The 115,343-nt window shown below is 67.4% G+C and carries 86 protein-coding genes and 3 pseudogenes (2 of these 89 running past the window's edge); 41 read left to right on the top strand and 48 right to left on the bottom strand.

Features of this window, described 5'->3' with window-relative positions; all coding sequences use genetic code 11:
* From ACWPV3_RS07605 to ACWPV3_RS07565, 9 genes are all read left to right on the top strand, one after another.
* Positions 1–429: the 3' portion of an SGNH/GDSL hydrolase family protein gene (locus ACWPV3_RS07605; RefSeq protein ID WP_453977474.1), read on the top strand. 327 nt of this gene lie to the left of the window's left edge; only the last 429 of its 756 coding nucleotides appear in the window; its start codon lies beyond the left edge, outside the window; its stop codon occupies positions 427–429.
* 107 nt (positions 430–536) lie between these two features.
* Entirely contained in the window at positions 537–1,859 is a 1,323-nt protein-coding gene (locus tag ACWPV3_RS07600) for a UDP-glucose dehydrogenase family protein (protein WP_453977473.1), read from the top strand.
* Positions 1,859–2,833, top strand: coding sequence for an NAD-dependent epimerase/dehydratase family protein (locus tag ACWPV3_RS07595; protein WP_453977472.1), 975 nt, complete (start codon positions 1,859–1,861; stop codon positions 2,831–2,833). The genes ACWPV3_RS07600 and ACWPV3_RS07595 overlap by 1 nt, the downstream gene beginning before the upstream one ends.
* 86 nt (positions 2,834–2,919) lie before the next feature.
* Positions 2,920–3,546 (top strand): DUF4129 domain-containing protein, encoded by a 627-nt coding sequence (locus ACWPV3_RS07590; protein WP_453977471.1) that lies wholly within the window; start codon positions 2,920–2,922, stop codon positions 3,544–3,546.
* Positions 3,543–4,769: a DUF4350 domain-containing protein gene (locus ACWPV3_RS07585; RefSeq protein WP_453977470.1), complete on the top strand. Its 1,227-nt coding sequence runs from the start codon at positions 3,543–3,545 to the stop codon at positions 4,767–4,769. The genes ACWPV3_RS07590 and ACWPV3_RS07585 overlap by 4 nt, the downstream gene beginning before the upstream one ends.
* Positions 4,756–5,712: an AAA family ATPase gene (locus tag ACWPV3_RS07580; protein ID WP_312736191.1), complete on the top strand. Its 957-nt coding sequence runs from the start codon at positions 4,756–4,758 to the stop codon at positions 5,710–5,712. Before ACWPV3_RS07585 ends, ACWPV3_RS07580 begins: the two co-directional genes overlap by 14 nt.
* Positions 5,709–7,025, top strand: coding sequence for a DUF58 domain-containing protein (locus ACWPV3_RS07575; RefSeq protein WP_453977469.1), 1,317 nt, complete (start codon positions 5,709–5,711; stop codon positions 7,023–7,025). The genes ACWPV3_RS07580 and ACWPV3_RS07575 overlap by 4 nt, the downstream gene beginning before the upstream one ends.
* Positions 7,022–8,032, top strand: coding sequence for a stage II sporulation protein M (locus tag ACWPV3_RS07570; RefSeq protein ID WP_313454361.1), 1,011 nt, complete (start codon positions 7,022–7,024; stop codon positions 8,030–8,032). The genes ACWPV3_RS07575 and ACWPV3_RS07570 overlap by 4 nt, the downstream gene beginning before the upstream one ends.
* On the top strand, positions 8,022–8,900 hold the full coding sequence (locus ACWPV3_RS07565; protein WP_453977468.1) for an RDD family protein: 879 nt from the start codon (positions 8,022–8,024) through the stop codon (positions 8,898–8,900). Before ACWPV3_RS07570 ends, ACWPV3_RS07565 begins: the two co-directional genes overlap by 11 nt.
* A 10-nt stretch (positions 8,901–8,910) precedes the next feature.
* Here the strand turns inward: ACWPV3_RS07565 and ACWPV3_RS07560 are convergent, their stop codons facing one another.
* The 5 genes from ACWPV3_RS07560 to ACWPV3_RS07540 form a co-directional block, all read right to left on the bottom strand.
* Positions 8,911–9,897, bottom strand: coding sequence for a YciC family protein (locus ACWPV3_RS07560; protein WP_453977467.1), 987 nt, complete (start codon positions 9,895–9,897; stop codon positions 8,911–8,913).
* A 146-nt stretch (positions 9,898–10,043) separates the two neighbouring features.
* Positions 10,044–11,291, bottom strand: a complete 1,248-nt coding sequence (locus tag ACWPV3_RS07555; RefSeq protein WP_313453781.1) for a dicarboxylate/amino acid:cation symporter — start codon at positions 11,289–11,291, stop codon at positions 10,044–10,046.
* A gap of 135 nt (positions 11,292–11,426) precedes the next feature.
* Positions 11,427–14,720, bottom strand: a complete 3,294-nt coding sequence (locus tag ACWPV3_RS07550) for a TonB-dependent receptor domain-containing protein (protein WP_453977466.1) — start codon at positions 14,718–14,720, stop codon at positions 11,427–11,429.
* Between the two features lie 141 nt (positions 14,721–14,861).
* On the bottom strand, positions 14,862–15,812 hold the full coding sequence (locus ACWPV3_RS07545; RefSeq protein ID WP_453977465.1) for a FecR family protein: 951 nt from the start codon (positions 15,810–15,812) through the stop codon (positions 14,862–14,864).
* Complete coding sequence (locus ACWPV3_RS07540) at positions 15,784–16,380, bottom strand: RNA polymerase sigma factor (RefSeq protein ID WP_453977464.1); 597 nt, start codon at positions 16,378–16,380, stop codon at positions 15,784–15,786. Before ACWPV3_RS07540 ends, ACWPV3_RS07545 begins: the two co-directional genes overlap by 29 nt.
* Before the next feature lie 200 nt (positions 16,381–16,580).
* On the opposite strand from ACWPV3_RS07540, the gene ACWPV3_RS07535 reads away from it, so the two are divergent.
* From ACWPV3_RS07535 to ACWPV3_RS07520, 4 genes are all read left to right on the top strand, one after another.
* A complete protein-coding gene (locus ACWPV3_RS07535; RefSeq protein WP_453977463.1) occupies positions 16,581–19,355 on the top strand; it encodes a M14 family metallopeptidase in 2,775 nt (924 codons plus the stop codon).
* Between the two features lie 222 nt (positions 19,356–19,577).
* Entirely contained in the window at positions 19,578–21,053 is a 1,476-nt protein-coding gene (locus ACWPV3_RS07530) for a TolC family protein (protein ID WP_453977462.1), read from the top strand.
* Positions 21,050–22,078, top strand: coding sequence for an HlyD family secretion protein (locus ACWPV3_RS07525; RefSeq protein ID WP_453977461.1), 1,029 nt, complete (start codon positions 21,050–21,052; stop codon positions 22,076–22,078). The genes ACWPV3_RS07530 and ACWPV3_RS07525 overlap by 4 nt, the downstream gene beginning before the upstream one ends.
* On the top strand, positions 22,075–24,375 hold the full coding sequence (locus ACWPV3_RS07520; RefSeq protein ID WP_453977460.1) for an ABC transporter permease: 2,301 nt from the start codon (positions 22,075–22,077) through the stop codon (positions 24,373–24,375). The genes ACWPV3_RS07525 and ACWPV3_RS07520 overlap by 4 nt, the downstream gene beginning before the upstream one ends.
* A gap of 12 nt (positions 24,376–24,387) precedes the next feature.
* On the opposite strand, the gene ACWPV3_RS07515 is transcribed toward ACWPV3_RS07520, so the two are convergent.
* From ACWPV3_RS07515 to ACWPV3_RS07495, 5 genes are all read right to left on the bottom strand, one after another.
* Positions 24,388–25,290, bottom strand: coding sequence for an SDR family NAD(P)-dependent oxidoreductase (locus ACWPV3_RS07515; protein WP_453977459.1), 903 nt, complete (start codon positions 25,288–25,290; stop codon positions 24,388–24,390).
* Positions 25,291–25,398: 108 nt separating this feature from the next.
* Positions 25,399–27,912, bottom strand: coding sequence for a glycoside hydrolase family 3 protein (locus tag ACWPV3_RS07510; RefSeq protein WP_313453404.1), 2,514 nt, complete (start codon positions 27,910–27,912; stop codon positions 25,399–25,401).
* Positions 27,913–27,980: 68 nt separating this feature from the next.
* Positions 27,981–30,287, bottom strand: a complete 2,307-nt coding sequence (locus ACWPV3_RS07505; RefSeq protein WP_453977458.1) for a TonB-dependent receptor — start codon at positions 30,285–30,287, stop codon at positions 27,981–27,983.
* 37 nt (positions 30,288–30,324) lie between these two features.
* Positions 30,325–30,648 (bottom strand): hypothetical protein, encoded by a 324-nt coding sequence (locus ACWPV3_RS07500; protein ID WP_453977457.1) that lies wholly within the window; start codon positions 30,646–30,648, stop codon positions 30,325–30,327.
* A gap of 161 nt (positions 30,649–30,809) precedes the next feature.
* Positions 30,810–31,844: a LacI family DNA-binding transcriptional regulator gene (locus tag ACWPV3_RS07495; protein ID WP_453977456.1), complete on the bottom strand. Its 1,035-nt coding sequence runs from the start codon at positions 31,842–31,844 to the stop codon at positions 30,810–30,812.
* Positions 31,845–31,991: 147 nt separating this feature from the next.
* On the opposite strand from ACWPV3_RS07495, the gene ACWPV3_RS07490 reads away from it, so the two are divergent.
* Together ACWPV3_RS07490 and ACWPV3_RS07485 are read left to right on the top strand one after the other, a co-directional pair.
* A complete protein-coding gene (locus tag ACWPV3_RS07490) occupies positions 31,992–33,212 on the top strand; it encodes an MFS transporter (protein WP_453977455.1) in 1,221 nt (406 codons plus the stop codon).
* Positions 33,213–33,270: 58 nt separating this feature from the next.
* Complete coding sequence (locus tag ACWPV3_RS07485) at positions 33,271–34,365, top strand: glycoside hydrolase family 5 protein (protein WP_453977454.1); 1,095 nt, start codon at positions 33,271–33,273, stop codon at positions 34,363–34,365.
* Between the two features lie 6 nt (positions 34,366–34,371).
* Here ACWPV3_RS07485 and ACWPV3_RS07480 read toward each other — a convergent pair whose 3' ends face one another.
* Together ACWPV3_RS07480 and ggt are read right to left on the bottom strand one after the other, a co-directional pair.
* Entirely contained in the window at positions 34,372–36,837 is a 2,466-nt protein-coding gene (locus ACWPV3_RS07480) for a zinc-dependent metalloprotease (RefSeq protein ID WP_453977453.1), read from the bottom strand.
* 22 nt (positions 36,838–36,859) lie between these two features.
* Positions 36,860–38,599, bottom strand: a complete 1,740-nt coding sequence (gene ggt, locus ACWPV3_RS07475) for a gamma-glutamyltransferase (protein ID WP_453977452.1) — start codon at positions 38,597–38,599, stop codon at positions 36,860–36,862.
* Between the two features lie 303 nt (positions 38,600–38,902).
* Between ggt and ACWPV3_RS07470 the strand changes: the two genes are divergently transcribed.
* Together ACWPV3_RS07470 and ACWPV3_RS07465 are read left to right on the top strand one after the other, a co-directional pair.
* Positions 38,903–41,932: a TonB-dependent receptor domain-containing protein gene (locus tag ACWPV3_RS07470; RefSeq protein WP_453977451.1), complete on the top strand. Its 3,030-nt coding sequence runs from the start codon at positions 38,903–38,905 to the stop codon at positions 41,930–41,932.
* 68 nt (positions 41,933–42,000) lie between these two features.
* A complete protein-coding gene (locus ACWPV3_RS07465; RefSeq protein WP_453977450.1) occupies positions 42,001–43,452 on the top strand; it encodes an amidohydrolase in 1,452 nt (483 codons plus the stop codon).
* Positions 43,453–43,503: 51 nt separating this feature from the next.
* Here the strand turns inward: ACWPV3_RS07465 and ACWPV3_RS07460 are convergent, their stop codons facing one another.
* From ACWPV3_RS07460 to ACWPV3_RS07450, 3 genes are all read right to left on the bottom strand, one after another.
* Positions 43,504–45,204 carry an alkaline phosphatase D family protein gene (locus ACWPV3_RS07460; RefSeq protein ID WP_453977449.1) on the bottom strand — a complete coding sequence of 567 codons (1,701 nt, stop codon included), beginning with the start codon at positions 45,202–45,204 and terminating at the stop codon, positions 43,504–43,506.
* 8 nt (positions 45,205–45,212) lie between these two features.
* Positions 45,213–47,792: a TonB-dependent receptor gene (locus ACWPV3_RS07455; protein WP_453977448.1), complete on the bottom strand. Its 2,580-nt coding sequence runs from the start codon at positions 47,790–47,792 to the stop codon at positions 45,213–45,215.
* 290 nt (positions 47,793–48,082) lie between these two features.
* Positions 48,083–50,320: a TonB-dependent receptor gene (locus ACWPV3_RS07450; protein ID WP_453977447.1), complete on the bottom strand. Its 2,238-nt coding sequence runs from the start codon at positions 50,318–50,320 to the stop codon at positions 48,083–48,085.
* Positions 50,321–50,648: 328 nt separating this feature from the next.
* On the opposite strand from ACWPV3_RS07450, the gene ACWPV3_RS07445 reads away from it, so the two are divergent.
* Positions 50,649–51,926 (top strand): metallophosphoesterase, encoded by a 1,278-nt coding sequence (locus ACWPV3_RS07445; protein WP_453977446.1) that lies wholly within the window; start codon positions 50,649–50,651, stop codon positions 51,924–51,926.
* Positions 51,927–52,042: 116 nt separating this feature from the next.
* On the opposite strand, the gene ACWPV3_RS07440 is transcribed toward ACWPV3_RS07445, so the two are convergent.
* From ACWPV3_RS07440 to cas9, 5 genes and pseudogenes are all read right to left on the bottom strand, one after another.
* Positions 52,043–52,927, bottom strand: a complete 885-nt coding sequence (locus ACWPV3_RS07440) for an ROK family protein (RefSeq protein ID WP_453977445.1) — start codon at positions 52,925–52,927, stop codon at positions 52,043–52,045.
* A gap of 399 nt (positions 52,928–53,326) precedes the next feature.
* Positions 53,327–53,584, bottom strand: coding sequence for a CRISPR-associated endonuclease Cas2 (cas2, locus tag ACWPV3_RS07435; protein ID WP_453977444.1), 258 nt, complete (start codon positions 53,582–53,584; stop codon positions 53,327–53,329).
* A 217-nt stretch (positions 53,585–53,801) separates the two neighbouring features.
* Positions 53,802–54,218: pseudogene (cas1, locus tag ACWPV3_RS07430) on the bottom strand (type II CRISPR-associated endonuclease Cas1); the annotation flags it as partial.
* A gap of 251 nt (positions 54,219–54,469) precedes the next feature.
* A complete protein-coding gene (locus ACWPV3_RS07425; RefSeq protein WP_453977443.1) occupies positions 54,470–54,619 on the bottom strand; it encodes a hypothetical protein in 150 nt (49 codons plus the stop codon).
* Between the two features lie 9 nt (positions 54,620–54,628).
* Positions 54,629–57,796: a type II CRISPR RNA-guided endonuclease Cas9 gene (gene cas9 / locus ACWPV3_RS07420; RefSeq protein WP_453977442.1), complete on the bottom strand. Its 3,168-nt coding sequence runs from the start codon at positions 57,794–57,796 to the stop codon at positions 54,629–54,631.
* 589 nt (positions 57,797–58,385) lie between these two features.
* Between cas9 and ACWPV3_RS07415 the strand changes: the two genes are divergently transcribed.
* Genes ACWPV3_RS07415 through ACWPV3_RS07405 form a run of 3 tightly spaced genes read left to right on the top strand, consistent with a single transcriptional unit; the run spans position 58,386 to position 64,019 of the window.
* Positions 58,386–59,171, top strand: a complete 786-nt coding sequence (locus tag ACWPV3_RS07415) for an ImuA family protein (RefSeq protein WP_453977441.1) — start codon at positions 58,386–58,388, stop codon at positions 59,169–59,171.
* Positions 59,062–60,621 (top strand): Y-family DNA polymerase, encoded by a 1,560-nt coding sequence (locus ACWPV3_RS07410; protein ID WP_453977440.1) that lies wholly within the window; start codon positions 59,062–59,064, stop codon positions 60,619–60,621. Before ACWPV3_RS07415 ends, ACWPV3_RS07410 begins: the two co-directional genes overlap by 110 nt.
* The gene (locus ACWPV3_RS07405; protein WP_453977439.1) at positions 60,618–64,019 is read left to right on the top strand and encodes an error-prone DNA polymerase; all 3,402 of its coding nucleotides are present in this window, start codon (positions 60,618–60,620) and stop codon (positions 64,017–64,019) included. Before ACWPV3_RS07410 ends, ACWPV3_RS07405 begins: the two co-directional genes overlap by 4 nt.
* 112 nt (positions 64,020–64,131) lie before the next feature.
* Here ACWPV3_RS07405 and ACWPV3_RS07400 read toward each other — a convergent pair whose 3' ends face one another.
* Positions 64,132–64,908, bottom strand: a complete 777-nt coding sequence (locus ACWPV3_RS07400) for an alpha/beta hydrolase (RefSeq protein ID WP_453977438.1) — start codon at positions 64,906–64,908, stop codon at positions 64,132–64,134.
* Positions 64,909–64,962: 54 nt separating this feature from the next.
* On the opposite strand from ACWPV3_RS07400, the gene ACWPV3_RS07395 reads away from it, so the two are divergent.
* Entirely contained in the window at positions 64,963–66,027 is a 1,065-nt protein-coding gene (locus ACWPV3_RS07395; protein WP_453977437.1) for a FecCD family ABC transporter permease, read from the top strand.
* Complete coding sequence (locus ACWPV3_RS07390; protein ID WP_453977436.1) at positions 66,024–66,794, top strand: ABC transporter ATP-binding protein; 771 nt, start codon at positions 66,024–66,026, stop codon at positions 66,792–66,794. The genes ACWPV3_RS07395 and ACWPV3_RS07390 overlap by 4 nt, the downstream gene beginning before the upstream one ends.
* On the opposite strand, the gene ACWPV3_RS07385 is transcribed toward ACWPV3_RS07390, so the two are convergent.
* From ACWPV3_RS07385 to ACWPV3_RS07360, 6 genes are all read right to left on the bottom strand, one after another.
* A complete protein-coding gene (locus ACWPV3_RS07385) occupies positions 66,791–67,642 on the bottom strand; it encodes a class I SAM-dependent methyltransferase (RefSeq protein ID WP_453977435.1) in 852 nt (283 codons plus the stop codon). The genes ACWPV3_RS07390 and ACWPV3_RS07385 overlap by 4 nt on opposite strands.
* Before the next feature lie 11 nt (positions 67,643–67,653).
* Positions 67,654–68,724 carry a YncE family protein gene (locus ACWPV3_RS07380; RefSeq protein WP_453977434.1) on the bottom strand — a complete coding sequence of 357 codons (1,071 nt, stop codon included), beginning with the start codon at positions 68,722–68,724 and terminating at the stop codon, positions 67,654–67,656.
* A 29-nt stretch (positions 68,725–68,753) separates the two neighbouring features.
* Positions 68,754–69,893: an ABC transporter substrate-binding protein gene (locus ACWPV3_RS07375; RefSeq protein ID WP_453977433.1), complete on the bottom strand. Its 1,140-nt coding sequence runs from the start codon at positions 69,891–69,893 to the stop codon at positions 68,754–68,756.
* Between the two features lie 14 nt (positions 69,894–69,907).
* The gene (locus tag ACWPV3_RS07370; protein ID WP_453977432.1) at positions 69,908–70,837 is read right to left on the bottom strand and encodes an alpha/beta hydrolase; all 930 of its coding nucleotides are present in this window, start codon (positions 70,835–70,837) and stop codon (positions 69,908–69,910) included.
* Positions 70,837–72,894, bottom strand: a complete 2,058-nt coding sequence (locus ACWPV3_RS07365) for a TonB-dependent receptor domain-containing protein (RefSeq protein ID WP_453977431.1) — start codon at positions 72,892–72,894, stop codon at positions 70,837–70,839. The genes ACWPV3_RS07370 and ACWPV3_RS07365 overlap by 1 nt, the downstream gene beginning before the upstream one ends.
* A 383-nt stretch (positions 72,895–73,277) precedes the next feature.
* The gene (locus tag ACWPV3_RS07360; protein ID WP_453977430.1) at positions 73,278–76,700 is read right to left on the bottom strand and encodes a polysaccharide deacetylase family protein; all 3,423 of its coding nucleotides are present in this window, start codon (positions 76,698–76,700) and stop codon (positions 73,278–73,280) included.
* 215 nt (positions 76,701–76,915) lie between these two features.
* On the opposite strand from ACWPV3_RS07360, the gene ACWPV3_RS07355 reads away from it, so the two are divergent.
* Complete coding sequence (locus tag ACWPV3_RS07355) at positions 76,916–77,425, top strand: class I SAM-dependent methyltransferase (RefSeq protein ID WP_453977429.1); 510 nt, start codon at positions 76,916–76,918, stop codon at positions 77,423–77,425.
* A 21-nt stretch (positions 77,426–77,446) separates the two neighbouring features.
* Positions 77,447–77,947 carry a DsrE family protein gene (locus tag ACWPV3_RS07350; RefSeq protein ID WP_453977428.1) on the top strand — a complete coding sequence of 167 codons (501 nt, stop codon included), beginning with the start codon at positions 77,447–77,449 and terminating at the stop codon, positions 77,945–77,947.
* Between the two features lie 190 nt (positions 77,948–78,137).
* On the opposite strand, the gene ACWPV3_RS07345 is transcribed toward ACWPV3_RS07350, so the two are convergent.
* The 4 genes from ACWPV3_RS07345 to ACWPV3_RS07330 are packed head-to-tail and all read right to left on the bottom strand — an operon-like array spanning position 78,138 to position 81,386.
* Positions 78,138–79,436 (bottom strand): TolC family protein, encoded by a 1,299-nt coding sequence (locus ACWPV3_RS07345; RefSeq protein WP_453977427.1) that lies wholly within the window; start codon positions 79,434–79,436, stop codon positions 78,138–78,140.
* Positions 79,421–79,624: a YgaP family membrane protein gene (locus ACWPV3_RS07340; protein WP_453977426.1), complete on the bottom strand. Its 204-nt coding sequence runs from the start codon at positions 79,622–79,624 to the stop codon at positions 79,421–79,423. Before ACWPV3_RS07340 ends, ACWPV3_RS07345 begins: the two co-directional genes overlap by 16 nt.
* 34 nt (positions 79,625–79,658) lie before the next feature.
* The gene (locus ACWPV3_RS07335; protein ID WP_453977425.1) at positions 79,659–80,093 is read right to left on the bottom strand and encodes a thioredoxin domain-containing protein; all 435 of its coding nucleotides are present in this window, start codon (positions 80,091–80,093) and stop codon (positions 79,659–79,661) included.
* A 3-nt stretch (positions 80,094–80,096) separates the two neighbouring features.
* Positions 80,097–81,386 carry an NAD(P)/FAD-dependent oxidoreductase gene (locus ACWPV3_RS07330; RefSeq protein ID WP_453977424.1) on the bottom strand — a complete coding sequence of 430 codons (1,290 nt, stop codon included), beginning with the start codon at positions 81,384–81,386 and terminating at the stop codon, positions 80,097–80,099.
* Between the two features lie 123 nt (positions 81,387–81,509).
* Between ACWPV3_RS07330 and ACWPV3_RS07325 the strand changes: the two genes are divergently transcribed.
* The 4 genes from ACWPV3_RS07325 to ACWPV3_RS07310 are packed head-to-tail and all read left to right on the top strand — an operon-like array spanning position 81,510 to position 86,173.
* The gene (locus ACWPV3_RS07325) at positions 81,510–81,866 is read left to right on the top strand and encodes a rhodanese-like domain-containing protein (protein ID WP_453977423.1); all 357 of its coding nucleotides are present in this window, start codon (positions 81,510–81,512) and stop codon (positions 81,864–81,866) included.
* Positions 81,867–81,883: 17 nt separating this feature from the next.
* On the top strand, positions 81,884–82,966 hold the full coding sequence (locus ACWPV3_RS07320; RefSeq protein ID WP_453977422.1) for an efflux RND transporter periplasmic adaptor subunit: 1,083 nt from the start codon (positions 81,884–81,886) through the stop codon (positions 82,964–82,966).
* 10 nt (positions 82,967–82,976) lie between these two features.
* A complete protein-coding gene (locus ACWPV3_RS07315) occupies positions 82,977–85,805 on the top strand; it encodes an efflux RND transporter permease subunit (protein ID WP_453977421.1) in 2,829 nt (942 codons plus the stop codon).
* Complete coding sequence (locus tag ACWPV3_RS07310; protein WP_453978509.1) at positions 85,772–86,173, top strand: efflux RND transporter permease subunit; 402 nt, start codon at positions 85,772–85,774, stop codon at positions 86,171–86,173. The genes ACWPV3_RS07315 and ACWPV3_RS07310 overlap by 34 nt, the downstream gene beginning before the upstream one ends.
* 35 nt (positions 86,174–86,208) lie before the next feature.
* On the opposite strand, the gene ACWPV3_RS07305 is transcribed toward ACWPV3_RS07310, so the two are convergent.
* From ACWPV3_RS07305 to ACWPV3_RS07290, 4 genes are all read right to left on the bottom strand, one after another.
* On the bottom strand, positions 86,209–86,622 hold the full coding sequence (locus ACWPV3_RS07305; protein ID WP_453977420.1) for a metalloregulator ArsR/SmtB family transcription factor: 414 nt from the start codon (positions 86,620–86,622) through the stop codon (positions 86,209–86,211).
* On the bottom strand, positions 86,619–87,257 hold the full coding sequence (locus tag ACWPV3_RS07300; RefSeq protein ID WP_453977419.1) for a peroxiredoxin: 639 nt from the start codon (positions 87,255–87,257) through the stop codon (positions 86,619–86,621). The genes ACWPV3_RS07305 and ACWPV3_RS07300 overlap by 4 nt, the downstream gene beginning before the upstream one ends.
* A 532-nt stretch (positions 87,258–87,789) precedes the next feature.
* Complete coding sequence (locus tag ACWPV3_RS07295; protein WP_453977418.1) at positions 87,790–88,041, bottom strand: hypothetical protein; 252 nt, start codon at positions 88,039–88,041, stop codon at positions 87,790–87,792.
* Between the two features lie 177 nt (positions 88,042–88,218).
* Complete coding sequence (locus ACWPV3_RS07290) at positions 88,219–89,691, bottom strand: CHAT domain-containing protein (RefSeq protein ID WP_453977417.1); 1,473 nt, start codon at positions 89,689–89,691, stop codon at positions 88,219–88,221.
* Positions 89,692–89,892: 201 nt separating this feature from the next.
* Here ACWPV3_RS07290 and ACWPV3_RS07285 point away from each other — a divergent pair, with 201 nt between their 5' ends.
* The gene (locus ACWPV3_RS07285) at positions 89,893–91,446 is read left to right on the top strand and encodes a hypothetical protein (RefSeq protein WP_453977416.1); all 1,554 of its coding nucleotides are present in this window, start codon (positions 89,893–89,895) and stop codon (positions 91,444–91,446) included.
* Here ACWPV3_RS07285 and ACWPV3_RS07280 read toward each other — a convergent pair.
* The 3 genes from ACWPV3_RS07280 to ACWPV3_RS07270 form a co-directional block, all read right to left on the bottom strand.
* Positions 91,440–91,796 (bottom strand): hypothetical protein, encoded by a 357-nt coding sequence (locus tag ACWPV3_RS07280; RefSeq protein WP_312736561.1) that lies wholly within the window; start codon positions 91,794–91,796, stop codon positions 91,440–91,442. The two genes, ACWPV3_RS07285 and ACWPV3_RS07280, sit on opposite strands and share 7 nt — an antisense overlap.
* A gap of 116 nt (positions 91,797–91,912) precedes the next feature.
* Entirely contained in the window at positions 91,913–93,601 is a 1,689-nt protein-coding gene (locus tag ACWPV3_RS07275; RefSeq protein WP_453977415.1) for a caspase family protein, read from the bottom strand.
* 46 nt (positions 93,602–93,647) lie between these two features.
* Positions 93,648–94,346, bottom strand: a complete 699-nt coding sequence (locus ACWPV3_RS07270) for a hypothetical protein (RefSeq protein ID WP_453978544.1) — start codon at positions 94,344–94,346, stop codon at positions 93,648–93,650.
* Between ACWPV3_RS07270 and ACWPV3_RS07265 the strand changes: the two are divergent.
* The 4 genes and pseudogenes from ACWPV3_RS07265 to ACWPV3_RS07250 form a co-directional block, all read left to right on the top strand.
* Positions 94,300–94,725 (top strand): annotated as a pseudogene (locus ACWPV3_RS07265) (hypothetical protein); the annotation flags it as partial. The gene ACWPV3_RS07270 and the pseudogene ACWPV3_RS07265 overlap by 47 nt on opposite strands.
* Positions 94,711–94,807 (top strand): annotated as a pseudogene (locus tag ACWPV3_RS07260) (DNA-binding response regulator); the annotation flags it as partial. The pseudogenes ACWPV3_RS07265 and ACWPV3_RS07260, both read left to right, overlap by 15 nt.
* Positions 94,808–94,827: 20 nt before the next feature.
* Positions 94,828–95,136, top strand: coding sequence for a winged helix-turn-helix domain-containing protein (locus tag ACWPV3_RS07255; protein WP_453978508.1), 309 nt, complete (start codon positions 94,828–94,830; stop codon positions 95,134–95,136).
* Positions 95,133–96,500 (top strand): ATP-binding protein, encoded by a 1,368-nt coding sequence (locus tag ACWPV3_RS07250; RefSeq protein WP_453977414.1) that lies wholly within the window; start codon positions 95,133–95,135, stop codon positions 96,498–96,500. The genes ACWPV3_RS07255 and ACWPV3_RS07250 overlap by 4 nt, the downstream gene beginning before the upstream one ends.
* A 157-nt stretch (positions 96,501–96,657) precedes the next feature.
* Here the strand turns inward: ACWPV3_RS07250 and ACWPV3_RS07245 are convergent, their stop codons facing one another.
* The 4 genes from ACWPV3_RS07245 to ACWPV3_RS07230 are packed head-to-tail and all read right to left on the bottom strand — an operon-like array spanning position 96,658 to position 100,125.
* Complete coding sequence (locus ACWPV3_RS07245) at positions 96,658–97,587, bottom strand: polysaccharide deacetylase family protein (protein WP_453977413.1); 930 nt, start codon at positions 97,585–97,587, stop codon at positions 96,658–96,660.
* Complete coding sequence (locus ACWPV3_RS07240) at positions 97,584–98,483, bottom strand: polysaccharide deacetylase family protein (RefSeq protein WP_453977412.1); 900 nt, start codon at positions 98,481–98,483, stop codon at positions 97,584–97,586. Before ACWPV3_RS07240 ends, ACWPV3_RS07245 begins: the two co-directional genes overlap by 4 nt.
* Positions 98,483–99,160: an isochorismatase family protein gene (locus ACWPV3_RS07235; protein WP_453977411.1), complete on the bottom strand. Its 678-nt coding sequence runs from the start codon at positions 99,158–99,160 to the stop codon at positions 98,483–98,485. The genes ACWPV3_RS07240 and ACWPV3_RS07235 overlap by 1 nt, the downstream gene beginning before the upstream one ends.
* A complete protein-coding gene (locus ACWPV3_RS07230; RefSeq protein ID WP_453977410.1) occupies positions 99,160–100,125 on the bottom strand; it encodes a hydroxymethylglutaryl-CoA lyase in 966 nt (321 codons plus the stop codon). Before ACWPV3_RS07230 ends, ACWPV3_RS07235 begins: the two co-directional genes overlap by 1 nt.
* A gap of 116 nt (positions 100,126–100,241) precedes the next feature.
* On the opposite strand from ACWPV3_RS07230, the gene ACWPV3_RS07225 reads away from it, so the two are divergent.
* From ACWPV3_RS07225 to ACWPV3_RS07205, 5 genes are all read left to right on the top strand, one after another.
* Positions 100,242–101,390: a CaiB/BaiF CoA transferase family protein gene (locus ACWPV3_RS07225; RefSeq protein ID WP_453977409.1), complete on the top strand. Its 1,149-nt coding sequence runs from the start codon at positions 100,242–100,244 to the stop codon at positions 101,388–101,390.
* A complete protein-coding gene (locus ACWPV3_RS07220; protein WP_453977408.1) occupies positions 101,387–102,787 on the top strand; it encodes a 3-isopropylmalate dehydratase large subunit in 1,401 nt (466 codons plus the stop codon). Before ACWPV3_RS07225 ends, ACWPV3_RS07220 begins: the two co-directional genes overlap by 4 nt.
* Complete coding sequence (leuD, locus tag ACWPV3_RS07215; protein WP_453977407.1) at positions 102,787–103,446, top strand: 3-isopropylmalate dehydratase small subunit; 660 nt, start codon at positions 102,787–102,789, stop codon at positions 103,444–103,446. Before ACWPV3_RS07220 ends, leuD begins: the two co-directional genes overlap by 1 nt.
* Positions 103,447–103,579: 133 nt before the next feature.
* A complete protein-coding gene (locus tag ACWPV3_RS07210; protein WP_453977406.1) occupies positions 103,580–105,937 on the top strand; it encodes a TonB-dependent receptor in 2,358 nt (785 codons plus the stop codon).
* 92 nt (positions 105,938–106,029) lie between these two features.
* A complete protein-coding gene (locus ACWPV3_RS07205; protein ID WP_453977405.1) occupies positions 106,030–106,950 on the top strand; it encodes a DUF1838 family protein in 921 nt (306 codons plus the stop codon).
* A gap of 64 nt (positions 106,951–107,014) precedes the next feature.
* Here ACWPV3_RS07205 and ACWPV3_RS07200 read toward each other — a convergent pair whose 3' ends face one another.
* A complete protein-coding gene (locus ACWPV3_RS07200; protein WP_453977404.1) occupies positions 107,015–107,455 on the bottom strand; it encodes a DUF3598 family protein in 441 nt (146 codons plus the stop codon).
* Positions 107,456–107,557: 102 nt separating this feature from the next.
* Here ACWPV3_RS07200 and ACWPV3_RS07195 point away from each other — a divergent pair, with 102 nt between their 5' ends.
* Entirely contained in the window at positions 107,558–108,352 is a 795-nt protein-coding gene (locus ACWPV3_RS07195) for an enoyl-CoA hydratase/isomerase family protein (RefSeq protein ID WP_453977403.1), read from the top strand.
* A 6-nt stretch (positions 108,353–108,358) separates the two neighbouring features.
* Here the strand turns inward: ACWPV3_RS07195 and ACWPV3_RS07190 are convergent, their stop codons facing one another.
* From ACWPV3_RS07190 to ACWPV3_RS07175, 4 genes are read right to left on the bottom strand one after another with little or no spacing between them, the layout of a single operon-like run.
* Positions 108,359–109,699 (bottom strand): amidase, encoded by a 1,341-nt coding sequence (locus ACWPV3_RS07190; RefSeq protein ID WP_453977402.1) that lies wholly within the window; start codon positions 109,697–109,699, stop codon positions 108,359–108,361.
* Between the two features lie 13 nt (positions 109,700–109,712).
* The gene (locus ACWPV3_RS07185; RefSeq protein WP_453977401.1) at positions 109,713–111,107 is read right to left on the bottom strand and encodes a phenylacetate--CoA ligase family protein; all 1,395 of its coding nucleotides are present in this window, start codon (positions 111,105–111,107) and stop codon (positions 109,713–109,715) included.
* Positions 111,104–112,486 carry an MmgE/PrpD family protein gene (locus ACWPV3_RS07180; RefSeq protein WP_453977400.1) on the bottom strand — a complete coding sequence of 461 codons (1,383 nt, stop codon included), beginning with the start codon at positions 112,484–112,486 and terminating at the stop codon, positions 111,104–111,106. Before ACWPV3_RS07180 ends, ACWPV3_RS07185 begins: the two co-directional genes overlap by 4 nt.
* Positions 112,483–113,817: an MmgE/PrpD family protein gene (locus tag ACWPV3_RS07175; protein ID WP_453977399.1), complete on the bottom strand. Its 1,335-nt coding sequence runs from the start codon at positions 113,815–113,817 to the stop codon at positions 112,483–112,485. Before ACWPV3_RS07175 ends, ACWPV3_RS07180 begins: the two co-directional genes overlap by 4 nt.
* Positions 113,818–113,881: 64 nt before the next feature.
* Between ACWPV3_RS07175 and ACWPV3_RS07170 the strand changes: the two genes are divergently transcribed.
* The gene (locus ACWPV3_RS07170) at positions 113,882–114,598 is read left to right on the top strand and encodes a GntR family transcriptional regulator (protein ID WP_292176425.1); all 717 of its coding nucleotides are present in this window, start codon (positions 113,882–113,884) and stop codon (positions 114,596–114,598) included.
* 11 nt (positions 114,599–114,609) lie between these two features.
* Here ACWPV3_RS07170 and ACWPV3_RS07165 read toward each other — a convergent pair whose 3' ends face one another.
* Positions 114,610–115,343, bottom strand: the 3' portion of a protein-coding gene (locus tag ACWPV3_RS07165) for a CaiB/BaiF CoA transferase family protein (RefSeq protein ID WP_453977398.1). The gene runs 376 nt beyond the window's last position; the window shows 734 of its 1,110 coding nt (coding positions 377–1,110); its start codon lies off the right edge, out of view; its stop codon occupies positions 114,610–114,612.

Below are 115,343 nucleotides of genomic sequence, written 5' to 3'. Positions count from 1 at the left end.
GAGACCGTCGCACGGCTGGAACAGGACGTCGCCCTGGCCCAGCCGGATCTCGTCATCTGGCAGCTAGGCACCAACGATGTGCTGCGAGACCGACCCAGCGCGGACATGTTGGCGGAGTTTCAGGCGGCGCGCGCTATATTGGATAGTGCGCAAACGGACGTCGTGTTGATCGATCCCCAACGCCTACCCGAGACCACGAGCCATGCCACCCTGAAGGATCGCAACCCTGCCCTCGGCGCAGTTGCGACGACGGTCGACCAATGGGCGTCCCAATCCGGCTATGCAGTGCTGCATCGCTTCGAGGCCATGCGCGGCTGGGGCGGCATAAATACGGGCGGGGTAGGTCCGGACGATCTGCACCTGAACGACTTCGGCTATGCCTGCTGGGCCGAAATCACCGCCGAAGGCCTGTCCGGAGCCCTGCGCTAGGCGTTAGGCGGAGAAACGTTCCCGCTCAATCGGACTTCCCGGTTTCGTTGCGCCTCGACGCATTCCTACGTATGGCCTTGGGCGCTTCTGAATAGGATATCTGCTTCATGCGCGTCGCAATGATCGGCACGGGATATGTCGGCCTCGTCTCCGGGGCATGCTTTGCCGACTTCGGCCATGTCGTGACCTGCATCGACAAGGATCCGTCCAAGATCGAGCGGCTGGTGCGGGGCGAGATCCCCATCTACGAGCCGGGACTGGACGATCTGGTCGAGACCAATGTGCGTGAAGGTCGCCTGTTCTTCACCCTGGACGGCGCGGAGGCGATTCGAACCGCCGACGCCGTTTTCATCGCCGTGGGAACGCCCTCTCGCCGTGGGGACGGCCATGCCGATCTTTCCTATGTTTATGCCGCCGCCGAGGAGATAGCCGGCCTGATCGACGGCTTCACCGTAGTCGTCACCAAATCCACTGTGCCGGTCGGCACCGGCGACGAGGTCGAGGCCATCATCCGCAAGACCAATCCGAACGCGGACTTCGCCGTCGTCTCCAATCCCGAGTTCCTGCGCGAGGGCGCGGCCATCGGCGACTTCAAACGGCCCGACCGCGTGGTCATCGGCGTCAACGACGTCAAAAGCGACGTCGGGATGCGCGCCTCGACGGTGATGAGCGAACTCTATCGCCCCCTGAACCTGAACGAGAGCCCCCTGCTCTTCGTCAACCGCCGCACATCCGAACTGATCAAATACGCCGCCAACGCCTTTCTGGCGATGAAGATCACCTTCATCAACGAGATGGCGGACCTGTGCGAGGCGGTCGGCGCCGACGTGCAGCAGGTCGCGCGCGGCATCGGCCTGGACAAGCGGATCGGCTCCAAATTCCTGCACGCAGGACCAGGCTATGGCGGCTCCTGCTTCCCGAAGGACACCATCGCCCTGGTGCGGACCGCCCAGCAGCACGGCGCGCCGACGCGGCTGATCGAAACCACGGTCCAGGTGAACGATGCGCGCAAGAAGGCCATGGCCGATCGGGTGGAGAAGACCTTGGGCGCCGACGTGGCCGGCAAGACCATCGGTCTTCTGGGCCTGACCTTCAAACCCAATACCGACGACATGCGCGATGCGCCGTCGCTGGACATCGCCCCGGCCCTGATTGCGGCGGGCGCCCGTGTCCAGGCCTTCGATCCTGAAGGCATGGACGAGGCGGCCAAGCTGCTGGACGGCGTGGAGATGAAGACCGACGCCTATGAAGCCGTGCTGGGCGCCGACGCCGTCGTCATCGTCACCGAATGGGATCGTTTCCGCGCCCTGGATCTGGACCGGGTCAAGCTGTTGATGAAGCAGCCGGTCATGATCGACCTGCGCAACATCTATCGTCCCGAGGACATGCGCGCCAAGGGCTTCCGCTACAGCGGCATCGGACGGGGCTGATGGGTTCGCCGATTCTCGTCACGGGCGCGGCCGGCTTCATCGGCATGCATACGGCCGAGCGGCTGCTGGATCGCGGCGAGACGGTGATCGGCGTCGACAATTTCAACGACTATTATGATCCACGCCTGAAGGCGGCGCGGGCGGCGCTCCTGGAAGAACGCCTCGGCTTCCGCATGGTGCGGGCCGATATCGCCGACAGTGCGGCGATGAAGGCCCTGGTCGTCGACAATGGCGTGGAGCGGATCGTGCACCTGGCGGCGCAGGCGGGCGTCCGATACTCGATCCAGAACCCCTTCGCCTATGAGCGTTCCAATCTGGCGGGCCATCTGTCCCTTCTGGAAGCGGCGCGGCACGGCGGTGTCCGCCATCTGGTCTATGCCTCGTCCAGTTCTGTCTATGGCGACCGGCCGATCAGCGGCGACGGTTTCAAGGAAAGCGATCCGGCGGTTGCGCCCGTCTCGCTCTATGCGGCCACGAAGCGGTCGTGCGAGTTGATGAGCCAGAGCTATGCGGCCCTCTACGGCTTTCCGCAGTCGGGGCTGCGGTTCTTCACCGTTTATGGCCCCTGGGGCCGACCGGACATGGCCTACTACAGCTTCAGCCGGAAGATCGCGGCGGGCGAACCGATCGAAGTCTATGGCGAAGGCCGAATGTCACGCGACTTCACCTATATCGACGACATCGTCGATGGAATCGTCGGGGTGCTGGACCATCCGCCAGTGCATGGCGCGCACGAAATCTACAACATCGGCGACAATCAGCCCGTCGGCCTGATGGAGATGATCTCCACCCTGGAGGCTGCGCTGGGGGTGAAGGCCGAAAAGATCATGCGGCCGATGCAACCCGGCGACGTCACCTCCACCTACGCCGACATCGACAAACTGCACGCCCTGACCGGCTATCGCCCCCGGTTTCCGCTGAAGGCCGGGCTGGAGCGGTTCGTCGAATGGTGGCGCGCCTTCGAGACCGGCTGAGGCCGAAGACGCGTTCAACCGTTGCGGTTGACTGGGGCTCCCCGCACGGTAAGGCTTGAGGTCTAGGCTAGGGACGGCTTTTCACGATGCAGACCAGGGCTTCGGCCACCGACGAAGCCCTGGTTCAGGCCCACGACCGCCTGCTCAAGGACCCCGGTTTTCAATTCGACCGTGTGGGATTCACGCCGCCCAAGGCGCCGGGCTGGCTGCATTGGATCGGCGATGCGATCCAGTTCATAGCCCCGCTTCTGAAATGGGTGTTCTGGGGCGGACTGGTTCTGGTGGTCGGTCTGATCCTGTTCGCCATCGGGCGGGAAATCCTGCGTCTTCGCCGCCCGCGGCCAAAGGCTGTCAAACCCAAGGCTTCGGGTGAAACCGAATGGCGGCCAGAGGCCCAGGCGGCCCGCGATCTGTTGACCGAAGCCGACGCCCTGGCCGCACAGGGTCTTTATGCCGAAGCTTCCCACCTGCTCCTGCTGCGCAGCGTGCAGGATATCGAAAAGCGCCAGCCGCGCGCCCTGCGCGCCTCGCTGACCACACGCGAAATCGCGGGTCTGAAGGCCGTGCCGGAATCGGCGCGTCCCGCCTTCGCCCAGATCGGCCGCGTGGTGGAACGCAGCCTGTTCGGCGGCGCGCCCGTCCAGGCCGACGATTTCGCGTCCTGCCGACAGGCCTATGAGGCCTTCGCCCTTCCCGAAGGCTGGCGCGCATGAGCCGATCGACCAAGGCGGCGAGCGGCGCCTTTTCGCCAGCCGTCATCCTTATCGCCCTCCTGGTCGGAGTCGTATCTCTGGCCGGGATCGGCGTGCTGTCGGCCTATGCCCCCGAACTGAAGTCCGGCAACGACGGGGGAACGCACGCCTTGTCCCGGTCCTCGGTCGGGTTTGGCGGTCTTCCGGTTTTTCTGCGCAGCCTCGGCGTTCCCATCGTGCTCAGCCGGGGGGTGCTGACCGAATCTTCGGACGAAAGCCTGTTGATTCTGACGCCCCAGGTGAACACCAAGCCCGAGCAGATCGAGGACATCGAACATTACGGCGCCACCCTGGTCGTCCTGCCGAAATGGAATGCGGCGCCCGATTCCGATCATCCAGGCTGGGTGCGCACGGTCGGCCTGATTCCGTCGGAAGCGGCGCTGTCTCCGCTTTCGGACGCCCTGCGCAAGACCAGCAAACTGACCGCGCGTCCCGGCAAGGCGCGCGTCGATCTGCGTCGCCCCAACGGCGAGGTCTTCGGCGCGCCGGTCGAGACCGCACAACTTCGCACCCTGGAAGGGCCGAACTGGATTCCCGTCGTCCTCGACGATCAGGGACGCTCGGTCCTTGCGATGGACAAGGACAGCCGCATCTATGTGCTGGCCGACCCCGATCTGATCAGTAACGGCGGGCTGAAGACCCTGGCCGGCGCCCGCACGGCCCGCGACCTGATCGAGATCGTCCGACCAGACGGCGCGCCCGTCATGTTCGATCTGACGCTGAACGGGTTCCAGCGGTCGCGCAATCTGCTGCGTCTGATGCTTGAGCCGCCGCTGCTTGGCCTGACGCTGGTGCTCGTGGCGCTGGCGGGCCTGGCCGGATTTCAGGCTGCGGTGCGATTCGGCGCGCCGAAGGATCGCAGCCGCATCATCGCTCTGGGCAAGCGCGGTCTGGCCGACAACACCGCCGGCCTGGTCCGTCTGGCCCGACGTGAGCCGCACATGGCCCTTCCCTACGCCCAGATCATGCGCGCGACCGTTGCGCGCGCGATCGGCGCGCCGCGCGGACTGGAGGACGACGCCCTGAACGCCTTTCTGGACCGCGTCGGCCGTACTGTCGGTGCGCACGACGCCTATTCCGCCCTGGCCGAACAGGCCAGGACGGCCAAAACGCCCGGTGATCTGATCAAGGTCGCCGCCGCCCTCTATCGCTGGAATCAGGAGATGACCCGTGGACGTCAATGAGGTGAAGGCGTTGGCCGCGCGAATCCGCGCCGAGATCGCCAAGGCGGTCGTCGGTCAGGACGACGCTGTCGACCTGCTGCTGACCGCCCTGTTCGCCGGCGGCCACGTATTGCTGGAGGGGCCGCCAGGCACAGCCAAGACCCTGCTGGCCCAAAGCTTCGCCCAGGCGGTCGGCCTGGACTACGGGCGGATTCAGTTCACGCCCGACCTGATGCCCGGCGACATCATCGGCTCCAACCTGTTCAACTTCCAGACGTCCAGCTTCACCCTGACGCGCGGGCCGATCTTCTGCGAACTGCTGCTGGCGGACGAAATCAACCGAACCCCGCCCAAGACGCAGGCCGCCCTCCTGGAAGCGATGCAGGAACGCCAGATCACCATCGACGGCGACCCTCACGCTCTCAGCCCCCGCTTCACCGTCGTCGCCACCCAGAACCCGATCGAGCAGCAGGGCACCTATCCCCTGCCCGAGGCGCAGTTGGACCGCTTTCTTTTCAAACATGTGATCGACTACCCGTCCATCGATCAGGAACGCGCCATCATCGCCGCTCACGGCTCGCGCGTGGGCCAGATGCATCCCGACGCCCTGGGCGTGGCGACGGCGGCCGACGCCGCGACCATCAGCGCCGCCGTGGATTCGGTAACGGGCGTCCGTCTGACGGACGAGGTGATCGGCTACATCGTCGGCCTGGTTCGGGCCACACGGGATTCGGCCGATGTCGAGACCGGCGCCTCGCCGCGCGCCGGCGCCATGCTGGCGGTGGCCGCGCGGGCCCGCGCGGCCCTGGACGGGCGGGACTACGTCATTCCCGATGACGTGAAGACCCTGGCCGTACCGGCCCTGCGGCACCGTCTGGTTCTGTCGCCCGCCGCCGAGATCGAGGGCCGCCGGGTCGAACAGGTGCTGGCCGGCCTGGTGGATCAGGTGGCGGCGCCCCGGTGATCTATCCCACCCGACGCGCGGTGACGGTCATGGCGGCGGGCCTTCCCGTCGCCCTGCTGGTCGGCGTCATGACGCCGGCGGGTTGGCTGGCCGGGCCGATCTGGATTGCGGGGGTTCTGGCGCTTGCGGCGCTGGACGCGCTCGCGGCCGGATCGCGCACGCGACTGGGCGTCGAGACGCCGGAATCCATCCGTCCCGCCGTCGGACGGCTCGGCCTCGTCGGACTGAAGCTGCGTTTCGCCTCTGGCGGCCGAGCGCCGCAGGCGGTTGAGGGTTCCTTGTCCGGCGAGGCCCGCCTGGGGCTGGACGACGCCCCGCGTCAGGCCGGCGTTGCGGCGTCGGAGGCGCGGCTGACCTTCCCCTTTACGCCGACCCGGCGGGGCGCTGCGACGGTCGATGATCTGTGGGTGCGCTGGCGGGGTCCCCTGGGGCTGGTCTGGAAACAGAAAGTCTTCAACCTGGGTTTGGGAACGCCCGTTCTCACCGACCTCCAGGGCGTGCGGGACGAGGCCGTGCGCCTGTTCGCGCGCGACGCCCTGTTCGGCGCCAAGACTCAGCTGGAAATCGGCGAGGGATCGGAATTCCAGGCCCTGCGCGACTACCAGCCCGGCATGGACAGGCGCGCCATCGACTGGAAACAGTCCGCCCGCCACGCCGCCTTGCTGGCCAAGGAGTTCCGCACCGAACGCAATCACAATGTCATCCTGGCGCTGGACTGCGGCCGCGCGGCCTGCGAGCCGGTGGGCGGCATGCCCCGGATCGACCGCTTCATCCATGCGGGCCTGCTTTTGGCCTACGCCTGTTTGCGGTCGGGCGACCGGACCGGCTTCTTCGCCTTCGATTCCCAGCCGCGTCTGTCGACCGGCGCGGTCAGCGGCATCAACGCCTTCCGCACGTTGCAGACGGTCGCCGGCCGCATCGACTATTCGTCGCACGAGACAAACTACACCCTGGCCATGGCGACCCTGTCGGGCCAACTCCAGCGTCGATCGCTGATCGTGGTCTTCACCGATTTCACCGATTCGACGGTGGCCGAGCTGATGATCGAATCGCTGGGTCGCCTGTTGCGCCGACACCTGGTTCTGTTCGTCGTTCTGCGCGACGAGGAACTGGAAGGTCTGGCCGCCACCGAGCCAGAAACGCCCGAAGACGTGTCGCGCGCCGTCGTCGCCGGCGCCCTGCTGCGTGAGCGCGAGGCCGTCGTCGCCCGCCTGCGCCGCATGGGCGCGCACATCGTCGATGCGCCCGCCGCGCAGATCGGCCCGGCCGTCGTCAACGCCTATCTGGATCTGAAGCGGAGGGATCTGCTGTGAGCCGTCTGGAGACCGGCCTGCTCAAGAGCCAGCGCTTCCGCCGCGCGCGCGAGGACGACTGGCGCCGCCTGGAACGCCTGATGGACAAGGCCGAGAAGGGCTCTCTGTCCAAGCTGACGGATGAAGAAATCCTGGCGGTTCCGACACTTTACCGTTCAACCCTGTCGGCGCTTTCGGTCGCACGCGAGACCTCGCTGGATCAGGGCTTGATCGATTACCTGGAGACGCTTTCGGCCAGGGCCTATTTCTTCGTCTACGGCTCTCGCTCGACGCTGCAGGACAGGTTGGCTGCCTTCTTCCGCACCGACTGGCCCGCCGCCGTGCGGGGCCTGTGGCGCGAAACCCTGGTCTCGGGAGCCCTTATGCTGTTGGGCGCGCTGGTGGCCGCCTGGCTGGTCTCGGCCGAGCCGGAGTGGTTCTACGCCTTCGTGCCGGGCGAACTCAGCGGCGGGCGCGATCCCGCCGCCTCCACAGAAACCCTGCGCGCGACGCTGGACGGCGCCCACGACGCCAACGGCCTGTCGGTCTTCGCCGCCTTCCTGTTCACCCACAACGCCCAGATCGCGCTGCTGGCCTTCGCCCTGGGGTTCGCCCTGTGCCTGCCGACGGCGCTGCTGGTGCTCTACAACGGCGCGACGCTCGGCGCCTTCTTCACCCTGTTCGCCAGTCGGGGCCTGGGGGTCGAACTGGGCGGCTGGCTGCTGATCCACGGCGTGACCGAACTGTTCGCCGTCGTCCTGGCCGGCGCGGCGGGTTTCCGCATCGGCTGGGCCGTCGCCTTTCCAGGCCAGAGACGCCGGCTGGACGCGGTCATGGACGCAGGCCGCACCGCCGGCGTGGCCATGGGCGGCGTCGTGGTCATGTTGCTGTTCGCGGGCCTGCTGGAAGGTTTCGGCCGCCAACTGATCACCGACACGGCCCTGCGTTATGTCGTAGCGGCCGCCACCGCCGTGCTTTGGGGCGCCTATTTCTATGCGCCGCGCCGGGAGACCGTCCGTGTCCGCTGACCGCGTCGCGCCTCGCACCGAACGCGCCTTCGTCACGCCCGAAGGCGTCGATCTGCGTCTGAACATCGGCGATGCGGGCCAGCGCGCCGGCGCCTTTCTGCTGGACGCCGCCATCATCATCGCCGTCCTGGTCGCCTTCACCCTGGTCGTCCTGTTCACCGGCGTCGGCGCGGTCAGCGCTGCGGGGACGGCCGGGGCCGAGATGATGGCCGTGATCTGGCTGGTGATCTTTTTCCTGCTGCGGAACTTCTATTTCACGGCGTTCGAGCTGTCGGCCGCGGCGGCCACGCCCGGAAAGCGGATCATGGGCCTGCGCGTCGCCGCTCGCGACGGCGGGCGGCTGAAGGCGGAATCGGTCTTCGCCCGCAACGCCATGCGCGAACTGGAGGTCTTCCTGCCCATGTCGGTGCTGTTTACGCGGGCCAGCGAAGGCGGCGTCGACGGCTGGATCTATCTGCTGACCTTCGTCTGGGCGGCGATCTTCGTCTTCTTCCCCCTGTTCAATCGCGACCGCCTGCGGGGCGGGGATCTGGTCGGCGGCACCTGGGTCGTGCGCACGCCGCGCCGCAAGCTGACCCGCGATATGGCCGACGAGAGCGCGGGCCGGATGACCACCTACGCCTTCACTCAGCCCCAGGTCGACGCCTATGGCGCCAAGGAGCTCCACGTCCTGGAATCGGTCCTGCGTCAGGGCGACCGTGCCAGCCAGCGCACGGTCGCCGAACGGATCATGGTCAAGATCGGCTGGACGCGCGGACCTTACGAGACCGACCGCGACTTCCTGACGGCCTATTACGCCGCCCTGCGCGGCCGGTTGGAGCAGAAGCTGCTGATGGGCGTCAGACGCCGCGACAAGCACGACGTCTGATGGCGCGGCCTCAGTCGAAGATGGCCGCGAGATTGTCCACGCCGGCGCCCTCCTTTGCCGTGCGCAGTTCGTAGTAGAGCGACGCCACGCCCGCCGACGCGACGACGGAAGACAGGATGTTCACGAGCGGCTGCGTGATCAGGTTGAAGGCCAGGTTCGGCGAACCGTTCGTGAAATTCCCGCCGGTGGCGACGCCCAGGCCGGCGATGGCGCCGCCGACGATCCACGACAGGATCACATAGATGACCAGGAGACCGAACACCTGCCAGCGATAGCCGCGCGTCAGATCACGACTGCGCTGCAGGCTTTCGAACACGCCGCGCTTTTCCATCACCAGAGCCGCCGCCGACACCGACCAGATGATCGACAGCAGAACGCCCGGCACGATCAGAAGGATATAGGCGAAGCCCGTCGCAATACCCGCGACGATGGCCAGACCCAGCAGCGGCAGAAAATACTGCACGCCCACGCCAAACGCTTCGCCGAACGTCACCCGCTTGCCGTTGAACCCGCCGACCGCCGCCTTGACCACCATGCCTTGCAGCATGAAGGCGCCGATCAGATACAGGACGATGCCAACGAGGTAGGCGACCACACCGCCGACCACCGAGGGGGAAGACGACTCTGCGGCCCCTGTCATGAAGCTGGCGCCGCCGAATGCGGTCAGCATGCTGGGCACGCCCACCAGGAGCGCAGAGGCTCCGAAGCAGATGGCGGCGTTCTGTTTGATGGCGTTGAAGGTTCTGGAGATCACACGGCCGAAGTCGAACTGGCCGCTGCCTGCGCCGCCCGAGGACGCTGGAACATAGGCAGGGCGCATGGCGATGATGTCTTGGGCCCGACCGTCAGCGCCGGGCACGAAATCAACTCTCTGCCCGCGTTCAATGGACGTTGCGCCGCGCAGATCGGACGCCGCGAAGCCATAGCGCACCCCGTCATCGCCGGCGATCGCGCCCTCGCCCGTCGCGACCTCGAACGTCAGAACCTCTCCGCGCACTGTCCCCTCCGTCAGCCAGCGTGAGCCTCGGTTGTATAAGGCCAAGCCTGAGATCGCCAGCACCCTCTCCCGCAGCGCCGCTAGAAAACGAAAAACCCCGCCGATCATGGACCGGCGGGGTTTCGCGTCGATAAGGTTCTCGGCGGCTAGGCCGGCTCTTCCTCGGCTTCGGGAATGGGATCCAGTTCCCCTTCCCACTTAGCGACTACGGCGGCGGCGACGGAGTTGCCGACCACGTTGGTGGCCGAGCGCCCCATGTCCAGCAGATGATCGACGCCCAGAACGATGGCGATCCACGCTTCCGGCAGGCCGAAATAGGTCAGCGTCGCCATGATGACGACCAGCGAGGCGCGCGGAACGCCCGCGATCCCCTTCGACGTCACCATCAGCAGCAGCAGCATGAAGATCTGCTGATGGATGCTCAGATGCACGCCGTGCGCCTGCATGATGAACATGGTGGCGAAGGTGCAGTACAGCATCGACCCGTCCAGATTGAACGAATAGCCAAGCGGCAGGACGAAGCTGACGATGCGGCGGCGCACACCCACCTTGGGCAGCGAATCCAGGATGCGCGGATAGGCGGCCTCCGAACTGGCGGTCGAGAAGGCCAGCAGCGCCGGGGTGCGGATTTCGCGGAACAGCGGAATGACTCGCTTGCCCAGCACCACTGCGCCGGCCAGGAACAGCAGCAGCCACAAGGTGGCCATCGATCCATAGAAGCCCAGGACGAACTTGGCGTAGGTGGCCAGCATCTCCAGCCCCTGGGTGGCGATGGTCGAGGCCAGGGCCGCGAAGATGGCGAAGGGCGCCAGCTTCATCACGAACTCCGTCACCTTCAACATGATCGACGCCGCCTGTTCGACCAGGTGCAGCACCGCCGGCGCCTTGTCGTCCAGCGACGCCACCGCCGTCCCGACGAAGACAGAGAAGACGACGATCTGCAGGATCTCGTTCTTGGCCATGGCGTCGAAGATGGAGGTCGGCACCAGGTGGGTGATGAAGCCGTGCAGGGAGAAGGCGTCGGTGGACGCCGCCGTCGCGGCGGCGGTCGCCTCCGGCAGATGCATGCCCGAGCCGGGGTGCAGCAGTTGCACCATGACCAGCCCCAGCAGCAACGACACCACCGAGGCGCCGATGAACCAGACCATGGTCTTGACGCCGATGCGGCCGACCGAAGCGGCGTCCTCCATATGGGCGATGCCCGCGACGAGGGTGGTGAACACTAGGGGCGCGATGATCATCTTGATCAGGCGCAGGAAGATGTCGGTGACGAGGTTCAGATTGCCCGCGGCGGCCTTGGCCTGTTCGGGCGACAGGAACTGGTTCAGTCCCCAGCCCGCCAGGACCCCCAGGACCATCGCACCGATGATGAGATAGGCGAACAATCGCTTCATGCAAAAATCGTCCTGCTTCGACGCGGCGGCCCGACCCATGGCGCGTCATGAAAGAAGAATGGGCGACGAATATACGAATATCCGCCGCCCCTTGAACATCGCTTCGTTCAGATCAGGCGCAACGCCTGCCTAGCCTCAGAATTCCTTGCGGATCGTGGCGTACCACCACCGTCCCCGATTGGAATGCAGGCGACCGTCGTAGCCGAATCGCTCGTTGGCCAGCGGCGGCTCCTCGTTGGTGATGTTGCGGGCGCCGATCCTCAGGCGCGTGCCGGATAGAGGCCCCTTCTCCACCTCGTACTGCACATACAGATTGTGGGTGGTCCAGTCCTGCACGACCCAGTAGTCGTTGGTCCCCGCCAGATTGGCCGAAGTGTCGAAATAGTCGCCGACGTAGCTGGAGAACAGGCCGACCGTCCAGGCGTCCTTGCGCCAGGTGACGGTTGAAGTGACCTTCCACTCCGGCCGACCGTTGCGGCGCACCAGTTCCTCGACCCCGCCGACGCTGACGCCCGAAATGACGCCGTCGCGCAGGGCGTCCAGCAGCACCTGATAGTCGTCGTTGGGCTCCTGATACATCTTCAGCCACTGGCTGGCGTTCAGCGTCCAGGTGAAGCTGCCCAGCGGGGTGCGGCGCAGGCTGTAGTGCAGACGATAGTCGACGCCTTCCGAGGTGCGCGGCTGAAGGTTCAGATAGACGTCGTTGATCGAGACCAGATTGCCCACGGGCGCCAGGCCCGCCGCCTGCCCGTCCGCGATCTGCTGCGCGTCCGGCGCGGCGCGGACGACGTTCGGGTTCGAACTGCCGATCTGGCGCAGATAGTAGTCCATGATCAGCTGGTTCGTGCCGCCGAAGATGCCCACCAGATCGGTCTGGTCGATCCGCCAATAGTCGACGGTCGCGGTCAGAACGCCGTATTTCGACGGCCACAGCTTGGGCTCGAACACCACGCCGGCGGTGAAGTTCTTGGACCGTTCGGGCTTGAGGTCCAGATTGCCCGAGCGCCGCTCCACGCGGGATTCGGACGTGCAGTATTCATTGCTGGTCGTCAGCGTCGGGATCGCCCCGATCTTCAGCTGGACGGCGCAGGCGGCATAGTCCCGGCGCGAGTTCGACCGCTCGAAATCGGGCTGGTGCAACTGCATCAGGTTGGGGGCGCGGAAACCCTTGGACCAGGCGCCCCGGAACATCAGCCAGTCGGTCGGGCGATAGGACAGGGCGATCTTGGGCGCCCCCACCGTGCCGAACAGCGAATAGTGCTCGACCCGTCCGGCCAGCTGCATATCGATCGACTTGACGAACGGCACGTTCATCTCTGGCGAGACGATCGGCACGGCCAGTTCGGCGAAGGTCGAATAGACGTTGCGCGCCCCCGAACTGTTGGGCGTGAAGGTCACGCCCATGATGTCGCTCTGGAAGGTCTGACCCGTCAGGTCGGTGAAGTTGATCGTGCCGTTCAGACGATCGTCGCGCGTTTCCCTGAAGGTCTCCCGCCGCGCCTCGACGCCTGCGGCCAGGCCGACATCCCCGCCCGGAAGCTGGAACAGGTCCGGCCGGGAGATATGGAAGTCCCACTGCATCAGCTCGGTGCGCGACGTGCGCCCCGCCTTGACCATGAAGCTGTTGATCGTGTCCGCATTGTTGACGGTGAAGTCGCCGTCCTTGGGACTGTTCAGGTCGCCGCCCGCGAAGGGGTTGTAGGCGTCGGGCGTGGTTCGATTGATGGCGGCCTGCAGGCCGGTCATGCTGACCGCATCCATGACGTCCTCGGTGCGGGACATCGAATAGAGCAGTCCCGTCTCCCAGTCGTAGCCGCGCCATTCGCCACGCAGACCGCCGACGAAACGGGTGGAAACGTTCTCGACATCCACGCCGCGATTGCCCAGGTCGGCGAAGCGGAAATCCTGCACCTGAACGGCCGCGCCCGTCGTGGGGACCGACGTCAGGCCCGGAAGCCGCGCCGTCACGCCGACGGCGCCCAGCGGGTTCCAATAGGCCGTCGGCGACAACAGCACGCGCTGATAGTCCAGCGGCGTGTCCTGCTGGCGTTGCGACCAGGTGTTGGCCCAATAATACCCCGCCTCTCCGAACGCCTCGACCCCGTTGTCGAACCGATGGTTCAGGAAGCCGAAGAGATTGGCCCGCTCCACCGACGAACTGATCGTCCGCATGGTGTCCAGGTCGTAGCGGAGGTTGGCGTCCTCGTTCGTGCCGCTGAGGGTCAGGACGCCATCGTCGAAACAGGTGCCGGCGCGGAATCCGTTGGCCACGCAGCCGGGGTTGGTCGAGGGCTGGACATGGAAGGCGCCGGAGGTGCTGGTCAGGCGCCGGCCGTTGACCGAAGCGGCGGTCTTGTCCAGTTGGTAGGTGTTCGGGTTTAGACGCAGCCCCTCGGCCCAGGCCGTGATCGAGCTGTAGGTGACATAGTCCAGACCCGTCGCGCGATCCCCGAACCGTGCGGCGCGGCCCGCAACCGTGGCATAGGGCCGTTCCCAGATGAAAAGGGGGTCGCGGGTCAGATAGTCACCCATGACTGAAATATTGGTGCGGCCGTCGTTGAAATTCCGACCCGCCTGGAAGTTGAAGGAATATTCCTCCATCCCGCCTTCGTCGCGGCCCACGCCGGCCTGGGCGGTGAAGCCGTCGAAATTGCTGCGCAGAACGGTGTTGACCACGCCCGCCACCGCATCGGTGCCGAACAGGGCCGCGGCGCCGTCGGCCAGCACCTCGACCCGCTGAACGCCCATCACCGGGATGGCGTTGGTGTTGACGGTCGTGACCGGCACGAAATTCTCGACCTGAGTGCCCGGGTGGTTAACCAGACGCCGACCGTTCAGCAGGGTCAGGGTGTTGCCGGTGCCCAGACCACGCAGATCGATGGATGCGACGTCGCCGCGCGCGTTGTTGATGCCGCCGTTGTCCGTGTCCGCATCGTTGAAGTTGACGTCTCCCGCCTGAGAGATGGCGCGGAACAGGTCGTCGCCGTCCACCGGCGCCGCCGCATCGATCTCGTCGCCGCCCAAAACAGTGACCGGAAGCGCCTCATTGATGCGGGTGCCTTTGATGCGGCTGCCGACCACGACCACTTCCTCGACCTGGGTCGCGCCGGCCGTGGTAGGGCGCTGGCGCAGAACGAAGGTCGAGCCCTCCTGGCTGACGACCTCCAGGTCGGTTCCCTCGATCAGCCTGTCGATCGCGGCCGCGACATCCATCGTTCCCGTCAGCGGACGCGAGCGGACGCCCGACAGATGGGCGGTCGGCGCCGAAATCTGCACGCCGCCCTGACGCGCCAATTCCGTGATCGCCTGGGAGATCGGCTGGGCCGGCACATTGAAGGTGCGGCTTTGCGCCCACGCCCCGCCCGCCGCCAGCAGCAACGCCATCCCCGCCGCGCCGCCTACCAAACCCTGCTTCCAAGACATTTTCATGCCCGCCCCCGTTCGTCTACGTCGCCCGCCCCCGCGGGTCATTGCTGAGACGCAGGGCTGTCGCATTTCCTCCAAAAAAGATCGATCAGCCCCGGGGCGGCCCCAGCGGCATGATTGCGCTTCAGGAGCGCCGCGTCGGAATCAGGCTCGAGCCAGCACGATCTGCTGGGCGTTCACATCGACCTTCAGATCCAGACTGCCGGCGGCGGCCTTGGCGAAGGCGACGGGATCGTTGGCCACGAACAGGCCGGTGATCCTGAGACCCGCCACACCGCTGTCCGCCATGACGATAGGCGTGTCGTTGTAGCGCGAAAACTCTTGAGCGGCCTGGGACAGGGTCTCGTTCTCCAGTTGTATCCGCCCGCGCCGCCAGGCCAGCTCGCGGTCCACGTCCACCAGACCCACGCTCTGAGGCAGTGCGCCGTCTTGCACCATAGCCTGGGTGTTGGCGGCCAGCTTGAGGCGCCGTCCGACATCGCCCTTTATCTCGACATCGCCGCCGAACGAGACGACCTGAAGCGGCCGGTCAGCCAGGCGCCGGACCAGGAAGCTGGCGCCGTTCGCCACCACGGTGGTGTCGCCCGAGCGGACGACGAAGGGACGGCCGATGTCGGCGACGACGTTGAACAGCGCCTCTCCGCTCTTCAGCATCACCGTGCGGGCGCTCTGACCGTATCGGACGACGCCGGCGGACAAGGTGTTCACGGTCATGACCGAGCCGTCTTCCAGCGGCACGACCCGCGTCTCGCCCCGGCGCGTACTGAAGGAGACGGTGCTTTGCCGCAGGAGAGCCCAGGCGCCCGCGCCGCCCAGGGCCGGCGGAACGCAAGCCGCGATCAGGGCGCGACGGCTCAACCCTCCGCGAGGCGCGGACGACAACGACCGCAGCGGCGCGCCGCCGGCCAGGCCCCCGGCCCGACGGCTGTGCACGGCCACGGCCCGCGCGCGCGCGAAGGCGCCCAGGTGTCTGGGGTCCGACGTCAGCCAGGCGTCTAGCCGCGTCTGGTCGGCCGCCGGCAACGGGCCGTCGTCAAGCCGCGCCGCCCAGAGGCAGGCGGTCTGTTCAACGTCCTGGCTTGTCGGCTCGACCATGCACACGCCTGTGTTTCTGTTTCACACCCCTAGACGTTGCAAGCCCTTCGAATCCTCCATTCGCATAGGCGTCCATCAACAGGGAAAAGCCCTTGGCGATATGTTTTTCGACCGTGCTTTCAGGGAAGCCGGTCTGGCGGGCGACCTCCTTCTGCGACAGGCCAGACACCCGGCTGAGGACGAAAACCCGCTGCGTCTTCTCGGGCATGCGGCGAATTAAGTCGCTGAGCTGTTGCAGCGCGTTTCGGGCCATCAGCTGGTCTTCGGGCGTGATGGTGTCCACCGCCGCCTGCAGCGCCTCGATGTCGGCCAGCGAATGAATCGACACCACGCTCTTGCGCCGCAACCGGCTGACCAGAACGGAATAGGCCGTGCGGTAGAAATAGGCCCGGACATTGCCGATGGCGGCGACGTCCGGCGTCGTCACCAGCTTGGCGTAGGCCTCCTGCACGATGTCGTCGATGTCGAATTCGGATTGGCGGCTGCGACGCAGCCAGCCGCGCAGCCCCGCTTCGTGCGGCATGACGTGGCTGGCCAGCCACAGCGCCCTCTCGTCCGATACCCCCATGCCGCGTTCATTGCATGGACGAACTGTCCGACTCAAGCCGCCCGGCAATCTTCGCCGCCATTGGCCGATACGGTGGAGGAAAATTACACGACGACACGTCTTGAACCGGGGTTACGCAAGTTGCGTCCCCCCGACGAAAGGGCCAAGCTGGGCTGGCGCCTCGCATTAGGCCGATCACAATGACCGCACCAGGAGATCGCATGACCCGTTCCATCGCAGGCCTGTCCGTCGGCCTGACCACCGGATTGGCGCTTCTGGCGCTGTCGTCCACCAGCGTGCTGGCGTTGGAAGCGGCCGTCGCGCCCAACGTCTCCGCCGCGACCGCGATCGCCGCGCCGCCAGCGGCTCATATCACAACGCCGCGCGAAGCCTTCGGGTTCGACATCGGCGCCGACTATCAACTGGTCAACTACACCCAGTGGGAAGCCTATCTGAAGACCCTGGCCAGCCAGTCCGATCGGATGAAGCTGGTGGAGATCGGCAAGACGTCGGAGGGCCGCACCCAATACATCGCCATCGTCTCCACGCCCGAGAACCTGGCCCATCTGGACCGCTATCGGGAGATTGCGCGCCGCCTGGCCAAGGCCGAGGGCGTGAGCGAGGCCGAGGCTCACGCCATGGCCGCAGAGGGCAAGGCCGTGGTCTGGATCGACGGCGGACTGCACGCCACCGAGACCGTCCCGCCCCAGGCCCTGATCGCCACCGTCTACGAGTGGCTGACCGCCCAGGACCCCGAGGCCCTGCGCGTCCTGAACGACACCGTCATCCTGTTCGCGCCGCTGAACCCGGACGGGATGGAGCTGGTCTCCAACTGGTACATGCGCAATGCCGACCCGCTGAAGCGCGAGTTCAACTCACTCCCGGTGCTGTACCAGAAGTACGTCGGCCACGATAACAACCGCGACTATTATCTGTCGGCCATGGCCGAGACCACCAACGTCAACCAGCAGTTTTTCCGCGAGTGGTTCCCGCAGATCATCTACAACCACCACCAGACGGCCCCGGCCGGGACGGTGGTGTTCATGCCGCCGTTCCGCGACCCCTTCAACTACAACTACGACCCCCTGGTCATGGGCACGTTGTCGGAAGTCGGAGCGGCCATGCACAGCCGCCTGATCGAGGAGGGCAAGCCCGGCTCGACGATGCGCAGCGGCGCCAACTACTCAACCTGGAACAACGGGATGGAGCGCTCCATCACCTATTTCCACAACGCCGTCGGCCTGCTGACCGAGATCACCGGCCACCCGACGCCCAGCCAGATCGGCCTGATCCCGGACAACCAGTTGCCGCGCAACGACCTGCCCATGCCCATCGCGCCGCAACCCTGGCATTTCGCCCAGTCGATCGAATATTCCCAGTCCATCAACCGCGCCGTCCTGAACTACGCCTCGCGCAACAAGGACCGACTGTTGTTCAACATCTGGCGCATGGGCCAGAACGCCATCGACAAGGGCAACACCGACACCTGGCGCATCACGCCGACGGGGGTGGAGGCCCTGGAGGCGGCGGCCGGCGAGAACGCCCGACGTATCGATCCCGCCCTCTATGACCGCATCCTGCATGCGCCCGAACGGCGCGACCCGCGCGGCTATGTCATCCCGGCGGATCAGGCGGACCTGCCGACCGCGGTGGCCTTCCTGAACAGTCTGATCAAGACCGGGGTGGACGTGGATCGCGCCACCCGCGCCTTCACCGTCGAGGGCAAGACCTATCCGGCCGGTTCGTATGTCGTGCGCACGGCCCAGGCCTATCGCCCGCATGTGCTGGACATGTTCGAGCCGCAGGATCACCCGCACGACCTGCAATATCCGGGCGGTCCGCCCAAACTGCCCTATGACGCCACCGGTTACACCCTGGCCTTGCAGATGGGGGTGAAGTTCGACCGCATCCTGGACGGCTTCCAGGCGCCGACCGAACGAGTCTCCGACGTCATGGCTCCGCCGCCCGGCAAGATCGAAGGTTCCGGCCGGGCCGGCTGGCTTATCGACCACGCGCCAGTCAACGGCTACATCCTGTCCAACCGTCTGTTGAAGGCGGGCGTGCCGGTCTTCTGGCAGGAAGGCGAAACCCGCGCAGGCCGCGCCACCCTGGCCCCCGGCGCCCTGTGGATTCCGGCCGACGACAAGGCCCGCCCCATCGTCGAGGCGGCGGTGCGCGACCTGGGCCTGAACGCCTACGCCGCCGCCCGCGCGCCAGGCGGCGACAAGATCGCCCTGAAGCCCGTGCGGATCGGCCTGGTGGACCGCTATGGCGGCTCGATGGCCTCGGGCTGGACCCGTTGGTTGCTGGAACAATATGAATACCCGTTCCAGATCGTCTATCCGCAGCGTCTGGACGCCGGCGACCTGGCTAAGGATTTCGACGTACTGGTTTTCGCCTCCGACATGATCCCGGCGGACCTGTCGGACCAGCGCGACCAACCCGCGCCCGACTCCATACCGGCGGAGTATCGCCCTTGGCTGGGGACCATCAGCGCCGACAAGACCTATCCGCAGATCGACGCCTTCGTGCGCGGCGGCGGCAGCGTCGTGACCATCGGCTCCTCGCATCGTCTGGCCGCCGCCCTGGGCGCGCCAGTGCAGGACGTGCTGCTGGGCGCGGACGGCAAGCCGCCCGCCTCGACCGACTTCTTCATCCCCGGCGCCCTGTTGCGGACCGAGGTGGACAACCGCCGGCCCCTGGCCTTCGGCGTCACAGACCGGCTTGACGTCTTTTTCAACCGCAACACCGGCTTCCGCCATGCCGGCGAAGGGGCATCCATCGTCCGCTATCCGGAGCAGGTCGCGGTCTCCAGCGGCTGGGCCATCGGTCCGCAGAAGCTGTCAGGCGCCGACGCGGTGCTGGATCTGCCGCACGGCCAGGGCCGGGTGATCGTCCTGGGACCGGACGTGGTCAATCGCGCCCAGGCGCGGGCTTCCACGCGCCTGCTGTTCAACGCCCTGTTCTATGGGCCGGCAGTCTCGCACGAGCAGTAGCCTGCATCAGGTCGCGGCGGGCGTGGTCCAACGCCCGCCGCGGTCCGAACCGAGCCGGCCCGATGCGCCAAACGCCTGCGCCCTACTCAACGACGACAAAAGCCCGTACACGTTTCAGAAATGGGTATCGGCAGTTGGCCCGGGCGGAGGGGACTAGGTGGTCATCGCAGGATCGAGGGTCGCAGACGGCGTTCTGATCGCCGACGCGTTCGGGACGGCGTCGTGGGCCTGATAGGCATAGGTCTGTCGCTGGCGATGGCCGCGACGAGCGCGGCGCAACAATCGACGCTGGAACGCTCGCCCCTGTCCTATGCCGAGGCGGACGCCCGTCTGAGATCGACGTCCTCCCTGACGCGCGCGGCCGACTACGGCGTCGAGGCCGCGCGGAAACAGGCGGAGGCGGCGGCCGGCCTGCGGCGTCCCACTGTCGCGATCGACGCCCAGGCGATTCGCTATCACAAGAGTTTCGATCTCTCGCTGACCAAGGCATACGACGCGGCCCAGATCGAACTGGGCGAGGCGATACCGGGACTGATCGCGGACCTGCCGGGTCTGCCCGGCGACATTCTCCAGACAATCGGCCAGCGACTCCAGGCCGCCCTGCCCGAGGTGTTCGCCGCCCTGCCGTCCGACGTGCGGCTTGAGGTCGAGGACACCGCCTTTCGGCCCACCGTGACGGCGCTCCAGCCCATCTATACGGGCGGCGCCATTCCCGCGCTGCAACGCGCCGCCGCCGCCAACAGCGATTTGGCGCAGGCGCGGCGGCGCGAGGCGATGGACCTGGAATCGGTCAACCTGGCGCGGGCCTATTTCGGCCAGGTCCTGGCGGCCGAGGCGGTGCGGATCGCCACCGACACCCGCGACGGGTTCGATCTGCATCTGCGCAACGCCCGGCGGATGGAGGAGGAAGGCGTGCTCAGCCGATCCCAGCGTCTCCAGGTCGAGGTCGCGCGCGACGCGTCGCAGCGACAGCTGGAGCGCGCCCAACTGGAATACGACAACGCCGTCCAGTCCCTGGGCCGCGTGGTGGGCGTCGAGGCCGGTGTGCAACCCACCACCGCTTTGTTCGTCAACCGCGCCTCCGTCGGTCCGATGGACGTCTTCGTGAGCCAGGCCGTCCAGTCGAACGCCCGCATCGCCCAGGCCCGGGCCGGGCGTGACCTGGCCGAGGCGGGGGTCGATCTGGCGGTCTCGCGCCTGCGGCCGTCGGTCTACGCCTTCGGAACCTACAACCTGAATCCCGACAACGCCCTGCCGACGGAGCCGGATTGGGCCGTCGGCGTCGGCGCGCGCTATACGCTGATGTCTTCCATCGACCGGCGACGCATGGCCGGCGCGGCCCGCGCCCAGGCGATGGCGGCCGGCGAAGGCGAGCGCCAGGCGCGCGACGACATTCGCCTTCTGGTGACGCGCGCCTACAATCAGGTCGAGTTGTCGCGCCGGCAATTCCTGTCGATGGAGTCCAGCCTGACGGCCGCCCAGGAGAATCTGCGCGTGCAGGAGATCGGCTTCCGCGAGGGCGAAGCGACCGCAGCGGCCGTGGTGGACGCCCGCAACCTTCTGGGCGCGGCCCGGCTGCAACGCGCCGCCGCGGCCTATGAATACGACCTCAGCCTGGCGGCCTTGCTGGCGGCCGCCGGCGGCCAGCAAGGCCTCGACGACTTCCTCGAACGCGACGACCGGATCAGCGCCCCATGAGCGAGACGCCCGCCCCTTCTCCGCCAGCTCCGACCCGTCGCCGTCCGCTGCGCTTCTGGCTGATCGCGGTCGGCGTCGCCTTGCTGCTGGTGTTCATCGTCGTGGGTCTGGTCCTGGCGGCGCGGCCGCCCGCAGACCAGGTCCAGGGCATGGTCGAGGCGGAAACCTTCACCGTGGCGACCAAGGCGCCCAGCCGCGTCGAACAGCTTCTGGCCTCGGAGGGCCAGCAGGTCGCGGCCGGCGAGGTTCTCGCGGTGCTCAGCAGCCCCGAGATCGAAGCCAAGGACGCCCAGGCCCGCGCCCTGCTGCAATCCGCCCAGGCCGTCCAGTCGATGAGCCGCGAAGGCGCTCGCCCCGAAGATGTCCGCTCGGTCGAATCCGTCTGGCGCAGCACCCAGGCCGCCGCGCGTCTGGCCGACCAGACCGCCCGGCGCGCCGAAGCCCTGTTCGCCGAAGGCGTCATCTCGGCTCAGCGCCGCGACGAAGCCGTAGCCGCACGCGCCGCGACCGCCTCCCAGGCCGAGGCCGCGCGCCAGCAATACCTCAAGGCCGCCGCCGGTCTGCGCCCGCAGGAGCGCACGGTCGCCGACGCCCAGGTCAGCGGAGCCCAAGCGGCCGTCGCCGAAACCGACAGTCTCAAGGCCGAGACGCGCCTGGTCGCGCCACACGCCGGCGAAGTGTCCCAGCGCTTTTCCAACGTGGGCGAACTGGTCCTGATCGGCGTGCCGGTCTTCACCATCGTCGATACGGCCGATCCGTGGATCACGTTCACCGTGCGCGAGGATCAGTTCCACGATCTGAAAATCGGCGCGACCCTGACCGGCGACGTTCCCGCCCTGGGCCTGAAGAACGTCGCCTTCCGCGTCACGGCGATCAGCCCGCAGGGCGAGTTCGCCACCTGGCGCTCCACGCGCCAGTCTGGCGGATATGACGTGCGCAGCTTCGAGGCCAAGGCCAAGCCGGTCCAGCCGATACCGGCTCTGCGTCCCGGAATGAGCGTTCTGTTCGACTGGTCGCGGCGGTGACGGCCGACACCGGCGGATTCCGCGCCGCCGTCCAGGCCGAGACGCGGCTGTTGACCACCCGGCCTTGGGACGCCTTCGTCGCCTTCGGCCTGCCGCTGATCCTGCTGGTCGTCATCGGGGCCATGCTGGCGTCCGGCGTCATCCGTCACGCACCCACCGCCGTGGTCGATCAGGACCGTTCCGCCTTCAGCCGCGCGGCGATACGCAACATGCAAGCCAGCGCAGGCGTGCGCGTCGCCTATTCGCCCGCCACCCTGGACGAGGCCCTGAGCCTGATGCGGCAAGGCAAGATTTACAGCATCGCCCACTTCCCCGCCGGGTTCAGCCGAAACGCCTTTCGGCGGCCAGAACAGATAACGGTCTATTTCAACGGCGCCTATCAGACTGTCGGCGCCCTGTCTGCGACGGGCCAGAGCGTCGCGATCGCCGCCGCCGCAGCGCCGATTCTGGAACAGCGCGCGCGACAGATGGGCGCGCCGGCCTCGACGCTCCAGCCGCCCGCGGTCCAGGTTTCGATCGTCGGCAATCCACAGCTGAACTTCGAACTGTTTCTGGGCGGTCTGCTGGCGCCGGGCGTGCTGCATCTGCTGGCGGCCTGTTCGGCGGTGCTGGCGGTCGGGCGGCTGATGGACGGCGGCTCGTTCAAGGCGTTCCGGCACGCCAACCCGGGCCGCACGGCGGCGGCCCTGATCGGGCGGCTGCTGCCGCATTTCATCGTCTTCACCCTGTGGGGGTTCGCCTGGATCGTCTGGCTGTGCGGTTTTCGCGGCTGGGGCGTCGCCGGGTCCCTGCCCCTGCTTCTGCTGGGAATGGCGGCGCTGATCGCCGTCAGCGTCGCCCTGTCGGCCCTGCTGGTCGCGGCGGCTGGCGATATCGACACAGCCTTTTCGGCCACGGCCGTCTATGCAGGCGCCGCCATCGCCTTTTCGAACGGCACCCTGCCGCTGGACCACGCTCCCCGGTTCGCCCGGATCTGGAGCGACATCCTGCCCTACACCTATTACCTTCGCCTCCAGACCAGCCAGATGGTGACGGACGGCGCGATCTCCGGCGTCCTCGGCGACCTCGCGGTTCTGGGCGTCGTGACCGTTGCGGCGCTCGGTCTGGCGATCCTGGCCGTGGCCTGGCGTGGAAAGCGCGAGCCGAAGACGGAGGCCCTGTCCTTTCCCCTGCCCCAGCGCGGCTTCCTGGCGGCCTTCGGGGCCGTGTTCGCCAACATCGTCCGCACCCGGCCCGTCGCCAGCCTGCTGATCCTCGCGGTCGGCCTCTACGCCTTCTATTATCCGGCCGCCTATTCCGGGCAGACCGCCACCGGCCTGCCGCTGGCGGTGGTCGCAGAGACCGACACCCCCCTGGTCCGGACCCTGATTCAAGACCTGGACGCCGCCCGCGCCATCGACGTCGCGGCCGTCGCCCGATCGACCGCAGACGCCCAGGCCTTGATGCGACGCGGCGCGGTCGACGGCGTGATCGTCCTGCCCAAGGGGTTCGAGGCGGGACTGGCGCGCGGCGCGCCGGAGGGGGTGGCCGTCTATCTGAACGGCGGCTATCTGGTCCGCGCCACATCGGTCGGCAAAGCCGCCGCCGCGGCGGTTCTGCACGTGATCGAGAAGCGGCTGGATGGCCTGCCCGAGGTGGCGCGCGCCGCCCGTCTGGCGCCGACCCTTCGCCAGGAATCGCTGTTCAACCCGACCGAGGGCTATGGCGACTACGCGGTTCCGGCTGTCAGCGTCATCATCCTTCAGCAGACATTGCTGCTGGGCGCCGGCGTCATCGCGGCCCTGCGGCGCGAGACCCGGGCCGCGCCCGTCCGTCTATCGTCGCGGCTGGGGCTCTGGGCGGCGCTGACGCTCATCGGAACCCTGTCTACCCTGCTCTATTTCGGCTTCGTCTTCTGGGTTCAGGACTACCCGCGTGGAGGCGACATGACCGGCGTCCTCGTGACCGCGCCCCTCTTCGCCGCCGCCGTCTCGGCGCTGGGCCTCTGGCTGGGCGGCCTGTTCGACCGCCATGAACGGGTGCTTCAGGTTCTGGTGGGAACGTCCGCACCGCTGTTCTTTCTGGCAGGCTCGGCCTGGCCTCACTTCATGATGCCTCAACCCCTGGTCTGGCTGGCGCACCTGTCGCCTTCGACCGCCGCCGTGCCTGCCTTCGTCGGCTTCAACGCCATGGGGGCCAGTCTGGCCGAGAGCTGGCCGCGCGTCGCCCTGCTGGCGGGCCTGGCCGTTCTCTATGGCGCGCTGTTCCTGCTTCGGACAGATCGAGCGGACGATCCGAAGATCGCCGCCCGTCCCTGAAGCACGACTTCCTCAGCCTCCGTGGGCCTTCTGCGCCTTGGTCAGTTCGATCATGCCCTGGGCGGCGCCCATGTCGGGCACGATCTCGCCGTCGCGATCGGAGATGGCGTCGAACCGCGCCGCCACCTGTTCGGGCGCTTCCGGCCCCACGATGAAGTCGCCCTGGGTCAGGGTGACATAGGCGCGTTCAAAGCCGCCGGCGCCGGCCGCCAGGATCGCACGGGTCGGAGCGTCCTTGCTGACCAGATACAGCAGGCCGGGCGTCACCAGCGCCGGGGCCAGCGCCTCCAGCGGCAAGGCCGCGCCCAGGTCCTCGGTCATGCGGGTGTGGGCGGTCGGCGCGAGGCAGTTGACGCGGATGTCGTTCTTGGCCCCCTCGATCGCCAGGGTCTGCATCAATCCGACCAGCGCCATCTTGGCCGCGCCATAGTTCGCCTGACCGAAATTGCCGTAGAGGCCCGAGGACGAGGTGGTCATGACGATGCGGCCGTAATTCTGCGCCCGCATGATCTCCCACACCGCCTTGGTGCAGTTGACCGCCCCCATCAGGTGCACGTCGACGACGAAGCGGAAGTCGTCCAGCTCCATCTTTGCGAAGCTCTTGTCGCGCAGCACCCCGGCGTTGTTCACCAGAATAGCGATGCGGCCCCATTTGGCCATGACCTGATCGACCATGGCCTGTACGGCGGCGAATTCCGTGACGGAGGCCGCATTGGCCATCGCCTCGCCGCCCGCGGCCTCGATCTCGGCGACCACGGCCTCGGCCGCCGTGGCCGATCCGCCCGAGCCGTCGCGCGCCCCTCCCAGATCGTTGACCACCACCTTGGCTCCGCGCGCCGCCAGCGCCAGGGCGTGCTCGCGCCCCAAACCACCGCCGGCGCCCGTAACGATCGCCACCTGTCCGTCAAACCGCATCCGTCGCTCCTCGCCGTTGTTGGAGCGACAGGATCATCATGACCGGGCGTCAGGCAAATGAATTGAGTCTTCCAATCCGGAAATCCGGACGGACGACGCGCTCGGCCATTACCGCTTGACGGGACAGGTCGCCTCCGTGTCGTGACTGACCAGGCCGATGTCGGCCAGCGACAGCGCCAGCGGCGTCGTCGAGGCCAGGACGAACGGCGCCTCGACCGCCGCGACGTCGGCGCGCGCCGCATCGAAACAGGCCAGCCGGACCCTGATCTGCCGCCATTCGCCGACCCGGCCCTGCGCCAGCAGCGGGGCGATGTCGATCCGGTCCTGTCCAAAGCCCAGTTCGACCGGGCCGGTCGGCACGGCGTCCAACCGGGCGGAGAAGGCCAGGACCATGTCGCCGTTGCGCTGACGCGAAAGATCGACGGGCTGACCGAAGATCACCGCCTGCGCCGGACCGGAGAAGGTCAGAGCCATGGCGCTTTCCTGGGCCGAGCCGTCGGTGGCGCGGACGGACAGGTTGGCCCGGGGACTGGAAGCCGCAAGCCGTTGTCCCACCCTGGCGTCGCCGCCATCGTCCCTCAGTATCAGAGACCACGGCGCCAGCACCCGCCCGTCACGGAAATAGCCGTCCAGGTTGCCGCGCACCACGACGCGACCGGGGTCTTCCGCCAAGGTCCCCACCTGGGCCGGCCGGGCGTAGCTCAGGCCGTATCCATAGGCGAACTGCGGATCGTATCCGGGCTCGCCGACGTTCAGCACGTCCTGATCCGCCGTCTTGGGCCAGGAAAAGGACAGCCGCCCGGTGAAATCGAACGGCGCGCGGCCGTCTGGACCCGCGACCAGGACGTCGGCCACGCCCGCGCCCTCCGTTCCCGGCAACCAGGCGGCGACAAAGGCGTCGGAGGCGTTGATCTCGGGATTGGTCCACAACGGGCGGCCGCTGAGGAAGACCGACACCGTGGGAATACCCGCCGCCTTCAGCCGGCGCAGCAGCGCCAGAGGCTCCTCGGGAGCGAAATCCAGGGTCTCGATGTCGCCCTGGAATTCGGCGTATGGCGTCTCTCCGAAGACGACCACCGCCACATCGGGGCGTTCGACATAGTCGCCGTCGGGCCGCAGGTCGGCGACGCCTCCGGCGGCCGCGACCGCCGCCTGCAGACCAGACCAGATCGAGGTCCCGCCGGGGAAGTCCGCGTTGGTGGTGTCGGCGCCCTGCCACGTCACCGTCCAGCCGCCCGAGGCTTGGCCGATCGAATCCGCGGCGCCGGCGACCAGCACGCGCGCGCCCGGCCGGATCGGCAGGACGCCGCCTTCGTTCTTGAGCAGGACCAGCGACTTGCGCACCGCCTCGCGGGCCAGCGCACGGTGGTCGGGCGACCCCAGAACGTCCGTCCGGCCTTCCAGTGCGCGATCGCGATCGAAGACGCCTAGCTTGACCTTGACCCGCAGGATGCGACGAACGGCGTCGTCCAGACGCGCGGCCGAAATCTGGCCGGCGCGCGCCTGGGCCAGGGTGTTCGCATAGAGGCCGCGCCAGCTGTCGGGCGCCATGAACATGTCCAAACCGGCGTTGATGGCCTGGGCGCAGCTTTCGTTGCTGCAGCCCGGAATCTGGCCGTGGGCGTTCCAGTCTCCCACGACGAAGCCCTTGAAGCCCATGCGGGACTTCAGCACGTCTGTCAGCAGCGAGGGGTTGCCGGTCGTCTTTACGCCGTTCCAGCTGGAGAAGGACGCCATGACCGTCAGGACGCCGGCGTCGATGGCCGGCACATAGCCCTGGGCGTGGACGGCGATCAGTTCCTCTTCGGAAATGACCGCATCGCCCTGGTCCGCACCGCCTTCGGTGCCGCCATCGGCCAGGAAGTGCTTAGCCGAACCGGCGATGTGGTCCGCCGACAGCGGACGACCGGACACCAGTTCGCCCTGAAGACCCAGGGTCATCGGACCGGCATAGGCGGCCACGATCTCCGGGCTTTCCGAATAGCCTTCGTAGGCGCGCCCCCAGCGGTCGTTCCGAGGGGTCGCCAGGGTGGGGCCGAAGGTCCAGTCGGCGCCGGATGCGGCGACTTCCTGGGCGGTGGCCGCGCCGATCCGCCGGATCAGATCCGGATCGCGCGCCGCGCCCAGGCCGATGTTGTGCGGAAACAGGGTCGCGCCGACGATGTTGTTGTGTCCGTGCACGGCGTCGATGCCGAACATCAGCGGAATCGCCGCGCCCGGCCGTTCTGCGGCGGCCGTGCGGAAGGCCCGCGACAGGGCGACCCAAGCCTCCAACGGCGCCCGTTCATCTCCGCCGGGCGCAGAGTTCCCCCCCGCCAGGATGGAGCCGATCGGATAGACGGCGAGGTCGGCCGGCGTGATCGAGGCGATGTCGGCCTGGATGATCTGACCGACCTTCTCTTCCAGCGTCATCCGCGCCATCAGATCGCCGATGAAGGCTTCGGTGCGCGCGTCGGTGATCGCGGCTGGGCTGGCGGCGGCGGGCCAAAGAGCCGGATTCGCCCGGGCCGCGGCCGGAATGGCCTGGGTCGTCGCGGTCTGGGCGCGGGTCGCGCCAGCGCCCCCCGAAAGGACCGCCGCAACGGCTAGAACGGACACGAGCATGCGACGGGACGCGGGCATACGGAACCTCAAGGCGAAAAGACGGGCGGCGCGGCGCTCAAGCCCCGCGCCGCCCCAGGCTCAGGAGTTTAGAAGTTGGCCCGCAGACGCAAGCCTGCCGTGCGCGCCTGGTTCAGGAACAGAACGTTGACCACCTGATCCGACACCAGTTGCTTGTCGACCACCGTCTTGTCGAACACGTTGTTCACATAGGCTTCCAGACGATAACGGCCGTTCGACGTCTCCCATCCGGCGCCCAGATTGACCGTCACATAGCCGCCCTGGCGCGCCCAGAAACCGCCCTCGCGCGCTTCGGTGCTGCGCAGATAAGGGCTGGCCGGCGGCGCGTTCGGATTGACGGTCGTTCCTTCCATCGAAGCCTTGAAGGCGTCGTAGGCGGCCTGGCCGGCGGCGTCCGTCGGACGCGCCGTGAACTGGATCACCGGGCTCTCATTGTAGATGTTCAGGTAGTAGGACGACCGATAGTTGGCCAGCAGGTGGAAGTCGGCCCGGCCACCGAAGACGTCCGCCGTAGTCTGAAGGTGGGCGTTCAGGTTCACCTTGGAAACGTTCGGCAGCTCGTTGCCGGCGATGTCGATATTGAAGTTCGGCGTGCCGTCGGCGTAATCGGTCCCGCGCGTGTCGGTCAGGGCGCCAGTGTCGGCCTTGGCGTCGATATAGGCGGCGATGACGTCCAGACGCGTCCGGTGCGGAAGATCGAAACGGGTCTCGACCTCGAAGCCCTTGATGGTCGACTGGGCGACGTTGATGTTCTGCTGCGAGAAGCCCGCGCTGGCGTTGTTCGGCCCCGTGCCCAGCGACACGAGCGTCTGGAACACCTGATCCGAATAGTCATAGTAGAAGACGTTGGCGTTCAGGTCGATGCGGCCGGTCGCGGGCCGGAAGGTGTTCTTGGTTCCCAGTTCGTACAGCGTAACGGCCTCGGGCGCGAAGGTCGGCGCCGTCTGCACGCCGTTGACGGTGATCGTGTCGTTGAACCCGCCGGATTTATGCCCGGTCGAGATCGCGCCGTAGAACAGATTGTCGGCCGTCAGGTCATATTCGAAGCCGACGCGGTAGTCGTTGAACGAGTCCTCGTAGGAGCCGACCTGCGCGCCCGGCGCGGTGATCTGGAAGAAGCTGTGCTGGCCGTTGGCCGGGCAGACCTGTCCTCCATAGGCGGGCTGGGTGTCCGGACGGTTTACGCAGGTTCCGTTCGGCCGGGAGCCGTCCGCGACGCCGGCGATCTGGTCCAGGAAGGTGTCGCGCGCGCCAGGCGTGAAGGCGCCCAGGAAATACCGCGCCGCCTCCTGGTTGTTCGTCGGCGCGGCATAGCTGGCGCGTCCCGTGAAGATCGGCCGGAAACCCTCGGTGCCCAGGCGCGTGGTGAAGCAGCAGCCGTAGCCTTCCGATCCCAGACCCAGCGACCAGTTGCCGCCGATGCCGTTCCTGGACTTGTTCTCTTCGGTGTAGCGGAAACCGCCCTTGATCCGCAGTTGATCGGTCACGGGATAGGTGACATCGACGTAGGCGGCGAAGGAGTCGGAGTGAACGTCGGGAAAGGTGAACTCAGTACCCGAATAGAACATCCCCTTGTCCACGAGAGACAGGTAGCCGACTTCTTGCTCTTCCTTGAAATAGAACAGGCCCGCAGACCAAACGGCCTTCGAGTCGGCGGGAGAGGACAGCCGCAGCTCATGAATGTCCGACTTCGACAGGGTCAGCCAGTATTGAGTGCCGAAGTTGTCATAATCCACGTCGGCTGCGCCGTAGCCCGGGCGAACGACGCCCTCGTTGGAGGCGTTGACCTGATAGTAGTCCACGCTGCGTCGGCTGGCGGAATATTCCAGCACGGCGGGGCCGAAGTCGTATGACGCGTTAAGCGCCAGGCCCCAGTTGTCGTTCTCCACCAGGCCTTGCGGCCCGCGATACAGAACCTCGCGCAGTTCCAGCTGATCCGGCGTGCCGCCGTTGACCAGACCGTTGCGAATATTGGTGGCGGGATAGCCGGTGCCGCGCTCGGATTCGTAATCGCCCATCAGGCTCAGGCGGAAGCGGTCGTTCGGCTGGTACAGATAGGTGGCGCGCGCCGAGAACAGTTGCTGAATGCCGGTAGGATCCAGGGATTGGTCGTTGCCCACATTCTTGTAGGCTGTGCCGCGATCCACGCCATAGACCGCCAGACGCAGCGCCTGATCGTCGCCGATCGGCAGGTTGACCGCCGCCTCGTAACCCGTGGTTTCCAGCGTGCCGACTTCACCTTGGGCATAGCCCGACCTCTCGCCCAGGCGCGGCATGTTGGGGATGATGTTCAATGTGCCTGCGACGGCGTTGCGCCCGCGCAGCGTGCCTTGCGGTCCCTTGGCGATCTCGACGCGGGCGATGTCGAAGAACATGCCGCCCAGGCCGCGCGGGCGAGGCAGATAGACGCCGTTAAGGTGCGTAGCCGCCGACGGGGTCCCCCAGTTCGGTGTTGTTCGCCGTGCCCACGCCCCGGATGTAGATTTGGACGTTGCCTTCCTGGTTGGCGATCGACAGGCCCGGCACGGCCGATTGCAGATCTTCGATCTGATCGATGCCGACGGCGCGCAGATCCTGGCCCGAGATCGCCTGCGCCACGCCGGCGTAGTTCTGCAACGACTGGGTCCGGCGCTCGGCCGTGACCACCACCTCGTCGACCTCAGAGGCCTTCTGGTCGGAATCGGCCGGCGGGGCGCTCTGGGCCCAAGCCGGCGCCGTCGCGGCCGCGATCGCCAATGTCGCGCACCCAAGCAGAAGCGAATGTCTGAAATGGATCATAGCTTACCCTCCCCGCGGTCCCTGTTCTCCAAGGCTCCATGTGAAGACGCGTTGAAGCCGCGCCTGTTTCGAGCGTGAACCTGACCGGATTTGACAGCGCTGTCAACGCTTCTCGAAATTCATTCGAGCGCTCGCGCCGAAAGCCGCTCCACGAGGGCGTAGGGCACCTGTTCGGCCTCGACCTTCTGTCCACGAGCCCCAGCCAGCAGCATGCGAGTAGCGGCGGCGGCCATCTCGGCGACGGGCTGACGGATGGTCGTCAGCGGCGGCGTGCTGAGCATCGAACTGGGCGTATCGTCGAAGCCGCAGACCGAAACGCCTCCGGGCACGGCGACGCCGAGGGCAGCGGCTGCGTTGAGGACGCCCAGCGCCATATCGTCGTTGCTGGCGAAGATCGCGGTCGGCCGATTCGGGCGCTTCAGCAGCGTCTCCCCCGCCCGGCGACCCGATTCGAAGGTGAAGTCGCCTTCGATCAGCAGATCCGGTTCGACGGTCAGATCGTGCTCGGCCAAGGCCGCGAGGAAGCCCTCGCGTCGCTCCTGGCTGGCGGCGTAGGCGGCCGGACCGGCGACCAGGGCGATCCGGCGGTGGCCTAGAGCAATCAGGTGCGTCGTCATGTCGGCGGCGGCCTGGCGATCATCCATGAAGACCCGCATCCCGCGTCCCGGGTCCTGCTCGGCCCCCAGACGCACGAAAGGCGTGCCCGCCCGCTCCAGAATGTCCAGCACCAGAGGATCGTCCGAGTTCGGCGGCGTCAGCAGCACGCCGTCGGGTCTCAGCGCCCGCAACAGCGACACCAGGCGCGCCTCCAGGCTGGGCGAGCCGTAGTCCACCAGTTCGACCAGCAGGTGGTATCCGGCCTTGCGACATTCGACCAAGGCGCCGAATTCCAGACGACTGAGGTAGTCGTTCCCGCGCCCGCTGCGCCAGTGCTCCAGCGTCAGTTCGGCGTCCACGAAGGCGGCGATCAGATAGGACGACGCGCCCGCCAGGGTTCGAGCCGACAGATTGGGACGATAATCCAGGCTCTCGACGGCCGCCTGGACCTTTGCCTGCAACGCCGCACTGACATTTGGCTCGCGGTTCAACACGCGCGAGACCGATTTGATGGAGACTCCGGCTAAAGCCGCAACATCGTAGATTGTCGCCGCCATGGCCGCCTTCGTTCCCCGGGCGCGGTCCGCGCTGACGGCCCGACCCTTTCCGTATGCTGTCTTTGACGGTCGTCTTGCAACAATTCGCTCGCGGATGACGGGGACAATCGCCACTGTTCGCCCATGCGAACAGGTGCAGAGGTTGAGGTGCGGCCGGCGGGTCGCGTGGGGCCGGGCTTCGTCGCGGTCCTGACGCTGGCCTATATCGGCGCCTTCATCGCCTTCGTTCCCCTGCTCTCGCTGATCGTGCCGCTTCAGGCGCAGACTCTTGCGCCGGGCGACAAGATCGGCCTGCTGAGCCTGGTTTCGCTGTGGGGCGCTCTTACGGCCAGCGTCGCCAATCTGGCGGCGGGCTGGGCCAGCGACCGGACACGCGGGCGATTCGGCCGCCGGCGGCCGTGGATTCTGGCCGGGCTTGCCGGTGTGATCCTTGCTTACGGCCTGATCGCCACTGCGCCGTCGCCTCTTGCCCTCCTGGCCGGCGTCATGACGTTTCAGTTCGCCTTCAACCTGATGTTCGCGCCCCTGACCGCCATCCTGGCCGATGTGGTTCCCGATGTGCAGAAGGGTCGTGTGGCCGCCTTCCTTGGCCTCGGCGCGCCGATGGGGGCAGCCGGCGGCGTTCTGATTTCCCTGCCGCCGTTCGGCGGACCCGCCGCGCGGCTGACGATTCTCGGCGTCCTGGTTGTGGCGTGCGTCGTTCCGTTGGTGTTGAGCTGGCGCGAACCCCCAGGCTCTTCGCCGCACAGAAGGGAGGCCGGACCGCCCGCTGCGCGCGCCCTCCTCTCGATCGACTTCGGCTTCGCCTGGGCCTCGCGCTTCTGCCTCCAGATCGCGGCGAGCGTCGTGAACGCCTATATGCTGTTCTATCTGTCGGATTATGCGCGTTACGCCGAACAGTTTCCCGGATCGACGGTCGAAAGCGGGCTGGCCCGCCTCATCGCATTGTCGACCCTGCTGGTGGTGGTCTCGGGCTTCGTCGGAGGCTTGGCGTCGGATCGCCTGGGCCGACGCAAGCTGTTCATCGTCGTGGCCTCCGTGCTGCTGGGCTTCGGCCTGATGATCTTCGCCTTCTGGCCGCAATGGCCGGGACCTCTGGTCGGCTACGCCTTCTACGGCGTCGGCTTCGGCCTCTACACGACCGTGGACGTGGCGCTGGTGGCGCAAATCCTGCCGTCGCGGCGCGATACGGCGCGGGATCTGGGGATCATGAACCTGACCAACACCCTGCCGGCCGTGCTGGCTCCGGTCCTGGCCTTGACGGCCCTCGGCGCCGACCGGCAGGACTGGCCTATGCTGATGGGCCTTTCGGCCGGCATCGCCGTCGTCGGCGGCCTCGCCGTACTCGGCGTGCGGCGCGTGCGCTGACCAACGGTTGTCGCGGTGCGGCGGCTTGCTTTATGCCATGGCCGAAAGGAGCGTGCCGATGCGTCGTTTCCCCCTCCCAGTCCTCCTGATCCTGCTGGTGATCGGGGCCACGCCGACCTTCGCCGCGCAGGCGAGCCCCCCCACCGCACGAGCCGCCGCCGACGCCATGGGCAAGGGCTTCAATCTGGGCCAGATGTTCGACAACAGCCAACATCCGACGACGCTGGCCGAAGCCAAGCCCAAGATCGACGCCTATTATGCGCGCGGTTTTCGCGTCGTGCGCATCCCTGTCACCTGGACCGAGGATGTCGACGGTTCGACACTGGCCGACCCTCAGACCGGGCGCATCGATCAGAATGCGCCGCGCCTGAAGGAACTGATGGCGGTCGTCGACTACGCCCTGGCCCAGCCCGGCCTCTATGTCGTTCTGAACGCCCATCATGAAAAGCGATTGAAACAGGACGGCCGGGCCGACGTACTGGAACAGCTGTGGACCGACATCGCCGACGTCTTCGGCGACCGCGACCATCGGCTGATCTTCGAGATCCTGAACGAGCCTCACTTGGAAGGCGGAACGGCGATGGCGCCGGAAACGGTGCGCGAGATGTCGGGCCGCGCCTATCAGCGTATCCGCGCGCGCGACGCCAAGCGCGTCGTGGTGATCGGCGGCAATCAGTGGTTCGGCGCCGATGAAATGGCCCGCACATGGCCCGACCTGAAGGCGGTCGGCGACGGCCAGGACCCCTATGTCATGGCCACCTTCCACCACTACAATCCCTGGACCTTCGCCGGCGACAACCAGGGCGACTACGCCGACTCCTGGACCGACGACGACATCCGCAAACCCATGCAGACCATGGCCGGCTGGGCCTCGACGGTGGGCAGGGGCATGCCGGTCTTCATCGGCGAATGGGGCGTGGGCTGGCACAGCAAGCTGGCGAGCATGAACTGCAACAATGTGCGCCTGTGGTATGCGCGCTTCCACACCGCCCACGCCGCGCCGATGCATATGCCGACCGCCGTCTGGGACGACGGCGGCTGGTTTCAGCTGTTCGACCACGCCCGGAACCGCTTTGCCGGCAATCTGGTCGACTGCATCGGCGGCGAATGCGCCTGGTCGGGAACTGAGCGCTTCAACCCCGACTGCTACTGACCGGCTTCAATACCAGTCGCCGCCGCCGATGGGCGCGCCGGGCGGCACGGGCTGGGCCACCGGCAGCGTCTCGCCCAGGGCTTTCAGCCCCTCCACGGGCCCGGTCAGGGCCTGGGCCAGATAGGCGCATTGGGCCGTCTCGTTTCGGTCCCCCCTGCATCGCTTCAGCTGATCGCCGAACCGGTTGGCGGCGTCGCGCACCATGCCCTGGGCCGTGGATGACAGGGCCTTGCCCTGGATCAGGGCGGCCAGATAGGCGGCGTAACGAGCGCGGGCCACGCGGCGCAGTTCGGCCTGACGCGGGCTGAGAGCGCCGCCCGACCCCACTGTCAGGGCGATGCGGTCCAACGTCTCTTGCAGGCCCAGCTGCGACGGGTCGCGGCGCTGCTGCTCCACCAGCCGGTTCAGCCGCTCCGGCGCCAGCAGGGTTTCATAGACAGGCTCCGTCGCCGCAGCCGCCGCCGAGGACGGATCGAACACCGCGTCGGTACGGCCGTCGAACAGCTCGATGTCGGTCTGGCGATCCGGCACGCCCGACTGGGCCGACGACAACAGGTCCAGCACCCGATCCGGCAGGTCCAGCGTCTCGGGCGACAGGGCCAGCATCAGGGCGTCCAGCGCCGCGCGCTGGCGGGCGGCGGGAACGGGATCGGCCCGCTCGCGCCCATCGCCGCTGACGGCGTAGGCATAGTCCACCCCGCCGATCTGACGCCCCACCGCCGTCGTCTGATAGCGATGATACAGATAGATGGGCACAACCACGCGCCGCAGGTCCGCCGCCGGCGCGCCCGCCGGCAGATTGCCCAGCCCGAATCGCGACAGGGCGATGCGCCGCACCGCCAGGGTGTTGGCGAACTCGGCCACCACGTCCGCGCCATTGTCCCACATCGCGCCATAGGGCTGCAGGCTGCCCAGCGGCCGGGTGTCGGTGTCGTTGACGAAACGATAGCCCCTGGCCTGGGCCTCGGCGGCCAGGGCCGCGCGACGCGCCTGTGGGTCCTGGCCCGGCGCATCGCCATACAGCCAGTTCACCACGTATCGGTCCCAGGCGCCGACGCCGGTGGTGTAGGCGCGGCTGAAGTCTAGGCGCTCGCCGTCCGCGATCACCCACGGCGCCGGATAGTCCATGACCGAGGCCCGTCCCTCGAACGTCGAGGCGGCGAAGTTGTGGGCGATGCCCAGGGCGTGACCGATCTCGTGCGCCGACAGCTGACGCAGGCGCTGATAGGCCAGGCGGTCGGGGTCGTCCTCGCCCCCCGTCCCGCTGCGGTCGGCGCCGACCAGTCCTTCGAAGATCATCTTGTCTTGGCGGTCGCGCAGCGAGCCTAGCTGCACCACGCCGCGCACGATCTCGCCGGTGCGCGGGTCGTTGACGCTGGTTCCGGTCGACCAGCCGCGCGTCTCGCGGTGGACCCAGGAGACGATGTTGTAGCGCGCATCCATCGGATCGGCGCCCTCGGGCAGCAGTTCGACCCGGAAGGCGTCGACATAGCCCGCCTGATCGAACGCCTGGGCCCACCAGTTGCCGCCCTCGATCAGGGCCTGGCGGATGGCGGGCGGCGCGGCGCGGTCGACATAGAAGACGATGGGCTTTTTCACCGGCGACCGGGCGGCGGTCGGGTCGGTCTTCTCCAGCCGGAAGCGACGGGCCAGGCGGCTGACCACCGGATGGTCCAGATCGGCGGCGAAGTCCGTCACCAGAATCTGCGCCGAGGTGCCCGAGCGTGGATCGTGCGGCACGGGCTGGAACCCCGCGTCGGGCAGCCGGATGAAGGAATGATGCACCGTCAGGGTGACGGCGCGCGGCTCGGGCGAGACGCGCGACAGTTCGACGGCCGGTTCGTCGCTGGTGAAGGTCTGGACCGTGTCGAACTCGACGTTCTCGGGGAAGACCAGGGTGCGGGCCGTGTCGATGAAGCTGAGGGTCGGGGCGGGCTTGAACGTCCCCAGTCTGGCGCGCTTCAGGCGGCCCACCGCATTGACCGCGTCCCGCTCCAGAAAGCCCGACAGATCGACCGTCACCGCGCCGTCGGGGCCCGTCTCGATCACCTCGCCGGACCAGACCACGGGCGCAGTAAAGGAGGCGGCGACGGCGTTCACCTGATCGGCGTCGGCGTTCTGGGCGCGAAAATCCTCGTTCTCGAAGGCGGCGAAGACGCGGTTGCCGACCTTGCGGAAGGCCACGATCTGCGCCTGTCCCAGCCCCGAACGGTCCAGGCCTGCCCCGTCCATACCCAGCCCGGCCGACAGACCCGGCTGATACAGATAGCGGGCCAGGACGCCATCGGCGCCCGGCGCGGGCAGGCGAACCGTCACCTTGCCCTTCTGCGGATCGGCGCGAACCGCGAATAGCCCCTCTTGCCAAGCGGCGGGCGCCGAGGCGGAGGTTGTCCGTGCACTCGTCTGGGCCGCCGCCGGAACGGCCGAAAGCAGCACCAGTCCGGCGACGCTCGCCATCAGAACCTTGCGCATCCTCGCCTCCCCAAACCGCCGCTTAACGCACGCCCAACGCCAGGGCGTCGGGCCGGCGCGTGTCGGCGGCGCCCAGGAAGCGGTCGCCCTCGATCATGATCGACTGGGTGCTGCCCATGGTCATGGACGGCCGAACCGTATGGCCGCGCGCGCGCAGCAGACGCTCCACGTCCGGCGAAAAGCCGCCTTCCAATTCCAGCGGGCTGTCGCCGCCGCCCTGGTTCAGACGCGGCCGCATGGCGGCCTCGGCGATGTTCAGGTCGTGGTCGATGACGTTGGAGATCAGCTGGACCATGGTGGCGATGATATAGCCGCCGCCCGGGGTGCCCGTGACCAGCCAGGGCTTGTCGTCCTTGAACACGATCATCGGCGTGATGGTCGAACCCAGCCGCTTGCCCGGCGCGGGCGAGTTGGGCTGGCCCTGCGTGCCCCAGGCGAAGTTGTCCAGATTGTTGTTCAGCAGGATGCCGGTCCCGACCGGAGCGACGTGCGCGCCGTAGGAGTTGGACAGGGTGTAGGTGTTCGAGACCGCATTGCCCCGGTCGTCCGCCACCGAGAAGTGGGTCGTGTCCTTGCTCTCGAACGGATAGGGATTGCCTTCGGGGATGTCGTCGGCGCCCAGCGAACGCTCCAGCGAGATCAGCTTCACCCGTTCGGCGGCGTAACCCTTGCTAGCCAGGCCGTGGGCCGGCGCGTTCCACTGCGGCGCTCCGCCGATCAGCCGTCGGTCGGACGAGGTGATCTTCATCGCCTCCGAAATCAGGTGCAGGCTGTCGACGCTGCCCCAGCCCATGGCCTTCAGGTCGAAATGCTCCAGCAGGTTCAGCGCCTCCGCGACGCTGACGCCCGAGGCGGTCGGCGGCATATAGGCGATGCGGTTTCCGCGATAGCTGCCCCAGATCGGCTCGGACACGTCGGCGCGATAGGCGGCCATGTCGGCCAGGGTGATGACCCCGCCCCGCGCCTGAACGCCCGCCACGATCTGACGCGCCAACTCGCCGCGATAGAATTCGTCCGCCCCGCCCCGCGCCACCTTGCGCAGGCTCTCGGCCAGCAGGGGCTGACGGAAGACTTCGCCCGCCTTGTAAGGCGTTCCATCCGGCTTCAGATAGGCTTCGCGCGCGCCGGGGTCTGTGGCCAGAACCCGCGCGCGGCCGGCGGTGGCGTCCGCCTCGCCGTCCGACAGGACATAGCCGTCCTGAGCCAGGGCGATCGCCGGGGCCATCAGATCGGCCCAGGGCATGGAGCCGAAACGCCGGTGCGCCTCCCACATGCCCATGACGGTGCCGGGCACGGCGACATTGATGAAGCCCGAGGGCTTGGAGCGGTCGAACTTGCCGTCGGCTCCGAGCAGAAGCTCGGGCGTCGTCGCGGCCGGGGCCACGCCATAATAGTTGATGGCGATATCCTGAGCCGGTCGATCCGCCGTCGCCGCCATGTGTGCGACCATATAGCCCGAGCCGCCGATATTGCCGGCGCGCGGCAGGGTCACGGCCTCGGCGAAGGCCACGGCGATGGCCGCATCCACTGCATTACCGCCACGCCGCAGTACGTCTACGCCGACGCGCGTCGCGGGATCGCTCTGGCTGACAACCATCCCGCCACGTCCGACGAGCGGACTGTGAATCTGGCCATAGCTGACAATGTCCCCGCCGCTGCCCGTGGCAGGCCGAACCGGGGCCGACGTCTCCTGGGCCAGGGCCGGCCAGCCTGCCAAAAGCGCAGCGATCGCGACGGCCGCAAACCTCATCTGTGAACGCACGGACAACTCCCCCCAGGGCGACTGCGACCGGCCCCAACCAGCCGAAACAAAACACACTGTCAGCGATAGCATTGCGCCATGCATTGATTCAAGGCGCACAACCGGTGATTATTTTGCTCTAAATATGCATCACATGTAAATTTTGACCCTTAGCGGTTGACGTTGTCATTGTGGCGGTTTCTAGTCTTGAGCGCGGCGTTTCGTCTGTGACCGTCCTTCTTGGGGAAGGGCGTGTCGATCGCGCGTCGCATGAACGTCGGGGGATGCCGAGTTCGATGATCAGTAACCGGGGATGACAAGACCATGCGTGCAACCTTCGCTCACCGCAGCCTGAAGACGGCCATGTTGGCCACGACGGCTCTGTTCGGGGCCGCCACCGCCGCCGTTGCGCAGGAGGCGGCGGACCCGCAACCCGCCGAGGTCGACGAGGTCGTGGTGGTCGGCTCCCAGATCCGGGGCGCCAAGGTGACGGCGGCCCTGCCCGTCACGGTCATCGGCGAAGAGCAGATCCTGGCGACGGCGGCATCGTCTGGCGACGAACTGCTGCGCTCCATCCCCCAGATGGGCGACGTGACGTTCAACTCCGCCTATCTGCCGGCCTCCTCCAACTCGGCGCGCGGCGACACAGGCTCGGTCAACCTCAGGAACCTCGGCATCGGCAACACCCTGGTCCTGCTGAACGGCCGCCGCGTCGTGGGCCACCCGACGTCCCAGGCCAACGAGCATCTGGTGCCGGTCCTGACCTACAACACCAACGCCATTCCGGTGTCGGGCCTGAAGCGTCTGGAGGTGCTGCGCGACGGTGCCGCCGCCATCTATGGCGCGGACGCGGTGGCGGGCGTGGTCAACACCGTGCTGCGCGACGACATGACCGACTGGACCGTCTCCAGCCAGTACGGCGGCGCCGAGGGCACGGGCCTGCGCGAGTTCAACTTCTCGCTCTACGGCGGTCAGGACATCGCCGAGGGACGCGGCAATGTGTCGGCCTTCTTCAACTACGACCACCGCAGCGAACTGACCACGCTGGAGCAGCCCTATACGGCCTCGGACGACAAACGCCCGCTGTTCGCCGGGACCGGCTTCGAAAACAACTCGGGCCTGAACGGTCTGTCGTCCCTGACGCCTTGGGGCCAATTCACGGTGGCGAGCGGCTCGGCCAGCTATGGCGCGGTGACGGGCTTCACCACCTTCACCATCCAGCCGTCGACGCTCAGCGGCTGCGCCGCCGCCCTGGCCAACGGCCTGTGCCTGAAGAAGACGACCAACATCGACCCGTCGCTGTTGGCCGACACGGCCCAGGAAAACCTGACCGTCGTTCCCGAAATCGACCGCTACAACCTGTTCCTGACCGGTCGTTACAAGATCAACGACGCGGTGGAGTTCTTCGGAGAATTGGGTGGCTATCGCGCCCAGTCCCACGCCCGTCAGGCGCCGATCAACACCCTGTCGTCGGTCGTCATGACCATTCCGGGGACCAACTATTACAACCCGTTCCAGCGCGATGTCCGCCTGACCGGCTATCGCTTCAACGACATGGGACCGATCAACGTCGACGTCACCAACGAACAGTACCGCATCCTGGGCGGGCTGCGCGGCGACTGGCGCGGCTGGCGTTGGGAATCGGCGCTCGTCTGGTCCGAAGCGTCGGCCAAGGACGTGTCGGACAACATCTCCACGACCAAACTGGCCGAGTGGGCCGCCAAGTCGACGCCCGACGCCTACAACTTCTTCAACGGCGGCGATCCGGCCAATCCGCGCTTTGGCGATTCCACCCCGTCCAACCAGGCGGCGCTGGACGCCATCCGCGTGGACATGGTGCGCAAGACCAAGACCGAACTGGGCCTGTGGGACTTCAAGATTTCGCGCCCGGACGTCTTCCAACTGCCCGCGGGCCCCGTCGGCCTGGCGGCGGGCATCGAATTCCGCACCGAAAGCCAGTTGGACGACCGCGACAGCCGCATCGACGGCACGATCCGCTATACTGACAAGTCGGGCGCGACCTACAGCGACCTGATCAACTCGTCCGAGAACCCGGACACCTACGGCGAACGCGACGTCTTCTCGGCCTATCTGGAAGTCGCCGCCCCCCTCGTCTCGCCCGAGATGAACATCCCCCTGGTGCATAATCTGGAGGTTCAGCTGGCCGGCCGGTTCGAGAATTATTCGGACTTCGGCGACGTGGCCAAGCCCAAGATCGCCGGCGCCTGGGACATCGTCGACGGCTTCCGCATCCGCGCCTCCTGGGCCCAGGGCTTCCGCGCCCCCAATCTGGAGCAGATCAACGCCACGGTGATCACGCGTTCGAACAGCTCCAACGACTATATCTACTGCGAGGCCCTGCTGCGTCGCGGCGCCATCACCAATATGAACCAATGCGGCGCCAGCACCGTGTCGCAGATTCCCAACACCTTCGCCGACAAGGCCAACGCCACCCAGACCCACGTCCGCAAGCTGACGGCCGAGCGGCGCTCGGGCAATCCGGACCTGCAACCCGAGGAGTCCGAAACCACCTCGGTCGGCGTGGTGATCCAGCCGCGCTTCCTGCCCGAGCAACTGGGGAACTTCACCGTCACGGCGGACCTGTGGAAGGTCGAACAGACCGGCATGGTCGGCCTGTTCCGGGGCCAGAACGCCCTGATCCTGGACTATCTGCTGCGCAAGAGCGGCGGCTCCAACCCTAATGTCATACGCGCCGATCCGACGGCGGCGGACCAGGCCATCTTCGCCGGCACCGGCCTGACGCCGGTCGGCGAGGTGCAATACATCACCGACTCCTACAGCAACCAGCAGCCCCAGACGGTCGAGGGCCTGGACCTGGGCGTGATGTGGAACCTGCGCGGCACGCGGGTCGGGGATTTCAGCCTGAACCTGAACGTCTCGCACCTGATCAAATACTATCTGGAAATGTCGCCGGGCATGCAGGAGCTGCAGGCCGCGCGCGACGCCGGCGCCATCCCCGCCTCCATCACCTTCGGTGGCCGGATGGGCGACCTGATCAACGACCTGGGCCGTCCGGAATGGAAGTGGTCCCTGTCCGGAAGCTGGCGCTATCAGAACCTGACGGTCGGGGCCTTCAGCCAGTATATTTCGTCGCTGTACGACAGCAGCCTGGTCAACTCGGCCGGCGATTACTGGACGGTGGATTCGACCCTTACGGCCAACCTCTACGCCGAGTACCAGTTCGACCAAGGCATGCTTTCCGACACATCGGTCCGTCTGGGCGTGCGCAACCTCACCGACGAGCAGCCGCCCCTTTCGGCCGCGGGGTATGTCGGCACCGTGTATCAGCCCTACGGCCGATACTGGTACGTCAGCCTGCGCAAGACCTTCTGAAAATCTCGCAAAGAGGCGGAGGGCCGTCGCCTTCCGCCTTCCCTACCAAGTTTCCGGAGTTCCCCTCGATGAAGCCCGTTTCGATACGCGCCCTGACGCTGGCCGCCGCCCTGGCCGGTTTCGCCGCCCCTGCGGGCGCCGCCGAACTGTCGCCCGAAGCCCAGCGCCAGATCGTCTCCACGGTCGAGCGCAACGAGCCCGCGCTGGACCATGCGGCGCTGGAAATCTGGAAGTTTGCGGAACTGGGCTATCAAGAGACCCAAAGCACGGCCCTGCTTCAGGGCCAGCTCCGCGATGCGGGCTTCACCATCACCCCGGGAATAGCGGGCGAGCCCACCGCCTTCCTGGCCAGCTACAAGTCCGGTGATGGGCCGGTCATCGCCATCCTGGCAGAATACGACGCCCTGCCCGGCCTGTCCCAGACCCTCAGCCCGGTGCAGCAGTCGGCCGGCGCCCCGGCCGGGCACGGTTGCGGCCACAACCTGTTCGGCGCCGCCTCGGTCCAGGCCGCCATCGCGGTCAAGGACTGGATGGCCGCCAACAACATCAAGGGCGAGCTGCGCGTCTATGGCACCCCCGCCGAAGAGGGCGGATCGGGCAAGGTCTATATGGTCCGCGACGGCCTGTTCGACGACGTGGACGTCGCCGTCCACTGGCACCCCGGCGACGTCAACAGCGCCCGCCAGGGCGACACCATGGCCAATGTCTCGGGCAAGTTCCGTTTCTACGGCACCGCCGCCCACGCCGCCGCCGCGCCGGACAAAGGCCGCTCGGCACTGGATGCGGTCGAGGCCATGAACGCCATGGTCAATCTGATGCGCGAACACGTGCCCGACCGCACCCGCATCCACTATGTCATCACCGACGGCGGCCGCGCGCCGAACGTCGTCCCGGCCTTCGCCGAAAGCTACTATTACGTCCGCCACACCGATCCGCAGGTCGTCCGTGACGTGCTGGAGCGGGTGAAGAAGGCGGCCGACGGCGCCGCGCTCGGCACCGGCACGCGGGTCGAGTTCGAGGCCATCGGTGGCGTCTATTCCATGCTGCCGAACGAAGCCCTGATGACGGTCATGGACCGCAATCTACATGCCGTCGGCGGCATCACCTGGACACCGGAAGAAGTCGCCCTCGCCACGGAAATCCAGAAGACCCTGGCCTCCAAGCCTCCGCTGTCCAGCGTGGGAGAGATCGAGCCGGCGGTGATCGGCGGCGATTTCGGCGGCTCGACCGACGTTTCGGACGTGTCCTGGGTCACGCCGACGGTCGGCCTGTCCACGGCGACCTTCGTGCCCGGATCGGCCGGCCACAGCTGGCAGAACGTGGTGGCGGCGGGCTCTTCCATCGGCCTGAAGGGCGCGCATCTGGCGGCCAAGACCCTGGCCCTGACCACCGCCGAACTGTTCCAGAGCCCCGAGACAGTCGCCGCCGCCAAGACCGAATTCGAACGTCGCCGCGGCCCGGACTTCCACTACCACGCCCTCCTCGGCGACCGCGCCCCGGCCCTTAATTACAGAGATTAAACGGAGCCGCCAGGGCGGGGGACGGGCGAACCAAGCCTGTGATTTGAGGTGTCAGACTTCGACCGGCGCCGTCAGGCCCACGGCGTCGCGCGTCACCTGCCAGGATTTCAGCACCCGCGTCCGATAAGGCTTGGCCAGTATGGTCGAGACGGCGGTCAGTTCGGCCCTCGCCGTCGTCCGGTCCAGGGTCAGCAGGATGAAACCCTTGGCCAACTGGTCGCAGAAGACAACCTCCGGATTGGTCGCCGTCAGAAGCTGGCCCAGGGGGAAGCCGCCGCCGATCGCGTCGCCGGGCGAGGGGCTGGAGATCGAACTGGTTCCAAACTCCACCGCGCGGCGCTCCCCGGCGTCGTCCTTTAGATCATTGACCCAGAAGGCATGGCTGTCACCCGCCAGGACGATGGGCTGGACGTTCGCCGCCTTGAAGGCCCGATACAGGCGTTCGCGCGCCGTCGGATAACCGTCCCAGGCGTCGAGGTTGAACGGCATGCCGAGCCGGAACAGTTCGACCGACAGGGCGACCTCCGCCCGCACGCTTTCCGGCAGGCTCGCGAGAAAGCCCTGCACAGCCTCAGGCGGCATCATGTCCGCCACATTGGGACCGGCGACCCGCGCCATCACCACCTGGTTGCCCAGCACCTGCCACGGACGCCCAACCTCACGCGAAGCCCGCAGTTCGCCTTGCAGCCAGCCTCTCTGGGCGTCGTCCATCAGATCGCGCGAAGGATCGGCCCGCTTCGCCATGAAGGCCTCGACGTCAGGAACCGGCTTGCCGTCCGGCCCGGGCTTGAACGTCAAATCCCGGGTGTAGTCCAGTTGTTCGGTTCGCCCCTGCAACCGGGTTTCCACCATGATCAGGCTGGCCAGATCGCCGAAGTGGAAGGTCCGCTGGATGGCCTCCTTCAGGGCGCCGGGCCGCGCCTCGCGGATCGGCATCCATTCATAATAGGCGCGCAAGGCGGCAGCCTTGCGAATGCTGAAATCGCCCTCGCTCTCGGGCTGATGGTTCTGCGCGCCGGTGTTCCAGGTGTCGTTGGCCACCTCGTGATCGTCCCAGACGCAGATGAAGGGCGCACGGGCATGGGCGGCCTGCAGGTCGCGATCGGTCTTGTACTGGGCATGGCGCGTCCGGTAGTCGGCCAGGGTGACGATCTCGTGCGGCGGTTCGGGGATGCGGTTAAGTCGCGTCCCATGATCCATGCCGTAGTCGCCCGCAGCCGCGCCGTATTCGTAGATGTAGTCGCCCAGATGCACGACCGCATCGACCCGATCCTGCTTGGCGATGGCGTCATAGGCGTTGAACAGTCCGCCGGGATAGAGCTGGCACGACACCACCGCCAGAACCACGTTCGGCGTCTGACCCTGCGGCAGGGTCCGCACCCGGCCGACCGGCGAGGTGACGCCGTTGGCGATGAAACGATAGAAATATTCCGTATTTGGACGAAGCACCGCATCGTCCAGTTCGTGCTTGACGGTGAAGTCGCGCTCGGCGCCCGCTTTCAGATTGGACACCGGGCGTACGACATCGCGGAAGGCGTCATCGCGCGCCACCTCCAGCGTGACCGCGACATCGCCGCCCGCGCCCGCTTCAGGCGTCACGCGCGTCCAGAAAACGGCCGAGTGCGACCCCGGATCGCCGCTGGCCACCCCATGCAGGAAGGCGACCTTGCCGGTGTTGGCCGACTTGGCCACGGCGGGCGTGGCGGCGCCCGCCCCGATCAGGCCCAGAAGACTGCGGCGATCCAGAGTCATCGATTGTCTCAGAGCTTCAGCTTGAACACGAGGCCGTAGGAGGCGGGCCGACCGGCGATGAAGGTCGGCATCCCCAGGGCGTCACCCGTGTTGCCCGCATCCTTGATGTATTTCTCATCCAGAATATTTTCGCCGAAGGCTTCCACACCCCAGTTCTGCGACGACGGCGCATAACGGATGCGCAGGTTCAGCAGGCCATAGGCGTCCTGATATTCGTCCTGGGCCAGATCGGGGACGAAGTGGCCCTTCTGCAGCGCGGGACTGTCGTTATCGTCATCGAAGAAGACCTTCGACTGCCAGGTGTAGGTCGGCTGAACCTCGATGGCGCCGTCTGCGACCGGCAGACGCCAGACCGCGCCGAACGAGGCCATATGGTCGGGCGACAGGCGGAAGTGATTGCCTTCGTACAGGCCGTTCTCGAACCGCGAATGATTGAAGGCGTAGGTGGCGAACAGGTCCAGGTTCGAAGAAACGGTGAAGTTGGCCTGGCCTTCAAAACCATAGGACTTGGCCTCGCCAGCGTTGGTCGAGACGAACAGGGTCCCCTGCTGCACCGTGGTCTGGAAGTTTTCGTAGTTGTACAGGAAGACTGCGCCGTCGACACGCAGGCGGCGATCCAGCAAGGCGGCCTTGGCGCCGATCTCATAGCTGTCGACCGTCTCGGCGGCGACCGGCGTGAAGCGGGCCGCGCCGCCCGGCGCCGACGGGCCGGAGGCGCTGATCACCTCCGGGCGACGACCGCGCGCATAGTTGGCGTAGATGTTGGCGTCGTCGGAGAGGGCGTAACGCGCCGTCAGGCGCCAGGTTACGCCGTCATCCTTGCTGTCCAGATAGGAGAAGTCGCCGTTGTTCGTCGTCGGTTGGGCCGTCAGGCCGAACAGGGGCAATCCGCTGGCCAGCGGCAGGTTGGCCGCGCCCGGCGTCGCCAGCCCCTGAAGAAGCTGACCAATCTGTGTCTGAATCGCTGCGGCGCCAGTCAGGTTTCCAGCCTGGGCCAAGGCCTGAGCCTGCGCACCCAAGGCCTGCACGCCCAACAGGCCGCCGAGAACCGAGCGGCTCTGGACCGAACTGGCGAAGCCAGTGGTCTTGTCGTCGCGGGTGTAGCGGACGCCGCCCGAAACCTCCAATCGGTCGGTCAGGGCGTAGGTGACGTCGGCGAAGACGTCGTAGGACGTCAGGTCCGAGTTGTTGATCGGCGTCTCGATATGCGCCGCCTTCAGGTTGGCGGCGATGGGAGCGGCGAAAGCGCCCGCGCCCAACGGCGTCAACAGCCCGCCCAGCGCCAGACCCGCGACGGTCGGATAGGCCGCCAGGGGCAAGGTCTTGTCGCCGATCGTGGTGGGAGAACCGTCCAGCAGCCCGGCCAGTTGCACCAGCGCCAAACGCTCGTCGAACTGGGTCGGCGTGCGCTGATACCCCTTCTCATGGAACCAGCCCGCGCCGACAAAGCCGCTGAGCCGCCCGCCGTTGTTATAGCTCAGGCGCAGGTCCTGGCTCCACTGTTCGCCATAGGTGTCCTCGGCGACGGTCAGGAGGGGCAGCGACACGCCATCGGCGTCGAAGGTCTCATAGTTCTTGAACTGGCGGTAGGCCGTGGTCGAGTTCAGGCGCAGGGCGGCGTTCAGGTCGAAGCGGGCCAGGCCCGTCACGCCCCAGACCTCGCGGCTCAGGCCCAGCGATTTGCCGCCGTCAAAGTCAGCGCCGCGCGTCAGGGCCGCACCGTCCCACGGATTCTTGCCGCCCAGCACCGCGCCGGTGTTCGGATCGGCCGGGTAATAGGCGATGGACTTGAATGAGGTGCCGGACGCCTTGTCCGTCTGATAGTTGCCGATCAGGTCGAAACGCATCGCATCCGTCGGCGCCCAGGCGCCCGACAGGCGGAAAGCCTTGGTCTCGATGGAGTTGTAGCCGTCGCCGCCCAACAGGTTGTCGACGAATCCGTCGCGCGTCTTCATCCGTGTCGACAGACGCAGGCCCGCCGTGTCGCCGACCGGCAGGTTCAGCGCGCCCTCAACCATGCGATAGCCCTGATTGCCGGCCTCGGCCTGGGCATAGGCTTCGGTGCGGCCGATGCGGGCGCGGTTCTGAACCAGGTTCACCGCCCCGATCAGGGCGCCGCGTCCGTACAGCGTCGACTGCGGCCCCTTGGCGACCTCGATCCGCTCCATATCGAACAGTTCGACATAGGAGCCGCGCGACTTGGAGATCGACACCCCGTCCTGGAACACCGACACGCGCGGTTCGGCCGTCGCCGCGCCGCTGTCCGAGGTGATGCCGCGCATCACGAAGCCCGGGTTGTTCGGCGACTGGTTCTGCACCAGGAAGCCGGGCACGAAGGCCGACAGGGCGTCGAATTCCTGCACGCCCAGATCCTGCAGGAACTGACCCGAATAGGCGGTCAGGGCGAACGGCACGTCGATGGTCTTCTGTTCGCGCAACTGGGCGGTCACGACGATGTCGTCGACCTGGCTGGCCTCGGCGGCTTCCTGGGCCGAGGCCGCCGTCGCGGCGCCCCAGACGCCGACGAGGGCGCTCGCCCCCAGAAGACCACGCTTCATCGCGCCGCGAACCATCATCGGAATCCCCATCTTGATCGAAGGGTCTCCGGTTAGCTTCCCTATGCGCCGCATGCGCGACAGAGCGGTGAAGCTGGAATGAAGCTGATGCGTCCGCCCGGTCAAGAATGGTCCGTAGACGATCAAACGCGAACAGCGGCGGCTATTCGAATCCCAGGTCGGCCCAATTGAAAACCGCCGTCCTCGCTATGAGAACGGCGGCCTGGCTTCAAATGGGAGAAGGTCGCCAACACGAACCGTACCGACCCATGCTCGTGGGAAGCAACGTCCGCCCCGCAAATCGACGCCTCGACTTGTGCGGATCAGAACCGCTTGGTCAGTTGAACGCCGTAGGTGCGCGGTTCGTTGACGAAGGCGGTCAGGTTGTTGAAGTCGATGCCGCCGATCACGTTCGCTTCGTCGGTGATGTTGCGAACATAGGCGGCGGCCTCGATGCCGCGGCTCAAGTCGCGCCAGCCCGCGCGCAGGCCCCCTTCAAACGCCGTGTCCTGCATGAACTCGACCGATTCATAGAGGAACAGGTTGAAGTTCTTCTGCATGACCCAGTCGGTCGAGGCGAACAGTTCGGTATCGGCGCCCAGCGGCCGGACGTAGTTCAGCGTCAGATTGGCGGTGTATTCGGGCGCCTGAGGGAAGGGGTTGCCGTCGATAGCGGCGCGACGGGTCGTGCCGACCATGACGATGGGATCGGTGACGGTGCAGTTGGAGCCGCAGATCGCGACCAGCAGATCCTTGTCCTTGATCTCGGTGTGGTTCCACGCCCCGCCGGCCGCCAGGCTGAAGCCCGCGCCCAGATAGATGTCGCCATCCAGCTCAAGGCCGTAGCCCTCGCCCTTCTTGGCGTTGATCAGGCGGTTGGAGTTGTCCGCGCCGCCGATGGCGGTGAACTGCATGTCGCTGACTTCATAGACATAGGCGGTGGCGTTGAAGCGCGCCCGGCCGTCCATCATCCGCGCCTTCAGCCCGGCTTCGTAGGACATGACGGTTTCGGAGTTCGCCGTGGTCAGGACCGGCAGGTTGCGCCCCTGGATCGACGGGCCGCGATAGCCCTTGGCCACGCGGGCGAACAGGTTCAGGTCATCGTTGACCTGATAGAGCGCGCTGACATCCCAGCTGACCTGCTGATCGCCGACCGAGACGGCGCCCGTGCCGCCCGCGCCGGTCCCCAGTACGATCTGGCCGTTGTAGTGGCGGTTGTCGTCGGTGTAGCGGACGCCCGCCGTCACCTTGAAGGCGTCCGTGACCTTGTAGCTGCCCTGGCCGAACACCGACCATGAATCGGACTTCTGCACGATATCGGTCACGCGGGTCGGCTGCACGCCGCCGACGCCGTTGAAGGTGCCGCTGACCAGGTTGAAACGCTCGTCCCAGTAGAAGGCGCCGACCTGCCAGCCGAGCCGACCGTCGCCGTTCGAGGCCAGACGCAGTTCATAGGTGTTCTGCAGCAGGTCGCTGGACAGGGTGCCGGTCTCGGAGTTGAACGGCGTCTTGTAGGAGGCCGTCGCCGGGGCCGAGGCCACGCCGCCGTCGATGTCGCCATCGCCCTGCGACCAGCCCTGATAGGAACCGACGATGCCGGTCAGGGTCGCGGGGCCGAAGTCATAGGCGACCTGCAGCGACTCGGACGTCGTCTTCTGCTTCTGGAAGTTATTGCGGCCACCGTCGTAATAGACGGTGTCGCGGTCGAAGTTGTCGTTCAGCTTGTTGGAGCCCTTGCTCAGGGCGTTGGCGCGGTTCATCGTGCCGGTGCCGTCATAGTCGCGGGCCTGCAACGTCAGCAGGGTCGACAGGCGATCGGTCGGGGTCCATGCGACGTGGACGCGTGCGGCCAGATCGTCGAAACCGCCCAGATCATCCTTGTCGGGATTGGCGAACGACGGATTGTAGGCGTTGTTCACCCAGTCGTCGCGGTGGTTCCACAGAATGGCGCCGCGCACCTGAAGCGTGTCCGACGCCGGCAGGGTGACGGCCGCCTCGGCGCGCGTCGAGCCCAGGTTGCCATAGGTCAGCGAGCCGAAGCCGGTGAACTCGTCCGACGGCTTGACGGTATCGATCTTGACCACGCCGGCCGGGGTGTTGCGGCCGAACAGCGTGCCCTGCGGTCCGCGCAGCACTTCCAGCTGCTGCACGTCGAACAGGGGGAAGCCTTTCAGATAGACGCTTTCCAGAACCACATTGTCCAGCACGACCGACACCGGCTGCGAGGCCGTGAAATCGAAGTCCACATTGCCCAGGCCGCGAATGTAGAAGCGCGGCGCATAGCGGCCGTTGGAGCTTTCGATCTGCAGGCTGGGCACGCGCCCCGACAGCGACAGGATGTCGGCGCCGCCGGCCGAAACCTCCTGCAAGGTCTGGGGGCTCAGTGCAGTGACGGCGAAGGGCACCTCACGGATGTTCTCGCTGCGACGCTGGGCGGTGACGACGATGTCATCGACGCCGGTCGGCTCTGCGGCGGCGTCCGCCGTCTGGGCGAAAACCGAGCCGGCGCTCAGCAGGGCGATGCCGCTGACGGTGGCGGCCAGAAGGGCTTGGCGAAGCATGGGCGAGATTTCCTTGGCGACTTGGGAGGCTTTGTCGCGCGACGCCGTAAGGCTTCGCCTCGCCGACCGCCAGCACAGAGCGGGCGTGTTTCTTGAACCTTTCAAGACGCGGCCACACCGGCGGGACAATTTGCTGCTGGACGGCGCGGACCCGACCGGCTCGCATTGTGTCGGACGCGCCGAAATGCGAAGTTGAACCCGTGCGTGAGTCCGTTCCGCCCTCTTTTTCAGACATCTTTTTGGATCGCGTATGCCTTTCGTGACGCCTTCCCGTCGCCGGCTCCTGCAACTCGCCGGAGCGTCGGTGTTCGCGCCAGGATTGGTCGGCATGAAACAGGCCGATGTCGTCGGGCGCGTGTTGGCCGTTTCCGACATGCATTCCGCCTATGAGCGGACCGCGCAGCTATTGGCCGCCTTCGAAACCGAAGTCCGCTCCAACCCCGTCCCCCATGTCATCGCGATCGACGGCGACATCTTCGAACATGGCAATGTCGTCGCGGTGCGGTCGGGCGGCGCGGTGGACTGGGCCTTCCTCAGGGCCTTGCCGGCGATCGCGCCGACAGTGTTCAACCTGGGCAACCACGACAACGACCTGACGCTGGATCTCGCCGAAGTCGTCGATCGGATGAAGGGTCTGGGGATTCACGTCGTCAGCACCATCGGCGATACGCGCACGGGCGCCGGCTATGCCGAACCCTCCACGACCCTGCCCTTCGGCCGACGGTCGCTGCGGGTCGTGGGCATGGCGACCAATTCGCTAACCACCTATCCCAAAGCCTCGCGCGAGCAACTGACGATCCCCGCCGCCCCCGACTGGGCCAGGGGGAATCTGGCCGACAATCTGGCCGGTGCCGATCTGGTCATGGTCATGAGCCACGCCGGGGTGGCCGCGGATCGGGACATCCTGCCGCTGCTGCCGGACGGCGGCCTGATGATCGGCGGCCACAATCACCTGCTGTTCCAGCATCGCCAGGGCCGCAGCGCCTATGTCCACACCGGCTCCTGGACCGCCGCCTATACGGTGGCGGAATTCCTTTCCGACGGCTCGGTCATGGCCCGATCCCTTCCCATCGCCTTGAACGCCCCTGCTTCTCCCGCTCTCGCGGACCTGATCGCCGACACCCTTGCCGCCAACCTGACAGAAGAGGAGCGGGTCATTCTGGGGACCAGCCCGCGCGCCCTGTCGTTGGGCGATACCGGCAGAAGCGTCGCCGCCGGCCTCGCCAAGGTCGCCGGCGCAGACGCCGGCTTCATCGGCCACACCACCCTGGGCACGGGCGTTCCCGCCGGACCGGTCAGCCGCTACGTCTTCGATTCCATCGTTCGTTTCGACGGCAAGCTGATGCTGGCCAGCGTCCCGCGCGCCCAGTTCGACAGTTTCATGGCCCACGCCAACCAGGACCGCCCGATGCCTCTGGCCAATCGCAGCGGAGACTTCCTCTACGCCTCGACGATAGCGCCCACGGTCGATCCCGTCCGCATCGTCACGACCGACTGGTGCGCCACGAACCAGCGCGAATACTTCGGAACAACAGACCTCCGTTTCGTGGAAGCGGCGGGCCTCACGGTCAAGACGGCATCCGCCGCCGGGCTTCTGACGCCCTAGGCTCGCCATGCGCGTTAGGTCCGGACGGTTGGCAAGACGGCGGCTGAGCGCTCGAACGCTTCAGCCACCAGGACCGGCGGTCATCGACATGGCGCCAGCAGGCGCCGCTCGAACGCTCATGCGCCGTCCTGCGCCAGGATCAGTGCGCCCAGCACACCCGCCCGGCCGCCCAGTCCGGGCGCGGTGATGAAGGCGTTCAGGGCGGTAGGGTCGTCGAGGTGCGGCAGGTAGCCCCCCAGTCGCTCGCTCAATAGTCGGCGCACACGCGCCAGAAGATGTTCGGCGCCCCCGACCCCGCCGCCGATGACGATCCGACGCGGCGCCAGCACATAGGTCAGATTGGCGGCCATCTGGGCCAGATGGCCGGCGACGACGTCCCAGACCGGATCGTCCTCGCCTACGCTCTCGCCCGGCCGCCCCAGACGCGCGGCGATGGCGGGACCGGACACCAGGCCTTCCAGACAGTCGCCGTGGAAAGGACAGACGCCGGCGAACGGATCGGGGTGGGCGGCGGTGCGGACCGACATATGGCCGGCCTCCGGGTGAAGCGCGCCATGAACCAGACGCCCATTGGCCACCACGCCCATGCCGACACCCGTTCCGACGGTGACGTAGACGTGGTCGTCCAGTCCTTTGCACGCCCCCCATCGCCCCTCGGCCAGGGCCGCGCCGCCGACGTCGGTGGCCAGACCGATCGGCGCGCCGAACCGTCGGAGCGGCCCCAGCAGGTCGGCGTCGGACCATCTGGACTTGGGCGTTCGGAGGATGCGGCCGTAATCCGCCGCGTCGACCGCCACACAAACGGGACCGAAACTGGCGACGCCGATTCCGGCCAGCCCGCCCGCGTCGGCCTGGCCTTGCAGCACCTCGACGACGGCGCCCAGGGTCGTCTCAGGCGTGGTGGTTTCGATACGGACGCAGTCGCCCAGATCGTCCGGTCCACGGCCGAACCCGACCAGGGTCTTGGTGCCGCCGATCTCGATCCCCGCATAGGTGCTCATGTGCCGGCGCTTCACCCGATCAACGCATAGGGCGCCAGTCTGACAAGTCCGGCGGGGATGTCACGCCCCGTAAACCGTGGCAACGTCCGCAAGCTGCCGCTGGCCTTCGATTTTCTGAACTGCTAGGCTGCTGCCGACCGTGGAGGTGGCGGACGTCTGGCTGCCGCTGACCTTCGATTTCTGAACTGCTAGGCTTCTGAGGTCCATTGACGAAGAAGGGCGGGAGCTGCCGCTGGCCTTCGATTTCTGAACTGCTAGGCTAGGGGCGTTGTAGGTGCCGGAACCGTTACGGCTGCCGCTGGCCTTCGATTTCTGAACTGCTAGGCTAGATGCCCTGTTAACATTCTGAATTTGAATGGACATATTGGGCATCTAGTCGGTTCGAATGGTTGGACAAAATTAGAACAACGCCAACTGGTCTGGGTTTTTCCGGGGGCGTTTTCTCTTCTGACTCGAGAATCGAACGATTCCCTCGTACTGGCGGTCCGTGAAACTGAGCACATGCACGTCGCCTTTCTCAGGCAAGTTCGTTTCGATTCGCCTTAATCGGGCTTCGTAAGCGTCCATACCGTTGCAGAAACGAGCATACACCGAGAACTGACTCATCTCGAATCCCTCGTTCAGAAGGAATTCTCTGAACTTGGTCGCCTCGCGCATCTGTTTCCTGGTGCCGACGGGGAGGTCGAACATGACGAAGATCCACATCAGTCGATATCCGCTCAGATGAAGGGCGTCGCGTCGGCTCATGCGTCGTCGGAGCGCGCGCGGAGTCGAGATCTGGGGCGCCGGCCACTGCCCATTCCATGGGGCTGGGTGGATCGAACAGCGCCAGTTCGGGCTTGCCGATCTCGAAGGCCCGGGCGAGAGACCGCGCAAGCCGCTGGGCCGCTACCGATACGGGCGACGCCTCGCCGGCGATTCTCAGATCGAAGGCGATCAGTCGCGCGAACCGCCGCTTCACGGTTGGGTCCAATGTGGTCACGCCCGCGCGCAGCATCTGATCGACGACGGCGTCGACCAAGGGACGGAACGGCTCGACCAGGTCGTCGGCTAGGGCGAAGGCGTTGCCCCGGTTGGAATGCTGGATCCCGATGCTGGGGTGCAGCCCCGCCGCCACCACGGCCCGAGCGCAGGTCGCACGCATCACCGCATAGCCGTAGTTCAGCATGGCGTTGGCGCCGGCGGCGTCCCGGTCGCGACGGAAATCGGCGCCCATCAGAAGCGGCCAGTAGCGGCGCGCCGCCTGGGCCTCCAGGTTCTCCTTGTCGCCCGAGGTGACACGGGCGGTCATGAAGGGAAAGGCCTGAGCGCCGTTCACGCCACGAGCCGCCAGGAGGAGCCCTGCATGACGATCTTGGCCGAAACGATCCGCCGCCATAGCTGTTTGGTCAGGGGCTTGGAGGCGTTCAACTGATCCTGAATCCGTCCGCCCTGGGCGTGATGCCCCTCCAGGGGCAGGGTGACGGCGACGGGGGAATGATTGGCGCCGCAGAAGACGATGGGCGCGCCACGTTCGGCCAGGCGCGCGACCAGGGTTCCGCTCTAGGTCACGCCGTGGGCATGAACGATCACGGCGTGAACGTCGTCCAGGGCGATGCGGCCGACTTCCGTTCCGTCGCGTTTGACCAACAGGAAACCGCGATGCGCGGACAGGTGATGACCGTCGGTGGCGATGTCGACGATGCGGTCCACGGGGCGACCTCAGGGCCTCGGGCCGGGGTCGAAGACGCGGCCCAGGGGATCGATGCGGACCTGGCGGGCCAGCATCTTCTTCAATCCGCTGCCGCTGGAATAGATGTATTTGAAGGGGTCGGTGTCTTGGGGGGCTGCGTCGCGTGCTTTCAGGGCGCCAGCCTCGGTCGCAGCCGCCAGAGTGATCTGACCCGTGCTGGAGAACTTCACCACGCGCAGTATCTGAGTTTCGCCGTCCCGCTCGACAGCCAGCAGATCGTTCTGTCGCAGGCTGAGCACCTTCTTCGCCGCCGGGTGCGGTCGCCGGTCCCCGCTGTCGGGGCGATGGGCGTCGAACATGGAGACGATATCGGCGACCCATTTCCCATCCGGCAGTCGCCACACGTCATAGCGGGCGTTGGAGTCGCCCTTGTAGCCCTTGTAGGGGCGACCTTCCTTGTCGCGGATGGCGATGACGTTCAGCGCCTCATGCACCCGAACGCGGCGAATGCCCTTGAAGATCGGATGCTCCTTGGCGAACCTCGCCAGCGCCTGGTCATAGGGCTTTCCACTCAAATCGCGCGTGGCGGCGAACAGGGCATTGCGCAGGGCCTCGTCGGGAATGCGCGTCGGATCGGCGATGTCGCCGGGCTTCAGGCTGGCGAAGGGCACACGATGCACCACGATGGGCGTCTTGCCGTCGGCAGCGACTTCGCCCGTAAAGCCATAGGCGGTGTCGTTGTGCAGTCGTCCCGCCGTCACGTCACGGTTCGGCGACGGCCGTCCCTTGCGGCCATGATCGGGTTTGTGGCTGACTGTCACCCGGGCCAGCCGATCCTTCAGATCGTCGCGGAACGTGGGCCAGGGCGGGGCCAATTCCTCGAAGATGCGATCCAGTTCCTTTTCCTCGGCGCGGCCCGCGGCGGTCGCGATCCGTTGCATCAGGCCGATGTCCGTCACCGCCGCCACCACGCCGTCGATGGTGTGGTGACGGTGGTCCAGCCGGTTCTTCGGCGCGTTGGAATGGGCGTTTTCGACGTAGTTGTGGTCGGGCAGCAGGCTGTTCAGGCCCCAGACGCGGCGCAGCATGGCCGTCATCCGCCCGGGCAAGGCATAGACGCGGCGGCCTTCGTCGGGCGTGTAGAGGGCGGACAGGTATTTGGCCGTGGCCCGCGACAGATACTGGGTGTCGGTCAGTTGGCGGGCTTCGAAACCTCCGTCCTTTTCCAGTCGTTCGCGCGCGCCGGGGCCGAACCGCCACTGTTTGGAACGATGCATCCGCGCGACCTGGGCGCTGATGATCTCCCAGCGGGCCTCGTCATGGCCCCACTTCTCGTAGGGCGTCTTGTTTCCCTTGGCCCGGTTGCAACTGCGGTGGGCGACAATCTTGTTGCCGGCGCTGTCATCCAGCGACTGGGAATAGGGAATGATGTGGTCGACATCCGCCTCGCCGCTGAACAGGGCGCGGATTCCGATCACTTCGCCGCAGTAGGGGCATCGGCGGTCCAGAGGATTGGATGGGTTCAACTCCTCCCACATCCGTAACACCATCCGGTTGGCGCCGTTGTCGGGAATCCCCTCCGCCTCCAGCTTCTCGCCACGCGCGACAGCGGCGGCGGTGTCGCGCCGAATACGGGCTTCGTGCTTCTTCTTCTCTTCCTCGTTCAACTTCAGTTCGCGGGCCAGTTCGACGACGATCTCGTCGGGACGACCGTGCACCGCGATGACGGCGTTGATCAGCTTTTCCAGTTGCCTCAGCCCGATGTGGACGGTCGGGTTGGTGATCTTGCCGAAGCGACGCTCGTTTTCGTCGCCGTATTCGGCCTTGCCCGGTGCGATCTCGGTGGTCAGGATCTGACCATAGTAGGGCAGCCGGTCCCACACCTCGCCGGTGCGCAGGTCGCTGTGGTGGAAACCCGCCGCCTGGGCGGCCTTGTCATAGGTGACGACGCCGGCCTTCAGCGCCTCGATCAGCCGCCGCGTCGCCGTCTCGCCGAACCGGCCATAGCCTTCGGGCAGGCGCGCCTTGCCCACGGCGACGGCGGCCTCCTCGTCCAGGCCATATTCAGCCTTCAGCCAGTCCAGCAGAACCTCGGGGTTCTCCTCGTTCTGGATCCGGTCGATGATCTTCAGTTGTTCGTCCAGATCGAGGAAGCCCCAGCGGTCGCCGAACCGTTTCTTGTCGGCCAGTTCGGCCCGAACCTCGTCGCCGAGAATATCCTTGCGGGTCTCGCTTTCCTTGTTGAACCGCTCGCCGTCATCCAGTTTGATCAGCTTGCCCAGGGCCGAGAAGCTGGACTTGCGCGTGCTCCGCAGCTTCAGGATCAGGGCGTCGCGCTGGGCCAGGGTCAGGTCGCGATCCGCGGCGCCGGGCGAGACGATCTTGAGGTTGTTCACCTCCTCGTACAGCCGACGCTCCTGGAACAGGGGGTGGGCCTTGGCCAGGCGGCGCTCGTCGTCGGGCACGCCGTTCCAGCCGGCGAAGGTGCATTTGCCGACCTCCTGATCCTTCAGGTCGCGCTGAAAGAACAGGATGCGATGCAGGGCGGCCCGCGTCTCCTCGGTCAGCAGGCCGGGGTGATGCGGCGCCTGAGCGTTCCATATTTCGCCGAACTCAGCCTCGACATGGCGGCGTTGGGGATAGAAGTCATAGCTCTGGTTCTCGCCGCCCATGCGAACACGCTTGGTCTCGCGACCATTCAGAAACTCGCCCAGGGTGCGCGCGCCTGCGTCTTTCATGGCGGCGTCCAGCGCCTTGGCGCCAGTCTCTATCTTGCCGTCCTCGGTCTCCTTGCGGCCGCGCTCGGCCTTGCGGTTCGCCCTGAAGCCACGCCGCTGATTCAGGTGGAACAGGGCGCGGCCGATCTCGTGCGGCTCCAGCCGCTCATCCAGGGCGCGAGCGCGCAGGTCATAGGGATCCTTGACCTCCACCAGCTTGGCCTCGTCGGCGTTTTCAGGCATCAGGCCATGACTGATCAGCGTTTCCAGAAACGCCGAGCGGCGACCCAGGTATCGATCACGCCGACGCCGGGCGGCGCGGGCGTCTCGGCGATCAACGGCGAGGGAGGCGCCGGATTTGGGGTCTCGTCCGTCGGAAAAGATGCGCGAGCCCAGATCGATGATCCGCCCCGTGTCCGTGTTGATCAACGCCCAGCCGATGCTGTTTGTGCCGACGTCGAGTCCCAGACGAATGGGCATGCTCACTCCCCAAGCATTGAAAAGTAGGCGCGTGTCGCACCCGAGCTCACTTTCGACTCTACCAGTGGTGGCAGAGATTTCGCCACCACACAAACAGGGATAGCAAGCTTGACGAAGCTCACCACGACAGCAGAGGCGTACTCCAAAAGCCGAGAGCGGCCCGCAGCCTCAGAGTGCTGCCGCCGACTTCGATCTGAGCCCCCGGTCGGCTGACGTCGATCAGGGGTCCGTTTGACGGCCGCGCCCATTCCGGTTAGATGTACAAATTCAGAAATCGGAGGCTGGCTGTTAGCAAGCAGCTAGACTGCACCAAATAAGGGCGGGGCCACGGCCCCGCCTTTTTCTTTATGGCTGCACGGTGCTGGCGATCTAGCACTGACGTGTCTCCGCTTCAGCCGGCTAAGCCGCTGACCGGAGATCGCATTTCGTGAAACCCCGCGCTTCCAGCGCTCCTGCTTCCCTGCGGACGTGATCCGCCACGCGCACCTGGCTCTATTTCCGGTTCAGTTTGGCTTGGGGACGATCTTTAGAACTTCCTTTCCGCCTCGCTTGACTCCCCCTAGGCGTCAGGGCGCATATAGAACAAATGATGAACATCTACTCTCAGCCTGACGCTCTGGCGGCGCTGAAGACGCGCCTGGAGGCCTTGGATCGGGCCGGCGGTCGTCGCGCCGGCGTGGGCGTGCGCGCGGGAAGCGGCGACGCCTTTGCGCCGGTGGCTGCGGGCGTTCTGCACGACCTCTACGCCGCCGCCCCCGCCGACGCCGTGGCGGTCAACGCCTTTGGCCTGGGCATGGCGCTGGCTGTGGCGGGGGGGCGGCCCATCGTATGGGGTTTGCATGAAATGATGGCGCAGGAGGCGGGGCGACCGCACGGTCCGGGCCTGCATGAGATGGGGCTGTCGCCTCGCGACCTGTTGCTGGTGCGGACGCGCGACGTACAGACCCTGCTGGCCGTGGGCGAGGAGGCGCTGCGCAGCCCCGCCGTCGGCGCCGTGCTGTTGAGCGCCTGGGGCGAGGCCAGGGCCTTCAACCTGACGGCCAGCCGACGACTGGCCCTGGCGGCCGAGACGGGCGGAGGAACCCTGTTCCTGGCGCGCGCAGGCGCCCTGCCCTGCCCCAGTGCGGCCGAGACCCGCTGGTCTGTGGCGTCCTGCGCATCAGAACCTCTGGAAGGCGGAGCGCCGGGGCGGCCGTCTTTTTCGTCGACCCTGCTGCGGCGACGCGACGGCGGGGCGACCGGAACCTGGATCATGGAGTGGGATCGTGAGCAGCGCATCTTCCGTCCACCCTCGCCGCTATCTGGCGGTGTGGTTCCCCTGGCTGCCCAGCGACCGGCTGCAGCGCCAGGCGCAGCGGGACGACGCGCCGCCTGAGGATGCGCCGCCCGTCGTCCTGGCCGAAAAGATCAAGGGCGCGCTGCGGCTGGCCGCCGTCGATCCAGCGGCGGCGCGAGCGGGGCTGGCGCCGGGCCTGCCCCTGGCCGACGCGCAAGCGCGAACTTCCGCCCTGCGCGTCGTGGCCCATCGGCCGGACCTGGACGAGGCCCTGTTGATGCGGGTGCTGGAGGATTTCGGCCGCTTCACCCCCATGATCGCGCTCGATCCACCGCACGGGCTGATGCTGGACGTGACCGGCTGCGCCCATCTGTTCGGTGGAGAAACGAGCCTGATGCAGACGGTCCAGGCGCGGTCCGAACGCGCCGGACTTCAGACACGATGCGCACTGGCCGGCACGCCCCAGATCGCCCGCGTCCTCGCCCGCTTCGGACCTGGCGGCCGGTTCGAGCCCGGCCAGGATCGCGTCGCCGCGCGGCGCCTGCCCGTCGCCGCCCTGGAGCTTTCGGACAAGGAGGACGAGGCCCTGCGTCGCCTGGGCCTGAAGCGACTGGGCGACCTGGACGACCGGTCTCGCGCGCCTCTAGCCGCTCGGTTCGGCGCCGACTTCCCGACCCGACTGGCGCGGGTTCTGGGCGACGAGGACATGCGCATCACCCCGCATCGTCCGCCCGCGTCCGTTGTCGTCGACCGCGTCTTCTTCGAGCCGATCTCCGCGCCTGAAGACATCGAACGGGTTCTGTCCGACCTGCTGATCGAGACCATGGACCGGCTGGATCAGACGGGGCTGGGCGGTCGCGCTTTCGAGGCGGGCTTTTATCGCGTGGACGGAGAGATGCGCCGGATCGTCGTCCGCACCGGCCGTCCAACCCGCGACGTCTCCGCGACCTTGCGGCTGTTTCGCGAGCGGATGGCGGCCCTGGCCGCCCCGCTGAACCCCGGCTTCGGCTTCGATCAGATGCGGATGTCCGTGCCCTGGACCCAGGCTTTGGCGCCGACCCAGCAGGGACTGGAGCGCGAAACCCCCGGCGAGGAGGCTTTCATCCGCCTGATCGACCGGTTGACCGCGCGTCTGGGACCGGAGGCCGTGCTGCGCTTCGAGCCTTTCGCCTCGCACATTCCAGAGCGCGCCGCGCGGCTGGTTCCGGCCGGCGCCCGTCATGGCGACGAGACCTGGCCCGATCTCGATCCCGACGATCCGCCCCTGCGGCCGCTGCAGATGTTCGACCCGCCCCAGCCGGTCGAAACCCTGGCCGAAGTCCCCGACGGCTACCCCCTGAAGTTCCGCTGGCGGCGCGTCCTGCACGAGGTGATACGCGCCGAAGGGCCCGAGCGGATCAGCGGCGAATGGTGGCGCGCGCCGGGTCAGCGCACCCGCGACTATTACCGGGTCGAAGACCGGGACGGCCGCCGTTTCTGGCTGTTCCGCCAGGGTCTCTATGGCGAGACGTCGGAGCCGCGCTGGTTCATCCACGGCCTGTTCGCATGAGCGCGACCCTGAACGCCCTGAATCCTGGCGACGCCTATGCCGAACTGGCGGCGGCCAGCAACTTCTCCTTCCTGCGCGGCGCCTCGCATCCCAAGGACCTGGTGCTGACGGCGATTCTGCGCGGTCACGCCGGGCTGGGGCTGGCCGACCGCAACACCATGGCGGGCGTGGTGCGGGCCTGGAGCGCGCTGAAGACGCTTCGCGTCGAAGGTCTGGCGCCGCCGGACAGGATGCGCGACGGCGGCAGTCCCGGCGAGATCGCCTTCGTCGAGGATCCGCTGAACGATCCGGCCCTGTCCGAAGAGGTGAAACAGCGCGCGGCGGACTTCCGCCTGCTGACCGGAACGCGGCTGATCTTCAACGACGGGACGCCGGACGTCATCGTCTATCCCGAGACGCGGGCGGGCTGGGGCCGACTGACGCGTCTGCTGACCCTGGGCAACCGTCGGGCGAAGAAGGGCGAATGCGAGATCGGCCTGCGTGACCTGTTGGCTGATCCCGAAGGCCTGCTGCTGATCCTCGTCCCGCCGGACCGGCTGACGGGGCTGGAGGCGGTGCTGACCCGCATGAACGCGGCGGCGCCGGGCGCAGTCTGGCTGGGCGCCGTCCTGCACAGGCGCGGCGGCGACCGGCGCCGGCTGGCGCGGCTCAAGGCCATAGCGGAGCGAGCAGACGTTCCCCTGCTGGCGCTGAACGACGTCCTCTACGCCGCCCCCGAAGACCGAGATCTGCAGGACGTCCTGACCTGCATCCGCGAAGGCGCGACCATCGAAACCGCCGGCCGTCGGCTGGAAGCCAATGCCGAGCGTTGGCTGAAGCCGGTGGACGAAATGGCCCGCCTGTTCAAAGACGCGCCTGAGGCGGTGGCCGAGACGACCGCCTTCCTGTCGCGCGCGACCTTCGATCTGAGCGATCTGAAGTATGAATACCCCGAGGAACCCGTGCCGCCGGGCGAAACACCTCAGGGCTGGCTGGAAGAACTGGTGCGTCGCCGCACCCTCCTCCGTTATCCGGACGGCGCGTCGACCAAGGTCACGGCCCTGCTTGCGAAGGAGCTGGCCTTCATCGCCGATCGCAGCCTGGCCCCCTATTTCCTGACCATCCACGACATCGTTCGCACGGCCGAGGACAAGGGCATCCTGTGCCAGGGACGCGGATCAGCCGCCAACTCGGCGGTCTGCTACGTCCTGGGGATCACCAGCGTCGATCCGGCCCGCCACGACCTGTTGTTCGAGCGGTTCCTGTCCTCCAACCGCGACGAGCCGCCCGACATCGACGTGGACTTCGAGCACGAGCGGCGCGAGGAGATCATCCAATACGTCTATGATCGCTATGGCCGCCATCGCGCCGGCATCGCCGCCACCGTCATCCGCTATCGTCCCCGCAGCGCCATCCGCGAAGTCGGCAAGGTCCTGGGCCTGACCGAGGACGTCACCGCGCGCCTGGCCTCGACCCAGTGGGGCAGTTGGGGTTCCGAGATCAGCGGACGCCAGATCGAACAGGCCGGTCTGGACGCCGCCAATCCGATGGTCGACCGCGCCGTGCGCATGGCGACGCGCTTGCTCGGCTTCCCGCGTCACCTGTCCCAACACGTCGGCGGCTTCGTCCTGACCCAGGGACGATTGGACGAGACCGTCCCCATCGGCAACGCAGCCATGCCGGATCGCACCTTCATCGAGTGGGACAAGGACGACATCGACGCCCTGGGCCTGATGAAGGTCGACGTCCTGGCTCTTGGGATGCTGACCTGCATCCGTAAGGCCTTCGATCTGATGAAGGTCCATTCGGGCGTCGAGCACGACCTCGCCTCCGTCCCGCCGGAGGAACCCGAGGTCTACGACATGCTGTGCCGGGGCCAGTCCATCGGCGTCTTCCAGGTCGAGAGCCGCGCCCAGATCAACATGCTGCCCCGGCTGAGGCCGCGAGAGTTCTATGATCTGGTGATCCAGGTCGCCATCGTTCGTCCCGGCCCGATCCAGGGGGACATGGTCCACCCCTATCTGCGCCGCCGCAACGGCGTGGAAGAGGTTCACTATCCTCCGCCCGGCCGCCTTTATGGTCCGCCTGACGAGCTGGAGCAGGTGCTGCACCGGACCCTGGGCGTGCCCCTGTTCCAGGAGCAGGCGATGAAGGTCGCCATGGTCGCCGCCCGCTTCTCTGACGCCGAGGCCAACGGCCTGCGCAAGGCCATGGGCACGTTCCGGGGCGACGGGACCCTGCATACCTATGAGGACCGCATGGTCGGGCGGATGATCGCGCGCGGCTATGATCCTGACTTCGCGCGGCGCTGCTTCGAACAGATCAAGGGCTTCGGCTCCTACGGCTTTCCCGAAAGCCACGCCGCCAGTTTCGCCCGGCTGGTCTATGTCTCTTCATGGATCAAGCATCGCCACCCGGCGGCCTTAGCCTGCGCCCTGCTGAACAGCCAGCCCATGGGCTTCTACGCCCCCGCCCAGATCGTGCGCGAGGCGCAGGAGGTCGGCGGGGTCGAGGTGCGCCCCATCGACGTCTCACACAGCGATTGGGACAACAGCCTGGAAGGCCCCGCAGCCGCCCCCGTTCTGCGTCTGGGTTTGCGCCAGATCGACGGCTTCAAGGAGGATTGGGCCAAGGCTCTGTCGGCGGCGCGAGCCGCGGCGCCCTTCGCCGATATCGAAACCCTGGCAAGGCGGGCTGAACTGCCCGCCGCAGCCATGCGCAAACTGGCCGACGCCGACGCCTTCCGCTCATTGGGCCAGGACCGGCGCGAGGCCCTGTGGGTGGTGCGCCGCCTGCCCGACGACGATCCCCTGCCCCTGTTCGCCGCCGCCGAGGCGCGCGAGCGCGGCGCCCGCGAACTGGGCGCGGAGCCCGACGCCCATCTGCCCTTGATGCCGCTGGGCGAACATGTCGCTGCCGACTATCAGACGGCGCGCCTGTCGCTGAAGGCCCATCCCATGGCCATTCTGCGTCCCGTCTTCGCCGCCGAATCGGTGCTGACCTGCGCCGCCACCGAGGCCAAGCGCGGCGGTTCCCTAATACAGGTCGCCGGCGTGGTTCTGGTGCGTCAGCGACCGGGCAAGGGCAACGCCGTCTTCGTCACCCTGGAGGACGAGACCGGCATCACCAATGTCGTTCTCTGGACGCGGATGCTTGATCAGTTCCGCCGCGAAATCATGGGCGCCCGCCTGATGCAGGTCGAGGGCGTGGTCGAGAAAAGCCCTGAAGACGTCGTCCACGTCGTCGCCCGCCGTGTCATCGACCGCAGCGCCGAACTGTCGCGCTTGTCGCAAGACCACGAAACCGACATCCAGCTGGCCCGCGCCGACATCATCGCCCACCCGCAACCGTCCCGACAACCGCCGCATCGACACCCCCGCGACGTGCGTATCCTGCCGGGATCTCGGGATTTCCACTAACCTTTTCCGGCGTGGCTGGATTGCCGCCCAAGCCTTCGCTGCGCAGGCAAGCGCCCTGGTCGGCGGTCCAGCCTGAGATCGACCCGATCCGGCAAAATCCGCCTTCAGCTAACTAGGTCGCCGGTGCCGAGCCCCGACTGTCGTCGCAACTTGCGTGGCGCAAGATGTCCGGCACCAGAACGACGGGCGCCGCGCCATGGTCCGCGCGCGGCGCCAGCCGGAATTCTGCGCCGGCGACGCGCCGGGCGGCGGTCCAGGCCTCGATGCGGGCACGCATGTCGCGGCCCGTCTCCAGTTCGCCGCAACCCACCATCAGGTCCGGCGAGCCATTGACGGCGTCCGGCGTGCGCCACCACAGCGACGGGCTGATGCTGGCCCAGCGGGCGAACAGATCGGGGCGCGTCTCCAGCGTCTCCAAGACGAACAGCCCAGCCAGGGAATGTCCGAACAGGGTCAGGCGGGTGCGATCGATCGCGACAGAGCCGGTCGCCTCGGGCAGAACAGCCTCGTCCAGAAACCGGCAGAACGCGTCTGCGCCGCCGCCGGGGCGCGCGCCGTCGATCTGGGCGCAGGGAAAGGTCGTGAAATCCAGCCCCCGCTGGTCCTCGACGGCGCCCTGATCGGCGCGATGCGCCAGGGCCAGGACGACCATCGGCCCCACGCCGGTCTTCTCGCGCCGGCGCGCCAGGATCGACGCGGCCCCCGCGAAGATGTCGAAGAACCGCTCGCCGTCCAGGACGACCAGACACGGCCAGCCGTTCTTCGGCGGCTCGCCTTCGGGCGCATACCGCATCAGGTCGAACCGCCGGCTGCCGGGACCGACCAGCGTGCGGACGCGACGGCCCGGCGGCGCCCAGGGAGTCCAGTCGGAAGAAGCGGAAGGATTCATCGCAACCATCCTAGCCCATCGGGACCGGGTGTTGTAATGCGACGCAATCCCATCATGGAAATTCCCCTTCCCGCCACCGACACGCTCGACGTTCTCAATCAGCACCACCGACAGCGAATGCGACGGCGGGGCCTGCTGGCGATCCTGGCGGTCGCCTGTCTTGCAGCCCTGGCGCTGGACGCCGCGACCGGACCTTCGGGAATGTCACCCTGGCGGATCGTCACTGGCTTGTTCCGACCGGACCTCCTGACGCCGGGCGAGGCGGCCATCGTCTGGCAGATTCGTCTGCCCTACGCCCTGACCGCCGTCCTGGTGGGCGCGGCCCTGGCGCTGTCAGGCGCGGAAATGCAGACAGTGCTGAACAATCCGCTGGCCAGCCCTTTCACCCTAGGCGTCTCCGCCGCCGCCGCCTTCGGCGCCTCGCTGGCGATCGTGCTGGGCCTTGGCCTGCCCTTCCTGCAGCAGGACGCAGTGGTGGCGCTGAACGCCTTCGTCTTCGCCTTCGGATCGGTTCTGCTGCTCCAGGCCATGGCGCGGGCGCGGCGGGGCGGAGTGCAGAGCATCGTGCTGTTCGGCATCGCCCTGGTTTTCGCCTTCAACGCCCTGACGGCGCTGGTGCAATTCATCGCCTCGCAGGAGGCGCTTCAGCAGCTCGTGTTCTGGACCATGGGATCGCTTTCGCGATCCAGTTGGCGTTCGGTCGCCGCGATGGCGGTCGTCCTGGCCGCGGCCGGGCCCTTCTCCTGGGCCGCCGCCCGTGCGCTGACGGCGCTGCGGCTGGGCGAAGACCGCGCCGCCAGCGCCGGGGTCGACGTGGGGCGGTTGCGGTTCCTGTCTCTGCTGAGGGCCAGCCTGCTGTCGGCCGCCGCCGTGGCCTTCGTCGGCGTGGTCGGCTTCATCGGCCTGGTGGGGCCGCACATCGCCCGGCTGCTGGTGGGCGAGGACCACCGCCTCTATCTGCCGGGCAGCGTGTTGAGCGGCGCCCTGCTGATGTCGCTGGCCTCGGCCCTGTCCAAGAGCCTGGTGCCCGGCGCGCTTCTGCCCGTCGGGGTGGTCACGGCGGTGATCGGCGTGCCGGCCTTCCTGATCCTGATCTTCCGCAGCGGGGCGCGGGGATGAACCTGACCGTAGAGGCGCTGACCGTCCGCTACGGCGACCGGACTATCCTGCGGGACCTGTCGCTTCAGCCGCTGCATGCCGGCCATGTGACCTCTCTCGTCGGGCCGAACGGCGCGGGCAAGAGCACCCTGTTGCGCGCCGTCGCCGGCCTGCTGCCCGCCACAGGAGCGGTTCGGCTGGGCGATGTCGTGCTCTCAGGTCTGTCGGTCGCCGAACGTGCGCGACACGTCGCCTACATGCCCCAAACCCTGCCGCACGACGTGGCGCTGACGGTGCTGGAGACGGTGATCGCCGCGCTGGAGGCCTCGCCGTCCGCCGTCGGCGCGCAGCGGGCGGAGCAACGCGCCCTGGCGGCGCTGGAACGAGTGGGCGCGCAGGATCTGGCGCTGAAGCGGCTGGACCGGCTGTCGGGCGGCCAGCGGCAGATCGCCGGTCTGGCTCAAGCCATCGTGCGTGAGCCGCGCGTGCTGCTGCTGGACGAACCGACCAGCGCCCTGGACCTGCGTCATCAGTTGGAGGTGTTCCGCCTGGCCCAGGCCTACGCGCGCGACAATGCGGCCGTCGTGGTCATCGTCCTGCACGACCTTCAGGCGGCGGCCCGAGTGTCGGATCATATGGTCGTGCTGACGCCGGGCCGGGTGCGGGTCGAGGGCGCGCCCAATGTCGCGATCACCCCGACGACCCTGGCCGATGTCTGGCAGGTGCGCGCGCGGGTCGAGCCCTGCCAGCAGGGCCAGATCCAGGTGATGGTGGACGACGTCCTCTAGCTGCGCGCCGTGACGATCCAGGCCGCCCCCTCGATCACCACCCCCTCGGGCGCGACCTTGCAGGCGTAGGCCGCTCGGACCGCCGCCAGCGCCCGCGTCGCGGTCGCTGCGTCGCATCCCTTCAACGCCCGCTCCAGCGGGCCGACGGAGACGGCGTTGTCCACCGCATCGTCGATTGCGTCGTCTGGCGTCTCGCCCACGCCGAAGACGATCGGATGGTCGAAGGGCCGGATGTCGATGTCGATGAAACCGGCCTGGTCGAGAATGTCTTGCACCCGGCGACGGTCGCCGAAGGCGAAGGGACCAGGCGCATCGGGACCTGGCGGAGGCGGCGGCGGAACGATGTCGCGGATCGCGCCCATGGGCAGGCGGGTCCAATCGTTCTCCGCCGCGCCGCGCCAGCAGACGAAGGCCAGCCGCCCGCCGGGCTTCATCGCCGAGCGGATGTTGCGAAAGGCGGCGATGGGCTGATCGAAGAACATCACGCCGAAGCGCGAGACGACCAGATCGAAATCCCGTGCGAAGGCCGCCGTCGCTGCGTCGGCGAGGCGGAACTCGACAGCGGGGGTCCGATTCCGCGCCAGGATCTCCGCACGCGCCAACAGCGCCCTGGAAATATCCAGACCGACGACGCGACCGTCATGACCCACGCGGTCGGCCAGGTCGAAGGCGGAGGCGCCGGCGCCGCAACCGACATCCAGCGCCCGTTCGCCTTCCCGCGGCTCTGCGGCGGCGATCAACGCCTCCCCGAAAGGCGCCAGCATGCGGTCGAGCCGCGCCTGATTGGCGACCCAGCGGTCGCCGTTCGGACCGTCCCAATCTAACGGACGGGCGGGCTCGACAGACATGGCGGCCTAACTCAGGGACGGATCAGGGTCACGGTGTCGCCGGCCGGATCAACCGGGACTGGCGTGCCCGCCGGGGCGTTGCGGGGCAGGCCGCGCGCCTTGTTGGTCACATAGACGGCGTGGCTTTGCGGATCGACGGCGATGGTCTGCGGATAGGTGCCGGTCTGGAGATTGGCCAGAACCGCATAGTCGGCGCCGTTGACCACCGTGACGGTGCCCGCCTGACGGTTGGCGACATAGATGCGGTCTTTGCCGGCGTCATAGGCGACGCTGAGCGCGCCCTCCCCTGTCGGAACCTTCTTGATGACGGAGCCGTCGGCCGCGTTCATGACGGTCAGGTCGCCCGAACCCTGGCTGGCGACAAACAGGCGGCCGCCGCGCGCGTCATAGGCCACATTGGTCGGACGCTCGCTTTGGGTCGGCCAGCGCGCCGTGGTCTGGCCGGTCGCAAGATCGATCACGCCGACATCGCCCGAACTCATGCCGGTGACGAACAGGCGATTTCCTGTCGCATCCAGCGCCGCGCCGGTCAGGCCGCCGACCGTCGCGTCGATCTTGCGTTCCAGCGCGTTGGTCGCGCCGTCGACCACCCAGACCTGGTTCGGGCGGCTGCTGTCGCCGGCGTCGCCGCCGACGATGGTGACATAGGCCTTGTTGCGCGCTTCATCGACCACGACCTCGCGGACGTGGGCGGAATCGTTGTCGCCATCGGTGATCTGGGCTGCCACGCGCCCCCCTCGGACGTCGATGGCGACCAGGGCGCCCGTGCGGGTCGCCGTGCCGTAAAGCGTTTGGGTGCGGTTGTTGAAGCCCAAGCCGTAGACCCCGTTCTCTCCCAGGGTGATCGGCACGCCCGGCGTCAGGTCGGCGTTCAGGCGGGCGACGGCGGCGCTGTTCTCACCGCGCGGGCCGACGGCGGCGACCAGCAGGGTGCTGTCGGCGGGGTTGAACACGATCTCATACACGCCGCCCGGCGCGACCTTGACGGACTTTTCGACGGTCTGGGCCTGCGAGGGGGCGGCGGCCAGGGCTAGGGCGGCGACGGCCGCGCCGGCCCCGATCAAGGTGCGAAAGATGGTCATGACGTCTGTTTCCTTTTCGGGGGATGGGGTCAGGCGGTCTTCAGGTCGGCCCAGTAGTCGCCGCGATAGGGCACGGCGAGGAAACGGGCGTTGATCTCGTCTAGGGTGGCGCGGGGGTTCAGGTCGCCGAACAGTTCGGGGTGGATCCATTTGGCCAGAACCTCCACCGCGACGACGTCGATGGGTGAGTTGATCAGCTGGTGCGACAGGCCGTGGGTTCGCCCCTCGCGCACCGCCTTCAGCGTGGAGATGCCCCGGCGCCCGGCGACGCGGCGCAGGCCGGCCTGGGACTGTTCGGGGGTGAAGCCCGGACCCACGACAAAGCCGCCAGCCTTCGCCAGATGAGGGCCGCCGGTGACGATATAGACATCGGGATCGCGCTGGATGACGTATTCCAGGTTCAGCTTTCCAGTGGGCTGGTCCAGCACGTCGGCTCCGATGTTCCGGCCGCCGACGAAGGCGATGTAGTCACCAATGTTGCCCTTGCCGGGCGAGGCGCAGCAGTCCGGGTTGATCATGGCGTGCGGCTCCAGGAAGACCGTCGGCCGCTGATCCTGCGGAATAGTCGCCACGCGCTGTGAGATGTGGTCCAGCCGCGTCTTCTTGAACGCGTTGAAGGCCTCGGCCTGTTCGGCTCGTCCGATCAACCCACCCAGCAGAGCCAGGCTGCGCGCCTGGTTCGCGAACGGGTGGGCGAAGAAGTCGATGAAGGCGACGGAAATCCCCGCCCCTTCAAGTTGAGCCGCCTGTTCGTCGGACGGGCCGGAATCGAGCGACACCACCGCCGTCGACGGCCGGGCGGCCAATACGGCCTCGGCGTTGAAGGCCTGACCCGATTGGGCGATCTTGGGCACGCTGGCCAGGGTGGGGAATTTCTCCACGAAGCCGGCGTACATCTCCGGGCCGATGCGGTTGATGTCGCCGCTCCAGGCCGCCAGCAACGACACAGGGTCGGGGTGGATCAGCGACAGGGCGATCAGATAGCGGCCGTCGTCGATGCTCAGCTTGCCGCCGTCGCCCAGCGGCCGCACCGGCCGACCGCGCAGGTCCTTGAGCCCCGCCCCGCCTGCGGACGGTTCAATCCGTCCACAGGCCGACAGCAGGGCCAGACCGCCCAAGGCGACCAGGGTCGAACGGCGCGACAGGGTCGAAACGGACGATGTCTTCATGGGCGGTCTTCTCATCATGGATGCTCGCCGGGCGCGGGGGCGACTTCGGCCAGGGACAGAAGCGTCGGAACCAGAGAGGCGCCCAGCATCCCGCCATGGCCCTGCCCCGGCAGTTGACCGTAGCGGACGTCCACGCCCGCGCCAGCCAATTGCGTCGCCAGATCTTGCGTGGCGCCGCGGGGCACCGAGGTCCACATCGGATGCGTGTGCGGCCGGCTGGAACGGCCAGCGATCTCTTCTTCGCCGACAAGCAGAGTCAGGGACAGGTTGGGACGCGAGGGTCGCGCCAGGAAGGGCGCCACGTCGTTCAGCACCGCGCCATAGCCCCACCACAGCGAAGGACTGGCCGCGACGAAGGCGTGATAGGCCTCTGGGCGTGTCAGGGCGGCGTGCAACACGCACAGCCCGCCATAGGAATGACCCCAGATCAGACTGCGCGCCGGATCGACGGCGACGCGGCGAGCGACCTCCGGGCCGATGCGGTCCTGCAGCAGGGTCAGAAAGGCGTCGGCCCCCCCGCCCGGCCGCCCGGCCGGATCGACGGCCGGGCCGTCCGCGGGTTGCGGGGTGTAGTCGAAGGCGCGGGCCAGAACGTCGAACTGCCGGTCCCCTTCGTAGCCGACGGCGACGATGACCGGCGGATCACCCGCATCCAGCCGCGCCAGCAAGCCTTCGTCGATCCGGGCCAGGGCGGCGTCGCCGTCCAGCAGCCACGCGACCGGATAACCGGCGGCCGGGGCGGCCTTTCTCGGGGTCGCGATCCAGATGCGATAGACGCGTGCGCCGTCTTCCGATGTCACGGACAGTCGTTCGAACCGATAATAGGCCGAGCCGACATCGGCCACGGTCGGCTCCGTCCTCGGCGCTTGAGCAGGCTGGGCCAGCGCGGGGGCGGCGGCCAGAGCCACAAGGCCGGCGACGGCGATGAAGACCAGACGTCGCATCAGAAGCTGTAGTTCACGCCGATCCAGCCGCGACGCCCATCACCCTGGAAGTCGTAGTCGGCGACGTTGATCGCCTCGTCGCCCAGATTATAGACGCCCGCCTTCAGGCTGACGGCGGGGGTCACATGCCAGTTCGCGCCGATGTCGACGGTGGTGTAGCTGGGATAGCGCCGCCCGACCTGGGTCGCGCCGTTCAGGATCGGCTGGCCGTTCGTTCCCACCCGCAGGCCCGCGTTCAGCTCCGCCCCGTGATAGTTGACCGCACCCCACAGGTTCAGACGCTCGGTGACGTCATAGTCGGCGCGCAGATTGGCCATATGTTCGGGCGTGCGCGACAGCGGCAGACCCTTGTAGGTCCCCGACTTCTGTTCGGAGTCGGTATAGGTATAGCCCGCCTTCAGCCCCAGCCGGTCGATGGGCCGCCAGCGTCCCGACAGCTCGACGCCCTGCAGATCGGCGTCTTGAAGATTATACCAATAATACAGGCGATAGTTGGGGTTCTCGCTCCAGCGCGCGATGGTCCCGTTCGCATTATAGACCAGGGCGCTGTCGATCTTGTCCTTGAAGGCGGTGCGGAAGACGGTGGCGCTGGCCGACAGGGTCGTGGACGGATTCCACAACACGCTGATCTCGTAGTTGGTGCTGGTTTCCGGCGCGATGTTCGGATCGCCCAGGATGACGCCGCAGGTGCCGTTCGGCCCGACCGAACAACTGGCGCCGCCCGTGGTGTAGGCATAGCCCTGGGCCACCTGGCGCAGTTCAGGCGCTCGGAAGCCGGTGGAGACCCCGCCCTTGATGGTCCAGGCCTCGGCCGGCGTCCAGACGGCGTACAGACGCGGGCTCCAGTGCGAGCCATAGCGTTCGTGATCGTCGAACCGCAGACCGGCGGTCAGGGCCAGACGCGCGTTCAGCCGCCATTCGTCCTCGACGAACAGGGCGCGCTGCCAGACGGTGAAGGTGCCGGGCTGGGTCGCGCTGACGCCGGGGTTCAGGTCGACCAGCTTGTTCTCGACATACTGGCCGCCCACGACCAGTTGGTGGTCGCCCAACGGCGATCCCTCCAGCGGAATGTTGAACAGGGCGTCATAGACGGTGTTGGTCAGCTCCGGAGCACGGGCGTCCTGGGTGAAGGTCCCGGACCGACGGGTGAAGGTCTCACGCTTGGTCTGCTCGCGCAGCACCGACAGGGCGCTGGTCCCCCAGTCCCACCGCCCGTTCCAACCCAGCGACGCGGCCGTCCGCTCGTTGGTGTTGTAGTTGGAGGCGGCTGTGGGGGCCAAGGTCGCACCGGCCGTGTTCTCGCGCCGGACATCGGTGCGATCGACCTGCAGCAACACCTCGTGGTCGGTGTTGGGCGTCCAGGCCAGACGCCCGGTCAGGTTCCAGTCCTCGCCGCCGTTGACGCCGCCCAGGATATGATCCTCGTCGCGCTTATAGGTGCGGCCCCAGATTTGCGCCCCCAGCACGCCGTCCACCAGCGGTCCGGCCAGATATCCCTGAGCCTGACGCCAGTCGCCGGACACGTCCTTTTCCTGGACGATGTAGTCGCCGCCGATGGAACCGCCCCAACGGTCGGGCACCTTCTTGGTGATGATGTTGATCACGCCGCCGATGGCGTCCGATCCATACAGCGACGACATCGGTCCGCGCACCACCTCGATCCGCTCGACGGCGCCCGACGGCGGGGTGAAGCTTTGTTCGAAGCCGGCGTTGCCGTTGACCCGGCTGTCGCGCGTGGACTGACGCTTTCCGTCCACCAAAATCAGGGTGTAGCTGCCCGGCAGGCCGCGCATATAGATGTCCTGATTGTTCGACCCGCCGCTGACCGACACCCCCTCCACGTCCCGCAGCGCATCGGTCAGGTCCGCATTCGGCCGATTGGCCAGGGTCTCGGCCGTCACCACCGAAATCGACGCCGGCGCCTCCACCACCCGCTGCGCGCGGGTGCTGGCCGTGACCACCACGTCCTCCAGCGCCGCCGGTTGCTGGTTCTGCGCCAAGGCGAAACCGGGCGCGGCGAGAGCGGTGAACGTCAGCAGGGTGATAGGGTAGCGCATTGGAAATCCTCGATCTGACCGCACCGCTTAATGCGATTGGTTCTCAAGATCAAGAACGGCAGTATGGCTCGCTGTGGCCGAGGCCAGGGCGCGAGCCGTTATTTTCGTTTCACGCTCAAGTATCGACGACGTCGAGGAGTTGATGGCCGAGCGAGAAATCCGGCCTAGCCGCGAGGCAATCCGGTGCTGAATGATGAAGTTCCAGCCGCTGACCGCCGTCAATCCGAGACGGCGACACCACTCCCCCAACAGTCACCCCGGCGCTGAGTTGCCGAGACGCCTCCTGCGCGACACTGAGTTCATCCAAATTTTATCGCGACGGAAAAACTCTCATCGTGCCGAGCGGCTGAACGTAGATGGGACGTAGCTCACAGCCTCCCAAGTCAGGCCGGCGCACGGACGTCGCCGGTGCGCTTCAGCTTGCCCCAGGTCTGACCCAGGCCCGACAGGGCGCGTTCCAGCGCGCGCCACACCACCACATACATGATCTGGCGATAGACGAACCGCTGGGTAGGCAGCAGCCATAGATCCCCGCGCTTCTCCTTGTCGAACCCGAAGGCGATCCAGCCCGCGCCCAACTCCAGCAGGGTGAAGGCGACATAGACGATCAAGGTGAACCACAGGGTGGGATTGGGGGCGACATCGACATCGGCGTGCTGCAAGGCCGCCAGCCACGACAGCAACTGGCCCACGATGGCGGCCGCCAGTTGCAGGTCGATCAACGGCGCCAGCACCTGGCCCATGATCTGGAACAGCCACAGGCTGGGCAGGGCCAAACCGCCGAACCATCCGTGGCGGAAGGTCGAGCGCCGATGCTTCCACAGGCATTGCAGGGTGCCGAAGCTCCAGCGGAACCGTTGTTTCAAAAGGCCGCCCAGCGACGACGGCGCCTCGGTGAAGGCCAGGGCTGTCGGTTCGTTGGCAATGACCCAGCCCGCCTCGCGCACCCGCCAGGTCAGATCCATGTCCTCCGCCAGGGTGTCCGAGCGATAGCCGCCCAGCGCCTTCAGGGCGTCGGTGCGCCAGGCGCCGATAGCCCCCGGCACGACGGTGACGGCGTTCAACAGCGCCAGCGCCCGGCGGTCGATGTTCTGGCTGGTGATGTATTCGATCGACTGCCAGCGCGTGACCAGGTTGCTCCGGTTGCCGACCTTCACATTGCCGGCCACGGCGCCGACCCTGGGATCGGTGAACCAGGCCGCCAGCTTGGCCAAGGCGTCGTTCGACAACTGAGTGTCGGCATCCACGCCGACGACCAGAGGCGCAGTCGCGTCCTGTAACGCGAGATTCAACGCAGAGGCCTTGCCGCCGTTCGGCTTGCGCCGAAGTCGCACGCGCGGATCGCCGGCGAAGACCGCCTCGACGACCTCATAGGTGCCGTCGGTCGAGCCGTCGTCCACGACCAGGACATTGATGTCAACGTCGCGGCTGGCCAACAGGCTTTCGATGGTCCGCGCGATCACGGTCGCCTCGTTGTAGGCGGCGACCAGGACATCGACACGCGGCTCCGGGGCCGTCGGATCGACCTCTGGCGCATGGCGGCGCCGACGCGACGCCAGCAGCAGCATCAACACGATCCGCGCCAGTCCCAGGGCGATGGCCAGGTTGAACCCGACGAACAGCACCATGCCGACCATGTGCGAGAAGCCGAAGGCCGCCGCGTCCGCTGCGATCAGCGACCGTTCCGCCGCTGGAAGGGCCGGCATGGTCTGGTCCGGCGTGCGGCCGACCAGTCCGCCGATGGTCGTCAGGCGATAGCCCCGCGCACGAAGGCCGTCGATGATGGCGGGCAGAGCCTTGACCGTCGCCGAGCGGTCGCCCCCCGCGTCGTGCAGCAGAACGGCGTGACCGGCATTCGCCTGGGCCATGACATCGGCCACGATCTCCTCGGGCCGCAAGCGATGCGTGCCGCCGCCGGGGCTGGGCCGCTCCAGGTTCCAGTCGTTGGGGTCGATGGACTCGCCCGCCGTGGTGTAGCCCAGCTTGGACGCCACCGCGATCGGCAGGATTTCGCCATAGGTTTCGGGCTCGGAATCGGCGTTGTAGGGCGGGCGGAACAGGGTAACTTGGCGCCCCAGGATGCTCTCCAGCGCCCGATCCGCAGCCGTCAGCTCCAGTCGAACCCGTTCCTCGTCCACATGGGCCATGTTGGGGTGTGTGAAGGAGTGGTTGCCGATCTCATGTCCTTCGTCGCGCACGCGGCGCACCAGATCGGGATTGGACGCCGCGACCCCGCCGATCATGAAGAAGGTCGCCTTGACGCCCTTGGCCTTCAGGATATCCAGGATTTCCGGCGTCCATTCCGGATCGGGACCATCGTCGAACGTCAGGGCCAGGGTCTTGTCCGGCGCGCCGGTGCGACGCACCGTCCAGGCCGAGGGCCAGCGGGTCCAGACCTCGTCCGTGACCAGACCGCTGGCCGGATCGACGGCGATGCGCCGTTCGCCGGGGTGCGGAGAATCGATGACGTTCAGAAGTTCGCCTTGGCCGGTAAAGGCGATCTCCTGGCTCAGAACCACATGCTGCAGGGCCGCGATCTGCTGGATGGCCGGTTGCGCATTCCGACCGAACACCTTCCAGCTGGCGGGATCCTCCTCGCCCAGCGCCCACAAGGAGGCGCCGCGCAGGGCCCGGCCGCGACTCATCGTCATGGCGTTGGCGACGGAAGTGGCGTCCTGCATCCACACCTCGTGTGCGCGCCCCTGATCGTCGGTGTAGCTGAAGGTCGATTGAAGCGCGGTCGGATCGAAGTCCACGACCTTGGCCGGGTCGTCGTCGGGGCGATAGCCGCGCGCCGCCGTCAAAGCCGCCGTCGTCGTCAGCGAATCGGCCGGGCCGCCATCCTCGCGCCAATCGTAGGCATAGACGCCGATGCCCAGGATCAGCTTGTCCGCCGGGACCAGACGGGTGAAGCGGCTGATCGCCTTGTCCACGAACAGGGCCGAGGAGATCGGGCCGGGACGGCTGTCCTCGCCGTGCTCGTCATAGGCCATGATCGCGGCGTAATCGACCACGCCGGACAGGGCCCGGATGTCTGCGTCGCTCAGGCTGACTTCTAGAGCGATGGACAGCTCCTTGCCCTGGGCGTTCAGCCGCTGACGCAGTTGCGCGATCCAGGGGACGACCCGTGCGATCTGTGCGGGCGTCATCTGTTCGAAGTCGATCTGCAGCCCGGCGAAATCGTTCACAGTGACGAAGTCGATCAGGCGATCCATCACATGGCTGGCGTTCGCGGGCGCCAGCATCCGGTCGATCCGACCGGCGTCGAACCGGCCTTCCGTGGCGTTGCCGACCATGGGCACGATCTTGACGCCATGGGCGCGCGCAGCCGCAATCAGGGGCTTGGTCGTGGGATTTCTGGCGGGATCCCAGTCGGCCGTAAGAATGTCGGCGCCGTCATCGCGAAGCTCCAGCCAGGTCGGATAGACATGGGTCAGATCGCCGGCGTGGCGTGTGAACGAATCCAACGCTCCGTCCTCCCACGGCGCGAACCAGGCCCCGGCGATCGTGGACGGACCGGAAACCGTCGAATGCGGCGCTCGCCGGTTCTGACGGTCGATGTAACGCAAGAGGGCGCGTTCGACGCCATGGGTTCGGCGGGCTACGTTGGACACCGGCGTCGGCGCGACGGACAAGCCCGAAAGCTGCGGCAGAACGACCAGGCTGGCGATAAAGCCCGCCAGCACGACCGCAGCGATCACCGCCGCCGCCAGCGCCGTCAGGCGCAGCCGCCGCGCCCGTCTTCCGGTCGCATCCAGAAACACCGAACGGTCTTCGCCGTGCGGCCCAAACTCACCAGACTTCATTTCACCCTAGCCCGTCGCGGCCTGTCCCGCGTCAATCCGCCGCATATCGCCTGAGAACGGCGGGATATGGGCAAGGGACTGACGACTAAAGTCCACCCGACCGCAATATGGCCTTGCTCCTCCATGGCCATGCCCCTTTTGGCTGCGGCCGCTCAAGCAGCCTCAGCCTGCTCACGCAGGATGCTGAGGTCGGGCCGGCTATCTCGACGACTCCCGTGGGGTGGCGCGCCGCCCTGGCCATCGCCGACGGCGAAGGGCGCAACGGCGTCTGGCTGGCGCAACAGGGACTGAGCGTCGTCACCACCGACATCGCCCCGCGCGCGGTGGAGAAGGCCCGGGCCCTGGCTCGGCGGCGTGGGGTAGTGATCGACGCCCATGTGGCGAACCTGGAGACCTGGACCTGGCCCGAGGCGACCTTCGATCTCGTCGGCGCCGTCTTCATCCAGTTCGCCCCGCCCGCCGAACGCGACCGTATCTTCACGCGCATGAAATCTGCGCTGAAGCCCGGAGGGCTGATCCTGCTGCAGGGTTATCGCCCCGAACAGATCGATTATGGCACGGGCGGTCCCCGCCAGGTCGAGAATCTCTATACGGAGGCCATGCTGCGCGAGGCGTTTCAGGATTGCGACATCCTGCATCTGGAGAGCCACGACAGCGAACTCTCCGAAGGCGTCGCCCACGCTGGCAAATCCGCCCTGATCGACCTGATCGCTCGTCGCCCCTGAATCACATTCTGGATTTCCGCCGTGAAACGATCCGTCACTCCATTCGCCGTCGTGGCGATTGCCGCTGCTCTCGCAATGGCGAGCGCCGCCCATGCCCAAGCAGTTCCGGGATTCGGCGCCTTCACCACCCCGCCCGGCGCAGGTGAACTGCCGGATCCGCAAAGGGCCTATAAGGTGATCTTCGACTTGGCCCAGGGCGGCCCGGACGACCAGCCCCTCAAGAACCTGCAGCGGGTCGCCCGCCTAGCCAATATCCTTGAAACGGGCGGCGTCAGCGCTGATCATCGCCACATCGTCGTCGTCATCCATGGCGGCGCCACGCCCGCGATTCTTACGGACGCTGCTTGCAACGCCCGTGGGAGAGGCCCAGCCAATCCGAACCGCCCCCTGATCCGCGCCCTGCTAGATGCGGGGATCGAAATCCGCCTGTGCGGCCAGTCCATGACCGCTTCCAGTATCTCTTCCTCCGAGATAGAGCCGGGCGTCTCCATCGATGTCGCCGCCATGATGACGGTCATATGACGGTCATCCACCACCAGCAAGACGGCTACGCGGTCAACTTCAACTGACCCCCGCGTCTTTCGCTCAGACGCCCCGCAATTTGAGCCTCGCCCCCTTGCCTCAACGAACCCACCTCCGATTTCCAGGCGCGCACCACCCACGGCGACCGCAGCCTCGCCGACTACTGTCGCCGGCGTCCGGCGCCGGCCGGTCAGGCCGGGTCCGCGAACACTCCGCCGCAACCGGCGTCTCCGGCGATCGCCCGCAACCGGCAGGCCATGACCAGGACGGCGGCGTCCGCCTGGGACCGGGCGCGTTCGGCGTCGGCCAGCCGGGTCTCGGCGTCCAGCCGATCCACCAGGGGGCGCTGACCCGCCGCCACCTCTTCAGCCACGCTGGCGGCGGAGAAGCCCCCGGCCTCGAGAGCGGCCTGAGCCGCCGCCTGGCGCAGTCGCGCCGCATGGGCGCCGTGCCAGGCGGACAGGGCCTGGGCCTCGACGGCGTCCCGCGCCGCCCTCAGCCCCGCCTCGGCCGCCCGGACGCCCGCCGCTCGCTCCGCCACGCTCGCCGAGGTCGAGCCGGAATCGAACAGCACCCAGCGCCCCTGAACCCCGACCCGCCATTCGTCGTTGCTGTAGCCGGGCAGGAACTGGTCGCGAACCTGCGACGCCTGGGCCGACAGGGCGACCGTGGGACCGAAGGCCGCGCGGGCGGCGCGCAGCCCGGCCATGGCGGCGGCTTCGGCCTGTTCAGCGGCCCTCACCTCCGGACTCTCGGCGATCGCCCGGACCAGGAAATCATCGAAGGTCTCTGCAGGCGCGGGCGGGACCGGCAGGGGCGCCAGATCGATCGGCGCCTGTCCCACGATGCGGATGAACTCGGCGTGGGCGGTTTCCAGTTCGGCTTCAGCGGCGGCCCGCTCTGCAAGGGCCTGGGCGCGACGCGCCGTCGCCTCGGCATAGTCGGACCGGGCGATCTCTCCTGCCTCGAACCTCTCGCCCGACTGGCGGGCGAGTTCGGCCATGAGGGCGGCCAGACGCCGGGCCGTCGCCGTCATCTGTTCGGCGACCTGCACCCGGGCATAGGCCTGGACGACGGAAAGCGTCAGATCGGCCTGGGCCCGGCGCAGACCCGCCTCGGCGCGGCGTCGATCGGCCTGGGCGCCCGCCAGGCCAGCGCTCAGCGCCCCTCCCGTGAACAGGGGCTGGACGACCTCAAGCGACAGCGAGGACGGGGTGATGTCTTCCCGGCCGAAGCCGAAGAAGCCGCCGAGATCGCTGCGCCCGTCCGCGATCATCCCGTTCAGGGCCGCGCTCGGCCCCTGGGCGGCGCGCGCGCGGCGCTGGCGGGCCAGGGCGGCGTCGGCCTCGGCCTCCGCCATGGCCGTGACGGGGCTATGGGTGCGCGCCGCAGCCAGCGCCTGGGCCAGATCCATGGCCGACGCCGATCCGGCGGCGAACGTCGTCAGGATCGCCGCGACCGCAAGGCTGCGCCTCACCGGAATACGCATCCCGACCTAATCCCCAGGGCCTTGAAGACGATGGCGGCCGGGCAAAACCCGGTGAAGGCGGCCTGGACCATATTGGCCCCGGCGAAGGCGGTCAGGGCCAGCCACCAGGGATGGACGGTCAGGCTGAGAATGACGCCTAGAAGGACGACGCAGCCGGCGAAGGCGAGAACGGCGCGATCGAGATTCATCGAAAACTCCTGAAAGGGATCACAGGGGAAAAGATCATTGAGCCAGACCCTGCCGGGTCCAGGCGGTCAGCTGCGGCGTGCTCATCAGCCCCGTCGTCCGGGCGATCACCCGGCCGTCGCGAAACAGGAACAGGGCCGGAATGCCGGAAACGCCGAGGCGAGCCGCCGCCTCCGGCGCGGCGTCCGAGTTCAGCTTGAGCAGGCGCACCTCCGGCTCCAGTTCGCGCGCCGCCCCGGCGAAATGGGGCGCCATCATGCGGCATGGCCCGCACCAAGGCGCCCAGACGTCGAGCAGCAGGCCATGCCCCCGCGTCTGCGCCACCTGCCGGTCCAGTCCGGGGCCGTCGACCTCCAGCGGCGCGCCCGCGAACAGCGCCTCGTGGCACTGGCCGCAGCGCGCCTCGATCGCCGGCCGGTCTTCCGGGAGGCGATTGACCGCGCCGCAATGGGGACAGACGGTCCGGGCCATGGCTCAGCTCTTCAGCTTGTGGGCGCCGATCAGGTCCAGCGCCATCTTCTCATAGAAGGGCACGCTCTCGCCGCGCTTCACCTTCGACAGGAAGTATTTCTCGAAGCCGATCTTGGCCAGGTGGACCCATTTGCCGCTGGAGGACCAGTTGATATTGCGCGGCGGCAGCTGCGGCTGGGCGAAGAAGGCCACGCCGCCGTCGCCGAAGTCGGCCAGACAGATGGCGTTCCAGGTCGCCTCGTGCGTGGGCGCCTGACCGACGATCGCCTCGCCCAGATTGTGGGCGATGGCGGTGACCATGCTCTCGATCATGAAGCCGGTCTTGGGCACGCCCACCGGCACCGGGGTCGGACCCAGCGGCGGAATGGCGACGCAGACGCCGATGGAATAGACGTTCGGGAAGGTCGGATTGCGCTGGTGCTTGTCGGCCAGGATGAAGCCGCGCGGATTGACCAGGCCCTCGACGCCGCGCACCGCCTCCACGTCCCGGAAGGCGGGCAGCATCATGGAATAGGCGAAGGGCAGGTCGTGTTTGGCCTTGACCGATCCGTCCTCGGCGATCTCCTCGGCGTGGATCACGCCCGCCTCGACCGAGGCGACCCGGGCGTTGGTCAGCCATTTGATGTTGCGCTGGCGCAGTTCGCTTTCCAGCAGCCCCTTGGTGTCGCCGACCCCGTCCAGGCCCAGGTGGCCGATATAGGGTTCGGAGGTGACGAAGGTCATCGGTACGCGGTCACGAATCTTGCGCCGCTTTAGCTCGGTATCGAGGATCAGGGCGAACTCATAGGCCGGACCGAAGCACGACGCCCCCTGAACGGCGCCGACGACCACAGGGCCGGGATTCGCCGCCAGCCGGTCGAAGGCGTCCGCCGCCTCCAGGGCGTGATCGACATGGCAGACCGACTGGGTGAAGCCGCCGTGCGGCCCCAGACCCTCGATCTCGTCGAAGGCCAGCTCCGGCCCGGTGGCGATGACCAGATAGTCGTAGTCCAGCACCTCGCCGCCAACCAGGTCGATCCGGTTGTCGGCGGGGCGGACGCGCTCGGCGCCGACATCGATAAAGTCGATACGCCGTTTCTTCATCACCGACGGAAGGGAGACCTCGATCGCCTCGCGATCGCGCCAGCGCACCGCCACCCACGGGTTGGACGGCACGAAATGAAAGGTCGAGCCCTTGCTGACCACGGTGACGCGGGCGCGGTCCTTCACCTCGTCCTTGATCTCGAAGGCGGCGATGACGCCGCCCAGGCCCGCGCCCAGAACGACGATATGGGGTTTGGCGGCGGAGCCCATGGTTTTTCCTCCCGTATTTCCGGTCGGGCGCCGCCGCGCCCGTCGCCGTTGTGGTTTGACATCTATATTGAACACACATTATACGCAACTATATAAATAATAATCGAGACAAGGAGACCCGAGATGAGCCAGGCCGCAGACATTCTGGATATGTCGCCCGCCGCCGTCCTCGCCGCCCGGCAGGCGGGAGACGTGCTCATCGTCGATGTCCGCGAACCGGCCGAGTTCGCCGCCGAGCGGATTCCGGGCGCCGTGAACCTGCCATTGTCGACCTTCGATCCCGTCAGTCTCTTTGCATCCATCGCGCCGGAGGGCGTCCTGTTTCAATGCGGCTCAGGCGTCCGTTCGATGAAGGCGGTCATGGCCTGCCGCCTCTCGGGCTTCCCCGCCAACAAGCACCTCGCGGGCGGGATCGGGGCCTGGAAGGCGGCGGGATCGCCTACGATCCGTATCGACCCCGCGACCGGCCGTCCGTTCTGACAGGTTCAGCACATCCTATGCGCTACACCCCGCCCCGCCCCGCCGCGTCCGTCGCCGCCCGCGCCCTGTCCGTTGGACTTCTGTCCCTCGGCATCTCGCCCCTCGCTGCCTGCTGGGAACAGCCAGAAAAGCCCCGGCCCAGCGCCGAGGCTCCTGTCGCAGGGGTAATGACGGTCGAAAGCCGGGTGATCCCCGACGTGAAGCCCGTCGCCGGTGAGATCACCACCCGCGACCTCGGTCAGGCGGTGGCCCGCACAGGCGGGACGCTGATCCGGCTAAACGTCCGCGAGGGCGACAGGGTGCGGGCCGGACAGGTGCTGGGCGTGGTGCGCGACGCCCGCACGGGTCTGGAGACCGCCGGCTATGCGGCCATGGTCCGCGCCGCCGAGGCCGAGGCCGGGCGTGCCGACGCCGATCTGACCCGCATCCGCGGACTGTATGAAAAGGGCGTCTATGCCCGGGCGCGGCTGGATCAGGTCGAGGCCGCCGCGCGCGCCGCCCACGGAAATCTGGACGCCGCGCGCGCCCAGCGCGCCGCCAGCGCGGAACTGGGCGCCCAGGGCGCCATACTGGCGCCCGGTTCGGGCCAGGTGCTGAAGGCCGATGTCCCGGTGGGCTCGGTGGTCATGCCGGGCCAGTCGATCGCCGTCATCACGTCCGGCCCGCCAGTGGTGCGGGTGCAGGCGCCGGAAGGCCAGTCCCGCGCCCTGCGTGTCGGATCCATGGTCCAACTGACGCCCGACGGTCCCGGCGGCGATGTCGTCTCCGCCCGGATCACCCAGGTCTATCCGTCGGTCGAGGCCGGGCAGGTGACGGCCGATATCGACGCCTCCGGCCTGAGCGTCGCCCTGGTCGGGCGGCGCATCGGCGTGCGCCTGCCGGTCGGCGAGCGCAGCGCCATCCTCATCCCGCGCCGCTTCGTCTCGACCCGTTTCGGCGTCGATTATGTGCGGCTGGCGAGCGGCGGCGACACCCCGGTGCAGACCGCCCCCGGTCCCGACGCCGATACGGTCGAGATTCTGAGCGGCCTGGCGTCGGGCGACCGCATCGCTCCCGCCGCCGCCGCACCGACGCCCGCTCCCTCCAAGCCTGCCCACTGAGGAGCGCCCGATGAACCTGGGTCTGTCCGGGCGGCTGACGGCCGCCTTCATCCGTTCCCCGCTGACGCCTCTGATCCTGCTGGCGGCCCTGGCCATGGGGCTGCTCGCGGTGATCAGCATACCGCGCGAGGAGGAGCCGCAGATCAGCGTGCCGATGATCGACATCATCGCCGCCGCCCCCGGCCTGTCGGCGCCCGATGCGGTGGAACTGGTCGGCAAGCCGCTGGAGGCCATGGCCAAGGCCATCCCCGAGGTCGATCACGTCTACACCTTCGCCGACGACGACCAGGTGATGGTGGTCGCCCGGTTCAAGGTGGGGGTCCATCCCGACAACGCCGTGGTTCGGGTGCACGACAGGTTGCGCGCCCATATGGCCGACCTGCCCACCGGCATCCCCGAGCCCATCGTGCAGGCCAAGGGCATCAACGACGTGCCAATGCTGACCCTGACCCTGTCGCCCGACGCGGCGCATCAGGGCCGTTGGACCGAGGCTACCCTCAGGACCATCGCCGACCAACTCCGGACCGAGGTGGCCAAGGTCGAGGACGTCGGCCAGACCTTCATCGTGGGCGGCCAGCCCGAGGAAATACGCATCGAGCCGGACCCGGCCCGACTGTCGCTGAACGCCGTGTCCCTGGGGGCGTTGATGGACACGGTGCGCCAGGCCAACCGCGCCCTTCCCGGCGGCTATGTGCGCCAGGACGGCGGGGCACGTTCGGTGATCGCGGGCCGCACCCTGGCCTCGGTCGACGATATCGAGCTGCTGGAGGTTCCCTCCGCGACCGGCGGGGTGGTCACGGTGCGCGATGTCGCCCGTGTAGTGCGCGGCCCCGCCGATGGCCAGTCGCGCGTGTCGCGCTGGTCGCGCGACGCCGAGGGCCGCTGGAGCGAAGCCCCCGCCGTGACCCTGGCCATCGCCAAGCGCGAGGGCGCCAATGCGGTGACGGTGTCCGAGGCGGTGCTGCACCGGGTCGAGACGCTGAAAGGACGACTGATCCCCGACGGGCTGAACGTGGCCGTCACTCGCGACTATGGCGAGACAGCCAATGAAAAGGCCAATGAACTGCTGTTCCACCTGGCCCTGGCCACCGTCTCCATCGTCGTCCTGATCGGCTTCGCCATTGGCTGGCGCGAGGCGGGGGTGACGGCGGTGGTCATTCCAACCACCATCCTGCTGACCCTCTTCGCCTCCAACCTGATGGGCTACACCATCAACCGGGTCAGCCTGTTCGCCCTGATCTTCTCGATCGGCATATTGGTCGACGACGCCATCGTGGTGATCGAGAACATCGCCCGCCACTGGGCCATGAAGGATGATCGCTCCCGCATCCAGGCGGCCATCGAGGCCGTGGCCGAGGTCGGCAACCCAACGGTCGTCGCCACTCTGACGGTGGTGGCGGCCCTGCTGCCCATGCTGTTCGTCTCGGGCCTGATGGGGCCTTACATGGCGCCGATCCCGGTCAACGCCTCGGCGGCGATGATCTTCAGCTTCTTCGTCGCCATGGTGATCGCCCCCTGGCTGATGGTGCGGTTCGCGCGCAAGGCCCTGGCGGGAGACGACGGGGTCGCGCATGGCCATGACGAAGGCCGGCTAGGCCGCGCCTATCGCCGAGTGGCGGGCCGGGTCATCGCCACGCGCAGATCGGCCTGGACCTTCCTCATCGTCGTCGGGGTCGCAACCCTGATTTCGATGTCGATGTTCTATTTCAAGGCGGTGACGGTGAAGCTGCTGCCCTTCGACAACAAGTCCGAACTGATGGTCGTCGCCGACCTGCCCGAGGGCGCGGCGCTGGAGACGACCCAGCGCGTCCTGGCCCAGGCCGCCGCCGCGACCCGACAACTGCCCGAGGTCGAGGCGATCGACGCCTATGCGGGGACCGCCTCTCCGTTCAACTTCAACGGCCTGGTGCGGCACTACTTCCTGCGCGCCCGGCCGGAACAGGGCGACCTGGCCATCACCCTGGCGGCCAAGTCCGACCGCAAGCGCGCCAGCCACGCCGTCGCCCTGGACCTGCGCAAACGTCTTAACGACCTGAACCTGCCTGCCGGAACCGTGCTCAAGGTGGTCGAGGCGCCGCCCGGCCCGCCGGTCATGGCCACCCTTCTGGCCGAGGTCTATGGTCCCGACGCCGCCACCCGCCGCGACGTCGCCGAGCGGCTCAAATCCCTCTTCCGTTCCGTGCCCTACATCGTCGACGTCGACGACAGCTATGGCCTGGCCCGGCCCCGACTGAGGCTGACGCCCGACCGCACCCAGATCGAACGCTTCGGCGTCAGCGAAGGCGAGGCCCTGAACGCCATCGCCGCCGTCATGGGCGGGGAGGTGGTCGGCTATGTCCATCGCGGCGAGGGCCGCGATCCCCTGGCCATCAACGTCGCCCTGCCGCAATCGGCCCGCACCTGGTCCGAGACCCTGGCCTCGACGCCGGTGGCGGCGGGCGGCGGCCGTCTGGTGTCGCTCGGCGAACTGGTGACGGCGACCGAGGAAGCCGGTTCGACCCAGATCTATCGCCGCGACGGTCGCGACGTGGACATGGTCATGGCCGAACTGGCCGGTCAGTACGAGGCGCCCATCTACGGCATGCTGGCGGTGAACAAGGCGATCAAGGCCGCCGACTGGGGCGGCCTGCCCACGCCGGACATCCGCCTGAACGGCCAGCCCGAGAACGAGGCCCGCCCCTCCATCCTGTGGGACGGTGAATGGGAGATCACCTGGGTCACCTTCCGCGACATGGGGGCGGCCTTCATGGTGGCGATCCTGGGCATCTATGTGCTGGTGGTGGCCCAGTTCAAAAAAGTTTCCGCCTGCCGCTGGTCATCCTCACGCCCATCCCCCTGACCCTGGTCGGGATCGTCATCGGTCACATGCTGTTCGGCGCGCCTTTCACCGCCACCTCGATGATCGGCTTCATCGCCCTGGCCGGGATCATCGTCCGGAACTCGATCCTGCTTGTGGACTTCATCCGCCACACCTCGGGCGAAGGCCGATCGCTGCGGGAGGTTTTGCTGGAGGCGGGGGCCATCCGCTTCAAGCCCATCCTGCTGACGGCCCTGGCGGCGATGATCGGGGCGGCGGTGATCCTGTTCGACCCCATCTTCCAGGGACTGGCCATCAGCCTGCTGTTCGGCCTGGCCTCGTCCACCCTGCTGACGGTGCTGGTGATCCCGGCCATATATGTGGTGCTGCGCGACGACGAACGGGCCTGAGCCGCCCGCCCGCCGCGCGCCACACGCGGCGCGGATCAGTTCTCGGGAATAATCCTGGCGAAGCGCGCCGCATCCCCCTTGAGGGGCGGCTGGGCGGGGGCCTCGGCCTCCTTCAGGCGCTGGGTCACCGACCTGGCGTCCTTGCAGAAGATTTCATACAACATGGCCATGACGGCCTCGGCGCGTTCGTCGGCGATCGAATAATAGATCGAACGCGATTCGCGCCGTGTCTTGACCAGACCCGATTGCCGCAACTCGGCCAGTTGCTGCGACAGACCGGGCTGGCGGATGCCCAGGTCCTGCTCCAACTGCCCGACAGATCGCTCCTCCTGGGAGATATGACACAGGATCAGCAGCCGGTTGCCGTTGGCCAGTTGCCGCAACAGCTCCGCAGCCTGGGGCGCCTTTTCCTTGAGCTGCTCCATCACCGAGGGATCGACCGGCGTCACTTGCGGCGTTCCCGATAATACCAGGCCTCGCCTCCGGTCAGGGCCCCATCCAGATCGACGGGGGCCGCCTCCAGCATGGGCTGGTCTTCCGTCCATCCTTCCGGGGTTGATCCCCCTTCACGGTCGGTGGCCTGCAAGGCCCGGATCAGGCGCAGCAGTTCCCCCACCGAACGGCCCACGTTCATCGGATACCAGCTGATCGCCCGGACCACCCCTTGCGGGTCGATGACGAAGGTCGCCCGCACCGTCGCACTATCCGGCGAGGCGGGGTCGAGCATGCCGAACGCCTGGCCGATGACCATGGAGGGGTCCTCGATGACCGGGAACTCCACCTTCACGCCGAAACGGTCGTGAATGTCCTTCAGCCACGCCAGATGGGAATAGAGGCTGTCCACCGACAGGGCCATCAGTTCGCAACCCAGGGCGGTGAACTCGGCCTGCCGCCGCGCCAGACCGACGAACTCGCTGGTGCAGACCGGGGTGAAGTCGGCCGGGTGCGAAAACAGCACCAGCCAGCGCCCGCGATAGTCGCTGAGCCGCTTCTGACCACGGGTCGTGCGCGCCGAAAAATCCGGCGCGCGGTCATTGATGCGAAGGGGCCGCGCCTGGAGGCGAGGCTGGGCGGTATCGATCATCGCATTGGTTTCCATGACCTCTGGCTACGCCCTGCCGCGCCTGAGCGCCAGATTCAAAATACATACTTTCACGAACAATGAGAGTTCACATGTGTCAACTCCAGGCCAGGGAGGAGGTGCTGGCTGTCTAACGATAAAACGGTGCTGTCAGCCCAACGCGAACTTGTTTCCACCGAGCGCGTCCCTCCCCTGCCCGGTAGTCTTCACGCGGCAAACGCCTTCCGCTCGGCGAGTGCGGCCGAGCGTCGTGCTTTGAAATGAACTCCGCTGATGAGGTGGCGATCCTGGTTGAACTGGGTATGGAAGGCGGGGTGGACCGACCGAACTGAATTTCTGCAGGGTCGTCATCTGCAGGAACCACTGCATGTCCCGCTCTCGTCGTCGGAACGGCAAGTGTGAATTCTCGACACAGTTGTTCGGCCAGCGTCCTGTTTCCTGTTGTCCGGCGCTGCCGATCTCCCTCAGCACGGCATTGTGGGATCGCAATCCATCTGTGACGCGACAAGCCACCAGCCAAGATCTATAAGCCCGCCTACCTCATCCTTTCACCGACGACTTGCGCGATTGCGGCAGCCGTGGCTTCGGCGCCGCGAGCGGTGGGGTGGAAAGGTGCGGCGCCGGCGTCGCGCCATCCGCGCGTCCATGGATCTGCCGAACAGGCATTATGGTCGCGGCCGATCTTGTTCATGTCGACGAAGGTCGCACCTTCTGCGACTGCGGCCGCCTGCGTAACGGCGGCCAGGCGGTCGCCGACCCGGCGCATCTGATCCGCCTCCTGACGCATCGACGCCATCTGCCGCTGACGGTTCGCTCATCCGTCTGCGGATGGCCGTCGCGGCCCCCAGCCGCCAGTTCCATGGCCAGGCTTACAGCAGCCCAGTCGCATCGCCCTCATTCCAACCTCCCCAAACATCGTTCGAGGATGGACCGCAATGGCGACGGCGGCGTCTGACGATCGCCTTCAGCCGCCGCCGATCCGCACAGCGCCGTCGCCGATGACGCTGAACGATGACCATTGCGACGGGTGGGCGAACGACGGATCGGATCGATCCTCCATCATTTCCAGGGCGGCGCGCTGCAGGGCGTACGCCACGCCTTGTCGATTCCGGCGCGCCAGGGTGACGGCGCGAATGGACAGCCGCTCTGCGACATCGTCCCGTATGCGCCAGTTTGACACCATGAGAGCGCGCGCCCCCGCGTAGAGGAAGGCCCGCGACAGGCTGTTCACCCCTTGCGCGTTCGGATCGTCCAGGCCCGTATCGCAGGCGCTCAGGATGACCAGATCGGCGTTCAGTCGAAGCCGAGCCGCATCGCTTGCCGTCAGCAGGCCGTCGTCGTCGCCTTCAGGCCGAAGCGGCGGCGTGAGCACCAGGGCCGGTTCTCGCACGACTCCAGGGGTCTCTTCCCGGGCGGGCAAGGCGTGGGTGGCGAAGGCGACCACAGAGGCGCCGGACAGGTCTGCGCTGCGCACCGCCGCTTCCGTGGCGCCGGTTCCCAGCCTCACAGCCCGGCGGGGACTTCTCAAGGCGTGCGCCAGACCGTCAAGCTCGCGTCGGGTTCCCGGCAGTTGCGCCAGGGATTTGGGTTGCGATCCCTCGGGATAGGTCCGTGTATCCGCATCCCCGAACCCCGCGAAACCCCGACTGTTGCTCGCATCTGCGCGCCGCGCCGCCTTCAGGCTGACGACAGCGGGTAAAAGCGCGAAGGCGTGACGCCGCTCCAGCCAGGCCGTTCCACGCAGGGCGGCGGGATCGCGCTCGTCGCCGGACGGCGCCGCAGTGACCAGGACGCCGGGCGGCAAGCTGCGAAGCGGTCCATCGACAACGAGATAAACCAGCCTGTGCGATAGGGCCGCTTCCAGGGGCTCCCAGAGCGCGCGATAAAGCGCATAAGCCGACGCACGATCGAACCCGCCCGCCGTTCGCCCGAGCCGCGCCGCATCGACCGCCCCCCGCCCCCCAGCCGTGCGCAGTCCCGCCTGCAGCCTGGACGCCGATGCCTCGACACCGCTCGCGGTGAGATCGGACCGTCGCCACACGGCGGTCCCTTGGGTGATCGCCCAGACATAGGTTCCCCGCTCCGTCGGAAGGATAAGGACAAGAGCCTCCTCGGGTCTGAGCAGGGCCTGAACCTGTGCGATGGCCAGCGGCGCAGGATCGGTCAGATCGGCGAAAGCCGGGAAGGCCTGGTCGAGACGCCGCCGCAGTTCCCCCGCCGCCAGCGTCGCCTGGTCGAGATCGACGGCGACGCCGCGAGCGCGGTCGGCCGCAGGGGCGCCTTGGGCGCGTAGAGAGGCCAGAACCGTCTCTAGCGCGCGGCGCCGCGCCTCGGCGTCCCGGTGCGCATCGAACAAGGATTTCAGGGCAGGATCGGCGGCGGCGATCCGGGCCGCTCCGTCGGCCAAGGCCACGCCCGCCCCGGGCGCGCTCGCCAACTGAGCGTCCTTGAAGGCCTCATCTACGGACGACGGGCTTTGCGCGTAGGCCGGGCAGACGCACGACAGACCGATGACCGCGGCCGCAATCCAAGCTCTCAAAGTCTTCTCCCCGCTTTCCTTTGATCTTGCTTGACATCACAACGTATGGCGAGCGCCATTCCGCGACGATCAGGGGAAGCGCCGGAAATGCTGCGATTGATGACCATGCTCGCACTGGGCGCCGTTTGGACGGCGAACGATCCGGCGGCGACAGGATCGCGCGAGGCTGTCCTGGCCGACATCCAGGCGGCGACCGTCGCGCGCGAAAGCGGGCGCCTCGACGACGCATTCGCGGCTGCCGAGCGCGCCATCGCCTCGGCCAGAGCGATCCAGCCTGCCGACCCGGTGCTAGTGTCGGACGCGCTCGTCGCCCGCTGCGACGCCATGTCCAACCGCCCGCAGCCGGACATCGCCGACTGTCTGGAAGCACTGTCTTTGCGCGAACGCGCGCTGCAAGCGGACGACCCTCGGCTGCACAATCTCAGGATCCAGATCGCGGTCCAGAAGATCATGAGCGGCAAGGCGCCAGAGGCGCAGGCCGACATCGAGGCCGCCCTCGCCGGGCTTCGACGGTCGCCGATGACACCGGCGATGCGGACGGACATAGGCATGGGCGTCGCCGTCCTCGGCATGGCCCAGCAGGCGCAGGACCAGAGAAGAGAGGCAGAAACCACCTACCGGGCAGCGTTGGCCGAACTGGCGGCCGCCGACGAGACCGGTCAGCGCTATCGACCGCTCGTCTACAACTATCTGAATACGTTGCTGCTGAACGAAGGCCGCCTCATCGAAGCTCTGGAGAATTCGGAGCGCTCGGTGGAAATTCAGCGCGTCTCCGCACCACAAGGCGACCCGACGCTAATCGGCGCACTAAGAGCGCTGGCGACGGCCCAGCAACGCGCCGGACGCCTCGCTGACGCAGAGCGGACTCTGCGTGAACAACTAACCCTTCTGGACGCCCAGCAATCCCCTCAACCATCGCTGAGAGGCAACGCCCTCACGGGCCTGGGATCGCTCTACATCGACATGGGTCGCCCCGACCTTGCTCGACCGCTCCTCGAACAGGCGATCACGACCTACGGCGAGGGCGGCGAAACGGGCCGGCGGACCGCGACGACGGCGCAGGGCTATCTGGCGGAGTTGGATCTGTCAGCGGGCGACGCGGCTGCGGCCGTCGCGCGGCTTGAGGCCGCGCTCGGCGATCTCGGTCTTGAAGTCTCCGGTCAACAGGGCCGGGCGGCCTTGTTGGCGCAACTGGCCCGGGCGCGTGAAAAGGCGGGTGATCCGGTCGGCGCCGGGCGCGACGCCCAGGCGGCCCTGGACATCTACGGACGTATCGCGCCGACGGCTCCCGCGACCTCCGGCCCGCTCCTGATCCTGGCGGAGGGCGATCTGCGCGAAGGGCGGATCGATCAGGCGCGCGCCCGGCTCGATACTGCGGTCGCCGTCGCGCGCGCCAGACCTCCATCCGCGCCGAGTCGGATCGCGGCGGAGACGGCGCGGATCGATCTGGCCTTGTCCGAACCCGGCGCCTTGGAAGCCGATCTGGCGACCCTGGCGGACGACGCTGCGCGGGGCGCCGAGGCGCTTGTCCTGGATTCGGCGCGCGCTGGCGTCCCCGCACAAGGATTGGCGACGACGACACGGGGCGCGTTCGTCAACCGCATCGAGGCGGCGTGGCGACGCGAAGCCGCCACGCCGACTGGCCGTCAATGATAACGATATTCGCTGATGCGGCAGACATTGATGCGCTCGCGAACCAGCACATCCCCGTCGGCGAAGACAGCCTTGAAGTCGAAGAGGCACGCGCCGGTGCCGTCGTCGATATTGATGCGGACGGACTGACCGGCCCGCAGCACATCTTGGCCGAGGATGTCCTCTTCCCAATCGTCGGCATCGACGCTGGAGGCGTAGAACTGCGTCATCGTCACGCGCGTGTCGTTGATGATGCGGACGCGACGGTCGGCGCCCGCCCCGGCGACGGCCGGGGCTGCGACGCCCAGGGCCAGGGTCGCCATGGCTGCGGTTAGGCCGATAGCGCGGATGAAGCTTTTACGGTTGATCATGACGGTTCCTCTCAGCTGACGTCCCCTCGACGTCGATGGCCCAAGCTTGCGTCAGAACACCGATGCGACCCACTTACCGTCCCCGTAAGACTTGCGTCTCAGGCTTACATTTCCTGTCATGGTCGCACGACCACCGGAAAGGCTACGGCGACGGGCGCCTGACCCGGCGGCGGCCCTGACGCCGCACCGCGCCGGACGCCCGCATCCAGAACCTCGGCCAGCCAGGTCGACAAGCCGTGGTCCACCGCAGGGTCGCCGCCCCTGAGCGCGCGGACAACCCTGTCGACTGGTCCGGAAAGATAGCGCAGGTCTGCGGGAAACCGCGTGGCCGCCGGCAGAGCGATGATCGCAAGGTGTTCGGTCACCGCCGTAGCTTCCGCCGTGATCCTGAGCGCGGCCGCCCGGCGCTCTCCAGGCGCGAGGCGTACGCTGTCGACGGGATGCAGACTGGGGCCGACGACCGATCCGTCCGCCGACAGATAGAGGAGATTGACGTCGAGCGCCGCTGCGCCTGCGTTGGCGACATCGAGATAGAGCCGGTCGCAGGCCTCGAGGTCCGGCAAGGCGAAGAGGGAGACGGGCGTCGCTGACGCCGGCGGGGCCTCGACATCGACCCGGGCGTCACAGACGTCGCCATCGCGCCGTTCGAGGCGCGCGACGAGCATCAGGCTCTCGGGCGACCAGCCGCCGTTCAGCGCGGCGATGGCCGCCATAATCCGCGCGGCCGGCGACCCGGCGCTCGTGTCTGGCTGGGCCAGTCGCGCCGAGACGGCGGTAGGGAGCACGGTCTGCAGAAGCGAACGTCCAATCCCGACCCGTGTCACCTCGGCATAGCCGATCGCTTCGGCGGCCTCGTTCTCCAGAACCACCCGCTCTCCCGTGGTCAGCCCCTCCTCCGCGCCGGCCGCGACAACAACCTCGTCGCCACGTCGCGTCAGGCCGAACCGGCGCTGACGCCCGGCGACCAGGTCCAGCACGGCGTCGTCCAGATCCCCTTCGAACACGGGACGCGGCGCGTTCGGACCCAACCGGCCGTCCGCCGACAAAAGACCGGCAGCGAGATCGCGCAGGCTGCGGGTTCGGCCGGCGTCGAGACTTCGCGCAAGCGCGTTTGAGAAGACCGACCCTCGATCTGTCGCAATCGCCAGCCCGTCTTCCGCCGCCGCGTAGAAGCCGGCGAAGTCGCCGATCTCGTCTGAGCTGTCCAAGTCCCCCCGGAGGTTCTGGCTGTAAGGCGCCCGCATCTCAAGGTTAGGCCTCGCCGCTGGCGCGCGCGAAACCGTCTTGGCGACACCCTCCCCTGCTGCATCTCCACGCGTCACGCCCGCGCCGTAGCAGGCATCCACCACCAACCAGACATCGACGCCGCGCCGCCGCAACCCGGCGACGGCGGCCGCCACCTCATGGTCGGAGACCGCCCCCAGGTCAGGCCTCCCCTCCGCGTCGACCGTGGCGTCGGAAGCCAGCCAAACCTCTTCGAGGCCGTCACTCTCCTTATCGCCCGCGCGGGCCGGGCGACGCCCCCCATGACCCGAAAAATAGATCAGCACCTTGTCTCCAGACCCGGCGCCGCGCGTCAGGTCTGCGAAGGCCCCAAGAATGTCGGCGCGCGTGGCGCCTGCCGGGCCTGCCTTGTCGGAAAGAACCGTGACAGCGGCGTCATTGAGGCCCGCGGCGCGCAAGGCGCCGCCCAGACGCGCGACATCGAGGGCTGGGGCGGTCAGGGCGAAGTCGCGCGGCAACTCCGCATATCGCCCGACCCCGATCAGCAGGGCATGGCTTTCGGCAACGGCGCCGCCTGCCACGGCCCAGGCGGCGACGGCCAGAGCGACCGCAAGGACCCTTGACCGGCTAGTTGGTGCCATAGGCGTACCGATTGGTTGCGGCCCCAAGATTACGGACCTCTACCCGGTAGTCGCCCGGCTCCCGCGCCGTCCAGGTGCAGAGCTTGACGTCGCCCGGTCCCGCAGCCTGACAGATCATCCCCTTTCCCGCCCGGACCGTCACCGCCAGCGGCGCGTCGCCATCCCCCTCGACATAGACGACAGCCGGGCGGCCGGGCGTGAACCGTTCCTGAAAGACATGGGTCTGTCCGCCAGGGAGCCGCGCCAACGACACCAGCGGTCCACCCTGACGCCCCTTGTACTCCATCGCGCGGATCGACTGGATGAAGGCCAGAACCTGCGGATCGCCGTCCGCGAGAGCCTCGGCCTCATTCAACCAGGCGACCGCCGTCTGGGGCCAGCTCTGCGCGGCTCCGCTGTCATCTCCAGCCACGCTCCCCTCTGGCATTCCTTCAACCGGGCCTGGTCGAAAGGGTATGGGCGTCGACAGCCGCAATCGCGCGGCGGCGGCCAGAAGCCAGGGATCGGCGCGGTCGCGCCCCAACCGCGCCAGGCGCGCCGAAAGCTCGAGGGTCTCGAAGGGAGCGGCGGCCGCTGCGGTGTCAGCGCCCAATTCGGGGATCGGCTCGCGAACGGACTGGGCGCGCGCGCTAGCGGAAATGAGGTCGGCGACGAGGATGGCGAGGCTAAGCGTTCGAACGATCATCGTTCCACTTGCCTGCAAGTCGACCGTCATCGCAACTTACGACGCTTGTCAGACCAGACAACCCGCCCGGTCGGCTATAGTGGCGCGAGGGGGAATTCAGATGCGCATCCTGCTGCTCGAAGACGACGCCGACGCCGCCGATCGCGTGCGGTTGGCGCTCTTGGATCTCGACAATCTGGACCTGCAGGTCACCGGCGTCGTCGCCGACGCGGTCAGATGCGCCGCCGCCCGTCCGTTCGACGCCCTGATCCTCGATCGCATGGTCATGGACGGCGACGGTCTCGACGCCCTGGCTCAGCTGCGCGGCTTCGGCGTCCGTACGCCGGCGCTGGTCCTTTCGAACCTCGCCGCAACCCGACACAGGGTCGAAGGGCTGGAAGCCGGCGCCGACGACTATCTGGTCAAGCCGTTCGAAGCCGAAGAACTGGTCGCCCGGCTGCGCGCCCTGCTGAGACGCGGATCGACCCAGGGCCATCCCGAAGTGTTCCTGCTCGGCGAGTTGGAGGTGCGGGCGAAGGCGCGCACCGCTCACTGGCGCAATCGACACCTCGATCTATCGCCGAAGGAGTTCGACATGCTCGCCTTCCTCGCCGCCAATCATGATCTGGTCGTGTCGAGACAGATGCTTTGGGACGCCTGCTGGCCCGAATACCGCATACCGCCCCAGATCAATGTGATCGACGTCAACCTCTCCAGGCTTCGCGCCAAGATCCAGGCCGTCGCCGGCCTCGGGCTGATCGAAACCGTCAGAGGTCAGGGATTTCGTCTCGCAAGCGGCGCGACCCCTTGATCCATCTCCGTTCGACATCCGCCCCCCGGCCCGCCTCCGCCGTCGCCAGGCTGACGCTGGCCTATGCCGCCCTCTTCATCGTCATCTCCAGCCTGTTCTTCGCCGGGGCCATGCACCTCGTCGTCGCCAAGAACAGCGAAAGACTCCAGTCACTGGTGGCGGCGGACAGTCGCGCCCTGGCCGCCAAGCTCGACGAGGCGCCGGACGACCTCAGGATCGACATCGGCAAAGCGATCGTCGGCGCCCGCATCGCCCAGGCCAAGGACAGGGTTCAGTACGCCCTTGTCGCTCCCGGCGAAGCGCCGATGGGCAATCTGGATATGGGCGCCGTTCGCGCTTCGGCGACCGGCAGCCTCAAGCTGAAAACCCCGGGTTGGCTTTCGGCCTCGGCGATCGATCGTCTCGATCTCGGCCCCAACGCCTATATTCTACTGGGCCGGACGCAGGACGAAGCGGGGCTGGAACGGGATGTGCTGGCCGTCGGTCTGCTCGCCCTAGCGCTCGCTGCTCTCATCGCCTTCGTCATTGGCCCCATGGTGAGCGCGCGGCTGGTTCGTCGCGTCGAAGCCGTCAATCTCGCCTGCGAAGCCTTCGGATCGGGCGATCTCACGGCCCGGGCGCCGGGCGCGGAGGTCAAGGACGAGTTCGGCGCCTTGGCTCGGGCGGTCAACGCCATGTTCGACCGGATCGACTCGTTGGTGGGCGGCCTTCGCGATGTGTCCAACCGAGCCGCTCACGATCTGCGGACGCCGATCGCCCGCCTCCGCACAAATCTGGAAGCGGTGCGCTCGGCCTCCTCACTGCCCCTTGCCCACGAGGCCGCCGAGGCCGCGATCGCAGAGACGCAGGTCATCCTTGCCACCTTCGACGCCCTGCTCGACGTGGCTGAAATTGAAGCTGGCGCCACATCGAACCTTTCGCCCGTAGATCTCGCCGAAGTGGTGCGGCGAGCGACGACCCTCTACAGTCCGGTCGCGGAAGAGGCCGGGATCGGACTTGAACTCGATCTTCACCCGGCGTGGGTCGTCGGCGAGGATGTCCTGCTCATGCGGGTGGCCGCCAACCTCTTGGACAACGCCCTCAAATATTGCCCGCATGGGGCCACGATAGGTCTAACGACGCGCCAGGACGCAGGCTCCGCGCTGCTGATAATCGTCGACGATGGGCCCGGCATCCCGGCCCCTCTTCGTAACCAGATGCTTCAATCGCGTGTCCGAGGCCCCGGCGCTCAAGGCCCCGGTCTCGGTCTGGGCCTAGCCCTGGTGGCGGCGGTTGCAAAGCGCCACAACGCCGAGCTGGTATTGGCTGAGGGCCCAAACGGCCGCGGCCTCCAGACCATCCTGATCTTTCCCGACTGCGCCTGATCGGTCTAAAATCGGCGTGCCCGACGATAAGCTAGCTGAACGTGTCTCCAGTCGAGCCGGCAAAAGAGCGGGAGACGAGAGATGAAGCCAATATCGGTCAAGCGCCACCGTTTCCTGCCAGCGGTGATCGTTCATGCGGTGCGCTGGCGTTACCATATTAACCCGATGACCCTGAAGCCTCTTGCCACGCGTCCACGATCTGACTTCCGGTCGCGAACCAGCTTTCCTGGCGGGCGGCCAAATCTGCGATCAGGCGGTCAAATGCGTCGATGCGGTAAGGCAGTCCCAGAACGTAAGGCGTGACGTTGAGCGGCAGCATGCGGCCGCTACGGCTCTCTTTCGCCTCGCGTTCGAGCCAGTCGAAGGCGTCGGTCATCTGCTGGGCGTAGCTTTCGGCGGAATGCTGCTGAACGGTGATGATCTGCCGGTCCGAGAGTTCGTGGTTCAGCGGCAGGTTGATCAAGCCGTTGTTGAAGCGCCAGGGCAGTTCGTCGTTCACCCAGTCGCAACAGTAGTCCAGCCCGGCCTCCTTCAATAGACGCGGCGTATTCCAGCTCTGCGAGCGGGCGATGGAAAGCCAGCCGCGCGGTCGGGTTCCCGAGGCGCGTTCCAACGAATCCAGTGACGATTGAATGAGGGCGCGTTCGTCCGCCTCGTCCAGGCCTGTGGCGATGGTCCCATTCATGTCTGTGGAGTGGGCGATGATTTCGTGCCCCGCCGCCATGATGTCGGCGATGACCTCGGGATAACGCTCGGCGATGGCCGAGTTGGCCGCGACCGAGGCCTTGACCCCGGCCTTCGCCAGGGCGTCCAGCAGCCGATAGAAACCGACCCGCGTCCCGTATTCGCGCGACGTGTAGTGACGATAGTCCGGATATGGCGTCTGCATATGACCCGGCGCGCGGAAGGGCTTGTCCTCCGGCGTGATCGGGAACCACTCCAGGTCGATGCAGACCCAGACGGCGACGCTCTTGCCGCCCGGCCAGGCCACAGGCGGGCGCTCATGCAGGTTCGACCAGGGATAGAGGTCGTGATCGTAGCCGCGCTTGCGATGCGGATACTCCAGATAGGAAGGGTCCAGGCTCATGCCGCGTCTCCCGTCTGTTGCGCGCGCCAGGCGTCGACGATGTCGCCCGCGCGGCTGATCCAGGCGCGGCCGTCCGCCGCGATATGCTCCAGCACGCCTTCGAAGGCGGCGATACGGTGCGGCTGGCCGATCAGATAGGCGTGCAGCGGAATGCACATGACCGTGCCCGATTTTTCGCCCTCAACGGCCAGCCGCTCGTACTGGCGGATGAGGGCGTCGGCGTATTCGCGCGGCGACATGTTGTAGACGAAGAAGCCATAGTGGTCGTTGACCTCCAGGCTGTAGGGGATGGAGGCCAGCCGCCCGGTCCGGGTCTTCACCGGCTGCACCTGATCGTCGTGATAGAGGTCGCAGGTGTAGTCCAGGCCGTATTCCGCGATCAGGTCCAGGGTGCGCGGCGTGTGCGTCAGGGCCGGCGCCAGCCAGCCGCGGATGGTCTGGCCCGTGGCGTCGCGGACGGTGCGGATCGAATCCTCGATGATCCGGCGCTCCTGCGCCTCGTCCATGCCGTAGCTGTAGCGGGTGTTGTAGATGCCGTGGCTGAAGAACTCCCAGCCGCGTTCGTTGGCGTCGGCGACCACCTCGGGGTGGTGCTGGCACAGGGCGATCGACAGCGAGACCGAGCCGGGAAAGCCGTGACGGCTCATCGCCTCGGCCATCCGCCAGTGCGACACGCGGTTGGAGTGGTCGCGGTGTCCATAGCCGACCACGTCCGGATGCGGCTTGGTCCAGCTCTTGCGGTGCGGATTGGCCGGGGGGTCGATCTCGTAATATTCGAGGTTGGGCGCGACCCAGACGGCCACCGTCTTGCCGTCCGGCCAGACGACGTGGGGCCGGTCGCGATAGGGCGAGAAGTCGTAGAGGCCAGGATCGCCTTCGGGGGCTGTCTGGAGCATCAGCGCGCCTCCAGCCAGTCGATCACCGCCTGCACCGGCTCGACGTCGGCGTATTTCAGCTGAAGATCGGTCAGGTTGGCGAAATGATAGCTCTCGTGCTTGTCGGCGCAGGTCTCGATGGGGACGATCACGCGATAGCCGTGGCTGAGGGCATCGACCGCCGTCGCCCGCACGCAGCCCGAGGTCGAGCCGCCCGTGACCACGACCGTATCCACCCGCCGCCAGGTCAGATAGCTGGCCAGCGGCGTCTCGAAGAAGGCCGACGGCATCCGCTTGGTGTATTGCAGGTCCGAGGCGTCGATCTGGCAGCGCGGATCGTACTGATGGCGCTCGCTGTCGTATTTGATGTTCTGAAGCGAGTCCGGCGTGTCGGTCCGCGTGCCCCAGACGCCCGCGTCGGCGGCGTCCTCGCGATAGGCGACGCGCGACCAGACCACCGGCATGTCGCGCTCTCGCGCCAGCCGTGAGATCGTGTTGGCGTATTCGATCTGGCGCGGGTCGGTCTCATAGGCCGTCTTGAACGTGTCGATGTCCGTATAGGCGCGCTGGAAATCGACGTTGACGATCGCCAGCCGTTCGCCGAAGCCGAACTTGCGGCGTGCGGGATTGGCCATCACCTCTTCGAACAGTTCGCGCGCGGTGCGGTCGTCGCGCACCATTCGGGTTCCCACGGTCATCAGGCCGTCTCCGTCTCAAGGCTGGGAGAAGACGCGGATCGCGCCGCCTCCGAAATGAAGTTTAGCGGCAGGCCGGCGTCGGGCGTGAAGCCGTAGAGCGGCTCGCCCGGCAGGGCTTCCGAAAGGATGGCGCGCACCTTCAGGAGCGCCTCCAGGTCGATGCCGGTCCTGAGACCCATGGCCTGAAGCATGAAGACCAGATCCTCGGTCACGATGTTGCCGCTGGCGCCGGGTGCGAAGGGACAGCCGCCGATCCCGCCCAGCGAACTGTCCACCGTCGTCAGGCCGGATTCAAGCGCCGCCAGCACGTTCGCCAGCCCCAGGCCGCGCGTGTTGTGCAGGTGAATGCCGGTCAGGGCCGCCTCCCCGACCACGCCGCGCACCAGGCCGACCAGCCGCTTCACCGCCGCCGGATCGGCGTAGCCCGTGGTGTCCGACAACCCCACCTCGTCGCAGCCCGCCGCCATCAGGGACTCGGCCAGACGCGCGATCTGGGCGTCGGGAATGGCGCCCTCCAGCGTGCAGCCGAAGACGGTGGACAGGGAGCCTTCGAAATGGGGACGTCGGTCCTCCGGCAGGGCGCGAACCATGTCGGCGATGCGCGCCGCCTCGTCCAGCACCTGCGCGTGGGTGCGCCGCAGGTTTGCAAGGCTGTGGGTTTCCGACACCGATAGCGGCAGGGTCAGCTTGTCAGCGCCAGCACGGATCGCGGCCTCCGCCCCCTTGGCGTTGGGGACCAGGACCGCGACCGTCAGGTTCGGGATCGTCTTGGCGAAGGCGACCAGTTCGGCAGCGTCGGCCAGTTGCGGCAACAGGCTGGCGGGAACGAAGCTGCCCACCTCGATCTCGCGCACCCCGGCGGCGGCCTCGGCGGCGACCCACGCCTTCTTGGCTTCCAGCGGCATGATGCGGCTGATGCTCTGCAAGCCATCGCGCGGCCCGACCTCGCTCACCAGAATGTCCATGCGCCGCACGCTCTCCGATCCAAGGCTTGTCTAATTGATATACACATATATCATTTCAAAAGCGGCTGTCGAGCACGGCCACCATGATGCAGCCGATGACAGGACATAGATCGCCCATGAGCGCCCCCGCCCCCGATGGCCCCCTCGCCGGCCTCAAGGTCGTGGAATTCACCCATATGGTGATGGGACCGTCGATCGGCGTGATCCTGGGCGACCTGGGCGCGGAAGTGATCAAGATCGAGCCGGAGGGGGGCGACCACACCCGGCGGCTGCTGGGCTCGGGCGCGGGCTATTTCCCCATGTTCAACCGCAACAAGCGCAGCGTCTGCCTGAACCTGAAGGACGCCGAGGACTTGGCCCAAGCCCGGCGGCTGGTCGAGGTCGCGGACGTGGTGATCGAGAATTTCCGCCCTGGCGCGCTGGAGCGTCTGGGCCTGGGTCCGAAGGACTTCGCCGAGACAAATCCCGGCCTGATCTACTGCTCGGCCAAGGGCTTTCTGTCCGGCCCATACGAGAACCGCACCGCGCTGGACGAAGTCACCCAGATGATGGGCGGTCTGGCCTATATGACCGGACCTCCCGGCCGGCCGCTGCGCGCGGGGACGAGCGTGGTCGACATCACCGGCGGCATGTTCGGGGTGATCGGCATACTCGCGGCCCTGCATCAGCGGAACGCGACCGGGCGCGGCGCGGCGGTCAAATGTTCGCTGTTCGAGACCACCGCCTTCCTGGTGGGCCAGCACATGGCCCAGCAGGCCGTCACCGGCGTCGCGCCCAACCCCATGCCCGCCCGCATCTCGGCATGGGCCGTCTATGACGTGTTCGAGACCGCGCGCGAAAATGAACAGTTGTTCGTCGGCGTGGTCAGCGACAGCCAATGGGTCGCCTTCTGCAAGGCGATGGACCTGTCCGATCTGGGCGACGACCCGACGCTGGCGGCCAACAACGAGCGCGTCCGGGCGCGCGACCGCATTCTGCCGCGCGTGCGCGAACTGTTCGCCGGCTTCGACCGCGAGACCCTGGTGAGAAAGCTGGAGGCCATCGGCCTGCCCTTCGCGCCCGTGTCGCGGCCCGACGAACTGTTTGACGATCCTCATCTGAACCACGGCGGCCTGGTCGACGTCACGATCCCGGGCGGCGACGCGACCCGCCTGCCTGCCCTGCCGCTGGAATTCGACGGCCGGCGTCTGGGCCTGCGCCGCGACGTCCCCCTGCCCGACGCCGACCGCGAGGCCGTCCTCGACGAATCCCCGCCCGCCACATGAGCCGCACCCTCTTCGACAAGATCTGGGACCGGCATCTGGTCAGTCGGATCGACGACCGCACCGGGCTTCTGCTGATCGATCGGGTCATGCTGCACGAGCGGACGGGCGGCGTGGCGCTGAAGAGCGTGCTGGCGGCGGGCCGGTCGGTGATGGCGCCGGACCAGACCTTCGCGGTCATGGACCACATCGTCGACACCCGTCCCGGCCGCACCGACCAGACCCTGATGCCGACGGGGGCCGACTTCATCCGCACCACGCGCGAAGCTGCGCGCGAGGCGGGCATAAGACTGTTCGACCTGGGCGATCCCAACCAGGGCATCGTGCATGTGATCTCGCCCGAGATGGGCATCGTCCTGCCCGGTCTGACGCTGGTCTGTCCGGACAGCCACACCTGTTCGCAAGGGGCGCTGGGCGCCCTGGCCTGGGGCATCGGCTCGACCCAGGCGGAACACGCCCTGGCGACGTCGACCCTGCGGGTCGAGAAGCCCCGCACCATGCGCATCACCATCGACGGGCGTCTGGCGTCCGGAGTAACGGCCAAGGACCTGGCGCTGCACCTGCTGGGCCGGTTCGGCGTCGGTGGGGGCAAGGGATGTATCGTCGAATACGCCGGCGAGGCGGTTCGGGCGATGGACATCGAGGCGCGACTGACCCTTTGCAACATGGCGACCGAGTTCGCCGCCTTCTCGGCCATCATCGCACCGGACCAGACGACCTTCGACTATCTGGCCGGACGGCCCTTGGCCCCGAAGGGCGAGGCCTGGGACCGGGCGGTCGCGCATTGGACCGGTCTGGTCAGCGATGCGGACGCCCGCTTCGATGTGGAGTTGTCCGTCGACGCAGCCAAGGTCGCGCCCATGGTGACGTGGGGCTCCAGCCCGCAGCAGGTCGTGCCGCTGAACGGCGCGGTCCCCGACTTCGATCCCGCCGGCCGCGACACGCGCGAGGCGTACGCCCGCGCCCTGGCCTATATGGACCTGACGCCCGGCCGACCTCTGGAAGGCCTGCCGATCACCGGAGCCTTCATCGGCTCCTGCACCAACAGCCGCCTGTCGGACCTGCGCCGCGCCGCCGCCGTACTGCAAGGCCGCAAGGTCGCGGCGGGCGTCCGCGCCATCTGCGTGCCCGGCTCGACCCAGGTGCGCCTGGCCGCCGAGGCCGAGGGCCTGGACCAGGTCTTCCTGGCGGCCGGTTTCGAATGGCGCGAATCCGGCTGTTCGATGTGTTTCTACGCCGGGGGCGAGAGCTTCGGACCGCGCGAGCGGGTGATCAGTTCCACCAACCGCAATTTCGAAAGCCGCCAGGGTCCGGAGACGCGCACTCACCTGGCCTCGCCCGAGACCGTGGCCGCCTCGGCCCTTGCCGGCGCCATCGCCGATCCGAGGAGGGCGCACTGATGCAGCCCTTCACTACCCTGACAGCCGTCGCCGCCCCCTTGGTGCGCGACAACGTCGACACCGACGCCATCATCCCCTCGCGCGAAATCCGCTCCGTCGCCAAGACCGGCTTGGCGGACGGTCTTTTCGCGGGCTGGCGCTATCTGACGCCGGGCGGACGCGATCCCGATCCGGCCTTCGTCCTGAACGATCGCCGCTATGCCCAGGCCCAGATATTGGTCGCGGGCGCGAACTTCGGCTGCGGCTCCAGCCGCGAGCACGCCGCCTGGGCTCTGGCGGAATACGGCTTCCGGGCGATCGTCGCACCGTCGTTCAATCCGATCTTCCGCAACAACTGCATCCTGAACGGCATGGTTCCCGCCGTCGTCGCGTCCCGCCACGCCGAGGAGATCGCCGCCGCCGCGTCGAACGGCGAACCGACTTTGACCGTCGACCTGATCGCGAGAGAGATTCGCCGCGCGGGCGGCGCGACCTGGCCCTTCGCCATCGATGACGAGGCGCGCGAAATGCTGCTGGAGGGCCTCGACGCGGTGGCCCTGACGCTGAAACAGGCCTCTCGCATACACGCCCTGCGCGAACAGGATCGCGCGGAGCGGCCCTGGGTTTATCTGACCGACAAAAAGTCCGGACCTTTTATCACGCCAAGCGTGTCAGAATGACAACGAAAGCCTCGAACCGGGACAGAAATACGCCGTTGTCGACAAAAAAGTCTTTGCCAGAAGTCATTTTTGATCGACAGTCTCGAAACGAGCTAATGATATATCATTTGAAATGCAGCAGGGGATGAGGCTGATGTTTCGTAATACCTTCAAGGCGGCTCTGACCGCATCCGTGGCCCTCGGCGGCCTGGCGTGCGCAGCGCCGGTCATGGCCCAGACAGCGGATCAGCAGGCCCAGACGGTCGACGACATCGTCGTCACCGCTCGTCGTCGAGAGGAGTCGCTGCAGGACACCCCGTTGGCCATCGCCGCCGTCACTTCGGAAGAGTTGAAATCGGCCCGCGTCGAACGTCTGGCGGACTTGGCCAAGATCGCGCCAGGCCTCAGCTTCACGCCCCTGTTCGGCGCGCAGAACCAATTGCCGATCATCCGTGGCGCGGCCCAGACCTACGGCCAGCTGAACGTCGGTGTCTTCCTGGACGGCGTCTATCTGAGCGGCAAGGCCGGCGTCGACATCGAAATGGCCGATCTGCAACGGATCGAGGTCGTGCGCGGCCCTCAGTCGGCGCTTTACGGTCAGAACACCTTCGCGGGCGCCATCAACTACATCAGCGCACGGCCTTCCAGCGTCTTGAAAGGGCACATCGAGGGCACTGTCGGCGACAATGGCCTGCACAAACTGACCGCCAGCGTCAGCGGTCCCATCAGCGACACCCTGCGCTTCAGCGTCGGCGCTTACGGTCGTGAATTCGACGGCTGGTACGTCAGCGCGATCGACGGCGGCAAGGTCGACTACAGCCAGACCTACGGCGGCATGTTGACCCTGGACTACCAGCCCACCGACCGTTTCTCGGCTATTCTTCGCCTGACCGCGAGCAACGAGGACTCCGGCCAGCCGGCGTCCGAAGTCCAGCGCACGAACGCCTATCCGCTCCAGGTCGCCGGCGCGCCCGCCGGCATCATCCGTAACCAACTCTATGTAGGCGAGGTCCAGCCCCTGGGTCGCCGCATCAACGTGAACACCAAACGCACCGATTCCGAAGTCGGCGACTACGGGACACGCCAGGACACGTTCCGCGCCAGCCTGGACCTGAACTATGACTTCGACGGCGTTTCGCTGAAGTCGATCACGGCCTACGCCAAGCGCAACGCCGAGTTCACCTATGACGGCGACAATACAATCTGCGACCGGACCGGCGGCTGCCCCAACTTCGGCTATCCCTTTGCGCCGGGCAGCTTGATCCCGGTGGGCAAGTCGGGTTTCGCCACGTCTTCGGCCGACGAGACCTATACCGACTTCAGCCAGGAGCTTCGTCTGTCATCCAACGGCGACGGTCCTCTGACCTGGCTGGTCGGCGCCTACTATTACGACGGCGAAAGCAATGTGGTTCAGCGCAGCCTGGCCGGGCTGACAGCCACCAACGCCGCTCGCTTCGGCTATCCGAACATCGTCAATACGACGAAGAGCTGGTCGGTGTTCGGTTCGGCCACCTACGCCTTCACCGACAAACTGTCGGCGACGCTGGAGGCGCGCTACCAGAAGGAAGAACAGACCTATCACCAGGCGCCGACCCACGCGGCGCCCACATCGCCCCCGCCGACCGCTTCGGAGCAGCCGTCGTATGCGCAGTTCGATCTGGAGAAGGACTTCAGCTTCACCACGCCGCGCCTGATCGTCGATTACAAGATCGAGCCCGGCAAGATGCTGTACGCCAGCATCGCCCGCGGGGTGAAAACCGGCGGTTTCAACCCGAACATCAACATCTTCCCCGACCAGCGCACCTTCGAGCCGGAAACCAGCTGGAACTATGAGATCGGCGGCAAGTTCGACTGGATGAACCATCGGCTGCGCACCAACGTCGCCCTGTTCCACACCGACTGGTCGGACCAACAGGCGGCTTGTCAAAACCCGGCCTCGGCCTTCCCTCCCGGCTCCACCTCGACCCAGCGCACCTATACCTGCAACGTGGCCGAGGCGAAGGTGACTGGCCTGGAGATGGACGGCCACTTCCGCTTCAACGAGCATTTTTCGGTCGTGGGCAGCTACGCCTGGACTCATGCGCGCTACCAAAAGTTCGCCGACGCCTCGCTGGACGGCACTCTGGCGTCGCTGGGCCTGCCGGCCTGGGATTTCGACGGCCGCCACCTGCCCTATGTGCCGGATCACAAGATCACCCTGTCGCCGCGTTTCGAGATGGCGGCTTGGGGCGACTATCGCTTCGAAGGGCGGCTGGACGTCCAGTATCAGAGCAAGACCTACGTCCGCGCCGACAACATGCAGTATTTCGGTGCCAAGACTACCGTCGATCTGCGTCTGGCCCTGCGGTCCGACGCGCTGAGCTATCAGTTCTTCGTCAACAACCTGCTGGACGACGATACGCCGACGGCGGCCGTGCGCTTCTATGACTCTGTCAACTATTCGGTGGCGTCGCCGCTCGTGACAGGAGCGGATCGTCGACTGATCGGCGTCAGCGTCGGCTACCAGTTCTAAGCCTGACCAGCCCCGGGACCGTCGGTTCCGGGGCTTTTATTCACCGTCGAGGCCTGCTGAACTCGGCGGCGTATCTGCCCGGAGTTTGAGATTTGACCTTGCGAACCGCGACGATCGCTGCGGCCCTGACGGCCGCCTTTTCAGTCTATGCCCTGCCCGCCTCGGCCGCCGACCTGGATCTGACCCAGCCGCGCGACGCCCTGGCGGCCATGCGCAAGATCAACTGCTCGACCATCGACGGGAAACCCCTGATCTACCACTGGACCGGCAACGTCTGGTCGCGCGTAGAGGGCGAGCCGGACCGGCTGCTGTTCAAGGTCGAGGGCATGAACATCCGCCAGTGCGGCACGGTCCAGGACCCGGTCCGCGGCCAGGGCTTCCGGTTGGTGTCGCGCGAACTGATGCTCTACCTCGACCCCGTCACGGGCCAGCGGATCGACACCTGGAAGAACCCGTGGACCGGCGCCGAGGTTTCGGTGGCCCATGTCGCCAACGATCCGGTAAACCAGCGCCCGATGTTCGAGCGCGACGCTCAAGGCCGCCCCTTCGTCGCACCCTTCCGCATCCAGGGCGACCGGGTCTTCATGCCGGCGGAAATTCCGCTCTTCTACCCCAACCCGATGGCGGGGGATTATCAGGACTACGTCGGCAACCAGTATCACGCGATGGAGATCTTCGACTTCGCCGCCGACCGCCGCACCCTGGTCAGCAGCCGCACGGACACCGCCAACGCCGTCCTGTCCTGGATCCGCATCGCGCCCTGGATGCCTTTCATGAAGATGGGCAGCCGCCCTGGCCTGATGGTGTTCAACGCCATGTCCCAGCCAGTCGAAGGGGTCGACGCCCTGCCCCAGGTGCTGCGCGACGCCGTCGCGACGGACTATCCGGCCTATGCCTCGCCGCCGCCGCTGGACGACGCCCGACCGAACGCCACCAGCTGGACCGTGGCCCGCGCCGGCATCGACGCCGAACGCCGCGCCAACCCGCAACCAGCTCGGCCGAGCGGTCACTGAGGCTCAGGAAAAAGCCCTCGAAGATCGCTCTTCGAGGGCTTTTCATTTCAATCGGAGGAGGAGGTCAGGCGACGCGCGTTTCCTTGATGCAGGTGCGCTTGAACAGTTCGTCGTTCTCGAACCAGTGCCAGGTGCGGGCCCGTTGGTTGCCGTCCGCCGACAACTGGATCATCTCATAGAGATAGGCGTTCGGCAGGTCCTTGCGTTCCCAGCGCAGCATGATGGTCTGGGGATCGGCTTCCCAGCAGGCGCCGATGATCCGATCATTGTCCCACCAGATCTTTCCGTCGCGATAGGTCGAGGGAAAATGGATTTCCTCTGTGCGGCCGTCGTCCCAGGTGTAGGTGTTGATCTGGTAGTATTCGGTCTCGCTGGGGAACTGGCACTGGAGGCGCGACTTGTGGCGGTCGATGACGTTGTTGTCCGGATCGACGTGGATATAGACGCCTTCCCACACGCCCTCGTGGCGGGCCAGCAGCGGCATCTCTTTGCGGAGATCGGCCATGGGTTTTTTCCTCGAAATTTCAACGACGCTGTATGAATGCCCAGCGAATGATATAATGGTATATCTAATATGCCATTTCACGCAAGCCTGAAGGTTGCTCCCTTGTCCCAGTCTTTCGCCGACGGCGCCCTGGCCCTGACCATTTCAGACGATGTCGCCATCCTGACCCTGAACCGGCCGGACAAGCGCAACGCCCTGACCCAGGCCATGTGGCGCGCCCTGCCCCAGGCCGTGACGACGGCCGAGACCGATGCGGCGGTCAAGGTCCTGGTCGTCACCGGAGCGGGCGGCGCCTTTGCGGCCGGAGCCGACATCGCCGAATTCGAGACCGTCTACGCCACCCGCGACAGCGCCGCCGCCTACGCCGCCGAGATCGCCGAGGCGATGGAGGCCCTGGCGAACCTGTCGAAGCCGACCATCGCCGCCATCCCCGGCCCCTGCGTCGGCGGCGGCCTGGGCCTGGCGCTGTGCTGCGACATCCGCATGGCCTCGGACAGGGCCAAGCTGGGCATCACGCCGGGCAAGCTGGGCCTGATGTACAGCCTGGGCGACACCCGCCGTCTGGTCGAGGCGGTCGGCCCCTCGGCGGCCAAGGACATCCTCTATACCGGCCGCATCCTGAGCGCGGCGGAGGCGCTGGGCCTGCGCCTGATCGACGCCGCCTGCCCGCCGGAAGAACTGGACGCCGCCGTCGCGGCCAAGGCGCAGGCGATCGCCATGGCCTCACAGTGGTCGGCTCGGCGCACCAAGGCCGTGATCCGCCGCATCCTGGACGGCCAGACTCAGGACGACGACACGACCCGCGCCTGGTTCCTGGATTCGCTGGAAGGCGAGGATTTCCGCGAAGGTCGCGACGCCTTTCTGCAGAAGCGGACGCCAGCCTTCCCCTTCCGCTGAAGCGTCTCAGCCCGCGAAGTCGGACGGGGTGAAGACGGGCCGCGCCAAGGCCTGGGCCAAGTTCAGCGCATCGGCTTCGGTCCAGGCCATGACCTGGACCGACAGGGGCAGCCCCCCGTCCATCCCGCCCGTCAGTCCGGCGGGGAAGGCGACCGCCGGCAACCCCGCGACATTGGCCATGGCGGTGAAATCGGCCTGATTGACCGGGACCGGATCGTCGAAGACGAAGGCGAACTGGGGCGTCGTGGGCGACAGCAGGCCCGCGTAACCGGACAGGCGCGCGCGCAGACGGGCTGCTGTCTCCTCCAGTTCGCGATAGGCCTTGGCCAGACGCGGCGCGGACTGGCGCGCGCCCCAGGCCAGACCGTCGGCGAACACCTTGGAGAAGCCCTCGGGGCGTTCGACCAGGCGCGCCTCATGGACCACATGACCCTGGACCTCGGAGATCAGCAGACCCAATCGCCGCACGGCGCCGAAGTCGTAATCGCCCAGCCTCAGGGTCTCGACCGTCAGTCCCAGGTCACGCGCGGCCTGCAGACGGTCCTCGAAGGCCCAGACCACGCGCGGGTCGACCTGGACCTGTCCCGAGAAGTCCAGCGCGGCCCAGGGCCGGCCCTCGGCGGACGGTGCGGCCACGCCCTCGGCCATGGCCTCGAACACCAGCCGGCAATCCTCGGCCGAGCGGGCGTGGAGGCCGACGTTGTCGAGCGTCCAGGACAGGGGGATGACGCCTTCGGTCGAGACGCGGCCTCGCCCCGGCTTCAGACCGAAGATTCCGCAATAGCCCGAAGGAATACGGACGCTGCCCATCGTGTCGGTGCCCAGCGCCGCCGCGCACAGGCCCGCCGCCGCCGCCGCGCCGGACCCGCCGGACGAGCCGCCGGGCGTGAAGCCGTTCCAGTGCGGATTCTGGCAGCGGCCGAAGGCGGGATTGTCGGTCGTGGCCCCCAGCGCCCCCTCGTGCATGTTCAGCACGCCCAGGATCACCGCCCCCGCCGCCTTCAGCCGCGCCACGCAGGCGGCGTCATGGTCGGCGACCTGATCGCGATAGGCGTCGATCCCCGCGTGCAGCGGCAGGCCGACGGAGGCGATGTTGGCCTTGATCCCTATCGGAACCCCGTCGATCGGCGACAGGGGCCGCCCCGCCGCCCAGCGCGCGCCGCTGGCCAGGGCCGCCGCTCGCGCGCCCTCAGCATCCACGGCCAGGAAGGCGTTGAGGCGCGGGTTCAGCCGCTCGATCCGGCTCAGATAGACCTCGACCGCCTCCGACGGCGTGACGGCGCGCTCTCGGAACAGCGCCGCCAGCCCGGCGACGCCCGCCTCGACCACCGGATTGGAAAAGGCCACGGCGGACGCTCCCTTACTTCTTGAACCGTTCGTCGATCAGGCGGATCGGCTTCTGGCGCACGTCGATCTGGGTCAGGGCGGCGGTGGCGCCGCGCTCGACCAGTTCGATCACCGGTTCGATGCCGATCTTGCGCTTCAGGATATCCCCGAAAGCCTGGGCCGTCGCGGGCGACAGGTCGGTGGCCTCCGCCACGACGATGAAGCTGTCGCGGTCCTGGGCGTCGCGGGTCGCGCGGCAGATGAACTCCTTGGCGAAGGCCGGGTGCTCGTCCAGCATCGGGCCGACGCCCTGCGGGAAGATGTTGATGCCGCGAATCTTCACCATATTGTCCGACCGGCCCATGAAGCCCTCGACCCGGCGGTATTCGACGCCGATGGAGGATTGGCCCGGCTTCCACTGGGTCACGTCGTGGGTGTTGAAGCGGATGATCGGATAAAGGTCGTCCTTGAACAGGCAGGTGCAGACCATGTCACCGACGCCGCCGTCCTCGATCACCTTGCCGGTGTCGATGTCGCAGACCTCCAGATACTGGGCGTCCTCCTGGACATAGAGGCCGTCGCGGTCCGGGCCCTCGGCGGCGATCAGGCCGGTGTCGCCGACGCCATACCAGTCGAAGCACTGGGCGCCGCCCCAGGCCTCGCCGATGGCGGCCTTGTCCTCGCGGCCCATGTGGCCCGAGATCATCCGCACCGGAATGTCGCGACCCGGCTCCAGCCCCATTTCGCGGGCCACGCTGGCCAGCTTCTTGATGTAGTCGGCGAAACCCACGATCACCGTGGCGCCGAAATTCCTCATGATCTCGACCTGCTGCACCGAGCGGGTCTCCACCCCCGTCCCGGCCGACAGAAAGACGGCGCTGGTCCAGTGGGTCACGGCCTCACGCACATAGTGGCCGCCGTTGATCATGCCGTGGCCGTAGACCGAGTGGACGATGTCGTCGGGGCGCAGGCCCTGGAAGCGATAGAGGCGGGCCAGAAGGATGTTCTGCACCTCTCGGCTCTTGGGGCCGAACAGCAGGACCTGGGGCTTGCCCGTCGTGCCCGAGGTGGTGTGCAGGATGACGGGCGGGCGCTGCTCATAGGCCTCGAAGCCGGCGAAGTCGCCGAAGGGCGGGGCGCGGTCCAGGCTGGCCATGATGTCCGATTTGTCGAAGATCGGCAGGCGCGGCAGGTCCTCCAGAGAGCGGATATCGCCCCGCTCGATCCCCTTGTCGCCCCACAGGCGGCGATAGAAGTTGGTCTTCCACGCCCGATCGACGCAGCGCAGGAAGAGGCGGTTCTGATGCGCCGTCAGCTCGTCGCGGCTGACCGTGGTGGCGTAGCGGGTGAAGGCGTCGCCGATGGGGTGATCGGCGGTCAGGCCCTGGGGCGTCATGTCCTGCCAGTAGTGGCGGTGCAGGTCGGTCATGCGTCGTCTCTCCCCGCGGCCAGGCGGAAAGCCTTGGCGGCGTCGTCTAACAGGTCGAATTGGTCGATCAGCGCCGCGAGCGGCGCGTGAATGTCGGGCAAGCCGCCGAAGGCCAGGCAGGCGGCGGCCTTGGTCAGATGCTGTTCGCGGCTCAGTGGCCAGTCGGGGGCGCCGAACTGGGACTGAAGCGTCAGTCTGACCTCGCGCCCGTCGGTGAAGCGGGCCTCGGCCTCGGCCGGGGCGAAGGCGGCGGGGTCGGGATTGTCGTTGACGACCACCTCAATCCTGCGCGCCAGGTCCAGTACGGCCGGATCGGTGAGAGACGCTTCAGAGAAGTCGTTCAGTCCCACGGGCCGCCCCCGCGTCAGGGTCACGGCCGACAGCCAGGCGGCGCACAGGCGGGCGTAGGCCACGCTCATCCCCTCGATCGCCGGACGACCGACCAGATAGTGGATGATGGGCGGAGCGCTGTAGGTCAGGCGCTCCAGCGTCGCGGGCGTCAGGCCGTGGTCGCGCGCCAGAATCTCGGTCGCGACGATGCAGCCCTGGGCCGCGCGGCCGGTGGGATAGGGCTTCCAGCTGACCTCGGCGATGCGGAAGCGGCGGCCCAGGTCGGCCAGGGCTGCGTCGAGGTCGAATGCGCCCTCAAACAGGGGCAGATAGCCGAACTTGCCATCGATGGACTGCGACGGTCCCGGCAGACCCGCTCGCGCCAGGTCCAGGGCCGAAACGGCGTTGCGCGCCGCCTGCCCCATCTGCACCGGCAGGGTCGCCTTGCCCTCCACATGAGCCTGCATCGAGCCAGAGGCGAAGGACAGGGCATAGCCGAAGGCGTCCAGCGCGACCTGGCGGTCCGGCTTGATCAGGCTGACCAGGGCGGCGACGCAGCCGAAGATTCCCGCCGTCGCCGGGCGGAAGAAGCGCAAGGGCTTCGAGGCGGCGACGCCCAGGGAGGTCGACACGTCCACCCCCGCGACCAGGGCCGTCAGCACCGCCTCGCCGGAATAGGGACCGGACCGCTCCACCTCCGCAAACAGGGCCGAAACGATGGTGGCCAGGGGATGGACCACGGCCGGTTCGTGAACGCAGTCGAACTCCTGGCTGTGAATCTGGAAGGCGTTGACGAAGGCCGCCTGGGGCGCAGGCAGGCGCACGTCGGGCCGGCCCAGAACGGAGCAGACGCCGCCCTCGCCCCAGAGGCGCGCGGCGCTGAGCACCGCATCGGCGAAGGGGGCGTTGCGACCGGCGACGCCGACGCACAGACTGTCGTGCAGAAAGGTCCCGGCCGCCGCTTGCGCCGCTCGATCCACGTCGGACCACCGCAGGGACAAGGCGTGGTCGACCAGACGTTCGCTGGGGTTGGCGTCAGTGCCGGTCATCGCAATGCCTCCTCGACCGGCGCCACCGCCCAGACATCGGCCAGCGTCGCGCCCTCGCCCAGCGACAGGGCCGCCTTGATCAGGGTCTCCGCCGCGGGTTCGGTCAGACCGCCCCAGGCGAACAGGGCGCGCGCCTTGGCGATCAGGGCGGCGTCGTCTAGCGGCTTCTCCGGATCGCCCAGGGCGTCAGACGCCTCGGCGCGCAGGGTCGTGCCGTCGGCCAGCAAGGTTTCGGCGACGGCGCCGAACCGCGCCGGATAGCGGGCGTCGCACCCGGCGTCGCGGGACAGCTCGACCCGCGCGCGCAGGGCGGCGACCGCTGGGTCGGCGATGGCCTCGGACGTGAAGCGCGGCAGGTCGGCATCGCCGTGCAGCCAGGCGACCGCCGCCGCATGCTGCAACGAGAACTTGGCCTCGCCCGAGGTCCGGGGGGAGGGCCGGTCGCAGAAGGTCAGGGCGTCGCCGTAGGTTCCGATCCGTAGGCTCTGCAAGGCCCGGCCCGCGGCCTGTTCCCGCAGCGCCAGAACGGCGTCGACGGCCGCATGAGCGTGGCGGCAGGCGGCGTGGGGCTTGAAGCTGACCTCATGGATCGCCCAGGCGTCGCCACCGTCCAGCACCGCCTCGGGCGCGCCGTCCGGACACAGGCCGTGGAAGAAGCCGTGCGGCCCCTCGAAGATCGCCAGCGGCCCGGCGTAGCCGTCGCGCGCCAGCAGGGCCGAGGCCAGGCCGTTGGCGGCGGCCCGGCCGTCGTGCAGGGCCTTGGTGAAGACCGGCTCGTGCCGCACCTGCCACAGGCCGAAGGCCTGCTGTCCCGCATTGCCCAGGGCCCAGGCCGTCCGCAGCGGATCGAGGCCCAGCACCGAGGCCGCGCCCGCCGCCGCGCCGAAGCCGCCGCAGCTGGCCGTCACATGGAAGCGGCTCGCGTGGCTCGGCCCCACGGCTCGGCCGACGCGGATCATGGCCTCGTAACCGCGCACCACGGCGTCCAACGCCGCCGTCCCGTCTTCAACACCGGTTGCGTCCGCGGCCGCCAGCACCGCCGGAAAGACCACCGGCCCCGGATGCAGCAGGCCGCGCTTGTCCACATCGTCCATTTCCAGAAGCGCGCCTGCCGGGCCGTTAGCCAAGGCCGCCGCCTGGGGTCCGCAGCGGCCGCCCCGGATGACGCGGCACGGTCCCTCGCCTTCCAGCGCAGCCAGGCGGCGCGGCTCGACCGCCCCCGGCTCGACCGAGCCCGCGACGGCGCAGGCCAGCCAGTCCAGCAGATGCCGTCGCGCCCGCGCGCGGTCCGCCGCCGAGACGGGACGGGCCAAACGTTCGGCCAAGGCCATTGAAAGGCTTTCCCTTTGTCCGGACCTGATGGCAGAAGACGGATGCGCGTCACGAAGGTCAGACATGAGCCAACCCCGCTATCGCCAACTCGCCGACGCCCTGAGGGCCGACATCGCCTCGGGCCGCTATCCGGTCGGCGGGCAGCTGCCGCCCGAGTTCGAACTGTGCGAAATCTACGACGTGTCGCGCCACACGGCGCGCGACGCGCTGCGCCTGTTGTTCGAGGCGGGCCTGGTCGAGCGGCGGCGCGGCGTGGGCACCACCGTCCTGCGCACGGGCGCGGCCCCGGCCTTCGTCCAGCCCCTTGGCGGTGTGACGGAGCTGATGCAGTACGCGCGCGACGCCCAGCTGGAGATCCGCAGCGCGGGACTGCGTCGACTGGAGCCGTCCGAGCAGGAACGGCTGGGCCTGGTCTCGGACGAACCCTGGCTGGTCGTCGCGGGCCTGCGCCGCAAGGACGGCAAGCCCCTGGCCCTGTCTCAGATCTACATCGCCCCGGCCTACGCCGACCTGGCGCCCCGGCTGCGCGCCTGGGACGGCGCGATCCAGGAATTGATCGCTCGCGACTTCGGCGTGGTGGTCCAGCGCATCGAGCAGGAGATCGCGGCCCTGTCCCTGGGCGTCGAGCCCGCGCGCCTGCTGAAGGCCGAACGCGGCGGCGCGGCGCTTCAGACCCTGCGCCGCTATTACGACCGGGACGACCGGCTGATGCTGGCCTCGGACACGACCCATCCGGCGTCGCGCTTCGTCTACGCCATGAGCTATCGCCGCGATTCCTGAAGCTCGGCGGCTCATCGCCAGCGGACCGCGTCGGGCGCCGCCGGTTCGCCCGGCAGGCGCGGATCGATTTTCGCTGGCTCCTCGCGGAAGCGCAGCGGCGTGCCGACCACCTCGTTCCCCCCGGCGTCCAGGGCGATCATGCCGCGCTGGGCCGTCGCCGGATCGTCGAAGGTCTCCTTCAGGGTACGGACAGGGGCGAAACAGACGTCGCGCCCCTTGAACCAGGCCTCCCACTCCGCCCGCGTGCGTGTAGCGAAAATCTGGCGCAGGAAGGCGCGCAGGGGTTCCTGATCCGGGCCGGGCGGCAGGGCCGCGACCGCGATCAGGTCGGGCCGGTCCAGCGCCGTCAGCAGGTTCCTAGCGAACTTCAGCTCCGACCCGCCCAGCACGACCCACTGGCCGTCCGCGCATTCGTACAGGTTGTAGAAGGCCGCGCCGCCCCAGGACCGCTCGTCCTTGGGCTCATGCGCCTGTCCGGTTGCGAAGATGCGGCCGGTGACATTGGGCGTCCAGGCCAGGGTGCTGTCGTACATGGAGACGTCGAGATAGTCCCCCTGCCCCGTCGTCGTCCGCCGCAGCAGGGCCATCAGCACGCCCGACAGGGCCGCCAGGGAGGAGAAGGCGTCCGCCACCGGCATGTGCGGCATGGCGGGCTTGCCGTCCTGACCTTCGTTCAGCGACACCACGCCCGCCAACGCCTGCACCGCCACGTCATGAGCCGGCAGGTCACGATAGGCGCCGTCCT

The sequence above is a fragment of the Brevundimonas sp. Marseille-Q4549 genome (assembly GCF_976940555.1).
The sequence above is the reverse complement of the archived record's forward strand: the minus strand, read 5'-3'. Positions and strand labels throughout refer to the sequence as shown.

Excerpts from the sequence above, each read along its gene's own strand:
- ACWPV3_RS07385 (WP_453977435.1), bottom strand. The coding sequence starts at position 67,642 with ATGTCTGTCGAGCCCGCCCGTCCGTTAGATTGGGACGGTCCGAACGGC.
- ACWPV3_RS07245 (WP_453977413.1), bottom strand. The coding sequence starts at position 97,587 with ATGAGCCTGGACCCTTCCTATCTGGAGTATCCGCATCGCAAGCGCGGC.
- ACWPV3_RS07585 (WP_453977470.1), top strand. The coding sequence starts at position 3,543 with ATGAGCCGATCGACCAAGGCGGCGAGCGGCGCCTTTTCGCCAGCCGTC.
- leuD (WP_453977407.1), top strand. The coding sequence starts at position 102,787 with ATGCAGCCCTTCACTACCCTGACAGCCGTCGCCGCCCCCTTGGTGCGC.
- ACWPV3_RS07535 (WP_453977463.1), top strand. The coding sequence starts at position 16,581 with ATGACCCGTTCCATCGCAGGCCTGTCCGTCGGCCTGACCACCGGATTG.
- ACWPV3_RS07230 (WP_453977410.1), bottom strand. The coding sequence starts at position 100,125 with ATGGACATTCTGGTGAGCGAGGTCGGGCCGCGCGATGGCTTGCAGAGC.
- cas9 (WP_453977442.1), bottom strand. The coding sequence starts at position 57,796 with ATGCCCATTCGTCTGGGACTCGACGTCGGCACAAACAGCATCGGCTGG.
- ACWPV3_RS07470 (WP_453977451.1), top strand. The coding sequence starts at position 38,903 with ATGCGTGCAACCTTCGCTCACCGCAGCCTGAAGACGGCCATGTTGGCC.
- ACWPV3_RS07200 (WP_453977404.1), bottom strand. The coding sequence starts at position 107,455 with ATGGCCGATCTCCGCAAAGAGATGCCGCTGCTGGCCCGCCACGAGGGC.
- ACWPV3_RS07240 (WP_453977412.1), bottom strand. The coding sequence starts at position 98,483 with ATGCTCCAGACAGCCCCCGAAGGCGATCCTGGCCTCTACGACTTCTCG.
- ACWPV3_RS07315 (WP_453977421.1), top strand. The coding sequence starts at position 82,977 with ATGAACCTGGGTCTGTCCGGGCGGCTGACGGCCGCCTTCATCCGTTCC.
- ACWPV3_RS07455 (WP_453977448.1), bottom strand. The coding sequence starts at position 47,792 with ATGGGGATTCCGATGATGGTTCGCGGCGCGATGAAGCGTGGTCTTCTG.
- ACWPV3_RS07445 (WP_453977446.1), top strand. The coding sequence starts at position 50,649 with ATGAAACAGGCCGATGTCGTCGGGCGCGTGTTGGCCGTTTCCGACATG.
- ACWPV3_RS07175 (WP_453977399.1), bottom strand. The coding sequence starts at position 113,817 with ATGGCCTTGGCCGAACGTTTGGCCCGTCCCGTCTCGGCGGCGGACCGC.
- ACWPV3_RS07170 (WP_292176425.1), top strand. The coding sequence starts at position 113,882 with ATGAGCCAACCCCGCTATCGCCAACTCGCCGACGCCCTGAGGGCCGAC.
- ACWPV3_RS07460 (WP_453977449.1), bottom strand. The coding sequence starts at position 45,204 with ATGACTCTGGATCGCCGCAGTCTTCTGGGCCTGATCGGGGCGGGCGCC.
- ACWPV3_RS07595 (WP_453977472.1), top strand. The coding sequence starts at position 1,859 with ATGGGTTCGCCGATTCTCGTCACGGGCGCGGCCGGCTTCATCGGCATG.
- ACWPV3_RS07280 (WP_312736561.1), bottom strand. The coding sequence starts at position 91,796 with ATGATCAACCGTAAAAGCTTCATCCGCGCTATCGGCCTAACCGCAGCC.
- ACWPV3_RS07365 (WP_453977431.1), bottom strand. The coding sequence starts at position 72,894 with ATGCGCTACCCTATCACCCTGCTGACGTTCACCGCTCTCGCCGCGCCC.
- ACWPV3_RS07450 (WP_453977447.1), bottom strand. The coding sequence starts at position 50,320 with ATGCTTCGCCAAGCCCTTCTGGCCGCCACCGTCAGCGGCATCGCCCTG.
- ACWPV3_RS07510 (WP_313453404.1), bottom strand. The coding sequence starts at position 27,912 with ATGCCCGCGTCCCGTCGCATGCTCGTGTCCGTTCTAGCCGTTGCGGCG.
- ACWPV3_RS07375 (WP_453977433.1), bottom strand. The coding sequence starts at position 69,893 with ATGAAGACATCGTCCGTTTCGACCCTGTCGCGCCGTTCGACCCTGGTC.
- ACWPV3_RS07405 (WP_453977439.1), top strand. The coding sequence starts at position 60,618 with ATGAGCGCGACCCTGAACGCCCTGAATCCTGGCGACGCCTATGCCGAA.
- ACWPV3_RS07400 (WP_453977438.1), bottom strand. The coding sequence starts at position 64,908 with ATGAATCCTTCCGCTTCTTCCGACTGGACTCCCTGGGCGCCGCCGGGC.
- ACWPV3_RS07220 (WP_453977408.1), top strand. The coding sequence starts at position 101,387 with ATGAGCCGCACCCTCTTCGACAAGATCTGGGACCGGCATCTGGTCAGT.
- ACWPV3_RS07180 (WP_453977400.1), bottom strand. The coding sequence starts at position 112,486 with ATGACCGGCACTGACGCCAACCCCAGCGAACGTCTGGTCGACCACGCC.
- ACWPV3_RS07485 (WP_453977454.1), top strand. The coding sequence starts at position 33,271 with ATGCGTCGTTTCCCCCTCCCAGTCCTCCTGATCCTGCTGGTGATCGGG.
- ACWPV3_RS07345 (WP_453977427.1), bottom strand. The coding sequence starts at position 79,436 with ATGCGTATTCCGGTGAGGCGCAGCCTTGCGGTCGCGGCGATCCTGACG.
- ACWPV3_RS07285 (WP_453977416.1), top strand. The coding sequence starts at position 89,893 with ATGACCATGCTCGCACTGGGCGCCGTTTGGACGGCGAACGATCCGGCG.
- ACWPV3_RS07465 (WP_453977450.1), top strand. The coding sequence starts at position 42,001 with ATGAAGCCCGTTTCGATACGCGCCCTGACGCTGGCCGCCGCCCTGGCC.
- ACWPV3_RS07550 (WP_453977466.1), bottom strand. The coding sequence starts at position 14,720 with ATGAAAATGTCTTGGAAGCAGGGTTTGGTAGGCGGCGCGGCGGGGATG.
- ACWPV3_RS07590 (WP_453977471.1), top strand. The coding sequence starts at position 2,920 with ATGCAGACCAGGGCTTCGGCCACCGACGAAGCCCTGGTTCAGGCCCAC.
- ACWPV3_RS07370 (WP_453977432.1), bottom strand. The coding sequence starts at position 70,837 with ATGCGACGTCTGGTCTTCATCGCCGTCGCCGGCCTTGTGGCTCTGGCC.
- ACWPV3_RS07495 (WP_453977456.1), bottom strand. The coding sequence starts at position 31,844 with ATGGCGGCGACAATCTACGATGTTGCGGCTTTAGCCGGAGTCTCCATC.
- ACWPV3_RS07415 (WP_453977441.1), top strand. The coding sequence starts at position 58,386 with ATGAACATCTACTCTCAGCCTGACGCTCTGGCGGCGCTGAAGACGCGC.
- ACWPV3_RS07300 (WP_453977419.1), bottom strand. The coding sequence starts at position 87,257 with ATGATCGATACCGCCCAGCCTCGCCTCCAGGCGCGGCCCCTTCGCATC.
- ACWPV3_RS07440 (WP_453977445.1), bottom strand. The coding sequence starts at position 52,927 with ATGAGCACCTATGCGGGGATCGAGATCGGCGGCACCAAGACCCTGGTC.
- ACWPV3_RS07335 (WP_453977425.1), bottom strand. The coding sequence starts at position 80,093 with ATGGCCCGGACCGTCTGTCCCCATTGCGGCGCGGTCAATCGCCTCCCG.
- ACWPV3_RS07330 (WP_453977424.1), bottom strand. The coding sequence starts at position 81,386 with ATGGGCTCCGCCGCCAAACCCCATATCGTCGTTCTGGGCGCGGGCCTG.
- ACWPV3_RS07210 (WP_453977406.1), top strand. The coding sequence starts at position 103,580 with ATGTTTCGTAATACCTTCAAGGCGGCTCTGACCGCATCCGTGGCCCTC.
- ACWPV3_RS07185 (WP_453977401.1), bottom strand. The coding sequence starts at position 111,107 with ATGACCGACCTGCACCGCCACTACTGGCAGGACATGACGCCCCAGGGC.
- ACWPV3_RS07555 (WP_313453781.1), bottom strand. The coding sequence starts at position 11,291 with ATGAAGCGATTGTTCGCCTATCTCATCATCGGTGCGATGGTCCTGGGG.
- ACWPV3_RS07270 (WP_453978544.1), bottom strand. The coding sequence starts at position 94,346 with ATGATCGTTCGAACGCTTAGCCTCGCCATCCTCGTCGCCGACCTCATT.
- ACWPV3_RS07225 (WP_453977409.1), top strand. The coding sequence starts at position 100,242 with ATGAGCGCCCCCGCCCCCGATGGCCCCCTCGCCGGCCTCAAGGTCGTG.
- ACWPV3_RS07295 (WP_453977418.1), bottom strand. The coding sequence starts at position 88,041 with ATGCGTCAGGAGGCGGATCAGATGCGCCGGGTCGGCGACCGCCTGGCC.
- ACWPV3_RS07320 (WP_453977422.1), top strand. The coding sequence starts at position 81,884 with ATGCGCTACACCCCGCCCCGCCCCGCCGCGTCCGTCGCCGCCCGCGCC.
- ACWPV3_RS07380 (WP_453977434.1), bottom strand. The coding sequence starts at position 68,724 with ATGACCATCTTTCGCACCTTGATCGGGGCCGGCGCGGCCGTCGCCGCC.
- cas2 (WP_453977444.1), bottom strand. The coding sequence starts at position 53,584 with ATGCGCGAGGCGACCAAGTTCAGAGAATTCCTTCTGAACGAGGGATTC.
- ACWPV3_RS07515 (WP_453977459.1), bottom strand. The coding sequence starts at position 25,290 with ATGCGGTTTGACGGACAGGTGGCGATCGTTACGGGCGCCGGCGGTGGT.
- ACWPV3_RS07325 (WP_453977423.1), top strand. The coding sequence starts at position 81,510 with ATGAGCCAGGCCGCAGACATTCTGGATATGTCGCCCGCCGCCGTCCTC.
- ACWPV3_RS07525 (WP_453977461.1), top strand. The coding sequence starts at position 21,050 with ATGAGCGAGACGCCCGCCCCTTCTCCGCCAGCTCCGACCCGTCGCCGT.
- ACWPV3_RS07395 (WP_453977437.1), top strand. The coding sequence starts at position 64,963 with ATGGAAATTCCCCTTCCCGCCACCGACACGCTCGACGTTCTCAATCAG.
- ACWPV3_RS07505 (WP_453977458.1), bottom strand. The coding sequence starts at position 30,287 with ATGTTCTTCGACATCGCCCGCGTCGAGATCGCCAAGGGACCGCAAGGC.
- ACWPV3_RS07340 (WP_453977426.1), bottom strand. The coding sequence starts at position 79,624 with ATGAATCTCGATCGCGCCGTTCTCGCCTTCGCCGGCTGCGTCGTCCTT.
- ACWPV3_RS07480 (WP_453977453.1), bottom strand. The coding sequence starts at position 36,837 with ATGCGCAAGGTTCTGATGGCGAGCGTCGCCGGACTGGTGCTGCTTTCG.
- ACWPV3_RS07390 (WP_453977436.1), top strand. The coding sequence starts at position 66,024 with ATGAACCTGACCGTAGAGGCGCTGACCGTCCGCTACGGCGACCGGACT.
- ACWPV3_RS07545 (WP_453977465.1), bottom strand. The coding sequence starts at position 15,812 with ATGGTCGAGCCGACAAGCCAGGACGTTGAACAGACCGCCTGCCTCTGG.
- ACWPV3_RS07540 (WP_453977464.1), bottom strand. The coding sequence starts at position 16,380 with ATGGGGGTATCGGACGAGAGGGCGCTGTGGCTGGCCAGCCACGTCATG.
- ACWPV3_RS07360 (WP_453977430.1), bottom strand. The coding sequence starts at position 76,700 with ATGAAGTCTGGTGAGTTTGGGCCGCACGGCGAAGACCGTTCGGTGTTT.
- ACWPV3_RS07235 (WP_453977411.1), bottom strand. The coding sequence starts at position 99,160 with ATGACCGTGGGAACCCGAATGGTGCGCGACGACCGCACCGCGCGCGAA.
- ACWPV3_RS07600 (WP_453977473.1), top strand. The coding sequence starts at position 537 with ATGCGCGTCGCAATGATCGGCACGGGATATGTCGGCCTCGTCTCCGGG.